This window comes from Pseudomonas floridensis (assembly GCF_002087235.1).
Classification (GTDB): Bacteria; Pseudomonadota; Gammaproteobacteria; order Pseudomonadales; family Pseudomonadaceae; genus Aquipseudomonas; species Aquipseudomonas floridensis.
The window spans coordinates 1-81,843 of the sequence record NZ_MUIO01000075.1; the positions used below are offsets into that span (position 1 = coordinate 1).

General features: G+C 59.1%; 82 protein-coding genes and 1 tRNA gene. 46 read left to right on the top strand and 37 right to left on the bottom strand.

Features of this window, described 5'->3' with window-relative positions:
• Positions 1–157: 157 nt before the first annotated feature.
• Together BZK31_RS18415 and BZK31_RS18420 are read left to right on the top strand one after the other, a co-directional pair.
• Positions 158–934 (top strand): DeoR/GlpR family DNA-binding transcription regulator, encoded by a 777-nt coding sequence (locus BZK31_RS18415; RefSeq protein WP_083184447.1) that lies wholly within the window; start codon positions 158–160, stop codon positions 932–934.
• A 96-nt stretch (positions 935–1,030) separates the two neighbouring features.
• Positions 1,031–1,957, top strand: coding sequence for a Gfo/Idh/MocA family protein (locus tag BZK31_RS18420; RefSeq protein WP_083184371.1), 927 nt, complete (start codon positions 1,031–1,033; stop codon positions 1,955–1,957).
• A 78-nt stretch (positions 1,958–2,035) separates the two neighbouring features.
• Here BZK31_RS18420 and BZK31_RS18425 read toward each other — a convergent pair whose 3' ends face one another.
• From BZK31_RS18425 to BZK31_RS18475, 11 genes are all read right to left on the bottom strand, one after another.
• The gene (locus BZK31_RS18425) at positions 2,036–3,112 is read right to left on the bottom strand and encodes a protein-glutamate methylesterase/protein-glutamine glutaminase (RefSeq protein WP_083184372.1); all 1,077 of its coding nucleotides are present in this window, start codon (positions 3,110–3,112) and stop codon (positions 2,036–2,038) included.
• The gene (gene cheD, locus BZK31_RS18430) at positions 3,075–3,608 is read right to left on the bottom strand and encodes a chemoreceptor glutamine deamidase CheD (protein WP_083184373.1); all 534 of its coding nucleotides are present in this window, start codon (positions 3,606–3,608) and stop codon (positions 3,075–3,077) included. Before cheD ends, BZK31_RS18425 begins: the two co-directional genes overlap by 38 nt.
• Entirely contained in the window at positions 3,605–4,414 is an 810-nt protein-coding gene (locus BZK31_RS18435; protein ID WP_083184374.1) for a CheR family methyltransferase, read from the bottom strand. The genes cheD and BZK31_RS18435 overlap by 4 nt, the downstream gene beginning before the upstream one ends.
• A gap of 8 nt (positions 4,415–4,422) precedes the next feature.
• Entirely contained in the window at positions 4,423–4,962 is a 540-nt protein-coding gene (locus BZK31_RS18440) for a chemotaxis protein CheW (RefSeq protein ID WP_083184375.1), read from the bottom strand.
• A 36-nt stretch (positions 4,963–4,998) separates the two neighbouring features.
• On the bottom strand, positions 4,999–6,657 hold the full coding sequence (locus tag BZK31_RS18445) for a methyl-accepting chemotaxis protein (RefSeq protein WP_083184376.1): 1,659 nt from the start codon (positions 6,655–6,657) through the stop codon (positions 4,999–5,001).
• 30 nt (positions 6,658–6,687) lie between these two features.
• Positions 6,688–8,787 (bottom strand): chemotaxis protein CheA, encoded by a 2,100-nt coding sequence (locus tag BZK31_RS18450; protein ID WP_083184377.1) that lies wholly within the window; start codon positions 8,785–8,787, stop codon positions 6,688–6,690.
• Positions 8,788–8,834: 47 nt separating this feature from the next.
• Positions 8,835–9,125 carry an STAS domain-containing protein gene (locus BZK31_RS18455; RefSeq protein ID WP_083184378.1) on the bottom strand — a complete coding sequence of 97 codons (291 nt, stop codon included), beginning with the start codon at positions 9,123–9,125 and terminating at the stop codon, positions 8,835–8,837.
• A 23-nt stretch (positions 9,126–9,148) separates the two neighbouring features.
• Positions 9,149–9,517 (bottom strand): response regulator, encoded by a 369-nt coding sequence (locus BZK31_RS18460; RefSeq protein ID WP_073166955.1) that lies wholly within the window; start codon positions 9,515–9,517, stop codon positions 9,149–9,151.
• 9 nt (positions 9,518–9,526) lie between these two features.
• Positions 9,527–10,744, bottom strand: a complete 1,218-nt coding sequence (locus BZK31_RS18465; RefSeq protein WP_083184379.1) for a methyl-accepting chemotaxis protein — start codon at positions 10,742–10,744, stop codon at positions 9,527–9,529.
• Positions 10,745–11,167: 423 nt separating this feature from the next.
• On the bottom strand, positions 11,168–11,410 hold the full coding sequence (locus BZK31_RS18470; RefSeq protein ID WP_083184380.1) for a hypothetical protein: 243 nt from the start codon (positions 11,408–11,410) through the stop codon (positions 11,168–11,170).
• Between the two features lie 92 nt (positions 11,411–11,502).
• Positions 11,503–11,961: a VOC family protein gene (locus BZK31_RS18475; RefSeq protein WP_083184381.1), complete on the bottom strand. Its 459-nt coding sequence runs from the start codon at positions 11,959–11,961 to the stop codon at positions 11,503–11,505.
• Positions 11,962–12,084: 123 nt separating this feature from the next.
• Here BZK31_RS18475 and BZK31_RS18480 point away from each other — a divergent pair, with 123 nt between their 5' ends.
• Complete coding sequence (locus BZK31_RS18480) at positions 12,085–12,519, top strand: HIT family protein (protein WP_083184382.1); 435 nt, start codon at positions 12,085–12,087, stop codon at positions 12,517–12,519.
• 74 nt (positions 12,520–12,593) lie between these two features.
• Here the strand turns inward: BZK31_RS18480 and ycaC are convergent, their stop codons facing one another.
• A complete protein-coding gene (gene ycaC / locus BZK31_RS18485) occupies positions 12,594–13,220 on the bottom strand; it encodes an isochorismate family cysteine hydrolase YcaC (RefSeq protein WP_083184383.1) in 627 nt (208 codons plus the stop codon).
• A gap of 301 nt (positions 13,221–13,521) precedes the next feature.
• Here ycaC and BZK31_RS18490 point away from each other — a divergent pair, with 301 nt between their 5' ends.
• From BZK31_RS18490 to BZK31_RS29515, 6 genes are all read left to right on the top strand, one after another.
• Positions 13,522–13,959, top strand: a complete 438-nt coding sequence (locus BZK31_RS18490; RefSeq protein ID WP_083184384.1) for a DUF3592 domain-containing protein — start codon at positions 13,522–13,524, stop codon at positions 13,957–13,959.
• A 706-nt stretch (positions 13,960–14,665) separates the two neighbouring features.
• Complete coding sequence (locus BZK31_RS18500; RefSeq protein ID WP_083184386.1) at positions 14,666–14,902, top strand: helix-turn-helix domain-containing protein; 237 nt, start codon at positions 14,666–14,668, stop codon at positions 14,900–14,902.
• 72 nt (positions 14,903–14,974) lie between these two features.
• A complete protein-coding gene (locus tag BZK31_RS30630; RefSeq protein WP_415639690.1) occupies positions 14,975–15,343 on the top strand; it encodes a 4-fold beta flower protein in 369 nt (122 codons plus the stop codon).
• Positions 15,344–16,005: 662 nt separating this feature from the next.
• On the top strand, positions 16,006–17,793 hold the full coding sequence (locus tag BZK31_RS18510; RefSeq protein WP_083184388.1) for an Eco57I restriction-modification methylase domain-containing protein: 1,788 nt from the start codon (positions 16,006–16,008) through the stop codon (positions 17,791–17,793).
• 2 nt (positions 17,794–17,795) lie between these two features.
• The gene (locus tag BZK31_RS18515; RefSeq protein WP_083184389.1) at positions 17,796–18,896 is read left to right on the top strand and encodes a BsuBI/PstI family type II restriction endonuclease; all 1,101 of its coding nucleotides are present in this window, start codon (positions 17,796–17,798) and stop codon (positions 18,894–18,896) included.
• A gap of 21 nt (positions 18,897–18,917) precedes the next feature.
• A complete protein-coding gene (locus BZK31_RS29515) occupies positions 18,918–19,184 on the top strand; it encodes a hypothetical protein (RefSeq protein ID WP_157900763.1) in 267 nt (88 codons plus the stop codon).
• A 477-nt stretch (positions 19,185–19,661) separates the two neighbouring features.
• On the opposite strand, the gene BZK31_RS18520 is transcribed toward BZK31_RS29515, so the two are convergent.
• From BZK31_RS18520 to rpsU, 7 genes are all read right to left on the bottom strand, one after another.
• On the bottom strand, positions 19,662–20,132 hold the full coding sequence (locus BZK31_RS18520) for a hypothetical protein (protein WP_157900764.1): 471 nt from the start codon (positions 20,130–20,132) through the stop codon (positions 19,662–19,664).
• A 672-nt stretch (positions 20,133–20,804) separates the two neighbouring features.
• Complete coding sequence (locus BZK31_RS18525) at positions 20,805–21,293, bottom strand: hypothetical protein (protein WP_157900765.1); 489 nt, start codon at positions 21,291–21,293, stop codon at positions 20,805–20,807.
• An 89-nt stretch (positions 21,294–21,382) separates the two neighbouring features.
• Positions 21,383–21,459 (bottom strand) — tRNA-Ile (locus BZK31_RS18530).
• 15 nt (positions 21,460–21,474) lie between these two features.
• Positions 21,475–23,964 (bottom strand): bifunctional diguanylate cyclase/phosphodiesterase, encoded by a 2,490-nt coding sequence (locus tag BZK31_RS18535; RefSeq protein ID WP_167378040.1) that lies wholly within the window; start codon positions 23,962–23,964, stop codon positions 21,475–21,477.
• 420 nt (positions 23,965–24,384) lie between these two features.
• Positions 24,385–26,235: an RNA polymerase sigma factor RpoD gene (gene rpoD, locus BZK31_RS18540; RefSeq protein ID WP_083184392.1), complete on the bottom strand. Its 1,851-nt coding sequence runs from the start codon at positions 26,233–26,235 to the stop codon at positions 24,385–24,387.
• A gap of 67 nt (positions 26,236–26,302) precedes the next feature.
• The gene (gene dnaG, locus BZK31_RS18545; RefSeq protein ID WP_083184393.1) at positions 26,303–28,258 is read right to left on the bottom strand and encodes a DNA primase; all 1,956 of its coding nucleotides are present in this window, start codon (positions 28,256–28,258) and stop codon (positions 26,303–26,305) included.
• A gap of 426 nt (positions 28,259–28,684) precedes the next feature.
• A complete protein-coding gene (rpsU, locus tag BZK31_RS18550) occupies positions 28,685–28,900 on the bottom strand; it encodes a 30S ribosomal protein S21 (protein ID WP_002551877.1) in 216 nt (71 codons plus the stop codon).
• A gap of 198 nt (positions 28,901–29,098) precedes the next feature.
• Here rpsU and tsaD point away from each other — a divergent pair, with 198 nt between their 5' ends.
• Positions 29,099–30,124, top strand: coding sequence for a tRNA (adenosine(37)-N6)-threonylcarbamoyltransferase complex transferase subunit TsaD (gene tsaD / locus BZK31_RS18555; protein WP_083184394.1), 1,026 nt, complete (start codon positions 29,099–29,101; stop codon positions 30,122–30,124).
• Positions 30,125–30,172: 48 nt separating this feature from the next.
• On the opposite strand, the gene plsY is transcribed toward tsaD, so the two are convergent.
• Positions 30,173–30,742 (bottom strand): glycerol-3-phosphate 1-O-acyltransferase PlsY, encoded by a 570-nt coding sequence (gene plsY, locus BZK31_RS18560; RefSeq protein ID WP_167378034.1) that lies wholly within the window; start codon positions 30,740–30,742, stop codon positions 30,173–30,175.
• Between the two features lie 74 nt (positions 30,743–30,816).
• Between plsY and folB the strand changes: the two genes are divergently transcribed.
• The gene (gene folB, locus BZK31_RS18565) at positions 30,817–31,170 is read left to right on the top strand and encodes a dihydroneopterin aldolase (protein WP_004887801.1); all 354 of its coding nucleotides are present in this window, start codon (positions 30,817–30,819) and stop codon (positions 31,168–31,170) included.
• A complete protein-coding gene (gene folK, locus BZK31_RS18570) occupies positions 31,161–31,685 on the top strand; it encodes a 2-amino-4-hydroxy-6-hydroxymethyldihydropteridine diphosphokinase (protein WP_083184396.1) in 525 nt (174 codons plus the stop codon). The genes folB and folK overlap by 10 nt, the downstream gene beginning before the upstream one ends.
• A gap of 213 nt (positions 31,686–31,898) precedes the next feature.
• Here folK and BZK31_RS18575 read toward each other — a convergent pair whose 3' ends face one another.
• The 11 genes from BZK31_RS18575 to BZK31_RS18625 form a co-directional block, all read right to left on the bottom strand.
• Positions 31,899–33,128: a multifunctional CCA addition/repair protein gene (locus tag BZK31_RS18575; RefSeq protein ID WP_083184397.1), complete on the bottom strand. Its 1,230-nt coding sequence runs from the start codon at positions 33,126–33,128 to the stop codon at positions 31,899–31,901.
• Positions 33,129–33,225: 97 nt separating this feature from the next.
• Positions 33,226–34,788: a SpoVR family protein gene (locus BZK31_RS18580; protein WP_083184398.1), complete on the bottom strand. Its 1,563-nt coding sequence runs from the start codon at positions 34,786–34,788 to the stop codon at positions 33,226–33,228.
• A complete protein-coding gene (locus tag BZK31_RS18585) occupies positions 34,785–36,056 on the bottom strand; it encodes a YeaH/YhbH family protein (RefSeq protein ID WP_083184399.1) in 1,272 nt (423 codons plus the stop codon). The genes BZK31_RS18580 and BZK31_RS18585 overlap by 4 nt, the downstream gene beginning before the upstream one ends.
• Positions 36,057–36,192: 136 nt before the next feature.
• Positions 36,193–38,115 (bottom strand): PrkA family serine protein kinase, encoded by a 1,923-nt coding sequence (locus BZK31_RS18590; RefSeq protein WP_083184400.1) that lies wholly within the window; start codon positions 38,113–38,115, stop codon positions 36,193–36,195.
• A 284-nt stretch (positions 38,116–38,399) separates the two neighbouring features.
• The gene (gene glpE, locus BZK31_RS18595; protein ID WP_083184401.1) at positions 38,400–38,723 is read right to left on the bottom strand and encodes a thiosulfate sulfurtransferase GlpE; all 324 of its coding nucleotides are present in this window, start codon (positions 38,721–38,723) and stop codon (positions 38,400–38,402) included.
• The gene (locus BZK31_RS18600) at positions 38,720–39,622 is read right to left on the bottom strand and encodes a symmetrical bis(5'-nucleosyl)-tetraphosphatase (protein WP_083184402.1); all 903 of its coding nucleotides are present in this window, start codon (positions 39,620–39,622) and stop codon (positions 38,720–38,722) included. The genes glpE and BZK31_RS18600 overlap by 4 nt, the downstream gene beginning before the upstream one ends.
• Positions 39,622–40,002 (bottom strand): Co2+/Mg2+ efflux protein ApaG, encoded by a 381-nt coding sequence (gene apaG, locus BZK31_RS18605; RefSeq protein WP_083184403.1) that lies wholly within the window; start codon positions 40,000–40,002, stop codon positions 39,622–39,624. The genes BZK31_RS18600 and apaG overlap by 1 nt, the downstream gene beginning before the upstream one ends.
• Before the next feature lie 116 nt (positions 40,003–40,118).
• A complete protein-coding gene (gene rsmA / locus BZK31_RS18610; RefSeq protein ID WP_083184404.1) occupies positions 40,119–40,925 on the bottom strand; it encodes a 16S rRNA (adenine(1518)-N(6)/adenine(1519)-N(6))-dimethyltransferase RsmA in 807 nt (268 codons plus the stop codon).
• The gene (gene pdxA / locus BZK31_RS18615) at positions 40,922–41,911 is read right to left on the bottom strand and encodes a 4-hydroxythreonine-4-phosphate dehydrogenase PdxA (RefSeq protein ID WP_083184405.1); all 990 of its coding nucleotides are present in this window, start codon (positions 41,909–41,911) and stop codon (positions 40,922–40,924) included. Before pdxA ends, rsmA begins: the two co-directional genes overlap by 4 nt.
• On the bottom strand, positions 41,908–43,230 hold the full coding sequence (locus tag BZK31_RS18620) for a peptidylprolyl isomerase (protein ID WP_167378036.1): 1,323 nt from the start codon (positions 43,228–43,230) through the stop codon (positions 41,908–41,910). The genes pdxA and BZK31_RS18620 overlap by 4 nt, the downstream gene beginning before the upstream one ends.
• The gene (locus BZK31_RS18625) at positions 43,211–46,018 is read right to left on the bottom strand and encodes an LPS-assembly protein LptD (RefSeq protein ID WP_083184406.1); all 2,808 of its coding nucleotides are present in this window, start codon (positions 46,016–46,018) and stop codon (positions 43,211–43,213) included. The genes BZK31_RS18620 and BZK31_RS18625 overlap by 20 nt, the downstream gene beginning before the upstream one ends.
• A 129-nt stretch (positions 46,019–46,147) precedes the next feature.
• Between BZK31_RS18625 and BZK31_RS18630 the strand changes: the two genes are divergently transcribed.
• From BZK31_RS18630 to BZK31_RS18640, 3 genes are read left to right on the top strand one after another with little or no spacing between them, the layout of a single operon-like run.
• On the top strand, positions 46,148–47,173 hold the full coding sequence (locus BZK31_RS18630) for an aminoglycoside phosphotransferase family protein (protein ID WP_083184407.1): 1,026 nt from the start codon (positions 46,148–46,150) through the stop codon (positions 47,171–47,173).
• Positions 47,174–47,227: 54 nt separating this feature from the next.
• Entirely contained in the window at positions 47,228–47,902 is a 675-nt protein-coding gene (gene murU / locus BZK31_RS18635) for an N-acetylmuramate alpha-1-phosphate uridylyltransferase MurU (RefSeq protein ID WP_083184408.1), read from the top strand.
• Positions 47,899–48,666, top strand: a complete 768-nt coding sequence (locus BZK31_RS18640; RefSeq protein WP_083184409.1) for a TerB family tellurite resistance protein — start codon at positions 47,899–47,901, stop codon at positions 48,664–48,666. Before murU ends, BZK31_RS18640 begins: the two co-directional genes overlap by 4 nt.
• Before the next feature lie 24 nt (positions 48,667–48,690).
• On the opposite strand, the gene BZK31_RS18645 is transcribed toward BZK31_RS18640, so the two are convergent.
• Positions 48,691–49,653 carry an alpha/beta hydrolase family protein gene (locus BZK31_RS18645; RefSeq protein ID WP_167378038.1) on the bottom strand — a complete coding sequence of 321 codons (963 nt, stop codon included), beginning with the start codon at positions 49,651–49,653 and terminating at the stop codon, positions 48,691–48,693.
• A gap of 165 nt (positions 49,654–49,818) precedes the next feature.
• On the opposite strand from BZK31_RS18645, the gene BZK31_RS18650 reads away from it, so the two are divergent.
• The 9 genes from BZK31_RS18650 to trpE all read left to right on the top strand — a co-directional run bounded on the left by BZK31_RS18650 (position 49,819) and on the right by trpE (position 60,446).
• Positions 49,819–51,789, top strand: a complete 1,971-nt coding sequence (locus BZK31_RS18650) for a PAS domain-containing sensor histidine kinase (RefSeq protein WP_244182702.1) — start codon at positions 49,819–49,821, stop codon at positions 51,787–51,789.
• Entirely contained in the window at positions 51,786–52,415 is a 630-nt protein-coding gene (locus tag BZK31_RS18655) for a response regulator (protein WP_083184412.1), read from the top strand. Before BZK31_RS18650 ends, BZK31_RS18655 begins: the two co-directional genes overlap by 4 nt.
• Before the next feature lie 307 nt (positions 52,416–52,722).
• Complete coding sequence (locus tag BZK31_RS18660; protein ID WP_083184413.1) at positions 52,723–53,847, top strand: ABC transporter ATP-binding protein; 1,125 nt, start codon at positions 52,723–52,725, stop codon at positions 53,845–53,847.
• An 83-nt stretch (positions 53,848–53,930) separates the two neighbouring features.
• A complete protein-coding gene (locus tag BZK31_RS18665; protein WP_083184414.1) occupies positions 53,931–54,965 on the top strand; it encodes a polyamine ABC transporter substrate-binding protein in 1,035 nt (344 codons plus the stop codon).
• Between the two features lie 78 nt (positions 54,966–55,043).
• The gene (locus BZK31_RS18670; protein ID WP_083184415.1) at positions 55,044–56,291 is read left to right on the top strand and encodes an ABC transporter permease; all 1,248 of its coding nucleotides are present in this window, start codon (positions 55,044–55,046) and stop codon (positions 56,289–56,291) included.
• Positions 56,292–56,302: 11 nt separating this feature from the next.
• Positions 56,303–57,127 (top strand): ABC transporter permease, encoded by an 825-nt coding sequence (locus BZK31_RS18675; protein ID WP_083184416.1) that lies wholly within the window; start codon positions 56,303–56,305, stop codon positions 57,125–57,127.
• Positions 57,128–57,404: 277 nt separating this feature from the next.
• Complete coding sequence (gene rpe / locus BZK31_RS18680; RefSeq protein WP_083184417.1) at positions 57,405–58,079, top strand: ribulose-phosphate 3-epimerase; 675 nt, start codon at positions 57,405–57,407, stop codon at positions 58,077–58,079.
• Entirely contained in the window at positions 58,076–58,894 is an 819-nt protein-coding gene (locus BZK31_RS18685; protein ID WP_083184418.1) for a phosphoglycolate phosphatase, read from the top strand. The genes rpe and BZK31_RS18685 overlap by 4 nt, the downstream gene beginning before the upstream one ends.
• 70 nt (positions 58,895–58,964) lie before the next feature.
• Complete coding sequence (gene trpE, locus BZK31_RS18690) at positions 58,965–60,446, top strand: anthranilate synthase component I (protein ID WP_083184419.1); 1,482 nt, start codon at positions 58,965–58,967, stop codon at positions 60,444–60,446.
• Positions 60,447–60,840: 394 nt separating this feature from the next.
• Here trpE and estP read toward each other — a convergent pair whose 3' ends face one another.
• The 5 genes from estP to BZK31_RS18715 all read right to left on the bottom strand — a co-directional run bounded on the left by estP (position 60,841) and on the right by BZK31_RS18715 (position 64,458).
• Positions 60,841–62,772: an esterase EstP gene (estP, locus tag BZK31_RS18695; protein WP_083184420.1), complete on the bottom strand. Its 1,932-nt coding sequence runs from the start codon at positions 62,770–62,772 to the stop codon at positions 60,841–60,843.
• Between the two features lie 112 nt (positions 62,773–62,884).
• Positions 62,885–63,127 carry a pyocin activator PrtN family protein gene (locus tag BZK31_RS18700; RefSeq protein ID WP_083184421.1) on the bottom strand — a complete coding sequence of 81 codons (243 nt, stop codon included), beginning with the start codon at positions 63,125–63,127 and terminating at the stop codon, positions 62,885–62,887.
• Between the two features lie 41 nt (positions 63,128–63,168).
• Entirely contained in the window at positions 63,169–63,351 is a 183-nt protein-coding gene (locus BZK31_RS18705) for a hypothetical protein (RefSeq protein ID WP_083184422.1), read from the bottom strand.
• Positions 63,352–63,439: 88 nt separating this feature from the next.
• Positions 63,440–63,697 carry a DUF1654 domain-containing protein gene (locus BZK31_RS18710; RefSeq protein ID WP_083184423.1) on the bottom strand — a complete coding sequence of 86 codons (258 nt, stop codon included), beginning with the start codon at positions 63,695–63,697 and terminating at the stop codon, positions 63,440–63,442.
• A gap of 149 nt (positions 63,698–63,846) precedes the next feature.
• Positions 63,847–64,458, bottom strand: a complete 612-nt coding sequence (locus tag BZK31_RS18715) for a LexA family protein (RefSeq protein WP_167378043.1) — start codon at positions 64,456–64,458, stop codon at positions 63,847–63,849.
• Between the two features lie 177 nt (positions 64,459–64,635).
• Here BZK31_RS18715 and BZK31_RS18720 point away from each other — a divergent pair, with 177 nt between their 5' ends.
• The 22 genes from BZK31_RS18720 to BZK31_RS18830 form a co-directional block, all read left to right on the top strand.
• On the top strand, positions 64,636–65,073 hold the full coding sequence (locus BZK31_RS18720) for a hypothetical protein (RefSeq protein WP_083184425.1): 438 nt from the start codon (positions 64,636–64,638) through the stop codon (positions 65,071–65,073).
• Positions 65,074–65,350: 277 nt separating this feature from the next.
• A complete protein-coding gene (locus BZK31_RS18730; RefSeq protein WP_083184426.1) occupies positions 65,351–65,536 on the top strand; it encodes a Com family DNA-binding transcriptional regulator in 186 nt (61 codons plus the stop codon).
• Positions 65,537–65,546: 10 nt separating this feature from the next.
• On the top strand, positions 65,547–66,377 hold the full coding sequence (locus BZK31_RS18735) for a putidacin L1 family lectin-like bacteriocin (RefSeq protein ID WP_083184427.1): 831 nt from the start codon (positions 65,547–65,549) through the stop codon (positions 66,375–66,377).
• A 233-nt stretch (positions 66,378–66,610) separates the two neighbouring features.
• Positions 66,611–67,000, top strand: coding sequence for a chemotaxis protein (locus BZK31_RS18740; RefSeq protein WP_083184428.1), 390 nt, complete (start codon positions 66,611–66,613; stop codon positions 66,998–67,000).
• Positions 66,981–67,319, top strand: a complete 339-nt coding sequence (locus tag BZK31_RS18745) for a hypothetical protein (protein ID WP_083184429.1) — start codon at positions 66,981–66,983, stop codon at positions 67,317–67,319. The genes BZK31_RS18740 and BZK31_RS18745 overlap by 20 nt, the downstream gene beginning before the upstream one ends.
• 97 nt (positions 67,320–67,416) lie before the next feature.
• A complete protein-coding gene (locus BZK31_RS18750; protein ID WP_083184430.1) occupies positions 67,417–68,007 on the top strand; it encodes a phage tail terminator protein in 591 nt (196 codons plus the stop codon).
• The gene (locus BZK31_RS18755; protein WP_083184431.1) at positions 68,004–68,189 is read left to right on the top strand and encodes a DUF2635 domain-containing protein; all 186 of its coding nucleotides are present in this window, start codon (positions 68,004–68,006) and stop codon (positions 68,187–68,189) included. Before BZK31_RS18750 ends, BZK31_RS18755 begins: the two co-directional genes overlap by 4 nt.
• Before the next feature lie 18 nt (positions 68,190–68,207).
• A complete protein-coding gene (locus BZK31_RS18760) occupies positions 68,208–69,704 on the top strand; it encodes a phage tail sheath subtilisin-like domain-containing protein (protein WP_083184432.1) in 1,497 nt (498 codons plus the stop codon).
• A gap of 66 nt (positions 69,705–69,770) precedes the next feature.
• Entirely contained in the window at positions 69,771–70,118 is a 348-nt protein-coding gene (locus BZK31_RS18765; RefSeq protein ID WP_083184433.1) for a phage tail tube protein, read from the top strand.
• Positions 70,115–70,411, top strand: coding sequence for a phage tail assembly protein (locus BZK31_RS18770; RefSeq protein WP_083184434.1), 297 nt, complete (start codon positions 70,115–70,117; stop codon positions 70,409–70,411). Before BZK31_RS18765 ends, BZK31_RS18770 begins: the two co-directional genes overlap by 4 nt.
• A 130-nt stretch (positions 70,412–70,541) precedes the next feature.
• Positions 70,542–72,578 carry a phage tail tape measure protein gene (locus tag BZK31_RS18775; RefSeq protein WP_083184435.1) on the top strand — a complete coding sequence of 679 codons (2,037 nt, stop codon included), beginning with the start codon at positions 70,542–70,544 and terminating at the stop codon, positions 72,576–72,578.
• On the top strand, positions 72,575–74,014 hold the full coding sequence (locus BZK31_RS18780; protein ID WP_083184436.1) for a DNA circularization protein: 1,440 nt from the start codon (positions 72,575–72,577) through the stop codon (positions 74,012–74,014). Before BZK31_RS18775 ends, BZK31_RS18780 begins: the two co-directional genes overlap by 4 nt.
• Positions 74,015–74,017: 3 nt before the next feature.
• Entirely contained in the window at positions 74,018–75,124 is a 1,107-nt protein-coding gene (locus tag BZK31_RS18785) for a phage baseplate assembly protein (protein ID WP_083184437.1), read from the top strand.
• The gene (locus BZK31_RS18790) at positions 75,121–75,630 is read left to right on the top strand and encodes a phage baseplate assembly protein V (protein ID WP_083184438.1); all 510 of its coding nucleotides are present in this window, start codon (positions 75,121–75,123) and stop codon (positions 75,628–75,630) included. The genes BZK31_RS18785 and BZK31_RS18790 overlap by 4 nt, the downstream gene beginning before the upstream one ends.
• Positions 75,630–76,028: a phage GP46 family protein gene (locus BZK31_RS18795; protein WP_083184439.1), complete on the top strand. Its 399-nt coding sequence runs from the start codon at positions 75,630–75,632 to the stop codon at positions 76,026–76,028. The genes BZK31_RS18790 and BZK31_RS18795 overlap by 1 nt, the downstream gene beginning before the upstream one ends.
• The gene (locus tag BZK31_RS18800; protein ID WP_083184440.1) at positions 76,018–77,058 is read left to right on the top strand and encodes a baseplate J/gp47 family protein; all 1,041 of its coding nucleotides are present in this window, start codon (positions 76,018–76,020) and stop codon (positions 77,056–77,058) included. The genes BZK31_RS18795 and BZK31_RS18800 overlap by 11 nt, the downstream gene beginning before the upstream one ends.
• Positions 77,046–77,645, top strand: coding sequence for a YmfQ family protein (locus tag BZK31_RS18805; protein WP_083184441.1), 600 nt, complete (start codon positions 77,046–77,048; stop codon positions 77,643–77,645). Before BZK31_RS18800 ends, BZK31_RS18805 begins: the two co-directional genes overlap by 13 nt.
• A 10-nt stretch (positions 77,646–77,655) precedes the next feature.
• A complete protein-coding gene (locus tag BZK31_RS18810) occupies positions 77,656–78,789 on the top strand; it encodes a hypothetical protein (protein WP_083184442.1) in 1,134 nt (377 codons plus the stop codon).
• A gap of 7 nt (positions 78,790–78,796) precedes the next feature.
• Entirely contained in the window at positions 78,797–79,363 is a 567-nt protein-coding gene (locus BZK31_RS18815; protein WP_083184443.1) for a tail fiber assembly protein, read from the top strand.
• A gap of 302 nt (positions 79,364–79,665) precedes the next feature.
• A complete protein-coding gene (locus tag BZK31_RS18820; RefSeq protein ID WP_083184444.1) occupies positions 79,666–80,733 on the top strand; it encodes a phage tail protein in 1,068 nt (355 codons plus the stop codon).
• Between the two features lie 114 nt (positions 80,734–80,847).
• Positions 80,848–81,393 carry a glycoside hydrolase family 19 protein gene (locus tag BZK31_RS18825; protein WP_083184445.1) on the top strand — a complete coding sequence of 182 codons (546 nt, stop codon included), beginning with the start codon at positions 80,848–80,850 and terminating at the stop codon, positions 81,391–81,393.
• Positions 81,390–81,843 (top strand): lysis system spanin subunit (locus tag BZK31_RS18830; protein WP_083184446.1); only part of this gene is annotated, 454 nt, incomplete at its 3' end. The genes BZK31_RS18825 and BZK31_RS18830, both read left to right, overlap by 4 nt.

Consider the following 81,843-nt stretch of genomic DNA (forward strand, 5'->3'; position numbering starts at 1 on the left):
TTGTCCGCGAAGACGGTGTCTTGAGCGCTGGATCTGGGGCGGATGTACAGGCCCCTTCGCGAGCAAGCTCGCTCCTAGGATTGACGTCCCGATGCATACTCGGCATATTTCGCTCGTTTGTGATCGTTAATGCTCGATTATGCAGGTTTTGATTTCCATGACGCCTACCCACGAAACCTTTCCCGGCGAACGCCAGCAGTTGATCAGTGAACGACTTGCCCGTTATGGCCGGGTGATTGCGGCGGATCTGGCCAGCGAATTCAACGTGTCTGAACACTCGATACGCCGCGACCTCAGCGCTTTGGCGACAGCGGGGCTGTGCAAACGCGTCTATGGCGGTGCCATTCTGCTGCGTAGCGCCGAAGGCCCGATGGCCGCTCGCGTTCAGCAAGACACTTCGCGAAAAGACGCCCTTGGCCAAGCGGCCGCTTCGCTGCTCAGCGACGGGCAACACGTTTTCATCGACGCCGGATCGACCAACCTCGCCATCGCCAGCGCCATCGATCCGCAGTTGCAACTGACCCTCACCACCAACTCGCCCCTGATTGCCGTGCAACTGATGACCCTGCCGAACGCAGAGGTGATTTTGCTTGGCGGACGGCTGAATCCCATCGCCGGCGGTGTAATCGGGCTGACGGCAGTCCAGCAATTGCGCCAGTTCAGTTTCGATCTGTGTTTTCTCGGTGCCTGCGCCCTCGATCCCGATAACGGCGTAACCGCGTTCGGTCTGGAGGACGCCGAGTTCAAGCGTGCAGTCGTCGCAGCAAGCGGCCAGATTGTGGTGGCCGTGACCAATGAAAAGCTGTCCAGCGTGGCCCATTACCAAGTAGCGCAGTGTGAAGAAGTCGCGGCGCTGGTGGTCGAGCGAGACGCCCCCGGTGAGCGACTCGACCCGTTTCTGGGCAGGATTTCCAATGTCATGACCGCCGCCTGACGCAGAAACGGACGGATGCTGAGCGTTCCCATTGTCTGCTGCGCGATTTCCGTCTAGTTTGCTCCACCAATAAGTACAAAAACCCAGGAGTCACTGATGCAACCCATTCGTCTCGGTCTGGTGGGCTACGGCAAGATTGCCCAGGACCAGCACGTCCCCGCGATCCTCGCCAACCCCGCTTTCGAACTCGTCGCCGTTGCCACGCAAGGGCAGCCTTGCGCCGCAGTAGAGAACTTCAAGTCCCTGACCGAGTTGCTCGAAAACGGGCCTCAGGTCGACGCAATTGCCTTCTGCACGCCGCCGCAAGGTCGATTCGCCCTGGTGCAGCAAGCCATCGCCGCCGGCAAACACGTGCTGGTTGAAAAACCGCCGTGCGCCACCCTCGGCGAGGCGATGGAACTGGTGAACCAGGTTCGCGAGCAAGGCGTCAGCGGCCTGTTCGCCTGGCATTCGCGTTACGCTCCTGGAATAGAGGCCGCCCGCGACTGGCTGGCATCCCGCACCCTAAAAAGCGTGAAGATCGAGTGGAAGGAAGACGTGCGCAAATGGCACCCCGGTCAGGCCTGGATCTGGCAACCCGGTGGCCTCGGCGTCTTCGATCCGGGCATCAACGCCCTGTCGATCGTGACTCACCTGCTGCCGCTGCAGCTGTTCGTCGAGTCCGCCGAGTTGCGCGTACCTGACAACTGCCAGTCGCCAATCGCTGCCGACATCAAAATGTCCGACGCTCATCACCTCGACATCCGTGCCGAGTTCGATTTCGATCACGGTCATGACGAACTCTGGAGCATCGAAATCCGCTGCACCGAAGGCACGTTGCGTCTGGACAATGGCGGCGCCTTGTTAAGCATCGATGGCGTGAGCCAGAGCGTGTCGGAAGAGGGCGAATACGCAGCGGTGTACCGGCATTTCCAGCAACTGATTGGCGACCGGACAAGCGATCTGGACCTACAACCCTTGCGGCTGGTCGCAGACAGCTTTTTCGTCGGCAGTCGGGCGTTGGTCGCGCCGTTTTACGATTGACGGCCGGCTTCAGCGCTTTAAGGCCGTCACGCCACGCCACGCCACGCCGCCCAGCCGGTGACGGTCTTTCGCGAAGCGTCACCGGTGCAGGATCGCCTGATGGATTTCCTGCAACGGTATGATGCGCTGCGCCGCGTTGAGCTTGATGGCTTCCTTGGGCATGCCGAACACCACGCAACTGGCTTCGTCCTGAGCCACCGTCGAGCTGCCTGCGTCGAGCATTTCCTTGAGACCGCGAGCGCCGTCATCGCCCATGCCGGTCATGATGATCCCGGTGGCGTTCTTGCCCGCGAATTTGGCCACCGAACGAAACAGCACATCCACTGAAGGTCGATGCCGGTTGACCAGCGGGCCGTCAATGACCTGAGTGTGATAATACGCTCCGCTGCGGGTCACCATCATGTGCTTGCCGCCGGGGGCGATGAGCGCCAGGCCGGGCAGGATACGGTCGTTGTTCTTCGCCTCGCGGACCTCGATCTGGCACAGATCGTTGAGGCGGGCGGCAAAGGACGCGGTGAATTTTTCCGGCATGTGCTGCACGATGACCATGCCAGGACACACCCTGGGCAGCGCCGTGAGGACCGCTTCCAGTGCCTGAGTGCCGCCGGTCGACGTGCCGATGGCGACGATGCGTTCGGTGGTCTGCGCCATGGCGTGGCCACTGGCGGCCGGCAGTATCGCGTCGGCGGTCAGTTTGCTGGCCGGCGTCAGCACGGTGGGCGCAGCACGTTTTCCCAGGTTCTTGACGTTCGAATTGGCCGCGGCACGAATCGCTGCGACCAACTCGGCCGCCGACTCGATGAGGAAGTTCTTCAGGCCCGTGGTGGGCTTGGTGATGATTTCCACCGCCCCGGCAGACAGCGCCTGCAACGAAGTCTCTGCGCCTTTCTGGGTCAATGACGAACAGATCACCACCGGCGTGGGGCGCTCGCTCATGATCTTCTTGAGAAAAGTGATGCCGTCCATACGCGGCATTTCCACGTCCAGCACGATGACGTCCGGCCATTCCCGGGCCAGCTTGTCCATGGCGAAGATCGGGTCCGAGGCGGCCCCCATCACATGCATATCCGGCGTATCGTTGAGGATCGCCAGCAGTACCTGGCGAACCACGGCCGAGTCATCGACCAGCAGTACGCTGATTTTTTTGGTGGGCATCGTTGTCGAGGGTTCCTGTTGGTTTATGCCGGACCCAGACGTTGCCGTTCCACAGGTCGAAGATGATGTTGCGGTAACCGGTGCTGCCCATGTCCTGAGCGATCAGGTGCAGATGGTGCCGCTCGGCAAGCTTCAGCGCGGCGCGAATATTGAGGTTGGCGACGTCATGCATGTGCAGGTTCTGACGGTGACAGGGAAACATCTCACCGCCGCCGAACAACTTGACCTGATAGTCCTCAGGTTGAGTGCCATGGGTCCGGGCGTGCTGGATGAGCAGTTCCAGTGCTTCGTCGGCGTACTTGCCGTCCAGTGGCAGACCTTTGCGGATACGCCCTGGCAGCATGAAGTGGCACATGCCGCCGATCCGCCGCTTTGGGTGCCAGAATGTGATCGCCACGCAGGAGCCGAGCAGCGTGCGCAGGCGGGTAGGGCGAGTCGCAAAACTCACCTCGCCTGGAGCCAGTACCACTTCGGCCGCGCCGACAGGCTTTTTCATGGCTTGCGATAAATCGAAGGGGTGATGAGTTTCAGGGTGTCGTTCACCCCGTTGAGGCTTTCCGAATGGCTGATGATGAAGTAGCCCCCGGACTTCAGGCGCGGCAGCAATCGCGCTACCACCTTTCGTTTGGTTTCCTGGTTGAAATAGATCATCACATTGCGCAGAAAGATCACGTCGAACTCGCCCAGATCGGGCAGGGTTTCGTTGAGATTGACCTGCACGAAGCTGACCCGGTTGCGCAGGTTTTTCTCGATCAGGAACGTGCCGCTCTGGCGACCGGTGCCTTTCAGACAGTACTTGACCAGCAAGGGCTGAGGCAGCGTCTCGGCGCGCTCCATGGGGTAATGGCCGCTGCGCGCCTTGGCCAGCACCTGAGTGCTGATGTCCGAGCCGATGACTTCCCACGGTGTCGTTCCCAGACTTTCGGCCAGGGTCATGGCCAGGCTGTAGGGCTCTTCGCCGGAGGAACTGGCGGCGCTCCACAGGCGGAACATCTTGCCCGGTGTCGCATGGGGCAGCACGTGCTGGCGCAGGAAGTCGAAATGCTTGGGCTCGCGAAAAAAATACGTCTCGTTGGTGGTCAGCAGGTCCAGGGCGATTTGCAGCTCTCCGTTGCGCTGATCGGTCATGATCAACTTGAAGTAGTCGCTGTAGCTGTTGAGTTCATAGTGTTTGAGGCGTTTGAACAGACGCCCGGCGACCAGCGCCTTTTTGGCGGGCGACAGGTTGATGCCCGCTGCGCGATACAGCCAGGACTGGAACTGACCGAACTCGTGATCGTTGAGCGACGCTGTGTTTGGCATGGGCGGGCTCAGTGTACGTCGACGTCGAGAGCAGGCGCCTGGCCCGCTTCGGCGAGGCTGGACATTTCGTCGATGGACAGCACGCGATCGACCTCCAGCACGATGACGAACTTGCCGTCGACCTTGGCCATGCCGCTGATGAAATCGGCGCGGATCCTCGCGCCGAAATTCGGCGGCGGCTCGATCTGCGACGCGGGGATTTCCAGCACCGCCGAGACCGTGTCGACCAGCAGGCCGATGTCCTGCGGCTGACCGTCTTCACTGCTCGCCTCGATGATGATCACGCAACTGCGCCGGGTGGTCTGGGAGTTCTGCCGGCCGAAGCGCGCCGACAGATCGACCACCGGCACCACGGCACCTCGCAGGTTGATCACGCCGCGCACGAATGAGGGCATCATCGGCACCACCGTCAGGCTGCCGTATTCGATGATCTCCTTGATACCCAGAATGCCGATGGCGAACATCTCGTCGCCGAGCCTGAATGTCAGGTACTGCGCCTCTTCCTCGACCGCTGCCGCAGGTTGATGACTGTTGGCCAATGCGCCCATGTGTTTCTCCCTGTATGACCTGTGTCGGGCCTGCGATCAGAAACGGGTGAATTCCGATTCATCCGGGGCGCTGGCCATGTTGTAGGCGAAAGCCTTTTTCGGTGCGTGCTGGACCGGCCGCGATGGCTGGCGCGGCGGATTGCCGCCGGAGTGGTCGATGCTGACGCTGCTCGCGACCGCCTGGGTGGTGGCGCCCAGTACGAAGAAGCTCATGGCCTGCTGCAACTGTTCGGCCTGGCTGCTCATTTCTTCGGCCGTGGCGGCGAGTTCTTCGCTGCTCGACGCGTTTTGCTGCGTTACCTGATTGAGCTGCGTCATGGCGGTATTGATCTGCGCCACGCCTGCCGCCTGCTCCTCGGAGGCTGCGCTGATTTCCTGCACCAGGTCCGACGTCTTGTTGATCGACGGCACCATTTCGTCCAGCAGCTTGCCCGCTTTCTCCGCCATATCGACGCTGCTCGAGGACAGCTCGCCAATCTCCTGTGCTGCTACCTGGCTGCGTTCGGCCAGCTTGCGCACTTCGGCGGCAACTACCGCAAAGCCCTTGCCATGCTCACCCGCACGCGCCGCTTCGATGGCCGCGTTGAGCGCCAGCAGGTTGGTCTGGTAGGCGATGTCGTCGATGATGCTGATGCGCTGGGCGATCTTTTTCATCGCCACCACGGTCTGCTGCACCGACTCGCCGCCTTCGGTGGCTTCCTTGGCGGCCTTGCTGGCCATGCCGTCAGTGACTTTGGCGTTCTCGGTGTTCTGGTTGATGCTGGCGCTCATCTGCTCGACTGACGCGCTGGTTTCCTCGACGCTGGCGGCCTGCTCGCTGGTCGCCTGGCTCATCGATTGTGCCGTGGCACTCACTTCTTCCGACGCACTGGCCAGGTTGTCGGCAGCATTGCGCACTTCGCCGATGATCTGCGCCAGCTTGCCGACCATGTTGCGCATGGCATTGAGCACCATGCCGGTCTCATCCCTGGAACCGACCGAAATCTGCGCGTTGAGATTGCCCTCGGCCAGTTGACCGGCTGCGATGGCGGCTTCTTTGAGCGGACGGGAGATGATGCGCGAAATGAACAGGGCCAGCGCCAGGCCAATCAGCAGTGCAACGACCAGCACGGCGACGATCGAGATGCGTGCGCTTTCGTACAGGGCCGAGCCTTTTTCGCTGGCCACGGTGGCGCCTTGATCGTTCAGTTCGACCATTTTCTGCAACTGGCTGGTGGCCTCGTCGAAATGCAGTTTGGATTCGCCGCGAAGCAGGTTGCGTGCCTGGGCCTCAAGGTTCTGCCGTGACAGCGCGAACAGTTCCTTGCTGACATTCAGGTACGCCGACCAGGCAGTGTTCACGTTGTTGAACATCTGACGGTCTTCATCGTTGACGAGCAGCCTCTCGTAGATCGCCAGGCGCGATTCGAACTGCTTGCGCGCCTCCGCCGCCTCCTGCTCCATCTGGGTTTTTTCCTGCTCGTTGTCGGCCGCAATATGGCGGTTTTCCTTGAGCCGGTAGTTGGCGGCATAGAAACGCATGCCCGACGCAGCGCGCATGGACGGCATCCAGTTGTCCTTGATGTCCTGAGCGGCCTGGTTGACCTGGCCCAACTGGATAATGGCAAAGACGCCCATGGCTGCGGTCAGCGCCAGCACCACCAGAAACGAGGTGATCAGCTTGGTAGAGATTTTGAGATCGTAAAACCATTTCATCGGGGTTACCTCCATGGAAGTGCAAATACGTCAGCGAGCAGCGGCCGAAAACGAATGAGGGGTGTGCGGCGGTCGCGCTTCCAGCTGGATGATCTGGTTGAGCAGTGCCGGTATGTCGAGAATCAGCGCAACCGCGCCGCTGCCCAGAATGGTCGAGCCGCTGATGCCGCGCAGGCCGCCGAACAGCTTGCCCAGCGGTTTGATCACGGTCTGGAATTCGCCGAGCAGGTCGTCTACCACCAGCCCGGCCTTGTGTTCGGCGTAACGCACCACGACCACGTTCTGGCGCCGGGCGGCGGGGCCTTCGTGATGAAAGTGATCGCGCAGGTAAACCAGCGGCAGCACTTCGCCGCGCAGATCCAGATAGCCGTTGCTGCGGCTGGACTGGCGATCCTGATCGTCGAGTTCGATGCACTCCTGAACCATGTCCAGCGGGATGACGTAAGTCGACTGATCGATGCCCACCAGAAACCCGTTGATGATCGCCAGTGTCAGTGGCAGCCTGATGCGCACGATGGTGCCCTGACCGGGCTGGCTGTCCAGATCCACGGTGCCGCGCAGCAAGGTGATGTTGCGCTTGACCACATCCATCCCGACGCCTCGCCCGGACAGGTTGGTGACCGCTTCGGCGGTCGAGAAGCCGGGCTCGAAGATCAGGTTGTATATCTCCTGATCGGTAAGCAGCGCGCCGTTGGCCACCAGACCGCGCTCCTGCGCCTTCTCCAGAATGCGTTCGCGGTTCAGGCCTGCGCCGTCGTCGGCAATTTCGATGACGATGCTGCCCGAGTCGTGGTACGCATTGAGGTTCAAGTGGCCCTTTGCAGGTTTGCCCGCAGCACGCCGTGCCTCGGCGTTTTCAATCCCGTGGTCCATGGCGTTGCGCAGCAGATGCATGAGCGGGTCGCCGATCTTCTCGACCACCGTCTTGTCCAGTTCCGTCTCTGCGCCACTGATGATCAGGTCGATGTCCTTGCCCAGTTCCTGGCTGACATCACGCACCACCCGACGGAACCGGTTGAAGGTGTCGCCGATGGGGATCATGCGCAGGTGCAGCGCGCCGTCGAGAATTTCTTCGACCAGGCCCGACACCGTGGAGCTGGCTTCCTGAAGCGGCGCATTGTCCGAAGAGCGGGCCAGCAGGTTCGCACCGGCGCTGGCGATCACCAGTTCGCCGACCAGATTGATCAGTTCGTCGAGCTTGTCTGCGTTGACTCGCACATAGCGGCCATCCTTGCCCTTCTGCTCCGAGGTCGGCGATGTCCGCTCTGCGGGAACCTGCGCCTGGCCTCTGGGGACGGCGCGCTGGTCGCCGAGCAACTCGCCAGTGCTGATCACCTGGCCTTGAACCTCCTGCGCCACCAGTTCGGTGCCGGTGGGCGCGGTGTCGTCGTGGCTCTCGTCTACAGCGGTGATCTCCACCACGCAGTCTTCACGGACGAAGTCGAACACTTCATTGATGGCGGCGTGCCCGGCTGCCGAGCGGAAGTCGATTTCGAAGCCCAGATGACAGGATTCCGGATCCCACGACTGCGCAGGCGGAATGTTGTCGGTCACGGTCGTCACCTGAACCATCTGGCCCAGCGTGTTGAGGTAGCGCAGGAAGGACAGCGGGTCCATGCCGTTGCGAAACACGTCCACGCCGAAATGCAGCGAAATGTGCCACAGCGTCTCGGCCTGAACAGCGCTGCCCGCCGTCGCCTGCGCGGCCTCGGCGGCAACGCTCGCTTCGCCGGGTGCCTGATACGCTTGCAACGCCTCACGCAACGCGGCCTCCCGCTCCAGCGCTGGCGCCTGTAACGGCTCACCCCGGCTGGCCACGACATCGATCAGTTCCAGCATGTGATCGCCGGACTTGAGCAACACCGCGATCAGCGCTGCATCCACCGAAACGCTGCCTTCACGCAGACGGTCGAGCACGTCTTCGACAATGTGGGTAAAGCTGACAATCGGCGTCAGGCCGAACAACCCGGCCGATCCCTTGATGGTGTGAGCGGCACGAAACACTGCGCCGATGGCATCCTGATCGCCCGGCTCGCTTTCCAGTTGCAGGAGGGATTCCTCCATCGCCTGCAACAGTTCGCGAGCCTCGACGATGAACGTCTGCTGTGCCTGATCGAGATTAATGCTCACGTGGACTTCCTTTGTCGATCACTGAACGTTGCTGCCAACGGAACGCGCTACAGCACGGCGCCCGGATTACACAGTCCGAATGTGTCCACCACCGCCTTGCTCTGGCCGGTCAGACTCAGCGTGACGCCATTCCTGCCCGCCTCACGCTCGATGACCGCCAGCAACTGCAAGCCTGCGCCGTCCATTTCGGTGACCTGCGACAGGTCGACTTCAAGGTGTGGCGCCGCACCCAGTTGCGGTAGCAGCCCGGCGGCCAGTTCGGTCACCGTGTAAATCGTCAGTTCGCCATCGATGTGCACACGCGTGGTGTCACCGGTCGTTTCGCTCAACATCGGCATGCTGGCCTCCGTGGCCCCAGGGCTCAGGGCAGAATCAGCTTGGAAACCGCCGCCAGCATCTGCGCGGGCTGGAACGGTTTGACCACCCAGGCTTTGGCTCCGGCGGCCTGGCCCTCGGCTTTTTTCGACTCCTGCGACTCGGTGGTGAGCATGATGATCGGCGTGAACTTGTAGTTGGCCAGCTTCTTCACTTCCTTCACGAAGGTGATGCCGTCCATGTTCGGCATGTTCACGTCGCTGATGATCAGGTGCACCTTCTGCCCGGTGAGCTTGCCCAGTGCGTCCCTGCCGTCGCTGGCTTCGATCACGTCGTACCCGGCACTTTTCAGCGCGATGCCGACTACCTGCCGAACGCTGCTTGAGTCGTCGACCACCAATACACTCTTAGCCATGATTCGCTCCTAGAAGAACGTGATTTCCTGAGAATTCTGCTGCGCAGCCGATTCGCCACGGTGTGTTCGGCGCTGTTCGTCGGTGGCGTAAGTGGACTCCATGCGCGCCAGCCATTCACGGGCGTCGATGGCAATGGCCAGGTCGGGCGACTGGCTGGACTGCTGCAAATGACTGTGCAGCGAATCGATGTTGTCACGCACATGAGAGAGGATCTGGCTGACCCGGTCCTGAAACTGCAGGCTGACCAGTACTTCCGTCATCTCGTCGCGAATGCCGTAGCTTTCCTGTTTGAGCAGATCGGCGGACTGGGCGAGGCGGCTGGTGATGCTCTGAAAACGTTGCAGCACGTGCTGAATGCTTTGTTCGGACTCGGCCACCGAATGATTGTCCTGATCCGCACCGCTTGACGCGGCCTGCACCAATTGAGTGATGGCGTTGTTGATGATGTCGACCTTGGCCGACATCTGCTGGCCGGTCTCGCTGGACTTGCTCGACAGACTGCGCACCGCATCGGCCACCACCGCAAAACCTCGACCGGCTTCCCCGGCGCGGGCGGCTTCGATGGCGGCGTTGAGGGCCAGCAAGTTGGTCTGCGCGGCAATGGCCGCCACATCGGCGGCCATGGTGCGCAATTCGCCGGTGTACGCTGTCAGGCTGCGCACCTGCGTCAGCGTCTCATCGCGGCTGGCCTGAGTGGCCTTCAAGGAGTCGATGACATGACTCAGCTCGCTGTCACTCTGCGCCAGCACCTTGAGCGCGCCATCGGCATTTTGCCCATCCAGTTCGCCCGCAGCCTGCTGCGAAGCCTGCACGGTTTCCTGCAAACGCTCGGAGATGCCGGTGAAGCGGCTGGTCAGCTCGACAATCGCGGTTTCAGTCTGCTGACGCGAACTCTCGACCTGCTTGACCCAGATCGGCATGGCACCCAGAAACACTTCATTGATCTGTGCCCGCGACGCCTGTGCACCGAGTGACGCTTCCTGGGCCCGATGCTGTTCCAGTGCCCACGCCGCAGCGCGCATGGTTTCTTCACGTTGCGAACGCGCACTCCACCAGCCCGCGCCAACACCCAGAAGGGTGAGCACAGCCGATGCAGCAAGATGGGAAGGTGTGGTGCCGGACTGCGTCAGGATCCACGCAACGGCCGGAACGACCGGGACCAGGGGAAACCAGAGAAAACGCGGATGACTTTGACCTGGAGTACTGCCGTATTGACTCGACGTCATGGGTTCGATCCTTGAACGTTACAGCGGATGGAAGCAACTAAGGGGTTATCTGCCTCGACCATGGCAACTTTAGACCGCACGGACGCCACCCGTCCGGTTGATGACAGATTGGCGAAATCAGCGTGAAATACCTGCATACAGGTTTAGCTGTGATTCTGGAAATTGCTAGGAAAGGCGCACCCGTGGCAGCGGACGTGCACGCGCCCCTTTGGTAGGAGCGGACGTGCACGCAGCCCCTTGGTGGGAGCGGACTTGTCCGCGAAAACGGTGTGTCAGGCGCTGGTTTTTGGGTGTTTGCACGGGCCTCTTCGCGGACAAGTCTGCTCCCACGAAAACATGTTTTTTCAGGGGTACAGCTTGCTGTTGCCACGGGTGGAGAGTGAGCACCTTTAGCCGCCGTGTACGCTTAACCCTCGCAACCGTTCAGGCGCTGCGTTCGCGATATTGCTGCCATTGCTCCCAGCAGTTCTCCGCAACGATATCCGGGTAGCCTCGTTTCTCTTCCATGCTGAGCGCGGCACTGAACCGAAGTGCGATGCACGTCGCCTTGTCCCGGATGCTGACGACTTCTTCCTCGGTGAGTGGAGAACCTTTTTCGTTTTCAGCCGCTGTAAGAATGACTACCAGCGCAGGTACGAAAACAAGGCAAATCGGATCGGTATCCATCAGTATTCCTCAAGTTTTTTCGCACCCTGGCAGATTGGCGGAGCGGGCCGGATGCTTGCTCACAGTGCGTTCATGAACCTGCGTGCTACTCGCTAATCCGCAAACGCCGCCTCGATAAATGCCTCCAGCGTCTTCTCTTCGAGAATTTCCACCGAGAAATGCCCGAACCGCTTGGGCAGCCAGATGATCCTTCCTCCGGAGGGCGATTGCAGGTTCGAACGATCCAAGGGCTTGCCATTCTCGTCTTCAGGCTGAACACCGGCTGCCATGAGTTCGTCGTAAGCCGTCTCGATGTCCGGCGTCGAATAACAATGCCGATAAATCATTCCCTCGCCCGACGTGTCCAGCAGCTCCTTCAAATTCCCCGCCAACGGCTGGACCAGCATGAAGCGCTCCGCACCGATCATTGCGATGGCGTAGCGCACATGCAAACCGCCGCGTTCCCAGACCAGGGTTTTCGAGATTCTGGCTTGCAGGATCCGGGCGTAATAGCTGCAGGCTTCTTCCAGGTCAGTGACGAGGACGTCGATGTGGCTGAATTTCAGGTCCATTGAGAAGTGTTCCAGATGATGCGGCGGATTGGCGAAGTCCCATGCAATTTCGCATGTCTGAGGTGCGGTGTCCTATTCTCCCGTTGTAAATCAGTTGGCGATGAGGCGCCGGAGGAGGGGCACATGACTGAACTGGGCATCTTTGAGACGAAGCACTGGCTGGTCAGCCATCGACGGGACGCGCGGTACAGCGGGTATCTGATGGTTGCGTCAGTTGCACCGGCTGCTGATCTGGGCGACCTGAACGACGCGGCGCTGGCTGAGTTGGGAGGGGTTTTGCGCAGGACAGAACAGCTCCTGATGCGGGCGTATGAGCCTCGAAAAGTGGTGGTGTATAAATTGGGATTCTCTACAGGGTTCAGTCTGCATTTTCATGTCGCGCCGGTTACTGAGGCACTGCTTGCGGAGGTTGCAGGTCATCCGGCGTATGCATCCGAGCCGGATGGGAACGACGTCATACTTTTCTTGAGTCGTGAGTATTGCGAGCGGGTGTTGAATGCAGAGGAGACGGCGATTCAGGCTGGCGAAGTGGTCAGGCTGAGAGGGATGCTGAACTGATAGTAATACCGCCTTAGTCAGACTTGATATCGAGGTGCATGCAGGAGGGCAAAATGCCCTCCTGCGATTACCTGTCAGCGGGCAGTCAAGGCTGCGTAGCTGTTCATCAGGTTGCGGTAGTTCGGAATACGCTGCGACAGCAGATTGCCCAGGCCTTCGATATCGTTGCGCCAGTCACGCTGCAACTCACACGCCACCGAGAACCAGTTCATCATCTGCGCGCCGGCCTGTGTCATGCGGTTCCAGGCGGCCTGCTGCACCGCCGTGTTGAACGTGCCGGACGAGTCAGTCACCACGAACACATCAAACCCTTCAGCCAGCGCCGACAAGGTCGGGAACGCGACACAGACATCCGTCACCACACCGGCAATGATCAGTTGCTTGCGGCCAGTAGCCTTGATTGCTTTGACGAAGTCTTCGTTGTCCCAGGCGTTGATCTGGCCAGGGCGAGCGATGTACGGCGCGTCCGGGAACATCTCTTTGAGTTCCGGCACCAACGGGCCGTTCGGGCCTTGTTCGAAGCTGGTGGTCAGAATGGTCGGCAGCTCAAAGAACTTCGCCACATCGGCCAACGCCAACACGTTGTTCTTGAACTCGTTCGGAGTGAAGTCCTGCACCAGCGAAATCAAACCGGTCTGGTGGTCGACCAGCAGAACTACGGCGTCGTCTTTGTTCAGGCGGTTGTAAGTTGCATTGCTCATGGTGGAGTCCTTTTCGAAGTGGTGAGTGGCGTCGTTTCAACGTGTGGCTAGATTAATGTCCATCTGAAGGTTGAAAAAGCGCTTGGAAAAGGTTTGTCTGTCAACTTGAGCGAGACAATTGCAGCGGCAGTTATGTGGCGATTGCAGGTAATTGGTGGATGACGACAGGCGTATTTCGAACTACAGATGAGTTTCAGAGCAAAGCGCCCGGGCAGTCCCAAAGCCAGCTTCTGTTTGATTGACACGTTCCGGTGGATTCATTGTAATGGCCGCCGTTCACAGGCGATGCAAGGGATCTGCGATGAGCAACGCACCATCTTCCGAACGGGGCGACCTGCTCCGTGCACTGATTTTCTTACCGCTGGGCCTGTGCCTGCTCTATATCACCCTCTGGATGGCTCAGGACCGGCTTGGCTTTCTGGCCCAGGCACAACGCGCCGAAGGGCAGGTCAGCGCTCTGAATTCGGGCGGCAGTCATCCTCAGATCGACTTCACCGACGCCACGGGAAAAGCGCTCAGCTACCCTGAAAGCGGATTCATCTTCGGCTATGCAGTGGGAGACTCAGTGACCGTGCTCTACCGTGCCGAGGCCCCATCCAGCACCGCGATCATTGAAGACCGAGGCGCGCTATGGGGCGCGAGCCTGCTGGCGGGCCTGTTCGCCATCGTATTTACCGCAGGCGGCGGCTATCACTTGGCCGCCTGGATTCGCCAACGCCGAATGACGCAGCCCTTATAAGCAGTTCAGCTACACCTTCCGGGCTAGCTGCTCACGTATCTCTTCGATGGACAGCCCTCTGGTCTCGACCATCATCCCCGGCGCCTGGATCAACCCAATCTCCGCCTCAGTCAGTCCGATACCGCGCAGGCTATCAACCCACCGCTGGAGCCGTACCGGAGCCGTCTCCCTGGCGTTCGGCCCTTTGCTACGTAGACACCCGTCGCACATGTCATCAGGCGAAGACTTGCTTGCCCATGTGCCGGGCCGTCGATATTCGAACACCCCGCAGTCACACCGACAGACCCAGACAGCGCCTTTCCCCGAGCGGCTAGAGCGACACCAGGCAATCGCCGTCAGTTTGCCTCGACGTTTACCGGTGTGGTCAGTGGCATGCCCGGGGCGGGGTTGGAGTTGCGACAGACAGTGCAGAGTAATTTTGGTCATGGAATACCTCCTTGGATAATTGATGACGCGGGGCGATTGGCTTTTTCCGGGCAAGCCGATCCCGTTGGCGCTTGTGCACCGGTTTCTTTTTGGGTTTTACGTGGGGGGTTGGAAGGCTTAGATGTCAGTCTGGGTTCAGGCTGATCACCTGCAGTTACGCAGGCCGTATCAGCAGACGATCCGCACTCTGATAACCTCTGTCGAGTATTTGATTTAGGGTTCCTTATTTGGAACTAATTTAGTTCCTTGCAAGGAACCTGTCAAGAGGGGAAATCAAAGCGTGGATCTGCCAGAAAAAATGAAAGCCATCCGAGCACAGGAGGGCCTGACCCAAAGCGAGTTTTGTGAAGTCGTGGGGATCAGCATCAGCAGCTGGAAGAAATATGAGGCGGGGATCACCGAGATGGGGCTGCAGCCTTTTCTGAAGGTGGCCAATCACGAGCGGTTCAGGAAGTACGCGCTTTGGCTGACCACCGGGGAGGTGGCACCGGAGAGTGGGCAGGTTAGGCCGGGGTAGGTGTCCGGATTGATAAGGGGCAAGTCCAGCCTATACTCCGGGTCTCATTTCTATAGCTTGGAGAGCTAGTGGATGGCAAATGTCTCTTTCTATGATCGCCACGGTAGAGCGATTGCTTGGTACGACGACGAACAGGATAGCCCGGCCATTTACATGTACAGTGGTCGACCGGTAGCGTGGATCAGTGAGGAGTCAATTTACGCTTACTCTGGCGTTCATCTCGGTTGGTTTGTTGATGGCTGGATCCGAGACGCAAGGGGTAACGCGGTCTGCTTCACCACTGATTGCAGCGGAGGGCCTGCACGACCTGCAAGACAGGCACGGCCCGCAACAGGTGCGCGTCAAGCTCGGCCAGCACGAGGGGCTCGCCAGGCACGACCTCCAAAACCTGCACGAACCTCATCGTGGTCCACGTTGACCGGTGAAGGCTTCTTTGAATGAATTCCCTTCGCTTTTTCGTTTGAGGGTGCGTTGTATGGTCCTTACCTGACACGCCGGGAAACGAAATAGGTTCAAGGGTGTTGCCGCTGATGCGATTTTGACCCAGGCTGCCGGAACCCATTGACCTACCCTGATCGATAGCCATCTGACAGCTGTCCTAAGCGACTGTGGTCACAAAATCGATGCCACGCTACGCCTAATCCTGAGCTTTGGTCCAGTGGCGTTGCCTAAGCAAAGAGATGGCCAAATCGAGTGCAAACAGCTGGTCAGAGGGAGTGGGTTGGGTGGTCAGGTGCTAGGTATTCTCCAGGCTTGCTCTTGTCGGTTGAGGACCACTGAGGGCGGCTATCTAGATCGAGCTTCGTGGCTTGGCTGGAGGCACCTATTAAAACAGAGGACGAAGGTCGACCTCCATGGTAGATGCAGGTGACCTCCTAACCTCGGATGCCGTAAACTGCCGGCGCTGCATAGATAGGCGTTTTGGCAGAAAGCCTCAGCGCACCACGTAGCATTTTTGTTGCCGGGGGGAAGTGCAGCATTTTTGCTGCCGCACCCGAGGCGGATAGCGTCAGATAAGCCCAAGGGCTGAACGTGCTATCGATTTGATCGAGCGTGCATCGAGGTAGGACCTGCTTAAGTTGGCGCACCTAAAAAGGAAGTGTATGAATACCGTTGCTGCGAATGCTCCCTGGATCGATCTGAGAATCGATCCTATTCAGCGCTATCAGTCATGCAAGGCTATGGCGAGAGGGTATGCAAACGCGGAAAGGTCAGTGGAAGCGCGTTTGGGACATGCTCATGCTTTCTGCGCGGCGGTCGTCTGCTCTTATTGGGGCGTGATTTGTGAGCGATCCAACACAAATTTCAGCGTTAAACCGTTGACCGTTGATGTTCCACCGCTTGTCGTTGATGTACAGCATGTTGCGGATGAGACGGGCCGTTTGATTGCCGAGTTTCCTGTCGAGGACGCCGGATACCTAATTGGCAGCCTTTACACCGTTATGTTGCCTGACGCGCAGCGCTCTGCCATGGGCGCCTACTATACGCCGCCGCCCTTGGTGAGCCGCTTGCTTGATATGGCGGAACAAGCGGGTTTCGATTTTTCAACAGGTAGCGCAATCGACCCCGCATGTGGCGGCGGAGCTATCCTCGCCCCGTTGGCATTGCGCATGGTTGCTCATGCGAACGGAGTTGACCCCGCCTGGACGCTTCGCCAGCTAGGGGTAAGGTTGAAGGGCACGGATATAGACCCATTCGCCGCCTGGATGGCACAGGTTCTGGTTGAGGCCGCAGTAATGCCGATATGCGTGTCGGCTCGCCGCAGGCTAGCTGACGTTGTCACTGTCGCGGATGCGCTGCGCCCAGTTTCCGGAGCAGCAACTTTTGATCTTGTTATTGGCAATCCGCCCTATGGGCGAGTCACGCTCGACGAGTCAATGCGCAACTCCTACTCCCGCTCACTCTACGGTCATGCGAATCTTTACGGACTGTTCACTGATTTGGCACTTCGCTTGGCCAAGCCTTGCGGAGTAATTACCTATCTCACCCCTACATCTTTCTTGGGAGGGCAATACTTTAAGGCTCTACGCCGTTTGGTTACCGCTGAAGTCACAGCTGTTGGATTTGACTTCGTGTCTGACCGGGAAGGTGTCTTTGACAACGTTCTACAGGAAACCATGCTTGCTACATATGTGTGCGAAATTCGGGACGTTGCTGCGGAGGTTTCTGCGCTGATTCCACAAGGCTTAAATGTAGCTCGGGTGGAAAAGTTAGGCTCGGTGAATGTCTGTACTACGGGTGAGCCGTGGCTGCTGCCCCGTACCAGGGAGGACGCCGCTATCCTAAGCGCTATGGAGAACATGCCTACCCGACTAGCTGGGCTAGGGTACGCGGTTTCAACGGGGCCCCTGGTATGGAACCGCCACCGAACCCAGCTTCGGACCGAGCTAAATGTAGATACGTTGCCGTTGATTTGGGCTGAATCGGTGACGACGAGTGGCTTTACTTTCAAGGCAGATCGTCGCGGTCATGTACCCTATTTTGCCCCCGAACGCTCTCAACCCCATTTGATAACGAAAACTACATGCGTATTGGTCCAACGAACGACATCCAAAGAGCAGGGGCGACGCTTAGTGGTTGCGGTCCTACCCCAAGAGTTCTTGGATAGCAACGGCGGAGCGGTCATAGAAAACCACCTGAATATGGTGTATGCCCCTTCAGCATCTCTAGCGCGTGTTACTCCCATGACGATCGCCGCGCTCCTGGGCACCGAAGCGTTAGATCGAGTATTTCGGTGCATCAGTGGTAGCGTTGCGGTCTCGGCCTATGAACTGAACGCTTTACCGCTGCCTGATGTGGCGCAGTTGTGTAGGCTAGAAACTATGCTGCTTAACGGTTCTCCTATGAGCGCCGTGGAACGCTTGGTATCGTCTTTCTACGGAATTTCTTGACAGTGTCTTTGCCACCCCTTCCCCCGCTGAACCTGATTATCGAACGATTGCCAGCGATTTTTCCTGAGGGTACTGAGAACCGAAACTACGTGATCAGGGAAATGGCTGCGAAGACGATTTTCGTGATGTTTTATACTGGGGCTATTGAGGGGGCTGATCGGTGGGTAAGGCCTAGTCAGATAACTGGTATGTCTGATATCCAAGCCGCGCTCACAGATGAAGATAGCCGTGAGGCGTGGGCCAAGATGTCGTTGGAGCAAAAAAATTGGCGTCCAGCATCAGCTTGGTACGCAGTGGACAGTCGAGAGCCGGTCCGGGACGAAACGCTGCGTAACGGTTTGGTGTCGTTACGTGCGGTGCTGGCACGCCCTGGTATACCCACAACTTCTTCCAAACCCAAGCATGCTTTGGAGGCTTCGTTCGCCCGGCTATTTGATCCAAGTTTGATGTACGAAGAGCTAGAAGCCGCTGTCCTTGCTTGGCAAGAATCGCATCTGTCCAAGGCGGCGCTCTCCAGGCTTCGCCTAGTAAAACATGGCGCGACTGTCGCGACTGATGCCGTAAAGATAAATTTCCCTAATGGTGAAACTCGCTCCCTATCTCCTGGTCCGTCAAGTGTAATAACAAAGTCTGTCATTGAGGAGTTTGCGCCCCGCTTCCTGAATCAGCCCGCAGTACTATGGCTTTCCGAATCGGGTAACAAAGTCGTTTCTAGGGATGAAACCCTAGCACTTGCTCTTGGCTTCAAAATAGACGCATCTAAAGCTTTGCCGGATATTATTTTAGTAGATCTAGGGTCTGACGCCGGTGGAGCTGACATGTTCGTCCTGTTTGTCGAAGTAGTTGCTAGCGATGGGCCAATAAATCGCGATAGGAAATTAGCTCTGAAAGCAATTTCAGCTGAATCCAGCTTTGACGAAAAAAATTTAATGTTTTTAACTGCTTTTATGGATCGCGCCAGTGCACCATTCAGAAAGTGTATCGCTGAGCTGGCGTGGGGATCTTACGCCTGGTGCGCATCTGAGCCGGATCATATTATTGAACTGCGAGAAGGGCCGTCAGACAAACTTTTCGACATTCAATTTGGGCAATTAATAAAATAACGCAAAAAGGAGGATGCAAAAATGGCTCCAAGTAACTGGGCGGAACACGCTTATGATGCGGTAGTAAGGGTGGCAGAGGCTAATAAGGAATTCACGCCCGACGACGTATGGAATACTGGCCTTCCAAAGCCAGCAGAGGCACGTGCTCTAGGAGGCGTAATGGCCCGAGCCAAGAGAAATGGAGTTATTGAAAAAACTGGAAGGGTGAAGCCCACCACCCAGGCTGAAAGCCATGGTACTGATGTGACAATATGGAAGTCATTAATTTTCAAACATGCTCCCGCATGAGGAGTTTCAGATAGTGAATTTCCGCACGTTATCCGATGCCCACTTTTTGCAGCCACTAACCCTAATTTAGTGGCTTCTTAATAGCAAGCGGCTGCTAAACACGTATTCCCTTTGGTCGAAACGCGAAGCCCACCCTCATTGGGAACAAATTCTTGCAAAATGCGACACCTCGCTCATGCCACTAACCTTGCCCCATAGAGCGAATCAGCCTAAATGAGCACCCTCTACATCAGGGTATTGCTGCAAATTGGAGCCTGATCCGGTCGGCCCGCCACGATACTCGTGACTGAGTGCCGCGTTCTGACCAGCAGCATTTACTGTTAGGCTGCGTCTAGCTCATCCTCGGCTCTTCATGCCTGACGCCAAGCCTGAATGAGGGCGCTAGTTTCACGCCGACTCCGTGGGCGATTACTTCTTTTTCATGTCCATGTAATGGCCGGCGCTGGCGATCACGCTGGCCCCTCTATTCAAAAAAGATTACCGACCGCTCGGCAAGGGCGGTCGGGTCTCAACTTGTTCAAGGCTTACCCTATATGTGGTGTAGGTGTCGCCATCCTCAAGATAAAGGTCGCTTCGATATCTCAGTACTGCGCCTTTGAGTTTTATGTGCAGGCCGTTGGCGACGCGTTGAATGACCACGTCTTTCAAATCGGTGTCTGAGACCAGAAACGGCGGCGTCTTGCCCAGATACACCTTCATGGTTTCGTCAGTCGATTCACGGTTATCCATATAGAACTTCAGCGTCTTGGGCTCCGAACGATCCCTGGCTTCCTCGACGATATATAGCCACCCCCCCGGGATGAAGTTTTGCTTCAGTACTATTTGCGGGGGAAGCTCCGGTTTGTGCAGGTAGCCATAGGTGAGAAAGCCGACGAAGCAGAGCAGCGAGGCTATTGCGAGGTACTTTTTCAGCCTGGGCTTTAGGGCTTGCCATTCGGTTTTATTCACAGGCTTCAACTTTGGGTGTCAATGGTTGTCTTGGTAAGCGCCCAGCGTGGCGCAATGTCGACACTTGAAGAGGTACCTACGCAGCGGGCGAATGACATCGGCCAGTTACTGCCATATCAATGGATACCTGCTTGAGCTACGCAAGCGTGTGTTCCTCATTCTTAGTCATTGCTTAATCATGATGCTCCGTCTTGGCGCTGACAAGGGAAGCCGATCGGTAAGCGATGCACAGCAAATTGCTCGCATATCAGCTGATATCTGGTGAAATCACGCAAGGTGACTTGGCTGGACGCATACTATTTAGTCACCGCGAAGATGAGCTTTCGAAGTCCAGTGATTTTCGCGCGCGCGAAAATGAAGAGATCCTTCGAAAGTAGATACAGCCCGTCGATCTGTTACGGCTATCAATTTCTAGCTCCCGTTAGAGGGTTGTAACCTTGGACCGCGAATCTGGCTCTTGCCATGATGCTCGTACATTCTCTTTGCTTCGCCTCGGCTGCTGCTTCCGACTGGCGTTTTGCCGCAGCTAGTCGGTGCTCGGAATCTTGCTCTGCTCGGCGTGTCGCCTCGGCAGCTATGCTGGTTTGGCGTCTCTCTCTGCTTGACGTGCCTGATTCTGAGCTTCCAACTTTGCCTGTTGCACCTGCTGTTCTGCGTTTCGTTGACCACTACCTAGTCCCACTCCTGAATTGCCACGGTGTACAAGTGGCTCAAAAGGGCCAACTCCAGACGCACGGTGTTGTTGCTTGTTGGCTTGTCACGACTGGTGATTGATACCAGACGCGTATCTCGGTAATTGGCAATGATTTCTGCGGAGAGCGCAGCCATCGAGTACTTGGCTAGATGGCTTATCAACTGTTGAGCTTTGGTTGCTTCGGCGCGCTGAGTCGTCGGTTTCTTCGTTGGGCTGATCTCGGTCGGATATCGCTTTAAAGCCATGGCCAATGTCATGCGCTCTGAACCGCTCCGCTGGATGTACACGCCTCTGAGCATTTCATCTTTTGTGCGACGGGCCCAGTCTTCGGCATCACGCTTTGCACGAAAGGTCTTCTCGTTGGCGGGCCATCCGGTTGTCCGCCCTATGGCCTTCAAGATGTCAGTGTGCTTTGACGATGGCGGCCATGTTATTTCTGCTTCAAAAACGTGCTGTTGTTTTGGCACAGTACTGATTTCGTACGTGGACCATAGAACTGGCTCGGCTGTTTTTGTCGCAGACAGCAAAAAGCCGCGCAATGCGCGGCTTTCAAAGGTGGTGGGCCCACACGGACTCGAACCGTGGACCAAAGGATTATGAGTCCTCTGCTCTAACCAACTGAGCTATGGGCCCTCAGCAGGACGCGGATTATAACGGCGGTTTCGCGGCTGTGCTATCCGAAAAGTCCGAAACGTCGATAAGAAGGAACCTGGCGCAGAATTCCTCCGGCGGCAGGGGCAGGCTGACGATGTAGCCCTGGATCTGTTCGCAGCCTTCTGCAGCGAGGAATTGTTGCTGGTCGCTGTTTTCCACGCCTTCGGCGATGACGGTCAGTTGCATGCTGCGGCCCAGGGCGATGATGGCGCGGACGATGGCGGCGTCGTGGGTGTCTTCGGGCAGGCCGCGGACGAAGGACTGGTCGATCTTGAGGATGTCCAGCGGCAGGCGTTTGAGGTAGCTGAGCGAGGAGTAGCCGGTGCCGAAGTCGTCGATGGCCAGCTGGACGCCGAGTTTCTTGAGTTTGTGCAGCACGGCCAGGGCTTCCTGGGTCTGGCTCATGATGAAGTTTTCGGTGATTTCCAGTTGCAGGCAGCCGGGCTCCAGGCCGTTGTCGGCCAGCAGTTGTTCGATGCGGCCGACCAGGTTGGGCTGGCGCAGCTGCGCCCCGGCCAGGTTGACGGACAGCGGGCCGAACGGTTTGTAGACTTTGCGCCACTCGTGCATCTGGCGGCAGGCCTGTTCCAGCACCCAGTCGCCGATTTGCAGGATCATGCCGTTTTCTTCGGCCAACGGGATGAAGTGCTCGGGCGGTACTTCGCCGAAGGTGGGGTGACTCCAGCGAATCAAGGCTTCTGCGCCCACCATCGTGTTGCTCAGCACGCTGGTCTTGGGCTGGAAGGACAGGCTCAGTTCGTTGCGGTCCAGTGCGCGCCTCAGCTCCTGTTCAAGCGCAATGCGTTCGCTGGCTTGGGAGGTGAGGTCGCGGGTGTAGCTTTCGACGCGGTTGCGGCCCTTGGCCTTGGAGCGGTACATGGCGGCGTCGGCGTTCTTGACCAGTGTGGCGACGTCGGTGCCGTCGGTGGGGAACAGGCTGCAGCCGATGCTGGAGCTGATGAAGAACTCGTGTTCGCCTGCCTGAAAGGGCGCGTTGAAGGTGCTCAGCAGTTTGTTGGCGATGGTCTGTGCATCGCTGGGTTGCAGCAGGCCGGGCAGCAGGACGATGAATTCGTCGCCGCCCAGCCGTGCCACGGTGTCGATGTCGCGCAGGTTTTCCTTGAGGCGCTGCGCGATGCCTTTGAGCAGCAGGTCGCCGACCGGATGACCGAGGCTGTCATTGATGTGTTTGAAGCGATCCAGATCCAGAAACAGCACGGCGCCCAGGCTGCCTGACTCTTCACTGTGTAGCAGGGCGGTTTGCAGGCGGTTCTCGAACAGGGTGCGGTTGGGCAAGCCGGTGAGGGGGTCGTGGTGGGCCTGATAGTCGAGGCGGGCTTGAGCGTGTTTGAGGCTGGAGATGTCGGCGAATACGGCGACGAAGTGGGTGATGAGGTGATCCTTGTTGCGCACCGCGCTGATCGTCAGCCAGCTCGGGTAAATGTCGCCGTTCTTTCGCCGGTTGTAGATCTCGCCTTGCCAGTGACCGTCCGCTGTCAGTTGGTGCCACATCGCTGCGTAGAAAGCGCTGTCGTGCTGCCCCGAGGCCAGCAGGCGGGGCGTATGGCCGATGGCTTCGGCTTCGCTGTAGCCGGTGATCTGGCTGAAGGCACGGTTGACCGCATTGATGCGCTGGCGCGTGTCGGTGATCAGCACGCCTTCGGCAGTGCTTTCGAAAACGGTGGCGGCCAGGTGCAGTTTTTCCTGCATGTGCTGGCGCTCGGTGACGTCCCGGCAGATGGTCAGCAGGCAGTCTTCGCCATCGATAGGCACGGGGTGCGAAGACAGCTCGCAGAGCCGGATATTGCCTTCGGAGCCGCGAATCCTGGCGTAAAAGTCGCGAACGGAGCCATGTTGCCTGATGTGGTGGATCATGGTCTGACGTTCACTCTGGTCGGCCCAGATGCCCAGGTCGAGCGTGGAGCGTTCAAGGCACTGTTTTTCGCTATAGCCGGTGATGCGGCAGAAGCCGTCGTTGACCTCGAGGATCACCCCGTCGTGGACGCGACTGATGGTCAGGCCGTCAGGGGAGGCGTGAAAGGCTTTGGCGAATTTCTCTTCGGAGAGTTGCAGTTGTTGCTGCGCCTGCTTGAGCGGAGTGATGTCGCGAACCACCACCAGCACGGCCGGTTCCGGGCCCAGCTCGAAAGGCTGCGCCGACATCAGTCCTGAGAATGTCTCTCCGTCCTTGCGTCGGAAGGGCATCTCCAGATTACGGATATGGCCTTTTTGCAACTGTTCCAGAAGGCCGGGCCCGATGCCCGGCACGGCCCAGATGTTTATCTGGGTCGGGGTCTTGCCAATCACTTCGTCGGTGGTGAGGCCGGTCTGTTCGACAAAGGCTTTGTTGGCTTCGAGGATCTGACCGTCGATGAGGCTGGCGATCACCATGATGTCCGGGCAATGGGCAAAGACTGAGGCAAATCGGTCTTCGGATACACGCAACGCTTCTTCGGTTTTTTTGCTGTCACTGATGTCGGTCATTAATCCACGCATAAGTGCTCACGTCCGTGCTTGGTCTGGCTGCCGATATCGCGGGGTCCAGAGCACTCGATTCCCGATCGTTGCGCACGAATGGGCCAAGGCTGTGGTCGTTACCGCTGCTGGTTTATTGCTTGCAGAAGGCTTCAGCATCGGCGGCGTTTTCGTGCGCACGATGCTGCGGTAAAAACCTTGGCAACAACCGATAGGCCAAAGGGTAGCCAGCAGGCTTTTCGCCTGAGGTGACACATAGTTGTAGGTCAAATTTTTGAAGTCTGCCTCTCGAGCGACGACTGGCCGTGGCGCAAAAAAAGGCTGGCTGCCGATGAGGGGTGGGGCGTGGCGCTGAGTGAAGCACAAGGGCCAGAAATGCAAAACCCCCGGCAGGCCGGGGGTTTTGTTTGAGCGCGTAGCGTGGTGCGTTTACTCGTCGAGGAACGAACGCAGGTGTTCGCTTCGGGTCGGGTGACGCAGTTTACGCAGTGCCTTGGCTTCGATCTGACGAATCCGCTCGCGGGTGACGTCGAACTGCTTGCCGACCTCTTCCAGCGTGTGGTCGGTGTTCATGTCGATGCCGAAACGCATGCGCAGGACCTTGGCTTCACGAGCGGTCAGGCCCGACAGCACTTCGCGTGTCGCTTCTTTCAGGCTTTCAACCGTTGCAACGTCGATTGGCGATTGCATGGTCGAGTCTTCGATGAAGTCGCCCAGATGCGAATCTTCGTCGTCACCGATCGGGGTTTCCATGGAGATCGGCTCTTTGGCGATCTTCAGTACCTTGCGGATCTTGTCCTCTGGCATTTCCATGCGTTCGCCCAGCTCTTCCGGAGTCGGTTCGCGACCCATTTCCTGCAGCATCTGGCGGGAAATACGGTTGAGCTTGTTGATCGTCTCGATCATGTGCACCGGAATACGGATGGTGCGTGCCTGGTCGGCAATCGAGCGAGTGATCGCCTGACGGATCCACCAGGTGGCATAAGTCGAGAACTTGTAACCACGACGGTATTCGAACTTGTCCACCGCCTTCATCAGGCCGATGTTGCCTTCCTGGATCAGGTCGAGGAACTGCAAGCCACGGTTGGTGTACTTCTTGGCGATCGAGATCACCAGACGCAGGTTCGCTTCAACCATCTCTTTCTTCGCACGGCGGGCCTTGGCCTCACCGATCGACATGCGACGGTTGATGTCCTTGATCTCGGCGATCTTCAGACCTGTTTCTTCTTCGAGCGCGGACAGCTTCTGCTGGCAACGCTGGATATCAGGTTGCAGGCGACCAATGGCTTCGGCGTACTTGCTCTTGCCTTTGGCCAGCGCATCGGTCCAGCTCTCGTCAACTTCGTTGCCAGGGAACTGGCGAAGGAAGTCGGCGCGCGGCATACGTGCATCACGTACGCACAGCTGCATGATGGCGCGCTCCTGGGCACGCAGACGATCCAGTGCACCGCGTACGCGCTCGACCAGACCTTCGAACTGCTTGGGCACCAGCTTGATCGGCATGAACAGTTCGGCGAGGGCAACCATTTCGGCAATGGCGTGCTTGTCTTCGCGACCGAACTTCTTCAGGGCCTTGCGGGTGATTTCCATCTGATCGGAAACCGCACCGAAACGCTGTGCTGCGATGACCGGATCCGGACCGCTTTCGGTTTCTTCTTCGTCATCGGAAGCGTCTGCCGATTCCTCATCGTCGTCATCGGCACCTTCGGCCTTGACGGCCTTGGGGTCGATGGGCGGAGGGACTTCGGCAGGCGGCGCAATGCCGTCATCCGGGTCGATGTAACCGCTGAGAACGTCGGAGAGGCGGCCGCCTTCACTCGTGACACGTGTGTATTCGGACAGAATATGGTCAACCGTGCCAGGGAAGTGCGCGATTGCGCCCATCACTTCACGGATGCCTTCTTCGATACGTTTGGCGATTTCGATTTCGCCTTCACGGGTCAGGAGTTCAACGGTGCCCATTTCACGCATGTACATGCGAACGGGATCGGTGGTACGCCCGATGTCGGTTTCGACCGCTGCCAGTGCTGCGGCCGCTTCTTCTGCGGCTGCCTCATCGGTATCGGCGTCGGCCAGCATCAAGGCGTCCGCATCCGGAGCACTCTCGTGTACCGGGATCCCCATGTCGTTGATCATGCGGATGATGTCTTCCACCTGCTCAGGATCTGAAATATCCTCGGGCAGGTGGTCGTTGACCTCTGCGTAAGTCAGATACTTCTGCTCACGACCCAGGGTGATCAACTCTTTGATACGAGACTGCTGTTGCGCTTTTCCGGACATAACACCCTATCCACTGAAGGTCTTGGCGGGCAAAAAACAAGCCGAGGATTATACCCGAGCTATGACCTCACGCGCCAGTTGAGGTCGGGGTTTGTGCAGGAACATTGCGATTTAGCAGTTCACGAAGCTGAATTTTCTCTTCTGCACTCAGCTCGGTTTGACGTGCTTTGCTGATCAGATGTTCCAGGCTACGCTCGCGTTGGCGAGCGGATAAGCTAGTTATAGTGTCGAAAAACTGTTGTTCAAGGTTATCGGCCTCGATCAACCATTCCTTTTCGGCCAATGCGCGCAGCAAACGGCCCTGTTCGGTTCCATGCCACCGCGCTATCAACTGTAACGACCGAAGTTTGGGATTCTTTTGCCGCGCTTCAATGAGCGACACCAGCAATTGTGCCTGTGACTGGTCTTCTGCCGCGAAATGGCTGGCATTTTCGACTTTCTCGGCCAGTTCAGGATGGTGCAGCAAAGTTCGCAGTGCGGCCTGCATCGGCGGTTCGACAGCGGTCGGCACCCGGGGTGTGCGCGGTTCGAAGTCCGGACGCTTGCCTTTCTTGTCCCAGGGTTTCTTTTCCCATTTTTTCTGATTCTGACCGCCGGTTTTCTTCGGCGTCCATTCCTGCTGCGCTTCGTAGCCGCCTTGTGGCTGGTAGTCGGCAAAGTCAGGCATGGCGTCGTAATCGACGTAGGGGTCGTAACTGGGCGGCGCTTCGCTGGGCGCGTTCTGCACCAGTTGGCTGACGGCTTCGCCAGTCAGGCCGGTAATCTCGCTCAGGCGCTGACGCATCAGTGTCTTCAGGTTCGCGCCCGGCACCTTATCGATCAGCGGGGCGGCGAGGGTGGCCATGTGTGCCTTGCCCTCGAGCGAGCGCGGATCGGCCTCTTTGGTCAGTTGCTCGAAGAAATAATCAGCCAGCGGCTGCGCATGCTGATTGATTCGCGCCCGGAACGCGTCAGTGCCTTCGGAGCGCACCAAGGTGTCCGGGTCTTCGCCTTCGGGCAGAAACAGAAAGCGCGCACGCCGCCCGTCCTGCAAGCTCGACAGGGTGGCTTCCAGCGCACGCCAGGCGGCATTGCGGCCAGCCTGATCGCCGTCGAAACAGAACAGCACGTTGGGCACCACCCGGAACAGCCGCTTCAAATGCTCTTCGCTGGTCGCTGTGCCCAGCGTGGCTACGGCATTGCGCAAGCCTTGTTGGGCCAGCGCGATCACGTCCATGTAGCCTTCGACGACAATGATTTCGTCCAGGTTGCGATTGTGCTTGCGCGCCTCGAACAGGCCATACAGTTCCTGGCCTTTGTGAAAGACGGGGGTTTCCGGCGAGTTCAGGTATTTGGGCTTGTCGTCACCCAGTACGCGACCACCGAAGGCGATCACCCGTCCGCGTGAATCGCGAATCGGGAACATCACCCGATCCCGGAAGCGGTCGTAGCGCTTGCCGGTTTCAGCGTTCTCGATCAGCAGACCGGCATCGATCATGACCTTTTGCTGCAATGAGTCGCTGCTCAGGTGCTTGTACAGGTTGTCCCAGCCCGGTGGCGCGAAGCCCAGGCCGAAGTCCCGTGCGATCTCGCCGGACAGGCCGCGGCCCTTGAGGTAGTCCACGGCGGCTTTGCGGCTGGGATGGCTCTTCAAGGCCTGGCGGTAGAACTCGGCCGCGGCGGTGAGCAGCGGGTACAGCGGCGAGTCGGTCGGCTGGCGCGGCTTCTGGCCTTTGACGCCTTGCTCGCGCGGCACTTCCATGCCGGCCGCCTTGGCGAGGTCCTCGACTGCCTGGGGAAAATCCAGGTTGTCGTGGTCCATGATGAAGCCCAGCGCGTTACCGCCTGCGCCGCAGCCGAAGCAGTAGTAGAACTGTTTGTCCGGGCTGACGCTGAAAGAGGGGGTCTTCTCTTTGTGAAACGGGCAGCAGGCGCTGTAGTTCTTCCCGGTTTTCTTGAGCTGCACGCGTGAACTGACCACGTCGACGATGTCGGTACGGTTCAGAAGGTCGTCGATGAAGCTCTGGGGAATCAGCCCGGCCATGGCAGTCTCATATCAAGCGTGTTGCGAAAGTATCGGGGTGACTCTACGAGCGTTGCGTCAGCCTGTCAGCCGCCATTTTGAATGGCAGTGCAACAAGCGGGCACGTCTTGGCATCCGAAAGTCGGTGCTGAGGCCTGGAAAGGTGGTAAATGCGTGCCCATCGGCCGGGCTGCACACGAGACGCTGCCTTGGCTGAGCTTCTTGCGAAGTCATCAAGGCATACTCGTCTTGTCCATTGGTCGATCTGCTGTCCGAGTGGACGTGACCAATGTTGCCTGTAAGCAGGCTGGGACGTGCTTGACTGAAATCCGGGTCGCATGTGCGGCCTTGGACCTGCTCGGTCAATCTAGCGTGATGCTGTATTGCAACTGCCGACAGCCCGACTGTAAGGCCGGGCAAGGCAGAAGCTTTCGACGTCAGTCTGTATTAATACAGACGAACGGCGCGGCGCTGTTCGCGCTGTACTTTCTTGGCGTGACGCTTGACAGCAGCAGCTGCCTTACGCTTACGCTCGGAAGTCGGCTTCTCGTAAAATTCGCGGCTACGAACTTCAGCCAGAACACCGGCTTTTTCGCAGGAGCGCTTGAAACGACGCAGAGCTACGTCGAAGGGTTCGTTCTCTTTAACTTTGACGGCTGGCATCCAGAGCTACCTTCATTCATTACCGGGGTCAACGCTTCGTGCAAACACTGCACAAAAGTACGTCGGTTTTTAAGGGTTGCGGATGTTAACCCCTCATTGAGAGGAATGCAAAGCCTCTGATCGAAAACCGCTGGTCGGCACCTCGGTCGGCGACTATTATGCGCGCCTTCAAATCTGCCCCCTACAAGGCGCAAACCCATGCTAGTACTGGGATTAGAAACGTCCTGCGACGAAACCGGCGTCGCGCTTTACGACAGTGAGCGCGGTTTGCTGGCCGATGCATTATTCAGTCAAATCGACTTGCACCGCGCCTATGGCGGCGTGGTGCCTGAGCTGGCTTCGCGTGATCACGTCAAGCGCATGCTGCCGCTGATTCGCCAGACGCTGGCCGAGGCTGACTGCGTGGCGACCGACATTGACGCCATCGCCTACACCGCCGGGCCGGGTCTGGTGGGTGCCTTGCTGGTCGGTGCTTCATGCGCTCAGGCGCTGGCCTTCGCCTGGGATATCCCGGCGCTCGGCGTGCATCACATGGAAGGCCATCTGCTGGCCCCGATGCTGGAAGAAAATCCACCGCAGTTTCCGTTCGTCGCCTTGCTGGTTTCGGGCGGGCATACGCAGTTGGTGCGCGTCGACGGCATCGGTCAGTACGAATTGCTGGGCGAGACCCTGGACGACGCGGCGGGCGAGGCATTCGACAAGACGGCCAAGATGATGGGCCTGCAGTATCCCGGCGGTCCGGAAATCTCCAGGCTGGCGACGCAGGGTGTAGCGGGGCGGTTTGTCTTCCCCAGACCGATGACCGATCGTCCGGGCCTGATGTTCAGCTTCAGTGGCCTGAAAACCTCCGCGCTCAATGCCTGGCAGCAATGCCAAAGCGCCGGGGACGACAGCGAGCAAACCCGTTGCGACATCGCTCTGGCCTTCCAGCAGGCGGTAGTGGAGACTTTGACCATCAAGTGCAAGCGTGCGCTCAAGCAGACCGGGCTCAAGAGCCTGGTGATTGCTGGGGGCGTCAGCGCCAATAAGGCGTTGCGCTCGTCGCTGGAGAGCATGCTGGGCGAGTTGCGCGGGCAGGTGTTTTACGCACGCCCCGAGTTCTGCACGGATAACGGCGCGATGATCGCGTTCGCCGGATGCCAGCGTTTGCAGGCCGGGCAGAAAGAGGATTTGAGCATCAGCGTGCAGGCGCGCTGGCCGATGGAGCAATTGTCGAGCCTGTGAGGGTGTGGGGTGATTCGAAGGGCGGATGAGCGTGATCCACCTTGCCCTTCAGAAATGCCGTTCGCGCCCGGCGAGCAGGTCGCGTAGATTGCTGCGATGGCGCCAGACGATCAGCAGGGTCAGGACGCTCATGGGCAGCAAGGCCCGGGGTTCCTGCCAGGCCAGCAGTGGCAGCGTGAGAGGGGTGGCGATCAAGGCGGCGAGCGAACTGGTGCGGGTGAGACGCAGCGTGAGCAGCCAGACGGCAATGGCCAGTATGGCGGCGGGCAAGTAGAGCCCGAGCAGTACGCCAGCGGCAGTCGCGACACCTTTGCCGCCGCGAAAGCGGAAGTACAGCGGGAACAGATGGCCGAGCACTGCGCTGACACCGATCCAGCCCTGTTGCGAAGGATCAAGGCCCCAGGCGCTGGCGATCAGCACCGGGACCAGCCCTTTGCACAGGTCGCCGAGCAGCGTGAAGACGGCCATTTTCTTGCCGGCCAGGCGCAACATGTTGGTAGCGCCCGCGTTGCCCGAGCCGCTGTCACGCGGGTCGGGATTGCCGCTGAGGCGGCTGAGCAGGATGGCGAAGGACAGTGAGCCGAGCAGGTAGGCGAAAGTCGCCAGTAACCAAAACATGCTAACCATTCCGGGCGAGGATGCCCTGATTCTAACGGCGCATCGCGCCCTTGTCGTGCAGCGGAGAGTAGTGCGTGGACAGAGTTTTCATCCAGGGTCTTGAGGTCGATACAGTGATCGGCGCTTATGACTGGGAGCGCGGCATTCGTCAGTGCCTGCGTCTGGACCTGAGTTTTGCCTGGGACAATCGACCTGCCGCAGCGGGCGATGACCTGAGCAAGGCGCTCGACTACGCCAGTGTATCGACCCGCATTCAGGCCTTCGCCGAACAGGCACAGTTTCAACTGGTCGAGACATTCGCCGAGCGTCTGGCCGAAGTGCTGATGGCTGAATTCAACATTCCCTGGCTGCATCTGAGGCTAACCAAGCCCGGTGCCGTGGCTGCCGCTGCCGGTGTGGGCGTGGAGATCGAGCGCGGATGTCGCTGACGCGGATTTTCCTCGGGCTCGGAAGCAACATCGAGCGCGAAAGGCATTTGCATGCCGGGCTGGATGCGCTGCACGGCTTCCTGAGTGACATGCAGTGCTCGCCGGTGTTCGAGAGTCACCCGGTGGGCATCAAGAGCGGTCCGTTCTTCAACCTGGTGGTGTCGGCCCTGACCGATCTGCCCCTGCTGGAACTGGATCGCCGCCTGAAATTCATTGAGGCCGACAACGGCCGCTACGCCCCGGATCGCAAAGGGTTACCGCTGGACATCGACGTGCTGCTGTACGGCGAACAGGTCGGCAATTTCGACGGGTTGATCCTGCCTCGTGCAGAGATTCTCAAGAACGCTTTCGTGCTATGGCCACTGTCGCTGATCGCTCCGGATCGCGTGCATCCCGGCGCAGGCGTGCCATTCAGCAAGCTGTGGGCTGATGCGCAGATCGATCAGCAGCTCTGGCCCGTGGCGTTCGAATGGCAGGGCACAGCGCTGACGCCTGCCGGGTTGCTGCAGAGCTGACATGCGCGCCGCCTGATCGTCCCCGGCCTCACTTGTCCGCGAAGAGGTCTTTTCAGACGCTGCACTCAGCAAGCCCGCCCTCACTTGTCACTGCGTCGTGGGAGTGGACTTGTCCACGAAAAGGCCGGTACAGGCGCCAGGCATTTAGCGCCTGATCCGCTGCCTTCGCGGACAAGTTGGCTCCCACGAGCGTGCGCCAGGTTCATCGGGCGATCAGCCGTGATATTCCGCCTTGTAGATTTTCAGGGCATCCAGTCGCTCGTTTTTCAGGGCGTCGCCCAATTCCTTGCCCTGCAGACCCTTCTCCAGCAGCGGCTGTACCGACACTGCGCGCGCCGCCTGCGCTGCGCCGCGCAGGTAATCCGCCTGTGGATAACTGCGCTGCTCGAAACCCTGACGACCTCGCGCATCCATCTCGCACGCCGCGATGAACTCCTCGAAGCGCTGCGGTCTGCGGTACACGTCGAAGCTGTGCAACAGCTCGAGCACGGTTGACGGTTTGAGCTCCAGCGCCCTGTGTCCGTGCGTGTGGTACTGGCCGACCAGCAGCGCCAGTTCCTGACACTCCCGTGGCACGCGGAATCGTTCGTTGACGGCTTTGATCAGGCGCAGGCCGGTGTGTTCATGAGCGATGTGCCTCGGCCATTCGGCTTCGGGTGTCAGGCCTTTGCCGAGGTCGTGCAGCAGGCAGGCCCAGCGTACGCTCAGCGGATGCTCATGAATGGCCGCCTGCTCAAGGACGCTGAGCACATGCACGCCGGTGTCGATTTCAGGATGGTGCGCTGCAGGCTGAGGCACGCCAAACAGCGCCTCGACCTCGGGCATCAATTCCTTGAGCGCGCCGCATGTATGCAGCACCTCAATGAACACTTGGGGCTGCTTCTCCATCAGCGCACGGGATATTTCTTTCCAGCTGCGCTCAGGAGTCAGTGCCTTCAGTTCACCGGATTCGCTGAGCTGGCGCATCAGGTCCAGCGTCTCGGCGGCGATGCTGAAACCCTGCGGCGCGTAGCGGGCCGCGAAACGCGCAACGCGGAGCACTCTGAGTGGATCTTCGGCGAACGCAGGGGAAACGTGGCGCAAGATGCGCGCTTCCAGATCCTGCCGGCCGTGGTACGGATCGGTCACATTGCCGTCTTTGTCTTCGGCCATTGCGTTGATCGTCAGGTCGCGGCGAATCAGGTCCTGCTCCAGTGTGACGTCGGGGCTGGCGTGAAAAACGAATCCGCCATAGCCCACGCCACTTTTCCGTTCGGTGCGCGCCAGGGCATATTCTTCGCCAGTCAGCGGGTGAAGGAACACCGGAAAATCCGTGCCGACCGGGCGATAGCCCTTCACCAGCATTTCTTCGGCCGAAGCGCCGACGACCACCCAATCGATATCGGTAACGGGTTGACCCAGCAGGCGGTCGCGAACAGCACCGCCAACTTTATAAATCTGCATAAAAAACCTCCGTAAGCGCGACAGGATAAACCTTGCGTCGACCTTACGGAGGCTAAAACCGAACGATTACCCGTTTAAGACTCAACGGCTCAGGTGCCTAGAGGTGAACGACCGCCAAATCGAGCCGGGGATATTCACCGTCGGCGTGCTCGCCTCGCGGTGGTACGTGATGGGTTTTCACGATCTGGTCGCCTTGTAGCGTCTCCAGATGAATATCGAAGCCCCACAGGCGATGCAGGTGCTTGAGCACCTCGTCCGTCGAATCGCCCAGCGGTTTGCGATTGTGCTGCTGGTGACGCAGGGTCAGCGAGCGATCACCGCGCCGGTCGATGCTGTAGATCTGCACGTTCGGCTCGCGATTGCCCAGGTTGTACTGCGCGGCGAGTATTTCGCGAATGGTCCGGTAGCCGTTTTCGTCATGAATCGCCGGCACCAGCAGGTCATCTTTCTGATCGTCGTCCATGATGCTGAACAGCTTGAGGTCACGAATGACCTTGGGCGACAGGTATTGGAGGATGAAGCTTTCGTCCTTGAAGCTGCTCATCGCGAACTTGATTGCGGTCAGCCAGTCGGTGCCGGCGATTTCCGGAAACCATTGGCGGTCTTCTTCGGTGGGGTGTTCGCACATCCGGCGAATGTCCTGGTACATGGCAAAACCCAGGGTGTAGGGGTTGATGCCGCTGTAGTAAGGGCTGTCGAAACCGGGCTGATAGATGACGCTGGTGTGCGACTGCAGGAACTCCAGCATGAAGCCGTCGGTGACCAGGCCTTCGTCGTACAGGTCGTTCATCAGCGTGTAGTGCCAGAAGGTGGCCCAGCCTTCGTTCATTACCTGAGTCTGGCGCTGCGGGTAGAAGTACTGCGCGATCTTGCGCACGATGCGCACCACTTCGCGCTGCCAGGGTTCCAGCAGCGGCGCGTGTTTCTCGATGAAGTACAGGATGTTTTCCTGCGGCTCGGCCGGGAAGCGCGCGTTGTCCTCCTTGCTGCCTTTGTCCGCGCTTTTCGGAATGGTGCGCCACAGGTCGTTGATCTGACGCTGCAAGTGCTCTTCGCGGTCCTTCTGCCGACGCCGTTCTTCTTCGGCAGAAATCGGATACGGCCGCTTGTAGCGGTCTACACCGTAGTTCATCAGCGCATGGCAGGAGTCGAGCAGGTCTTCCACCGCGTCGATGCCATGCCGCTCCTCGCACTGCATGATGTACTGCTTGGCGAACACCAGGTAGTCGATAATCGAGCTGGCGTCGGTCCAGGTACGGAACAGGTAGTTGCCCTTGAAGAAGCTGTTATGCCCGTAGCAGGCATGGGCCACCACCAAGGCCTGCATGCAGATGGTGTTTTCTTCCATCAGGTAAGCAATGCACGGGTCCGAGTTGATCACGATTTCATACGCCAGACCCATCTGGCCCCGCGTATAGGATTTTTCAGTGCTGAGGAAGTGCTTACCGTAGGACCAATGGTGATAGCCCAGCGGCATGCCGACTGACGCGTAGGCGTCCATCATCTGTTCGGCGGTGATCACTTCGATCTGGTTGGGATAGGTGTCCAGCGCATAACGCTCGGCGATACGGCTGATTTCGCGGTCGTATGCCTGGATCAGTTCGAACGTCCACTCTGACCCGGTGGAGATGGGTTGGCGTTTCTGTTCTCTGGCGGTCATGACACTAACCTTCGCTGGAAGAGTTCGCGGAATACCGGATAGATATCACCGGCAGAGACGAGCTGCTGCTGGGCGAACGTGTCGGCATATTCTTCGCCGATGCGCTCGTATTCGTACCACAGGGCCTGATGTTCGCGCGGTGTGATTTCCACGTAGGTGTAGTACTGCACGAACGGCATGATCTGCTTGGTCAGGATGTCGCGGCATATCGGCGAGTCGTCGTTCCAGTTGTCGCCGTCGGATGCCTGGGCGGCGTAGATATTCCATTCGTTGCTTGGATAGCGCTCGGCCATGATCTCCTGCATCAGTTTCAATGCGCTGGAGACGATGGTGCCGCCGGTCTCCCGGGAATAGAAAAACTCTTCCTCGTCCACTTCGCGGGCACTGGTGTGGTGGCGAATGAACACGACTTCGATCTTGTCGTAATTACGCTTGAGAAATAGGTACAGCAGGATGAAGAAGCGTTTGGCGATGTCCTTGGTCGCCTGGGTCATGGATCCGGAGACGTCCATCAGGCAGAACATCACGGCCTTGGAACTGGGGTTGGGCTGCTTGACCAGCAGGTTGTACTTGAGGTCGAAGGTGTCCAGATAAGGCACGCGACGAATGCGCGCCTTCAGTCGGTCAATCTCGACTTCCAGTTCCTGAATGTCGCCAAAGTTGTCAGGTTCCTCACGCTTCATGCGCTCAAGCTCGTTGATCGCTTCCTTGAGCTTGGCGCGGCTGCTGCCGGACAGCGCAATGCGTCGCGCATGGGCCGAACGCAGCGTGCGAATGATGTTGATACGTGACGGATTGCCTTCGTTGCTGATCCCGGCGCGAACGGTCTTGAAGGTGTCGGTGCCGGTCAGGTTGCGTTTGACCAGATTGGGCAATTCGAGGTCCTCGAACATGAATTCGAGAAACTCTTCCTGGGTGATCTGGAACACGAACTCATCCATGCCTTCGCCGGAATTGCTCGCCTTGCCAGGCCCCTTGCCGCCGCCGCCACCCTGCGGACGCGCAATGTGCTCGCCGGTGGTGAATTCTTTGTTGCCTGGATGGACGACGGTCTGTTTACCACCACGTCCGTGATGCAGCACCGGTTCGTCAATGTCTCGGCCGGGAATGCTGATCTGCTCGCCATGCTCCATATCGGTAATGGAACGACGGCTGACAGCTTCTTCCACTGCCTTTTTGATGTGGTCACGATAACGCCGCAGAAACCGTTGCCGGTTTACCGTGCTTTTGTTCTTGCCGTTGAGACGTCGGTCAATCACATAGCTCATAGGCCCTCCGGGCAGCTTCAAGTTACAAGCTTCAAGCCGTGAGCCTGAAGCTTAAAAGCAAGCGCTGGCACAAAACAGCACCTCAAGCGTGCGTAATGCACGCCTGAGGTTTACAGCCTGCCGCTTGCCGCTGCCATTACTGCGACTTGCGTACGCGCAGATACCATTCGGAGAGTAGACGTACCTGTTTATCGGTGTAGCCCCGTTCAACCATTCGAGTGACAAAGTCGTTGTGCTTCTGCTGGTCTTCCTTGCTGGCCTTGGCATTGAAGCTGATGACCGGCAGGAGGTCCTCGGTGTTGGAGAACATTTTCTTCTCGATCACCACACGCAGCTTCTCGTAGCTGAGCCAGGTCGGGTTCTTGCCGTTGTTGTTGGCGCGGGCGCGCAGCACGAAGTTGACGATTTCGTTGCGGAAATCCTTCGGATTGCTGATGCCGGCCGGTTTCTCGATCTTCTCCAGTTCCTCGTTGAGTGCGACACGGTTGAGAATCTCGCCGGTTTCGGGATCGCGGTATTCCTGATCCTGAATCCAGAAATCTGCATACAGCACATAGCGGTCGAAGATGTTCTGACCGTACTCGCTGTAAGACTCCAGGTACGCAGTCTGAATCTCCTTGCCGATGAACTCGATGTAGCGCGGAGCCAGGTATTCCTTGATGAAGCGCAGATAACGCTCGCGCGTTTCGGCCGGGAATTGCTCCTGTTCGATCTGCTGCTCAAGCACATAGAGCAGGTGCACCGGGTTGGCGGCGATTTCATGCGGATCGAAGTTGAACACCTTGGACAGGATCTTGAACGCGAAACGGGTCGACAGACCGTTCATGCCCTCATCGACACCTGCACTGTCGCGGTACTCCTGAATCGACTTGGCTTTCGGGTCGGTGTCCTTGAGGTTCTCGCCGTCGTACACGCGCATTTTGGAGTAGATGTTCGAGTTGTCCGGCTCCTTGAGGCGCGACAGCGTGGTGAACTGCGCCAGCATCTTCAGCGTGTCCGGCGCGCAATGAGCCTTGGAAAGTGAGCTGTTGAACAGCAGCTTGTCGTAGATCTTGATCTCGTCGCTGACCCGCAGGCAGTACGGCACCTTCACGATATAGATACGGTCGATGAAGGCTTCGTTGTTCTTGTTGTTGCGGAAACTGTGCCATTCCGATTCGTTGGAGTGCGCCAGCAGGATACCGGTGAACGGGATCGCGCCCAGGCCCTCGGTGCTGTTGTAGTTACCTTCCTGAGTGGCGGTCAGCAGCGGGTGCAGAACCTTGATCGGTGCCTTGAACATCTCGACGAATTCCATCAGGCCCTGGTTGGCCCGGCAGAGTGCGCCCGAGTAGCTGTAGGCATCGGCATCGTTCTGCGGAAACTCTTCCAGCTTGCGGATATCAACCTTGCCGACCAGCGCCGAGATGTCCTGGTTGTTCTCGTCACCCGGCTCGGTCTTGGCGACCGCAATCTGATTGAGAATCGATGGATAGAGTTTCACCACTTTGAACTGACTGATGTCGCCCCCGAACTCAGCCAGACGCTTGGTCGCCCAGGGCGACATGATGGTGCTCAGGTAACGCCTCGGGATGCCGAAATCTTCTTCCAGAATCGCGCCGTCTTCATTGGCATTGAACAGGCCCAATGGTGATTCGAAGACCGGCGAGCCCTTGATGGCGTAGAACGGGACTTTTTCGATCAGTTGTTTGAGTTTTTCAGCCAGCGAAGATTTACCACCGCCAACCGGTCCGAGCAGATAGAGAATCTGCTTCTTTTCTTCCAGGCCCTGAGCGGCATGGCGGAAATACGAAACGATCTGGTCGATGCATTCTTCCATTCCATGGAAGTCAGCGAACGCCGGATAGCGACGAATTACCTTGTTGGAGAAAATCCGCGACAACCGCGAGTTGGTGGAGGTGTCCACCAGCTCAGGTTCGCCAATGGCCAGCAGAAGACGTTCTGCCGCCGAGGCGTATGCGCTGCGATCCTGTTTGCAGAGCTCCAGATACTCCTGTAGCGAGAGCTCTTCCTGACGTGTGGTTTCAAAGCGTTGTTGGAAGTGGCTAAAAATACTCATGACGTCACCTCGCTCGATACGTTGAGCCGGCGGCGGATCGTCAGTCGATGCTGGCAGCAGCTGAGTATCCAGATGCCGTTTACCCCCCAGAACACCATAAAAGTAACTACCGATGACCCACGCGCCGGTGTACCGGCTCTCCCCTGATTTCGGATGGCCTGAGGCTAAGGATAGTTCGGATTCGGAAAGATAAAGAAGGGATGAGCGAGAAGACGGGCTGACCGTTCGTCAGTTAGGGCGCGAACCCGCGTAGAACGCGGGATCGACTGTCATAAAAATATTTTTTATCGGCCTTGCACGGTTTCGGCCGGAAAAGTGGAGCGCCACAGCTCAAAACCGCCATCTACGCTGTAGACGTCCGAGAATCCCTGACCCACGAGGTAGGCGGCTGCACTCTGGCTGGAGTTGCCGTGATAGCAGATCACGACGAGGGGTTTGTCCAGGTCGGCGTTGGCGATGAAGTCGGCGATCGAGTGGTTATCCAGGTGCAGCGATTCGGGAATGTGGTTGCTCTCGAAGGTCTGGGCATCCCGAACGTCGACCACCACCGCGCCATGTTCGCGCAGGGCTTGAGCCTGTTCGGGGGGAATACGTTTGAATTCGGTCATTGCGGGGACTCCTGAGCCTGGGGCGGCTGATGACGGCTGGCGTCTGCCGGTATTCGGGTGACGGTCGGTGCTGCCACGTGGCCGACAGCATCGCAATTGCATCGATGACGTTCAAGGGTGTCGACGTTGAGCAGTGTCATGGCGCCGCCCCACACGCAGCCGCTGTCCAGCGCAAACACGTCTTGCTCGTCGCAGCGGCCTTCCAGCGCGGCCCAGTGACCGAAGATGATTTTCACTGCGCGGGTCTTGCGGTTCTTGTGGCTGAACCAGGGCGCGTAACCGGGCTTTGCGGTCTCGACGCCTTCCTTGCCCTTGAGGTCGAGCTTGCCGTCGCTGGTGCAGAAGCGCATGCGGGTGAAGTAATTGGTGATGACCCGCAGGCGCGTGACGCCGCTCAGGTCGTTGTCCCATTTGGCAGGCTCGTTGCCATACATGCCGTCCAGAAACGGCTCATACAGGTTGTCGTCCTGTAGGGCGCGTTCGACTTCAGCCGCGTGTTTGAGCGCTTTTTTCAGCGACCATTGCGGCGCGATCCCGGCGTGAACCATGGCGACATGACGTTGCTCGTCGTAATGCATCAGCTTTTGCTGGCGTATCCAGTTCAACAGGTCGTCGCGATCCGGTGCTTCAAGGATTTCGCGCAGGGTATCGCCTTTTTTCAGGCGTTCTATGTTGCGTGCGGCCGCCAGCAGGTGCAGGTCATGATTGCCCAGCACACAGACCACCGATTGCCGGATGCCGTACAGGTATCGAAGCGTTTCCAGCGACTGCGGGCCGCGGTTGACCAGATCACCCACTAGCCACAGCTGATCCTTTTGCGGATCGAACTGCACATGGTCAAGCAGGCATTTCAGCGGTTCCAGGCAACCTTGCAGGTCACCAACGGCGTACACCGCCATCAGTGCAGGGCGCCCGGTACGGCAAGGCGGAAGGGCGCAATGATGGCGTCGAAGCGTTTACCGTCCTCGGCCAGCATCTGATAGGAGCCTTGCATGTTGCCGACCTTGGTGGTCATGACCGTGCCGCTGCTGTAGGTATGGCTCTGGCCAGCCTTGATCAGCGGTTGCTGACCCACAACGCCTTCGCCACGAACTTCCTCGACATGGCCGTCGCCATCGGTGATGACCCAGTGTCGGGACAGCAGCTTGGCTGGCAACTGGCCGTTGTTCTGGACCGTGATGGTGTAGGCAAAAGCGAAGCGGTTCTGCTCGGGCTGAGACTGTTCTGAGAGAAAACGCGTGACGACGCTGACGTCGACCTGATAACGGGAATCGGACATTCAGTAGGCCTTGAAATCCATAGCTAAAAAACTGGGGCACTCGATAGAAGCATCAGTCTAGGACAAGTAAACGGAAAATGACTAATGGCCGTCTGCCGTTTACCTGTTACCGAAGCTTACTCCGCTACGGGCTTTTCGCTCAGCTTGTCTGCCAGGCGAACGAAAGCGGCCAGATCCAGCTGCTCCGGACGCAGGCTGCCGTCCACGCCAGCAGCGGTGATGTCGTCGCTGCTCAACAGCAGTTTGAGGGTGTTGCGCAGGGTCTTGCGACGCTGGTTGAAGGCTTCGCGAACGACGCGCTCCAGCAGGCGGTGATCCTTGGCGGGATGAGGCAGCGTCTCGTGAGGCACCAGACGCACGATTGCCGAGTCGACTTTCGGTGGCGGATTGAACGCGCCGGGTCCGACGTTGAACAGGTGTTCCACACGGCAGTGGTACTGCACCATGATCGACAAGCGGCCCCAGTCGCCACCGCCGGGCCCTGCGGCAAGACGCTCGACCACTTCCTTCTGCAGCATGAAGTGCATGTCGCGAATCAGGCTGGCGTTTTGCAGCAGATGGAAGATCAGCGGCGTGGAAATGTTGTACGGCAGGTTACCGACGACGCGCAGGCTGCGCGGTTCGGCGCCCAGACTGTTGAAGTCGAACTTCAGCGCATCGCCCTGATGCAGGTTGAAGTTGGGCTTGCCGGCGAACTGGCTGTTGAGGATCGGAATCAGGTCCTTGTCCAGTTCCACGACGTCCAGACGCGCGCCGCTGTTGAGCAGGCCTTCGGTCAGTGCGCCCTGGCCCGGGCCGATTTCCAGCAGACGGTCTTCGGGTTTGGCCCGGATCGCGCGCAGGATTTTGTCGATAACGCCTGCGTCGTGCAGGAAGTTCTGCCCGAAACGCTTGCGCGCCCGGTGTTGGTAGAGCTCGGTCATGAATGGGTCTCGGCCATCTGGTAGGCGGTGTGCAGCGCGACGTGCAGGCTGCCGGTGTCAATCTTGCCGCTGCCCGCCAGGTCCAGCGCGGTGCCGTGGTCGACGGACGTGCGGATGATCGGCAGACCGAGCGTCACGTTGACGGCTGCGCCGAAGCCTTTGTATTTCAGCACGGGCAGGCCTTGATCGTGGTACATCGCCAGCACCGCATCGCAGTGCTCCAGATATTTGGGGGTAAACAGAGTGTCGGCGGGCAGCGGGCCGCGCAAGTCAAGTCCATCGCTGCGCAGACGCTCCAGAGTTGGTTCGATGATGTCGATTTCCTCGCGCCCCAGATGCCCGCTCTCACCGGCATGGGGGTTGAGGCCGCACACAAGGATGCGCGGATGAGGAATGCCGAACTTGTTCACCAGGTCGGCGTGCAGGATGCGCGTGACACGCTCCAGTCGATCCGCCGTGATGGCATCCGCCACATCGCGCAGCGGCAGGTGAGTGGTCACCAGCGCGACACGCAGGTCGCCGGTGGCCAGCATCATCACCACTTGTTCGGTGTGCGTCAGTTCTGCGAGAAATTCGGTATGCCCGGAAAAGGCGAAGCCGCCTTCGTTGATCACGCCCTTGTGCACCGGCGCAGTGATCATGCCGCTGAACAGGCCATCGAGACAGCCTTGTCCGGCACGGGTCAGGGTTTGCAGCACGAACCCCGCATTGGCTGTGTTCAGTTCGCCTGTGACCACCGGCGCGGCCAGTGGCGTATCCCAGATGTAAAGGCTGCCAGCGGGTGCGGGCGAGTCGGGGAGGGCGTCCGGGGTTACGTCGATCAGATCGACGGCCACGCCCAGTTGCGCGGCCCGCTCATTGAGCAGGTCGCGGCTGGTGATGGCAATCAGGGGGTGTGGCTGAGGCTGCGTGGCGAGCAGCAGGCAAAGGTCAGGACCTATGCCGGCCGGCTCGCCGGGTGTCAGGGCGAAGCGCTTTGGTTTCACTGAGCAGCCTGGGCTGCGCCAGGAAGCTTGATTTCAACGTAGGCTTCGTCACGGATCTGACGCAACCAGGTTTGCAGCTCTTCGTCGTACTTGCGGTTACGCAACACGTTCAGGGCCTGTTGATCACGGGCCTGGCTGGTGGCATCCGTTGCACGACGGCCGAGGACTTCCAGAACATGCCAGCCGTAAGCGGTCTTGAAGGGTTTGGAGACCACGCCCTGAGGCGTTTCGGTCATGACTTCGCGGAACTCCGGAACCAGCGAGTTGGGATCGACCCAGTTCAGGTCGCCGCCGTTGAGTGCCGAACCCGGATCTTCCGAGAAGCTCTTGGCCAGTTCGCCAAAGTCTTCGCCGTTTTCGATGCGGTCATACAGCTTCTCTGCCAGACGCCTGGTCTCTGCTTCGCTGCGGATTTCACTTGGCTTGATCAGGATGTGACGCACATGCACTTCATCGCGCATCTGGGCCTGGCCTTGACCACCGCGTTTTTCCAGCAGCTTGAGAATGATGAAACCACCCGGCGTACGCGCCGGAGGGGTTACGTCACCGATCGGCATCGAACTGAGCATGTCGCCGAACGGTGGCGGCAGTTGGGCTGCCTTGCGCCAGCCCATGTCGCCGCCTTCCAGCGCGCTTTCGCTCGAGGATTTAGCGATCGCCATCTGGGCGAAGTCGGCACCTTTCTTCAACTGGTCGTAAACGTCCTTGGCCCTGCGCGCCGCCGCCTGGATCGCATCGGAAGATGCGCTGTCAGGCGTGGCGATCAGGATGTTGGCCAGGTGAAACTCTTCGGACAACTGAGCCTTGCCCAGATCGGAGGCCAGGAAGTTCTTCACTTCCTGTTCGGAGACCTGGATACGCTCTGCCACGCGGCGCTGGCGCACACGGCTGATGATCATTTCCCGGCGAACCTGCTCGCGTGCATCGTTATACGACAGGCCGTCATGGGCGAGAGCAGCACGGAACTGGTCAACGCTCATGTTGTTGCGCTGGGCAATGGTGCCGATCGCCTGATTCAGCTCTTCGTCAGTGACGCGAATGCCGGAACGCTCGCCAATCTGCAACTGCAGGTTTTCCAGAATCAGACGATCCAGAACCTGCTGTTGCAGCGCTTCGGCAGGCGGTACGCCCGATCCGCGTTTGGCGATGGTTTGCTGAACCTCGCGAACACGCTGGTCCATCTGGCTTTTCATGATCACGTCGTTGTCGACGATGGCCACGACACTGTCCAGAGGTTGAACCGCTGCATGCACTGCGCCGCTCAGGAGTAACGCGCCCAGCATCAGCGGGCGCAGACAATCAGAAAGCTTGGTCTTCACGTTCACGATAACCTTGGATGCCTTTGTCGAGGAAGCTCTCTACCTTGGCGCCGGTCACGCCGCCGAGTCCCTTCAACACGATTTGTAGGAATATGCCGCGGTCGCCTTTTTCGTTCTGAGGCGCTTCCTGGCTGAATTCGTCGTAATCAATCCAGTAGCGGTTGATCAGGCGCAGTTTCCAGCAGCAGTTGTCGTATTCGAAACCACCAAAGGCCTCGATGGTACGGTCGCGGTTGTAGTCATACTGCCAGCGGCTGATGAGGCTCCATTGCGGGATGATCGGCCAGATGACCGAGAAATCATGCTGCTGGATCTTGTAGTAGTCCTTCACGTAGCCCGGAGTACCCGGGGTGCCGTAGTCGCCACCACCCACGGTCCAGCGGCCAGTGGTCTGGTCGAAGCGGACCTGGTCGTTGCGATAGCGATAGCCAGCGTTGATGACCTTGTTCGGATTGTCTTCAGGCTGGTAGTGGAACATCGCGCTGCCCGAACGGGTGCTCTTGCTGTCCGGATCCCAGTTGAAATCGGAGTTGAAGCGCCAGTCGCGGTTGAAGCGGTAGGCGTATTCCAGCGCGTATGGCGAAACCTGCGCCTTGGCGTCGTCACGATCAGCGAACGAAATACCTGGCAACTGAACCTTGCGGTCTTCGAAATAGAGAGCCTGACCGATGCTGAAGGTCTGACGCTCGAAGCCGTTGTCTTCAATCCAGCGGTTGGTGATACCCAGCGACAGCTTGTTCTCATCGCCAATACGGTCGGAACCAGTGAATCGGTTATCACGGAACAGGGACGAGTAGTTGAAGGTGCTTTCGCCAGTGTCGAAGACCGGAATGTCAGTCTGATCTTTCTCGGGAACGTAGAGATAGAACAGGCGCGGCTCAAGGGTCTGGCGGTAGTTCTTGCCGAACCATTGGGTATCGCGATCAAAGTACAGGCCGCTGTCGACGCTGAAGACAGGTACGCTACGGCTTTGGCTGCTGCTGTATTCCTCGTCAGCCAGCAATGAAGCCTTGCCCTGGCTGTCCAGGTCGAGATCGTACTGGGTGTAGACATACTTGAGCTTCGGTGTCAGGAAGCCGTAGGTCCAGTTCATCGGCAGGCTGACCGAAGGTGCGAGGTTCAGACGGTCGCCATTGGCACGGGCGAGTCCTGCAATGTTTCTGTCGAGCCTCGGTGTACCAACAGGAGTACCGTCAGCTGCGAACGGACCACCATTTTCATCAAAGTATGTGCCATCACGCAGATCACGCTCGAAACGAACCGCTTCGGTCTGGTAATCGAACTTCAACCCGCCCGGGTTGTAAGGCAAGGTACCGTTGAAGGTAATCTGCGGCAGGCGGTTGTACGGCGTGATGTTGGCAATGGTCGCCAGCTTGTAGGCCTGAGCATTGAACATTGCGGTGTAGCTATCGCCACGATAGGTCAAGGAACCCTGCTGATTGATGTAGTCAGTTCTGCTCACACCAATCTGATCGGTTTCCAGATCCTGGAAATAGTACGGGTCGCTGATGTCGGTGTAATCGACCTGGGTCAGCCAGCGCGAATCCAGCCCGCCCTTGTGCTGCCAGTTGATCATCCAGCGCGTCTTGTCGTAGTCGGACTGCAGCTTGCGCTCGTCGTCTTCGTCGTTCAGGTAGGCAGCGCCGAACTGGCCTTCGCTGCTCTTGGTCAGGTAGCGGAACTCACCTTCCATCAGCAGGCCGCGTTTGGCCATGTAGCGTGGGTACAACGTGGCGTCGTAGTTCGGTGCCAGGTTGAAATAGTAAGGCGTGACCAGCGTGAAGCCGGTGTCGGTGCTCGTGCCGATGGTCGGTGGCAGGAACCCTGACTGGCGACGGTCGTCGATCGGGAAATAGATATACGGCGTGTAGAGTACCGGTATGTCCTTGACCCGCAGCGTCACGTTGGTCGCGGTGCCGAAACCGGTCGCCGGGTTCAGCGTGACGTTGTTGCCTTTCAGCGTCCAGGCGTTGCTGTTCGGTTCGCACGTGGTGTACGTGCCGTCCTTGAGGCGAATGATCGCGTTCTCGGCACGCTTGGCGTACAGCGCGTTACCGCGAATGTTCGACTTGTGCAGGACGTACTCGGCGTTGTCGACACGGGCTTCGCCGGTGTCGAGCTGCAGTTCGGCCTTGTCGCCGACGATCAGCGCGCCGTTGTCACGCAGACGCACGTCACCGTTAAGTTCACCACGGTTCTCGGCCTGATGTAGGGCGGCTTCCTGAGCCTGTACCTGCATGCTGCCCTGACGCAACACGACGTCACCGGCCAGGGTCGCAACCTGTGCTTCCTGCTCGTAACGCGAGGCTTTGGCACCGACGAACATCGGCGCTTCGCTCATGGGTGTCTTGTCATCCATGCCAGGGCGAATCGGCTCCACGTAGGCACCCGAGCAATACGGACCGGTTTCGGCCAGTTGCGCTGCGGTGAGCTTGTCACGAGGAACCCAATCGAGGTGGCTGTAGTCAGCACTACGCGACTTCAGGCCTTTGCCCTTGGCTTCGGTCACCAGTTGCGTGGACGCAACCTGTTCGCCAGTGGATGTGCTTTCCGAGGTTACGGCGCCGTTGGAACTGACCGACGTCGTGCTGTGCACGGGGCGTGGAGGCAGCTCAGCGGCAGCGGTAGCGGATTTCGGCGCACAGTTCCAGGCACCCGAAGCAGAGACTGAGCAGTCATACTGTTCCGCGGCAACCACGAACTGAGTGGCCAGAGGTTGCATCGCCAGCAGACTGCCGGTTACGAGCAACGGAAATTTTTTACGAAACGCGGGGGATTTCAATGCCATCTTATTAGTCCGGGCTTCCTGCGCGCCATCTGCCCGCGGGGGGGCCGCACGCCTCTCGATGGGCTGAAAAAGATTCCGGATAATAAAGCATGACCCGCTTGACGGCTAGCGCCGTCGGAGACCCTTGTAATGCCAGATCAAGATATACGCCTGCAATCCCTGAAAGTTTGGCTCGATGAGCAGTTGCCAGCGCTGTTCGCGGCGCAGAATTGGGGCGCCGTACCCCCGGCCACGTTGACTGCGGCCAGTAGTGACGCCAGTTTTCGCCGTTATTTCCGTTGGGAGGGCGAGGGTCGCACTTTTATTGTCATGGACGCGCCGCCGCCTCAGGAAAACTGCAAACCGTTTGTGGATATCGCTCATTTATTGGAAAAGTCGGGCATCAATGTTCCGAAAATTTACGCCGAAGACCTCGCTCAAGGCTTTTTGCTGCTCAACGATTTGGGTCGGCAGACTTATCTGGACGTGATCGATGCCGATAACGCTGATGAATTGTTCGCCGATGCCATCGATGCGTTGCTGGCCTATCAGCAGTTGCCAATGGAGGCGCCGTTGCCTTCTTACGATGTGGCCCTGTTGCGCCGTGAGCTGGAACTGTTTCCCGAGTGGTACGTGAAACGTCATCTGGGTGTCGACATGGATCAAGCGCAACTGGCCGATTGGCAGCAGGCCAGTGAGCTGCTGATCGAGAGTGCGCTGATACAGCCCAAAGTGCTGGTACACCGTGACTACATGCCGCGAAACCTGATGATCAGCGAACCCAATCCAGGCGTGCTGGATTTTCAGGACGCGGTCTACGGGCCGGTCACCTATGACATCACCTGCCTGTTCAAGGATGCTTTTCTGAGCTGGCCTCAGGAGCGTGTCACTGGCTGGCTGAAAGCCTATTGGGACAAGGCGCGGGTGCTGGGCATTCCGGTGCACGACGACTTCGCCTCGTTCGAGCGGGCCAGCGACCTGATGGGCGTGCAGCGTCACTTGAAGGTCATCGGGATTTTCGCGCGCATCTGTCATCGCGATGGCAAGCCGCGTTATCTGGGCGACGTTCCGCGTTTTTTCGCCTATATAGAAGCCGTTCTTTCGCGGCGTCCGGAACTGGCACAGTTGGGCCAGTTGCTGACCAGCCTGCAGCAGCCTGCCGAAACAGCGGTCTGAAGGCAGCGCGCCGATCATTTTTGAAAAGGTACCGATTGTGTTGAAGAGGACTGCATGAAAGCGATGATTCTCGCCGCAGGAAAAGGCGAGCGGATGCGCCCGTTGACCCTGCACACGCCAAAACCCTTGGTGCGTGCGGGCGGCGTTCCATTGATCGAATACCACCTCAACGCTTTGCGCGAGGACGGGTTTCACGACTTGGTCATCAACCATGCGTGGCTGGGTCAGCAGATTGAGGATTACCTGGGTAACGGAGAGCGGTTTGGCCTCGATATCCGTTATTCCCCCGAAGGCGAACCGCTGGAAACCGGGGGTGGCATCTTTCGCGCCCTGCCGTTGTTGGGCGAGGAACCGTTTGTGGTGGTCAATGGCGACATCTGGACCGACTACGATTTCGCCGCGCTGCGTACACCGCTGTCCGGGCTCGCGCATCTGGTGCTGATCGACAACCCGGCGCATCACCCGACGGGCGATTTTTCGCTGGTCGACGGACAGGTGCGCGATGACGAGTCTGCCGGACAGCGCCTGACGTACAGTGGCATCGCGATTCTGCATCCGCGGTTGTTCGCCGGTTGTGAAGCGGGTGCGTTCAAGCTTGCCCCCTTGCTGCGCAGTGCCATGCAGCAGGGGCTGGTCACCGGTGAGCATTTCAGCGGGCGCTGGGTGGATGTCGGCACCCATGAACGGCTGGCTGAAGTCGAGCAGTTGCTGGCGGGACGCGCTGAATGATCTGGCCGGGTACGCTGGCTGGCGCCGGGATCGGTTACGCAATTGCCGATATCCCCGGCGCGATGCTGGGCGCCTTGCTGGGGCAGGCACTGGATCGCCGTCTGAAGCTGTACAGCTGGGCGCATTTGCGTGAGCGTCTGGGTGGGCGTCCGGCCATCCATGACGACGAATTGCTGTTCGTGCTGCTCGGGCGTCTGGCCAAATGCGATGGCCGGGTGGTTTCCAGCCACATTCATCAGGCGCGTGCCGAAATGCAGCGTCTGAACATGAGTCAGGCAGATCAGCTTCGGGCGATCAATGCTTTCAAGCGGGGCAAGGACGGCAGCGATGGGCTGCGCAGCTATCTGCGCCGCCTGCGTGGCGAGTCCGACAGTGCCGAAGGGCTGCTGCGCGCCTGCTGGCGAATGGCCTGGGCCGACGGCAAGGCATCGCGTGCCGAGCGTGAGTTGATTGGTGTCTGGGGAATGTGGCTAGGCTGGTCCGAGCCGCAGATCGAAGCCCTGGCCACCGACCATGATCCGATGAAGCGCCCGCCGATCAGCAGCGGCGATGCGTACAAAGGCGCGATGCTCCTGCTGGGTGTGCAGGCCGATACGGATCCGTTGACCATCAAGCGTGCATACCGACGCCTGCTCAGCCGCCATCATCCGGACAAGGTGGCGGGTTCGGGTGCCAGTTCGTTGCAGGTGCGGGTGGCGACCGAGAAAACCAGCGAGCTGCATAACGCCTATCGATTGATCAAAGCGCGACGCGGCTTCAAGTGATACGTCGGTGAGGCGCGTTGCCGACTATTGCGCCTCGACCCAGCCACGAACGCGCCGGAATATCTGTTCTTGTTCGGTCTCTTCATTGCCCACAATGTTGATCAGCCCGACCTGAGTAAAGCCTGGTCCCTTGGCCCGCTTGCTGGCTTGCAGGCGGGCGGTCGCAGCTTGTTGGCCCTGGTTCTTGTAGATGAAATCGGCGGTCTTGACCTTCAGCGTCGGCACCATGTCCAGCAGCGTCGGCGGACGATTGGCCGGTTCGCGTGCGGCCACCATCACCAGTTTCTGCACCAGCGGCGAAGGCCGTTCGCTCATGAAGCGCGTCGCCCAGTAGGCACCACTGCTGTGGCCGAGCAAGACGATGCTGTGCGCCTTGTTCTGCTGCGCAAAGGCAATCGCGCTTTCAATGCGCGCAAAGACCTGCTCGGCCTGAGCCTTGTTGCGCTCTTCGTCGGCCGCGGCTCTGGCCGTGTCGGCGCTCGCCTGCGCCTCAGCATCTGCGGCAGCGTCCTTGGCAGGCGCATCCTTTGGTGCGTCCTTGGGTTTTTCGGCACTGGCATCGGCTGCGACATCCGCCTCGCGCGGCATCAATGCGTCGTCCTGAGCATCCGGCAAGGTAATGCTCAGGCTGGACCAGCCCACATTGGGGAATTTGCGGCGCAACGGTCCGACCACGTCGGGCCAGTCCGGCGATTCGCCCGCGCCGGGCAAAATGATGACGGTGCCTTGCGGCTCGTCGCTGTTGGCCGGTTTCCAGAGCGCCAGAAAGGTGTCCTCCCCGGCTTGCAGCTGTTGAATATCCTGCGCGGGCAGTTGACGTTCAAGGGCAATTGCATCTTCCTGCGCCCGGCTGGGCAAGGGTGCACGCTCGACAGGTGCTTCGGCGGCGGCATCCTTGGCGGGCTCGGCCGCTGTCGCAAACGGCGCACAAGGTACGATCAATGACAGAAACAATGCAGGAAACATTGCGCGAATGGTGTGGGACATCGGATATTCCAAGCCAGAAACTATACCGGCAGCCTAATGGGTTGATCGGCTTTTGTCAGGCCTGAGCCTGAGCGGTCTGCGACCGTCACATAACCATATGAGAACGACACGTTGCTAACTCGTCTTCGGCGCATCGGTTTTATCGGCTGCCTGGCTGTGCTCTTGATGGCGCAAGTGGCGAATGCACAGCTTGATGAGCCCGATGTGTCGTCGCGTGCGCAATTGAGTCAGACCCAGCGCGACTGGCTGAATCGGCACGGCCCGCTGCGCGTCGGGTTGGTGATGCGTGCGCCTTATGCGCAATTCGATCAACGCCTTCAGCAACTGTCCGGGGCCAATGTCGATTTCATGAATGCGCTGGCTGCAACGTTGCCGGTCGAGCTGGTGTGGCGCAATTTTTCTGACCAGGCAGCGCTGGAGAAAGCGCTGGCCGATGGCGAAGTGGATGTCGCGCCAGGCCTCACGCAGACGCCTGCCGGACTGAAGGTCTGGCTGTTTTCCGATCCGTACCTGCGTGTTTCACAGTTGCTGATCGGCGAGCGCGACGGCAGCACTGCCGTGGATCTGGACAAGCTCGACAACCGTTCGCGCGTTGCGGTACGCATGCCGAGCACGACGGCTGACTATCTGCACGGCAATTATCCACACCTCAATCTGCAGGGTGTGCCGCTTGAGCGTCAGGCGCTGCAATTGCTGCTCAGCCAGCAGGCGCGCTACGCAGTGGTCGATGAGGCTCAGCTCAGTCGGCTGCTGCGCGAGCCCGAGTTCTCCGGATTGGCGGTAGTGGGCGACATCGGCCTGCCGTTGCTGCTGCGAGTCGCTTCACGGCGAGATGTGCCGGAACTGGCGACCATCATCGGCGAGGCGCTGCGCGCCGTTCCGGCCAAGGACCTTGATCAGTTGCATACCCGCTGGATGCCGCTGACGCCTTCGCATTTCGGCGAGTCGCCGGGACTGTGGAAAAACCTCTGCATTCTGTTGCTGGTGATGTTGCTGGCCTGTTTCGCCATCGTGGTCTGGCAGCGTCGCCAGCAGCAGGCGCTCGAGCAGGAGTTGCTCGCCGCCCGCGAGGACATCGCTCGCCGGGTGCAGGGCGAGGAGGCGTTGCGGCTGGCGCAGTTTTCCATTGATCAGAGCACCGTCGGCATCCTCTGGGTCAACTGGGACAGCCGCGTGCGTTACGCCAATCGTGCCGCCGAGAGCATCCTCGGCTATGGCACGGGCCAGGTGATCGAGCGGCCTTTGATCGATTTCGACCCCGGTCTGCACATGGATCGCTGGCTCAACCTGTGGAAAAACGCACGCTCCGCTGAAGACAGTCCGCAGCTCTTTGAAACCAACTGCGTGCGCGCCGACGGCAGCGTATTGCCGGTGGATGTCTCGTTGAGCTTCCTGCGTTTTCGTGAGGCAGAGTACCTGGTGGTGTTTCTCAGCGATGTCAGCGAGCGTCGTCGCGCCCATGATCAGTTGCGTGAGTTGTCGGCGCATCTGGAGAGCGTGCGTGAAGAAGAGAAGGCCCGAATTGCACGCGAGGTTCATGACGAGCTTGGGCAGATGCTGACCGTGCTCAAGCTGGAAACCTCGATGTGCGAACTGGCCTACGCTGAACTTGACCCTGGCTTGAGTGAGCGGCTGGTCAGCATGAAGAAACTAATCGCGCAGCTGTTCCAGTTGGTCCGCGACGTGGCCACAGCGCTGCGGCCGCCGATTCTCGACGCGGGTATCGCTTCGGCCATTGAGTGGCAGGCCCGTCGTTTCGAGGCGCGCACGCAGATCCCTTGTCTGGTGCAGGTTCCGGACAATTTGCCGGTCCTCAGCGATGCGCGGGCGACCGGCATGTTCAGGATTCTTCAGGAGGCGCTGACCAATGTGATGCGCCACGCGCAGGCGCACACGGTCGAGATCAGCCTGACCCTGGAGCGGGGCGTGATGTGCATGACCATTGCCGATGACGGGCAGGGCTTTGTCAGCGGTGACATCGAACCCGGCAGAACGGTGTCGTTTGGTGTGGTCGGGATGCGCGAGCGTGTTCTGATGCTGGGCGGTCGATTGGAGCTGGACAGCGAGCCGGGTGAGGGCACAACCTTGCGCGCCTATATTCCGTTGGACCCCGCTGGACAGGAGCGAGAAAAGTGATTCGTGTACTGGTAGCTGAAGACCACACTATCGTGCGCGAGGGGATCAAGCAATTGATCGGCCTGGCCAGAGACCTGCAAGTGGTGGGCGAGGCGAGTAACGGCGAACAGTTGCTCGACACCCTGCGCCATGTGACCTGCGAAGTGGTGCTGCTGGATATTTCCATGCCCGGCGTCAACGGTCTGGAAGCCATTCCGCGGATTCGTGCGCTGGACAATCCGCCAGCCATTCTGGTGCTGTCGATGCACGACGAGGCGCAGATGGCCGCGCGTGCGCTGAAGATCGGCGCCGCCGGGTACGCCACCAAGGACAGTGACCCGGCTCTGTTGCTGACAGCGATCCGCCGGGTCGCGGCGGGCGGGCGTTATATCGATCCGGAACTGGCCGACCGGATGGTGTTCGAGGTTGGCCTCACCGACAATCGCCCTTTGCATTCACTGCTGTCGGAACGCGAGTTTTCCGTTTTCGAGCGTTTGGCCCAAGGGGCGAACGTCAACGATATCGCCCAGCAACTGGCGCTGAGCAGCAAGACCATCAGCACTCACAAGGCTCGTCTGATGCAGAAGATGAAACTCAACTCGCTGGCCGACCTCGTCAAATACGCGATGGAGCACAAGCTGCTCTGAGTCTGAAAACGACATGCATCAGATTCTGAACACCAGCTCGTGGTAGCGGACGTGTCCGCGACAAATGGGCAGGCGACGCAGATGCGCAGGGTTGGCGATCCATCGCGGACAAGCGGAGCGTCGCCCGGTCCGCCCCCACCCGATGCCGTGTTATTTCGAAAACATGTCCATTCCCGCCATCGTTGTAGGGCAATCCCTACCCCAGGCCTTCCAGCCCGCCTAGGCTAATCTCTCATCACCCCCGATTTTCGGGGCCTCGAGGCTGTTCTAGTCTTGATGCCACGCAGACAAAACAAAGGTGTGGGTAATGAGCGACGTCGATACAAGCGCTGGAGCAAGTGATGTTCTGGTCAGCTTTCGTGGTGTGCAGAAGAGCTACGACGGCGAAGCACTGATCGTCAAAGATCTCAACCTGGACATTCGCAAAGGCGAGTTCCTGACCCTGCTCGGGCCGTCCGGCTCCGGCAAAACCACCAGCCTGATGATGCTCGCCGGTTTCGAGACCCCGACCGCGGGCGAGATCCTGCTCGGCGGCCGTGCCATCAACAACGTGCCGCCGCACAAGCGCGACATCGGCATGGTGTTCCAGAATTACGCGCTGTTCCCGCACATGACCGTGTCCGAGAATCTGGCTTTCCCGCTGTCGGTACGTGGCATGAGCAAGACCGACATCGGAGAAAAAGTGAAGCGTGCGCTGGGCATGGTCCAGCTGGATACGTTCGCGCATCGTTACCCGGCGCAGTTGTCGGGCGGGCAGCAGCAGCGCGTGGCGCTGGCTCGCGCCCTGGTGTTCGAACCGCAACTGGTATTGATGGACGAACCGCTCGGCGCACTCGATAAACAGCTGCGTGAACACATGCAGATGGAAATCAAGCACCTGCATCAGCGTCTCGGTGTGACCGTGGTCTACGTGACCCACGATCAGGGCGAGGCCTTGACCATGTCCGATCGTGTCGCAGTGTTTCATCAGGGCGAAATCCAGCAGATCGCGCCGCCTCGCAGCCTTTATGAAGAGCCGAAAAACACCTTCGTGGCCAATTTCATTGGCGAGAACAACCGTCTCAACGGGCGTCTGGTCAGTCATGACGGCGATCGTTGCGTGGTCGAGCTGGAGCGTGGCGAAAAGGTGCATGCGTTGGCAGTCAACGTCGGTCAGCCGGGCGCTCCGGTCACCCTGTCGATTCGTCCTGAGCGCATCAACCTCAACGGCCGCAGCGAGAACTGCGCGAACCGGTTTTCCGGTCGTGTGGCCGAGTTCATCTACCTGGGCGATCACGTACGTGTGCGTCTGGAAGTGGCGGGCAAGACGGACTTCTTCGTCAAGCAGCCCATCGCCGAGCTGGATCCGGCGCTGAGCGTTGGTGACGTCGTGCCCATCGGATGGCAAGTCGAGCATGTCCGCGCGCTCGATCCCTTGCAGCAAGAGCATTGATCCATCGATAAAAGCAACAACAGAGGCGAATCGATCGCCCACCTCCAATCGCTTACCAACACTGCTCGTGGAGAAAAGAATAAATGCTGAAACCATTGAAGTTCACCGCCATCACCTTGGGCATGATGTGCGCAGCGCAAGCCATGGCAGCCACTGACCTGACTGTCATTTCCTTCGGCGGTGCCAACAAGGCCGCGCAGGAAAAAGCCTTCTACGCGCCGTGGGAAAAGGCCGGCAACGGCAAGATCATCGCCGGTGAGTACAACGGTGAAATGGCCAAGGTCAAGACCATGGTCGACACCAAGAGCGTGTCCTGGGACCTGGTGGAGGTCGAGTCGCCCGAGCTGGCGCGCGGCTGTGACGAAGACATGTTCGAAGAACTTGATCCGGCCATATTGGGCAAGTCTGCGGACTACGTGCCGGGTGCGATTACCACATGCGGCGCCGGTTTCTTCGTCTGGTCCACGGTGCTGGCCTACAACGCCGACAAGGTTGCCAGTGCGCCGAGCGGTTGGGCCGATTTCTGGGACACCAAGAAATTCCCGGGCAAGCGCGGTCTGCGCAAGGGCGCCAAGTACACGCTGGAATTCGCTCTGATGGCCGACGGTGTAGCGCCAAAAGACGTCTATAAAGTGCTGGCCAGCAAAGACGGTCAGGACCGTGCGTTCAAGAAGCTCGATGAGCTCAAGCCTAACATTCAATGGTGGGAAGCAGGCGCGCAGCCGCCTCAGTACCTTGCGTCCGGCGACGTGGTGATGAGCTCGGCCTACAACGGCCGCATCGCTGCCGTACAGAAAGAGAGCAACCTGAAAGTGGTGTGGACCGGCGGCGTCTACGACTTCGACGCCTGGGCCATTCCAAAAGGGTCCAAAAACGCAGAAGCGGCGAAGAAGTTCATCGCCTACAGCTTGAGCCCTGAGCAGCAGAAGACTTACTCGCAGAACATCGCCTACGGTCCGGCCAACACTCAGGCCGTCGCGTTGCTGGATAAGGAAACCCTGCAGAACATGCCGACCACCCCTGAAAACATCAAGGATCAGGTGCAGATGAATGTTGCGTTCTGGACCGATAACGGCGAATCCCTGGAGCAGCGCTTCACTGCCTGGGCTGCCAGGTAACCGTGTCACGTTGAGTTAGATCCGGGTGCTTCCTGTGTCAGGGAGCACCCTCTTCGTTGAAAGATTCCGGAGTTCGCTATGGCCACCGCCGTGCCCCTGACTGAAGGCGCCAGCCCCAACTTGAAGCAACGTCTCGCACGTGCAGAGCGAGTCAATCGCTGGAAGGCTCAGGCGCTGATCGCGCCGCTGGTCATCTTCCTGCTGCTGGTGTTTCTGGTGCCGATCGCCGCGCTGCTCTACAAAAGCGTCAGTAACCCGGAAGTCGTTGCCGCTTTGCCGAGCACCGTCATCGAAGTTCAGAAATGGGATGGAAAAGGGCTGCCGCCCGAGTCGGTCTACAAGGCGCTGAGCCTGGACCTGGCTGAAACCCGCAAAAATTCAACCCTGGGCGAGCTGTCCAAGCGCCTGAACATGGAACTGGCCGGTTACCGCAGTCTGCTGAGCAAGACTGCTCGCGCGCTGCCGTTCAAGACTGAACCTGCCTCTTATAAAGAAGCGCTCGAAGCGCTGGATGAGCGTTGGGGCGATCCCGCCTACTGGCAAGCCGTGCGGCGCAACACCAGCAGCATCACGCCGTACTACGTGTTGGCCGCCGTCGATCATCGTATCGACGATCTCGGTGAAGTGGCGCCAGCGACACCCGATCAGGCGATTTACCTGGATATTTTCGCCCGTACCTTCTGGATGGGGTTTGTCATCACCGTCATCTGTCTGGTGCTGGCGTATCCGCTGGCCTATCTGCTGGCCAGCCTGCCTTCGCGTCAAAGCAACCTGCTGATGATTCTCGTGCTGCTGCCGTTCTGGACCTCGATTCTGGTGCGCGTCGCGGCCTGGATCGTGCTGCTGCAGTCCAGCGGATTGATCAATAGCGCGCTGCTGGCGATGGGCATCATCGACAAGCCGCTGGAGCTGGTCTTCAACCGGGTCGGCGTCTACATCTCGATGGTGCACATCATGCTGCCGTTCATGATCCTGCCGATCTACAGCGTGATGAAGAACATTTCCCCGACCTACATGCGCGCCGCCATTTCGCTGGGCTGCCATCCGTTCAGCAGTTTCTGGCGTGTGTACTTTCCACAGACTTATGCCGGAATCGGTGCCGGTTGCCTTCTGGTGTTCATTCTGTCGATCGGCTACTACATCACCCCGGCATTGCTGGGCAGCCCGAACGATCAGATGGTCAGCTACTTCGTCGCGTTCTACACCAACACCAGTATCAACTGGGGCATGGCCACCGCGCTGGGCGGTCTGCTGCTGTTGGCGACCATCGTGTTGTATCTGATCTATAGCTGGCTGGTCGGCGCCAGCCGCCTGCGTCTGAGCTGAGGAGCGTCACCATGTTGAATCCCTACACGTCGCCGATCGAGCGTATCTGGCATTACGCGCTGCGTATCCTCTGTGCGCTGGTGCTGCTGTTTCTCGTGCTGCCGGTGCTGGTCATCGTGCCGCTGTCGTTCAATTCCGGCAGTTTTCTGGTCTATCCGCTGCAAGGGTTTTCCCTGCACTGGTATCAGGACTTCTTCAATTCGGCCGAGTGGATGCGAGCGCTGAAGAACAGCATGATCGTCGCCCCGGCCGCCACGCTGCTGGCGATGGTGTTCGGCACGCTGGCGGCGATTGGCCTGACGCGTGGCCATTTTCCCGGTAAGGCGCTGGTCATGGCGCTGGTGATTTCACCGATGGTGGTGCCGGTGGTCATCGTCGGTGTGGCCAGCTATCTGTTTTTCGCTCCGCTTGGGTTGGGCAACAGTTATACCTCGCTGATATTGGTGCACGCGGTATTGGGCGTGCCGTTCGTGATCATCACCGTGTCGGCGACATTGCAGGGCTTCAATCACAATCTGGTGCGTGCGGCGGCCAGCCTGGGTGCTTCGCCATTGACGGCATTTCGTCGGGTGACCTTACCTCTGATCGCTCCGGGCGTGATTTCGGGTGCCTTGTTCGCGTTCGCGACCTCGTTCGATGAGGTGGTCGTCACACTGTTCCTGGCCGGGCCTGAACAAGCGACGTTGCCACGCCAGATGTTCAGCGGCATTCGCGAAAACCTCAGCCCGACCATCGCTGCCGCCGCGACCTTGCTGATCGGCTTTTCGGTCGTGTTGCTGCTGGTGCTGGAATGGTTGCGTGGGCGTAGCGAGAAATTGAGGACTCAGGTGGCCTGACCGTGTCTTGCGGCGCTTTATCAAAACGCCGCATTTCCAGCGCCTGCCCGGGCCTCTTCGCGAACAAGTTCGCTCCCACTCGACCAGGCCTTCGCTCTGTGAGGCGCCCGTGGGAGCCAACTTGTCCGCGAACGCTTTATCAAAACGCCGCATTTCCAGCGTCTGCACGGGCATTTCGCGAACAGGGGAGCGCCTACGTCAGCGGGCGATCTGCGACATATTAAGAAACGTTGGAGTACAATGCGCGCCACCGTGATTCTGCTCAAACAGGTGCGTCATGCAGCCCTTCGTTATTGCCCCATCGATTCTTTCCGCTGACTTCGCCCGCCTGGGCGAGGAAGTCGACAATGTCCTGGCCGCTGGCGCGGACTTCGTCCATTTCGATGTCATGGACAACCACTACGTCCCGAACCTGACCATTGGTCCGATGGTGTGCAGCGCGCTGCGTAAATATGGTGTGACAGCCCCTATCGATGTGCACCTGATGGTCAGCCCGGTGGACCGGATCATCGGCGATTTCGTCGAGGCCGGTGCCACCTACATCACCTTTCACCCTGAAGCCACCCAACACATCGACCGCTCGCTGCAGTTGATCCGTGAAGGCGGCTGCAAGTCGGGTCTGGTGTTCAACCCGGCGACGCCGTTGAACCTGCTGGAGTACGTCATGGACAAGGTCGACATGATCCTGCTCATGAGCGTCAACCCAGGCTTCGGTGGCCAGAAGTTCATTCCCGGCACCCTCAACAAACTGCGTGAAGCACGCGCTTTGATCGACGCCTCGGGGCGCGACATCCGTCTGGAGATCGACGGCGGCGTCAACGTCAACAACATCCGTGAGATCGCCGCCGCCGGTGCCGATACCTTCGTGGCCGGCTCTGCGATCTTCAATGCCCCCGATTACCGCGAAGTGATCGAAAAGATGCGCAGCGAACTGGCGTCTGCCCGCGCATGAGCGGCTTCGAGCAGCTGTTCGCAGGTCAACTGCCCAAGCTGATCATGTTCGATCTGGACGGCACCCTCGTGGATTCGGTACCGGACCTGGCCGTCGCGGTGGACAAAATGTTGCTCCAGCTAGGCCGCCCTGCGGCGGGTCTGGAATCGGTGCGCGCCTGGGTCGGCAACGGTGCTCCGGTGCTGGTGCGCCGGGCACTGGCCAACGACATCGATCACAACGGTGTCGATGACGCGCTGGCCGAACAGGGTCTCGAGATATTCATGCAAGCCTACGCAGAAAAGCACGAGTTCACCGTGGTCTATCCCGGCGTGCGTGAAACCCTGAAATGGCTGCAGAAGATGGGCGTGCAGATGGCGCTGATCACCAACAAGCCGGAGCGTTTCGTTGCGCCGCTGCTCGACGAGATGAAGCTGGGCCGCTTCTTTCGCTGGATCGTTGGTGGCGACACCATGCCGCAGAAGAAGCCGGACCCCGCCGCGTTGTTTTTTGTCATGAAAATGGCCGGCGTCCCGGCCTCGCAATCCCTGTTCGTCGGCGATTCGCGTACCGACGTGCAAGCCGCCAAGGCCGCCGGTGTGGCGTGTGTCGCGCTGAGCTATGGCTACAACCACGGTCGCCCGATTGCCGAGGAATCCCCGGCCATGGTGATCGACGATCTGCGCAAGCTGATTCCCGGTTGCCTGGATCAGGACGCTGAGATACTGTTGCCCGACATCGAACGTCCCTCCCATAGAGATTCCATCGTGGTGGTCACTCGCAAACTCTGGATGAAAGTCATGAAGGCTCTGGCCCGCTGGCGTTGGCGCGCCTGACTTGATCCTGGCCGGCTTGCCGGTACGTTTGCCTACTTGACCGATTTATCCTCACACCACGAGGTTGCTCATGAACCGTGAAGAATTCCTGCGTTTGGCCGCTGACGGCTACAACCGCATCCCGTTGGCCCGCGAAACCCTGGCTGACTTCGACACGCCGCTGTCGATCTACCTGAAACTGGCCGACCAGCCGAACTCCTATTTGCTGGAGTCCGTTCAGGGCGGCGAGAAGTGGGGGCGTTACTCGATCATCGGTCTGCCATGCCGCACGGTACTGCGCGTGCATGGCCAGCGCATCAGCATTACTCATGACGGCGTCGAGATCGAAAGCCTCGAGTCCGAAGACCCACTGGCGTTCGTCGAGGCGTTCAAGGCGCGTTACAACGTGCCGACCATCGCCGGTCTGCCGCGCTTCAATGGCGGGCTGGTCGGCTATTTCGGTTATGACTGCGTGCGTTATGTCGAGAAGCGTCTGGCGAACTGTCCGAACCCCGATCCATTGGGCGTGCCTGACATTCTGCTGATGGTGTCCGACGCTGTCGTGGTGTTCGACAACCTGGCTGGCAAGATGCACGCCATTGTGCTGGTCGATCCGGCGCAGCAGGATGCCTACGAGCAGGGGCGTGCGCAGCTCGACGAACTGATGGACAAGCTGCGCCAGCCCATCACGCCACGTCGCGGCCTGGACCTGGATCGCCCGCCCGCGCCGGATCCGGTATTTCGCTCCAGTTTCACGCAGAGTGATTACGAAGCGGCAGTCGATACCATCAAGCAGTACATTCTGGCGGGCGACGTGATGCAGGTCGTACCGTCGCAACGCATGTCCATTGACTTCAAGGCCGCGCCCATCGATCTGTATCGGGCGCTGCGCTGCTTCAATCCGACGCCTTACATGTACTTCTTCAACTTCGGTGACTTCCATGTGGTCGGCAGTTCGCCGGAAGTGCTGGTGCGGGTCGAAGACAATCTGATCACCGTGCGTCCTATTGCTGGCACGCGGCCACGCGGCGCCAACGAAGACGCTGACCTGGCGCTGGAAAAAGACCTGCTGTCCGACGACAAGGAAATTGCCGAGCACTTGATGCTCATTGATCTGGGCCGCAATGATACCGGTCGCGTGTCAGAGATCGGCACGGTCAAGCTGACCGAGAAAATGGTCATCGAGCGCTATTCCAACGTGATGCACATTGTTTCCAACGTCACCGGCCAGTTGAAAGACGGCCTGACCGCGATGGATGCACTGCGGGCGATTCTGCCAGCGGGCACCTTGTCGGGCGCACCGAAGATTCGTGCGATGGAAATCATCGATGAGCTGGAACCGGTCAAGCGCGGTGTTTATGGCGGGGCAGTGGGGTATTTTGCCTGGAATGGCAACATGGACACCGCTATCGCGATTCGTACCGCAGTGATCAAGAACGGCGAGCTGCACGTACAGGCGGGCGGCGGGATTGTGGCTGACTCGGTGCCTGCGCTGGAGTGGGAAGAGACGCTCAACAAACGTCGCGCGATGTTCCGGGCGGTGGCGCTGGCGGAGCAGACCGCGGCGGAGTGAGCGGTTCAATCTGTCTGGTGCCTGAGATTGCACTCGAAGCATCCCTCACTGATCAGTTGCTGTAGGAGTGGACTTGTCCACGAAGACGGTGTTTTCGGCGCTGATTGGTTGGTGTCTGCACCGGCTTTTTCGCGGACAAGTCCGCTCCCACTGGCAGTTGCCGTAGGAGGGGACTTGTCCACGAAGACGGTGTTTTCGGTGCTGATTTGTTGGTGTCTGCACCGGCTTTTTCGCGGACAAGTTGGCTCCCACTGGCAGTTGCCGTAGGAGTGGAGTTGTCCACGAAGGCGGTGTTTTCGGTGCTGATTTTCGGTGTCTGCACCGGCTTTTTCGCGGACAAGTCCGCTCCCACTGGCAGTTGCCGTAGGAGTGGACTTGTCCACGAAGGCAGTGCTCAGAAGTTCAGACTCAACGCCACGTTGGCACCCTGCTGCGTCACGTCGTCGTTCTTGCGCCAGTTGTAATTGGCACGCAGCGTGAGGTCCTGAGTCAGCTTCTGGCTGACGCCGAAGGTGGCCCGGTTCAGGTTGCGTTGCGGGGTATAGCCGTCCAGCGTGAAGTCGATGGATGGCAGGCTGTTGAGTGATAGGGTCACGTCCTGCTGGTCAGTCTCGAACTCCCGTTCACGCGCCACTTCTCCCCAGATCTGGGTTGACGATGTGACCTGGAACTTGCCCTGCAAACCCACGCCCGCCCGACGGGATTTGCGTGTCTGGTCGCTGAAGGTCAGTGCGGTCGAGCGAGTACCTTCCTCGGAGTAGCCGTCCACGTCGATGTCCGCATAATCCGCGCTGACGAAAGGCGACAGGTGCCAGCGGCTGGCTGTCCCTGCGAGGTCGAAACCAATGCGGGCGCTGACGGCCCACATTTCGCCATCAGTGTCACCTTTCTCTTGACCTTCGCTCACGCCCAGCGCGAATTTACGTTCGGCATTCTCGTAGTCCAGCTTGCCGCCGGAAGCCGCCAGGTCGCCCCACCAGTGGTTGGCCTGGTATTGCAGAAACGCCGTGGCGATGTAGCTGTTGAGCTTGTAGTCCGAATCTCTTGGACCCGCTTCCAGATTCTGGCGATAAGCCCCGGCGACCACACCCGTGCGCCAGTGGTCGGCGAAACGGTAACTGGTGCCGATGGTCAGGTTATAGCCTTTTCCATCAGCGTCTGCTGACGTGTCCTGAGCATCGATGTCCAGTTTCTGACCTCCCGCCGAGAGGATGCCTTGCCATTGCCCGACTGCCTGCCAGTTGCCGAAATCGCTGAGCCATTGGGCATGGAGTTCGTCCTGGTGGGCGCGCAGGGTGGTGTTGGCCATTTCAGGCAGCAGGGTGATTTCCCACGGTGCCGACAGCAATGAATACGCATAGTCGGCCAACAAGCGCTGACCGGCTTCGGTCGGGTGGACGCGATCGTTGAAGAACAGCTTGGTTGGATCGGGCGTCGTGCCGGAACGACCGTAAGTAGCGCTTTCGTCGCAGTTATCGCCGCTGAAACAGGTGCCCACCAGGTCTTCATTCGGGTCGAAGCCGAAGCGCGCCGCAGAGGTGAGGGTTTCGCTGATCAGCAGCGGCACGTTGAGCGGGATGATCTGCGCGTCAACCTGCGTCAGACGGCTCACCAGTTGTTCGTTGAATCGGGCGCTGAGTCTGGAGGTCGTTGACTCCAGCACGGTGCCGCTCAAGGCTGGCGTTTTGCCGATGTCCGGCAGCAGCCAGACCATGATGTAACGTGCGCCAGCCTGCTGCAGCACCTGCGCGCTGTCGGCCAAGCGGTCTGCGGCATCTTCGGCGTCGCCGGAACTCAACACACGTCCCTGCAGGAAATCGTTACCGCCCCCTGTCAGGTAATAGAGCGCGTTCGGGTCTGCCCGCAAGCCGTTGGCGGGCAGATAACCCGTACGGCTGCGCAACACGGTCTGCGATCCGCTGGTGATCGGGGTCACGGTGTCGGATCGGGTCGTGATCGAATCCAGAATCTGATCGGTCCGATAGCCGCCCACCGCCCAGTTGTTACCGTCCGGCAGGCCCAGCGCTGCGTTGACCGGCGAGGTAGAGGGCGCAAGATCGCCTGCGGGGACATTGAGCATCCTGCCGATGAGCGTCGATGAATTGAGGTTGTACACCTCGCCGCTGCCGTCCTGATAAGTCGGGCCGACTCGGTTGGTGAAGCGCAAAGTGGCACCGGCGGGTCCGTCGGTATCCGGAAACTGACCAGCGTCCGCGAGGCTGTCGCCGAAGACCACCATGGTCGAATAAGGGGCGGCGACGGCTGAGCTACAGGCCAGCGAAAGTAGACAGGCCGCAAATGGCCATCGCCTTGATGTCATGATCATGAGAAAGATCCTTTCCTGTTTTTATTCTATCTAGGAAACGTAGCAAGCCTCTTCATGACCGCCAGTACTGAAGGAAGTTACCGCCCAGTGGTTGCTCCATCACGTTTGCGAATCATGCGGCCTTGTCTGTGACGATGTCGTTAAGGTAGTTGGCCAGGTCATGCAGGTAGACGAACGGATGACCCTGACGGGTGCCACCGGTACGGCTGACTTTCAACGCGATACGCCCGGCGTTGATCTTGCGCAACAGGTTGCGGTCGTTGGACAAGTGCGAGAAATAGCGCTCTCTCACCGCACTCAGCGATGGGCACGGCGTTGCGAATTCCTTGCGAAGTTGGTCGAGTATGTCGTTCATTCCGTGACTCCCTTTTCTGTGTACAGGTAAAAAGTGCAACGTCACGCCGCATCTCCGCCCAAGGGGGCAGAGTGCGAATCGATGACGGGCGAGGCCTTGGGCCGGTTGTTGGCCACAACCAGGAATTGCCCGGTCTGGCGCTGGATCATCTGTATGAGATGTCTGTCGCAGGCTGCCGGGTGCAGATAAACCGGGCAGCGTGTCAGTTGTCGTGTGGTTTGCATGTTCGTACTCCATAACGAGGTGCAAACAAACAATACGATATGTAGTAAAACACTGCAATACAGTTTGTAGTATTAAATACGTTTTGTATTAGCAGGTGTCTGCAGAGTCGACGTACCAGGACACGTTCACCGAGCCGGTCTCAAGGTTGCGGGTCACAGTAATGCCTTCAGCCTCGCTGATCTCTTCCACGATCTGCTCCCAATGAAGGAGCGACTCGCCCCGTTCACGTATCAGCAGCACCTGATGATCGATCTGCGCCTTGGGACTGGTGATCAGGTCTTGGATACGCTGGGCGAGCGCCAGATAGGCATCATGTTGCGATACATCGGGTGTCAGGTTTTGCATGCGTGAACTCCTTTTTACTGTATGTGCATACAGTAGTTGAGTAATATTTCCCACGCAAGCGGCAAACCTTTCCTATCTGTCAGCGCGTCGCTTGAACGTCGCCCATTAAAAAGCCCCGCTTGGCGGGGCTTCGGGCATATCGAGAGGACTCAGAGGCGCATCGTCATCTGTCTGATGACACCGATCAGTTTGCACTCTTCACTGACCGCGATGGTGGGGTAGGCCGGGTTAAGCGGTTTGAGGAAATAACGCCCGGCATCCTCGACCAGCTTCTTGAACGTCGCCTCGTTGCTTTCGGGAAGCTTGGCGATAACCAGCTTGCCGGGGGTTGGCTCGATACCCGTGTCCACCAGAACCAACATGCCTTCCGGAATGCTCTGGCCTGCGGGCGCCGTCATCGAGTCGCCACGCACCACCAGCCAGAAAGCGCGGCCCTTGGCTTTATAATCGCTCAGCTCGAAGGTGTCCGAGTAGCCGACCGGATAAGGCTCGACCGCCTCGTTCCAGCCACCTGCCTCTACCCAGCTGATCACCGGATACCGATAGAAGCGCGAAGGCTGCACCGTGGGCGCCACGTTCTGCTGTCCAGGCTCGTTCCCCGGAATCGAAGTGGTGAGGATCGGCAGGCCCAGCTCGGCCAGCAATCGGTTGATGACTTCGATCTTCGGCTCGCGCTTGCCGTTCAGCCAATGGCCCACCGCGCCCGGGGTTACCCCCATGCGTTCAGCCATTTCTTCCTGGCTGATCTGCTGGGTGTCCATGACCTGTCTTGCGACTTCATACCATTTATTCATGCGTCGAATCATACAGGCTGTAGGGTGATCTTCAATATACACATTGTAATGTCTTGTTGTGCATAAAAAATACAGATTGTATTGTCTGGCATTTCCAGAGGCGCAAAACCGTGCGCCTGAAACACGCCAGACAGGAGAAGCACAATGATTGAAGAAGTAGAAGCGGTGATGGTGCATTGGGGTGAGCAGCGGATGCGTATCGGGCTGGGTGGCGGTTTGAGCAGCCCGATGGCCGGGATCATGCAATGGGGTGCCTACATCCCGCGCAGCACGCCGGGTTCGCGGTCGCTGGTGGGCAATGGCAGCGGCATGGACTATATAAGCAGCGAAGTCGAAGCCGCGGTAGCCGAGATGGCGCGCGGCCCGGTCAAAGGGCGAGGGCCGGAACTGGCACAGTTGGCCAGCCTTCGTTATGTGGAGTCAGTACCGGTCCGCGAGCAAATGCGCTTGCTGGGCATCAATGAAGGCGCTGATCGAACCTATCGCAATTGGGTCGACAAGCTTCACCAGCGGGTTCTAGCCGCCCTTGCGGCGCGCAGTGCTTCGAGAAGCCATCATAAAGCGGCGGCGCGCAGGGCTTGAATGCGCGCTGGATCATGCGGTGTTCTGCACCGCTCATCCGGGCTGGCTGCACAGCTGTGGTCGAACTCGTGTTGAACTCCGGTCAAACTCGACCCACCCCAAAATTGCCCCTTTCCAGCCTTTCCGGAGGGGGGTAAAAAGGTCCCACGATATGCGATTTGCGCCTCGGAGCTGCCTCACAAAGATGCCTCGTAATTGCTGGCCCAGTCACGGATCGCTTACTTGAACCCGCCTCGGCGGGTTTTTTATTGGACGACAACACGAAAAGGCATTCCTAATGCTGAAAGAATGCAGATGCGGACAATGCAAAAGATTGCTCGCCCGAGTGGGTGAGTGCACTGAACTCCAGATTAAATGTTCTCGATGCGGAACATTGAATCATATGAAGGCCGAGAGCCTTGAGTCATCGCCTTGGAGCGACATCAAAGCGGAGTTTTCCGCACTTAAAAAGTTGACTAAATAAGGACTTAATTATGGCTTCTCAAATAACCTACACGCCTTTTAAACGCTCGGGCACAAACGTACTTCCTCCTAATCAATACATGGTAATCGGTCAATATTTAGTATCACCTGATGGTCGTTATAAACTCGCTCTCCAATCCGACTCCAATTTGGTGCTTTTTGATGGGGAGGCTGCTATTTGGGTGGCGGATTCCAGTCAGCCGTACAGCAGTGATTTGTTTAATAGAGGATTTGTCGAAACGCGTTTCTATGTGAGCAATTCAATATTTCTGGAAGACGCTGAGCGTAGCAGATTTTGGACCGCTTCAACGGGTAGAAGTGAGGAAGGCTTGTGGTACCGATCTCATCTAAGCGTTCAGGATGACGGAAATATTGTGACGCTTGATATAAATGCTCTTTTTACCACGCTTAACACGACGCTATTACCTAACTCTGATGAGGTTTTTATTTTCCCACCTGGCGTGAGCCTTGAGGTGGATAGGCGTTATACAGTGGGTGCGTACTCTCTTGTATTTTTGAATGACGGAAATCTCGCAGTATTTGCCCAAGACGGTTCCGTGGTTTGGAATGCAGGCGTATCTGGGCTAGGCGGTGTCCAGGCCACGATGCAATCTGATGGTAACTTTGTTATCTACGCGACCAACGGTGCCGCCGTTTGGCAAACGAATACTGCTGGTTTCCCGGGCGCGTATGGGCAGATTCAAAGCAACGGTGCTTTCGTAATCTGTCTTGGAACTCCACTGTGGGCACGGTCTGGCTGGACGCCGGGTAAACCGCCAAACGTTTTCTATCCACAGCACGGAGAGTTCAAGACGTATGATCGTGTAGTTTATAAGTTCTAGCGCTCTTCCCCCCTCTTCCCAAAGATAAGGGGGGAACTCATTACGCGGTCATCGTGAGTATAGAAAGGGACTGCGTTGCTCATTACGTATCGTAAGCGCTATTAAATGCCTCATGAAAAATTTCATTTTCTTGAAGGTCAATGATTGCTTGGCTGTAAGCGCTGTGTATTGATGCGTTTCTTTCTGGTTTTCCCGGCCGCCTCTGTGCGGCCTTTTTTATGTGCGGAGTAAAGATGGACCCCACCGACCTAGGCCCAGGCACAGCTACCTGGCTGGGCGGCACTGGCACCATCCTGCTTGGCGGCTTTTTATGGCTGCGCAAGTTTCTGTCCAGAGACGCCGCCGACCGGGCGATGGACAACGCCGACATTGGCACCGTGCGGCGGCTCAACGAATTGCTCGACTCCGAACGGGAGGCCCGCAAGGACGCTGAAGCGCGGGCCGATCAGTTTGCCAGAGAGCGCAATGAGCTGGCGGCGGCCGTTGGCCGCATGGAGGGCAAGATCGAGGCCCTGACCAGTCACATCGTGCAGCTCACCGACAAGGTGACTACGCAGAGCGCCGAGATTGCCCGGCTTCGTTCTCAGCTTGGAGGTGCCAACGATGCACAGATGCGTAATTGATTTCATCGCCCGGCGCGCCTGGCGGCAGATCGAAGTCTGGGTGATCGCCGTATTGCTCATCGTCGGATGCCTGATGTTGGGGTTTCAGGCCGGGCAGTGGTCGGCGAGTGCCGAGCACACTCAGCAACTGGCCGAAGTCCGCAAAGCGTATGACGCCGCGCTGGGCCGACGAGATCTCCGACTGGATCGGCTGGCCGAGAGCACCACTGAAGCCGTCGGCCGGGTTGAAAGCGCCGCCACTGTCGCCAATCAGGCGGCGCACACCGCCAGTCGCGCCGCCGACAAGGCCGACAAGGTGCTGGACAAGGCGACCCAGTAGCCGACCGACGCCAACAGGCGCGTCATTGCACACAGCCTGCACGCCGACAGCCTTCGCTGGCGTGTGGGATCGACACCTTGAACATGCGGATTGACTCATGAAGATAACCCCGATCGTTGCCCATTTGCAGGCGACCTGCCCGACCTTTGCCGGGCGAATCAGTGCCGGTATCGACTGGGCTGCCGTCGCCCTCGGCGATCAGCTCGAACACCCCTCGGCCTATGTGATTGCCATGGGCGATCAGGCCACGGCCAACGAACTGCAGAACGTCATTCGCCAGAACATCACCGACCGGCTGGACGTCGTGGTGGTGCTCGATGGCGGCGACAAGCGCGGGCAGCAGGCCAGTGAGCGGTTGCACGCCATTCGCGCCGAGTTGTGGCGTGCACTGGTGGGCTGGAGCCCGGAGCGCGATTACGACCCGATGCAGTATCAGGGCGGCGCGCTGGCGCAGATCAGCGGCGACCGCGTGACCTATCGCTTCGGTTTTGCCGCGCAATTCCAGTTGGGCCGCAACCTTGAAACGCAACCTGCCGAAACCTGGCACGAAGCTTACCTGGACGGGTTGCCGGGCTTTACCGGCGCCACGTTCGAGATGGACAGCATCGATCCGGCAGATCCCAACCTCAAACACCCAGGTCCGGATGGACGCATTGAAGTGAAGTTCTCAGGAGACGTAAAACCATGACCCAACGCATCACCGTCAAACCGGCCGAAGGCCGTGCCGTACCCGATCCGCAAGCAGGCGACCTGTTGCCTGCCGAAGGTCGGGAAGTGACGTTCAACGCCTGGTGGCAACGCCGTCACAACGACGGCGATATCACCCTGCAAACCGAGCAATCCCCCACTCAATCCGCCGTAATGGCTTAATCAAGAGGAAGCCAAACAATGGCTATCAGCTTTAACAACATTCCATCCGATGTCCGCGTGCCGCTGTTCTATGCGGAGATGGACAACTCGGCCGCCAACAGTGCGTCGGCCGGCATGCGTCGCCTGATCGTCGCTCAGGTCAATGACGATGTCACCGGCCCGGAGATCGGCACGCTGGTGCTGGTGCCGAGCGTGGCACTGGCCAAAAACCTCGGTGGTCAGGGCTCTATGCTCGCCGCCATGTACGAAACCTGGCGCAAGGCTGATCCGACCGGCGAAGTCTGGTGCCTGCCATTGCTCAGCACCGAAGGTGCCAAGGCTGGCGCGACCATCACCGTGGCGGGTGCGGCGACCGAATCCGGTCTGCTCAACCTGTACGTCGGCGGCGTGCGGGGGCAGGCCACAGTCGTCAGTGGCGCAACGGCGGCTCAGGCTGCCAACGCGCTGTCGGTGAAGATCAATGCCACGCCGGACCTGCCGGTCAGGTCGGTGGTCGAGGCCGGTGTGCTGACCCTGTCCTGCAAATGGAGCGGTCTCAGCGGCAACGACATTCGCCTGGAATTCAATCGTCTGGGCAAGACCAACGGCGAAGCGATTCCGGCGGGTCTGACCGCAGAAGTCACCGCCATGACCGGCGGCGTCGGTACGCCGGATCAGGTTCAGGCGCTGGCGGCACTGGGCGATGAGCCTTTCGAATTCCTGTGCCTGCCATGGACCGACACCGCCACGCTGGATGCGTGGAAATCGGCGATGGACGACAGCACCGGTCGCTGGAGCTGGGCCCGTCAGTTGTACGGCCATGTCTACAGCGCCAAGCGCGGTACTGTGGGTACGCTGGTCGCCGCAGGTCAGCTGCGCAATGATCAACACATTACCCTCCAGGGTGTCGAGCTGGCCGCGCCGCAGCCAGTATGGCTTTACGCGGCCGGACTGGCTGCACGCACCGCGGTGTTCATTTCCGCCGATGCTAGCCGTCCGACCCAGAGCGGCAGCATGCCCGGTCTGGATCCTGCACCGGCCAGCCAGCGTTTCACTCTGACCGAGCGAGAGTCGCTGTTGCGTTACGGCATTGCTACCTCGTACTACGAAGGCGGTTACGTGCGCATTCAGCGCTCGATCACCACCTATCAGAAGAACGCCTACGGGCAGGCGGACAACTCGTACCTGGACAGCGAAACCATGCACCAGTCGGCGTTCATCATTCGTCGCCTGCAGGGTGTGATCACCAGCAAGTACGGTCGCCACAAGCTGGCCGCCGATGGCACGCGTTTCGGTGCCGGCCAGCCGATCATCACGCCGAGCACCATCCGCGGCGAGCTGATCGCTCAGTACGGCCGTCTGGAAGAAGAAGGGCATGTGGAGAACGCTGAAGTGTTCGCCCAGTACCTGATTGTCGAGCGTGACGGCGACGATCCAAGCCGCGTGAACGTGATGTTCCCGCCGGATTACATCAATGGCCTGCGCGTGTTCGCGCTGCTCAACCAGTTCCGCCTGCAGTACGACGACGCGGCGTAAGCCTTTCCAACCACATCACTTTCAAACCCGCCGCGTGCGGGTTTTTTCATTCTGGAGATAAAACACATGGCTCAGAAAATTGCGGGTACCTGCTACATCAAAGTGGATGGCACCCAATTGACCATTAACGGCGGCGGCGAAGCCCCATTGATGAACGTGAAGCGCGATACCGTGGTGCCCGGCTACTTCAAGGAAGTGGACAAAGCCCCCTGGTTGAAATTCAAGGCCGTACATACCCCGGATTTTCCGCTCAAGCTGTTGACCACCGGTATGGATATGACCATCACCTGCGAATTCAACAACGGCAAAACCTACGTGCTGTCCGGCGCTTATATGGTCGAAGAACCGAGCAGCAAGGCTGACGATGGCACCATCGACCTGAAATTCGAAGGCAATCAGGGGACCTGGCAATGAGTGAAGTCATCGAACTGGCGAGCCCTATCGAAGCTCATGGCGAGACCCTCTCGCAACTGACGTTTCGCCGTCCCACCGCGCAGGAAGCACGCGCCATCAAGGCGTTGCCATACCGCATCGACAAGAACGAGGACGTTTCCCTCGATCTTGACGTGGCGGCGAAGTACATCGCGGTCTGCGCCGGTATCCCGCCATCGTCGGTCAACCAGATGGACCTGTGTGACATCAACACGTTGAGCTGGAAGGTCGCGAGTTTTTTCATGGCAGCGGCATCAGCGACCTTGAAGGCCTGATAGCCGTCGTTTACGACCTCGCGTACTTCTGGAAGACCGACCCCGAACTGATGATGTCCAGGGAACTGGACGTCATCACCGAATCGATCTTGCAGGCGCAACGCATCAACCAGATCCTGCAGGGGGAGTGATGGCAGACACTATCAAGACGCTGATCACCGGCGTCGATCAACTGTCTCCAACGCTGGCTGCTGTCAGCAAGAACGTCAAAGGATTCCAGGCCGGGCTCGAAGGCTCCGGCCTTGGGTCGATCCCGCTCGAGAATATGGTCAAGGAAAGCGTCCTCGCGCAGCCATTTATCGATGCGGTCAAGGCCGCAGTGGGTTTCGAGACAAGCATGGCCGGTGTGAAACGGTCCGTGACGTTTGAGAATCCGCAGCAATTCCAGGCGATGAGCCGCGACATTCTTGACTTGAGTGAGCGGCTTCCGGAGAGCGCCAGCGGCATTGCCGCGATTGTCAGTGAAGGGGCCAAGGCCAGCGTGCCGCGTGAAGAGCTGACCGGGTTTGCCTCCGATGCCGTGAAAATGGGCATCGCGTTCGATCAGACGGCGGCTCAGTCGGGCGAAATGATGGGCAAATGGCGCTCTTCGTTCGAGATGACTCAGCCGCAGGTTGCGGCGCTGTCCGAGAAGATCAATGTGCTCGGCGGCAATAATCTGGAAAAGCAGATTGCAACGATGGTCACTGCGATGGGCCCGCTCGGGCCTGTGGCGGGTCGGGCATCGGGTGAGATTGCCGCGATGGGGGCCACGCTGGCCGGCGTAGATGTGCCGACCGATGTGGCCGCCAAGGGCATGAAAAATTTCATGCAGTCGCTCACCGAGGGCGGCGCAGCCAAAGCAGGGGCTTTTCAGGCCTTGCAGCTGGACATCGACCAACTGACCCAAGGCATGCAGCAAAACCCGTCCGCCACCATCGAGAAGGTGCTGACCGCCATTTCGACGGTCGATCCGGGCAAACAGTCTGCGGTCATCACGCAACTGTTTGGCGAGGAGTCGCTGGGCGCGGTTACACCACTGCTGGAGAACCTGGACGTATTGCGGACCAACCTGGCGAAAGTCGGGGAGGGCGTGCAATCGGCAGGCACTATCGAGCAAGAATTCAAGGCCAACTCCGAGACCACCGCGGTCGCATTGAAGGAGATGGACAATCGGGTCGATCGCCTGAGCATCAACATCGGCAGTATGTTTCTGCCGGCGATGAACGAAGCGATGGCCGTGATCGGTCCGATGATTTCTCAGGTCGCAGCGTTGGCCGCCGAGCATCCTGGCGTCATCAAGGGCGTGGTGGGCGCTGCCATCGCCTTTGGCGTGCTGCAAGTGGCGGTACTGGCGGCGACGAATGCCAGCAAAGTATTGAGCGCGGTCATAGGGCTGTCACCGGTCGGTATGGTTGTGCGGGCACTGGCGCTGGCCGCAGGTCTTCTGATTGCCAACTGGTCGACCGTCGCCCCGTATTTCCAGGCTGTGTGGGCCAGCATTCGCGAACCCGTCATGGCGTTGTGGGGCGCGCTCCAGAAGGTGTTCGGCTGGACGCCGATCGGGCTGATCATCGCGAACTGGCAACCGCTGTCTGCGTTTTTCGGCGCGCTTTGGGACGTCATCAAAGCGCTGGCTTCGCCTGTGGTCGGTTACCTTCAAGCGCTGTTCGACTGGTCGCCTCTGGGAATCGTCAGTGAACAGTGGGAACCGATCAAAACCTTCTTTTCGGGACTGTTCACTGACATCAAACCGTTTATCGATCCGATCCTGAGCTGGTTCGGTGGCGGCTCTGAAGATAAATCCCTGTTGCAGCGCGCCACTCAAAAACTCAACGAGTTCGCTGACGAACGGCGTGCTGAGAACGCAGGTCCAGGTGGCGGTACTGGAGCGTTCCTGGCTGAGGGTGCCGTACAGGCCAGCCAGCTGAAACAGCAGCAAATCAACCAGGCGATGGGCATACCGGGAACCAGCCAACTGCTGGGTGCGCCGAACCTGCCTGCACCCGGCAGCCTGTTGCTGCAGCAGGGTGCAGGTGCTGGCTCGCGGCTTGAAGGCGAGCTCAACATTCGCTTTGAAAACGCACCGCCGGGCATGCGCACGGAACAGATGCAGACCAACCAGCCCGGCTTGACGGTGTCGCCAAGTGTGGGCTATCGAACCCTCGGCACAGGAGCCGCATCATGAGTACATGGCGTGACAGCCTGTTGCCCGCGTCTTTCCGGGGCATCGGTTTTTTCATCGAGAAAGCGACTGTTCCGACAGGACGCAAGGGGCAGTTGCATGAGTTTCCGCAGCGTGACGAGCCGTACTTCGAATCGCTGGGCAAACAGTCGCAGATCCATACGCTGACCGCTTTCATCGTTGGCAGCGATTGTTTCGAACAGCGGGACAGACTGCTTCAGGCGCTGGAGCAGGAGGGAGCCGGCGAGTTGGTGCATCCCTGGCTGGGTCGTATGCAGGTGCAGGTCGGCAACTGCACCCTGACGCATAACCTGACCGAAGGCGGGATGGTGCGTCTGGACCTGATTTTCTACCCGGATCTGCCGCTGAAGTTTCCGACGTCCACGCTCAATACTCGCCGTCAGTTGATGCAGGCGTCCGATGGACTGCTGGATTCTGCGCTCAGGCGCTATCGGGCGGTCATGGCGACGGTGGATGCCGTACGCATCAATATCAAAGCGTTGCGCAGTACGTTGTCCGGGGTGTTTGCCACGATTCAGCGGCAGTTCTCCTCGTTCATGGCGATCTATTCGGATGCCACCGCACTGGTGCACTCGCTGGTCAATGCGCCTTATACGTTGAGCTCGACGTTTTCCACGTTCTTCGCCAGTTTTGACGGGGACAGCCGCCGGGTCAGAAGAGAAAGCGGCAGCGCCGTTTCCGCTGGAAGCAGTGCAGGATCCGGTTCAGGCAGTTCTGGCGGCGGCAGTGCGGGGAGCGGATCGGGCGGCAGTGGCGGCGCGGGCGGTAGCGATGGTGGCTCCAGCGTTGGCAGGGCAGGCAGCGTTGCATCGAGCGTCTCGGGCGTGCGCAGTGCTTCGGGAGTCGAAATCGTACCGTATCGCTCGATCATCTCCGACGCCACGCAACAGGCGCAGGCTGTTTCCAGCATCAATCAGATCAATCAGGGAGGTGGTCTGGATACCGGCGTGACGGCTCAGGCTACTGCGGATCTGGTACAGGATGCGCTGTTGGTCAAGGTGGCGAGGGTCGTGGCCAGCATGCCGGTGGCGGTCAATACGAAACCGATTCTTGTCGTGCCGTCCCTGGATCAGCAACGCGTTCAACCGCTGCAACGTGCCGATGTGCCGGTGGCCGACGACGTGATCGAACTGCGCGACACGCTCAGTTCGGCCATTTGGGAAGCCGCGCTGAAGGCCGATCCGGAGCATTACCTGGCGCTCAATACGCTGCGACATGCACTGATCGGTCATCTCAATGCGGTGGCCGCTTCCGGTGTTCGTCTGCTGGACATGAAAGTGGCCGAACCGTTGCCAGCGCTAGTGCTGGCCTATCGTCGCTTCGGGGACGCAAGCCGCTCGCACGAAGTGGTTCAGCGCAACCGTATCGCGCACCCAGGCTTCGTGCCGCCCGGTACGCTCAAGATCGCTCAGGAGTAACCCATGATCGACCCTAACGTTGTCACCTTGACGGTTGGCAAGCATGACTATGGCGGTTGGAAAACCGTGGAAATCTCGGCGGGCATCGAGCGTCAGACACGCAGTTTCGACGTCAGCCTGACCTGGCAATGGCCTGGGACGGACATGGTCAGACCCGTGCGCGCAGGTGCCGCATGTGAGGTCCGTATCGGCGGCGAGTTGATCCTGACAGGCCGGGTATTTGCCACGCCCGTCAGCTATGACGAGAAGCAGATCACTTTGAAGATATCCGGACGCTCCCTGACCGCCGATCTGGTGGACTGTTCGGCGATCAACAAGCCTGGCGAGTGGAACGACGTATCGATGCTGACCATCGTCAGAGAGCTGGCCGCGCCCTACAAGGTAAAGGTGCTCAGCGAGATACCGGAAACTTCGCGAAAATCGAAGCACACCATCGAGCCCGGCGAGACGGTGTTCAAGTCCATTGACCGGCTGCTGACCGTGTTCCGGATATTTTCCACGGATGACGAATACGGCAATGTCGTGCTCGCCAGGCCCGCAAGTGCGGGCCATGCGGTGGACACGCTGGCGTTGGGTGGCAACGTGCTGTCGGCCGTTGCGCCGCTGGATTATTCGGGACTCTTCTCCGAGTACCAGGTCATTGGCCAACAGGCGGGCAATGACAAGACGTTCGGCAAAGCCGCGTCGGAGGTCTCCGCTTCGGTCACTGACGGTAGCATCACGCCTTCGCGCGTGCTGGTCATTCATGAGCAGTCGCCGATCACCCCGGAACTGGCGTTGAGTCGGGCCAAATGGGAGCGCGGCCATCGCCAGGGCAAGACCCGGCTGACCACGTACAAGGTGCAAGGCTGGCGGCAGTCCAACGGTGCGTTGTGGCGCCATAACACCCTGGTCCATGTCGTCGACCCGATCCTGGACCTCAATCAGGAAATGCTGATTTCGGCCATTACCTATTCGCTCTCCAGCGAGGGTACGACCGCCACGCTGGTCGTCGGGCCGATCGAGGGTTTTGAAGCAGAGCCCGGTGATCCTGAAAAGCGCAGCAAGGTGCCGGTCAACCAGGACGCCTACAGCTACGCGCAACCCAATTACGAAGGAACGCTCGCATGAGTCTATTCAATCGCATGCTGGTGCGCGGCACGGTCGTGCTTGCAAGAGCCAGCAGCAAAATGCAGGCGCTGCAAATGCGTCTGACCGCAGGAGAAGTCAGGGGGGACATGGAGCATTTCGAACCCTATGGCTTTACCAGCAACCCGCTGGCGGGGGCTGAGGGTATCGCCGCCTTCATCGGCGGTGATCGCTCCCACGGTCTGCTGCTGGTGGTGGCGGACCGCCGGTATCGCCTTCAGGGACTGGAGTCGGGCGAAGTCGCGATCTACACCGATGAAGGCGACAAGGTGCACTTCAAGCGCGGCAAGGTCATCGAGATCCAGACCAACACCTTGAACATCAAGGCCGCGACGGCGGTGAATTTCGAGACGCCGCAGATCACCCAGACAGGGAAGATCGTTTCCCAAGGCGACCAGATCGCTGGCGGCATCAGCCAGATCACGCACTTGCACGGCAGCGTGCGCTCCGGTCCAGACCAGAGCGGGCCGCCCGTTGGAGGTGGCTGATGATTATTGAAGGCACCTTGCAGTCCGCCTTGCTGCGCTCGGTGATCATCAGCCTGTTCACCTGGCGCCGCGCCGAGGCCGACGATCAGTTCGACGATGCCGAGCGTTTCGGCTGGTGGGGTGACACCTACCCGAGCGTGGCCAATGACCGGATCGGCTCGAGACTGTGGCTGCTGCGCAGGGTCAGGCTTACCGCGCAGACCGAACGCGACGCTCAGTTTTATGCCCATGAAGCGTTGAGCTGGCTGATCGACGACGGTCACGTCAAGCGCATCAACATTCTTACCGAACAGGTCCAGAGCAACCGCCTGAACCTGGGCGTCGAGCTGGTCGTCCCGGACGGCCAGGTCGTGCGCTTCCACCCTTCAGAACAGTGGCAGGTGATCTATGCCGTTTGAAACACCAACGTTACCGGCGCTGGTCAACCGCACTCAGGTCGACCTTGCCAGCGATGCGCTTCGCCAGTCCGATGCTCGGGTGCTGTCGCGCGCACACAGCGGCGCGGCCTACGGGCTGTACGGCTATCAGGACTGGATCGCGGATCAGATTCTGCCGGATACGGCCGATGAGGAAACCCTCGAGCGCCAGGCCATTCTGCGTCTGCGGCAGCCGCGCAAACCCGCGCAGCCTGCCACTGGCAAGGTGCGTTTCGTGGCGGCTGCCGGTGCGGTGCTGGATGTCGACACCGTTCTGCAGTTCAGCGACGGGCGCTTTTATCGCGTCACTCAGGGCGTCACCACCGTGGCGGGCACCAACACGACCACGGTCGAAGCGGTAGACGCAGGCGCGCTGGGCAATGCCGACGCCGGACAGGTCATGACCGCCGTTCAGCCGGTTGAAGGCATCGACGGCAGCTTTACCGTCATCGGAGACGGGCTGGTCGGCGGCATCGCCCGGGAAAGCACCGAGTCGCTACGGGCTCGCGTGGTGCGTTCGTATCGCGTCATTCCCCATGGCGGCAATCAGGACGATTACGTTACTTGGGCGCTGGATGTGCCGGGCGTGACGCGGGCCTGGTGTGTGCGGCGGTACATGGGGCCGGGCACCGTGGCGGTGTTTTTCATGCGCGACGATGATTCGAGGCCGACACCGGACGCCGAGCAATTGGCTGAAGTGGCGGCCTACCTCGAGCCGCTACGCCCGGTCACGGCCGAGCTGTACGTGCTGGCGCCGGTTCAGAAGCCTGTGACGTACACCATCAGCCTGACGCCGGACACCTCGGCAGTGCGCGCGGCGGTGCAGGCGCAACTGGCCGATCTGCACAATCGTGAAGCCGGTCTGGGCGAAACCCTGTTGCTGACGCACATCGCCGAGGCCATCAGTCGGGCAACCGGGGAAACCGACCATGTACTGGTTTCACCGACGGCCAACGTCACGGCAGCGGCCAATCAGTTGCTCACCTTTGGGGGGATTTCATGGTCGTCATAAGAACCGCCCAGCACTACGCCGAACAACTGCAGGCGCTGCTGCCATCCGGTCCTGCATGGGATCCGGAGCGTGTGCCCGAGGTTCAGCAACTGATCGCCGGTCTGTCCCACGAGTTCGCTCGCATCGACGGACGCGCCTTCGATCTGCTCAACGAGATGGACCCGGCCACCGTCAGCGAGCTGGTCCCGGACTGGGAGCGGGTCATGAACCTGCCCGATCCGTGCCTCGGGCTCAAACCGCTGTTCGAAGACCGGCGTCTGTCGGTACGCCAGCGGCTGGTGGCTGTAGGAGGGCAGAACGCAGCGTTCTACATCGGCATTGCCGTAAGCCAGGGCTATCCCGACGCCTCTGTCACTGAACTTCGAGCGCCCCGTATGGGGCGTTCTCGTTTCGGGCAGGCGCACTTCGGCACCTGGAACGCGCAATTCATGTGGACCCTGAACACCGGCGGACGTCAGCGGCTGGGTCGGCGCTTTGGCGCCAGTTACTGGGGAGAGCGGTTCGGGGTCAACCCCGGCACCGCCATCGAATGCCTGATCCGTCGAGCAGCACCGGCGCATGGCGTCGAATTCGTTAATTTCAACTGAGGAACAACACGTGGACTATCCCAAGAGTGTGCCAGGCGTAGGCCTGGTGAGCGGCAAATTTATCGATGAAAACCCGGCAACCGGTACACCCGGTTCGCTGATTCCCGCGCAGTGGGGCAACTCGGTGACGCAGGAGATTCTAAATGCCATGGCCGCTGGTGGCGAGCAGCCGGATGAAGGCCGGGCGGATCAGCTCGCAAAAGCGATTGCCCAAATCAGCCGCGGGACACAGCCGGTCGCCAAGGTGCTTTCGTTCAACGAGAACATAGCTTTTACGAAAGACCAGATGGAGTTACTTCTGCTTGATGCCTCAGGCGGAAGTCGCGCTTTCACGTTGCCTTCTTCAAATTCGGTGCTTGGCACCAGGGACGTAATTGTTCGCAGGGTAGACAACAGTGGCAACCGGCTAGTCATCAATGCAGCAGCCGAAGACAGGATCAAGTTTCATACTCACTTGAATGCCGCCGGTTACACCTTTCTGGTTTTGATGGGGGCAGGCGATTGGTGGCACCTGCGCAGTGACGGAGTCGGTAACTGGTGGCCTGTAGGCCGTTATGACAGTACTCCATTGGGACGCCCTTTTTTTGAAACGACAACCTTGTTCAGTCCGGGCGGGTATGGAGCGCTAAATGGAGCGCTGCTTAACCGTGCCGACTGGCCTTGGCTCTGGGATCACGCTCAGAAGTCCGGGATGCTCTATACGGAGGCCGGCCGCACTGGCAAAGAAGGTGGGTGGACCGCAGGTGACGGTGCTTTGACTTTTCGTGGACCCGAAGGACGCGGGGAGTTCTTGAGAGTGCTTGATGAATCTCGCGGAGTAGATGCCTCACGCGTTGCAGGCTCTTGGCAGGACGGCACCTGGCTTAGGACGGTTGCGCAAGAGTGGACAGGATCTGATCTTGAGAGCGGCACTTTCGTGCTGGGCAATGCTCACGCTCAAGCCGATGGGCGGCTCGCTTCCTCCGGCGTTGGCGGTGTCCTCCCATCAGGCGCATTAATTCCTGCTGGTGGTTCTGCTTACCCCCCCGCGACAACAGACAACGCTGTTACTGGAACCGCCGTAAGGAACGAACAGGCAATGAATAACTGGATTCGCTTCCGTAGCCGCAATATTGCCTACCCCGGGCGCATTAAACTGATCTGAGGACGATATGCCAATTTATTTGATAGACGATTTTAACGCTTTGATTGGTCCAGTCGAATTGCCGATTGTCCCTGGTCTCGGTGAGCAGGCACCCAGCAACTCTGTCAGTTTGCCAACCCTGTTGGCCGAGCCTGAAAAAGGATTTTCCTGGGCATTGGTTGATGATGAGCCGCAACAACTGGCGGACTGTCGCGGCCTCATGTTTCGAACTGAGGATGGCTCTGAAGAGCTGTGGGCCAAGTTGGGTACCCCACCTGAGACGCTTACTGCTAAGCAGTGGCCTGGAAAATATTACATCTGGCAAGAGGGAAACTGGGTGGTTGATGAGGATGCAAGGCGACTTGCCTTCACCTCTGCCGCGCTGATCGTCCGTGACCAATGTCTTCAAGTCGCAGCCAAGCATATTGCTCCTTTGCAGTATGCCGAAGAGTTTGGAGATATCACCGGTCCTGAGAAATTCAGATTACTTGAGTGGAAGCGATACAGCATAGAGGTGAATCGGATTGAGCAAAGTCCCGACTATCCGTTCCATATTGACTGGCCCCCCGCGCCATCAGATACGTTCGTGAAGTAGTCCTTTTTTTGCACGATTTATTTTTACGAAGCCTGCAAGGGGTTTATTAAATTTTCGCCCTGGCGTAATAGCTGCCTCAGCTATTGCTCGGTATTAAATTTAAGTCGGCGTTTTTGTTCGGTGGAGAAAACTGATTGCAGGCTGCTGCGAGCAGGATGAAATTAAAATCTCAATTAAAAATCCTATCAAAAATTGTATAGGCATTACTTAGGCTCAATAAGGCAAGGGGGAAAAACTAAAGCTTGGAAGCGTAATTTTGTATGAACCACACATTCCTTCACTAGAAAATTATAGGTATTCCTATGTACACAGTCATAAGCGGTCGCCATCCTCGCTGGGCCGATCTGGCTCATACATCCATGATCCTTTCGGTGCTCGTTGAGCTAAACGGATATATGCCCCGTGAGGACGCTATCTCCGCCTCGGCCACCGATCCAGATCCGGAAATCGTTGCGCTTTTCAATCGCGCAGTCGCCGGTGAGTTTGGTGAGGTCCTTGAGCCAACCGAGCAGATGGTCTTGAGTGCCGTCATGATTCAGCGTGGCGGGTACTCTGCCGACGCTACTCGGAAAATCGACGTGTTGAATAATGAGCTGTCCATCTTGCGGGACGCTGTAGCGTTGGGTTCGGCCACTCAGGCTCAGATCGACTCCTTGCCTGCGCTGCAAGCCGAGCTTGAGGCCTATTTGCTGTACCGGGCACAACTCGCCCGACTCGAAGATATTCCGGGCTTCCCGATGTCTTTCGTATGGCCCGTTGCGCCTGCTTCGCCGTTCGTGTACGTCAAGCCGCCTGAAGTGCCCACCCCGCCAACAGGTGTTGGCGAGGATGAGCTGCCGTGGATCATGTCCAGTATTCGCAGTCCTCGCTGGGCCGATCAAGGCCATAACGCTATCGTACTGTTGGTGGTTTTTGAGCAAACCAAAGACACGCGTGGTGAAGAAGCTATAACCGTTGCGTTCAACGACCCGCGGCCTCAGGCCCGACAGTTGTACGAACGTGCAGTCTTCGGCGGGTTCGGCCCGGTCCTTGAGCCGCTCGAACCGACTGCGCCGGTTGTCACTGTGGACGGGAGAGTTCAACGTGACCGTTACGCGGCCGCGGCCACTGCGAAAATCGATGAGCTGGAGTACGCGCTTGATACGGTGCTCAAGACCATTGATGCACAGCTGAAATCCCTGTCTGCGCTGCAAGCCGAGCGTGAGGCGTACTGGCGCTACAGAGTGCAGCTTGCCCAGCTCGATGCGGTGCCTGGCTTTCCGGAGACTTTCGTGTGGCCGGTTGCGCCTGCAACGCCGTTCGTTTACGTGCCGCTGACGCAAGCGCCACCTCCGGTAGTCGGCGTGAGTCCAGATGAGCTTCCCAAGTAATGACGCCCCGCAATGACGGGGCGTCTTTTTATCCGCACTGCACGTTGCTCTTGAACCACAAGAGGGGCGGGCTGTGCGGGTTTGGCAGGTTCCATAAACTCTCCAGGAGGATCAATGCCTATTGATCAGCAACAATTACTGAGCATTCTCCCCAACGCCGGCCTTAAAGCCGGCGTTTTCGTTTCTGCGCTGAACATCGCCATGAACCATTACCGCATCGATACACGGCTGCGCGTGGCGGCGTTCATCGCGCAGGTCGGGCATGAGTCCGGTCAGCTCCGGTACGTGCGTGAACTGGGTAACGACAGTTACCTGGCCAGGTACGACACCGGGCAGTTGGCGTTGCGTCTGGGCAACACGCCCGACGCAGACGGCGACGGCCAGCTTTACCGCGGTCGCGGGCTGATTCAGGTGACGGGACGCGCCAACTATGAGGCGTGCGGGGAGGCGTTGGGGCTGGATCTGTTGCGCCAGCCCGAGCTGCTTGAAAGGCCCGACCATGCCGCGATGTCGGCGGCCTGGTTCTGGGATCGCGCCAACCTGAACGTGCTGGCTGACAAGGGAGACTTCCTGATGATCACCCGGCGCATCAACGGTGGCACCAATGGTCTGTCCGATCGACAGGCGCTCTATCAACGGGCTCTGGAGGTGCTGGCATGAATGTGCTGGATCTGCGTTTCGTGATGGTGGCGGTCGTGGTCGGCTCAGGCCTTGGTGCGTGGCTTGCCTGGGAATGGCAGGCCACACGCTACGAGCGGCAATTGTCTGAGCAGGCCATGAGTGGTCTGCGCGAACGAGAGCTGGCGTCCAGGGCCGTCATCGACTGGCAGACTGCCGAACAGGCTCGACTGCGCGCGCTGGAGCTTCGCCTGCAGAACAGCGATACCCACTTTCATAAGGAATTGACCGATGCACAAACCGCTCAGGCTCGTTTGCGCGACCGGCTGGCTACTGCTGATTTGCGGCTGTCAGTCCTCATTGCCAGCCCGGCCATCAGTGATGGCATGTCCGCCACCTCCAACACCGGCGGCGTGGTTCATGGAGGCACGCGAGCCGAACTTGACCCAACGGCTGCTCAACGAATTGTCGCCATCACCGACGACGGCGATC

What these genes read in the sequence shown, in the direction of transcription:
- BZK31_RS18415 (WP_083184447.1), top strand. Translation starts at nt 158, where the DNA reads ATGACGCCTACCCACGAAACCTTTCCCGGCGAACGCCAGCAGTTGATC.
- BZK31_RS18420 (WP_083184371.1), top strand. Translation starts at nt 1,031, where the DNA reads ATGCAACCCATTCGTCTCGGTCTGGTGGGCTACGGCAAGATTGCCCAG.
- BZK31_RS18425 (WP_083184372.1), bottom strand. Translation starts at nt 3,112, where the DNA reads ATGCCCACCAAAAAAATCAGCGTACTGCTGGTCGATGACTCGGCCGTG.
- cheD (WP_083184373.1), bottom strand. Translation starts at nt 3,608, where the DNA reads ATGAAAAAGCCTGTCGGCGCGGCCGAAGTGGTACTGGCTCCAGGCGAG.
- BZK31_RS18435 (WP_083184374.1), bottom strand. Translation starts at nt 4,414, where the DNA reads ATGCCAAACACAGCGTCGCTCAACGATCACGAGTTCGGTCAGTTCCAG.
- BZK31_RS18440 (WP_083184375.1), bottom strand. Translation starts at nt 4,962, where the DNA reads ATGGGCGCATTGGCCAACAGTCATCAACCTGCGGCAGCGGTCGAGGAA.
- BZK31_RS18445 (WP_083184376.1), bottom strand. Translation starts at nt 6,657, where the DNA reads ATGAAATGGTTTTACGATCTCAAAATCTCTACCAAGCTGATCACCTCG.
- BZK31_RS18455 (WP_083184378.1), bottom strand. Translation starts at nt 9,125, where the DNA reads ATGCCGATGTTGAGCGAAACGACCGGTGACACCACGCGTGTGCACATC.
- BZK31_RS18460 (WP_073166955.1), bottom strand. Translation starts at nt 9,517, where the DNA reads ATGGCTAAGAGTGTATTGGTGGTCGACGACTCAAGCAGCGTTCGGCAG.
- BZK31_RS18465 (WP_083184379.1), bottom strand. Translation starts at nt 10,744, where the DNA reads ATGACGTCGAGTCAATACGGCAGTACTCCAGGTCAAAGTCATCCGCGT.
- BZK31_RS18470 (WP_083184380.1), bottom strand. Translation starts at nt 11,410, where the DNA reads ATGGATACCGATCCGATTTGCCTTGTTTTCGTACCTGCGCTGGTAGTC.
- BZK31_RS18475 (WP_083184381.1), bottom strand. Translation starts at nt 11,961, where the DNA reads ATGGACCTGAAATTCAGCCACATCGACGTCCTCGTCACTGACCTGGAA.
- BZK31_RS18480 (WP_083184382.1), top strand. Translation starts at nt 12,085, where the DNA reads ATGACTGAACTGGGCATCTTTGAGACGAAGCACTGGCTGGTCAGCCAT.
- ycaC (WP_083184383.1), bottom strand. Translation starts at nt 13,220, where the DNA reads ATGAGCAATGCAACTTACAACCGCCTGAACAAAGACGACGCCGTAGTT.
- BZK31_RS18490 (WP_083184384.1), top strand. Translation starts at nt 13,522, where the DNA reads ATGAGCAACGCACCATCTTCCGAACGGGGCGACCTGCTCCGTGCACTG.
- BZK31_RS30630 (WP_415639690.1), top strand. Translation starts at nt 14,975, where the DNA reads ATGGCAAATGTCTCTTTCTATGATCGCCACGGTAGAGCGATTGCTTGG.
- BZK31_RS18510 (WP_083184388.1), top strand. Translation starts at nt 16,006, where the DNA reads ATGAATACCGTTGCTGCGAATGCTCCCTGGATCGATCTGAGAATCGAT.
- BZK31_RS29515 (WP_157900763.1), top strand. Translation starts at nt 18,918, where the DNA reads ATGGCTCCAAGTAACTGGGCGGAACACGCTTATGATGCGGTAGTAAGG.
- BZK31_RS18535 (WP_167378040.1), bottom strand. Translation starts at nt 23,964, where the DNA reads ATGACCGACATCAGTGACAGCAAAAAAACCGAAGAAGCGTTGCGTGTA.
- rpoD (WP_083184392.1), bottom strand. Translation starts at nt 26,235, where the DNA reads ATGTCCGGAAAAGCGCAACAGCAGTCTCGTATCAAAGAGTTGATCACC.
- dnaG (WP_083184393.1), bottom strand. Translation starts at nt 28,258, where the DNA reads ATGGCCGGGCTGATTCCCCAGAGCTTCATCGACGACCTTCTGAACCGT.
- rpsU (WP_002551877.1), bottom strand. Translation starts at nt 28,900, where the DNA reads ATGCCAGCCGTCAAAGTTAAAGAGAACGAACCCTTCGACGTAGCTCTG.
- tsaD (WP_083184394.1), top strand. Translation starts at nt 29,099, where the DNA reads ATGCTAGTACTGGGATTAGAAACGTCCTGCGACGAAACCGGCGTCGCG.
- plsY (WP_167378034.1), bottom strand. Translation starts at nt 30,742, where the DNA reads ATGTTTTGGTTACTGGCGACTTTCGCCTACCTGCTCGGCTCACTGTCC.
- folK (WP_083184396.1), top strand. Translation starts at nt 31,161, where the DNA reads ATGTCGCTGACGCGGATTTTCCTCGGGCTCGGAAGCAACATCGAGCGC.
- BZK31_RS18575 (WP_083184397.1), bottom strand. Translation starts at nt 33,128, where the DNA reads ATGCAGATTTATAAAGTTGGCGGTGCTGTTCGCGACCGCCTGCTGGGT.
- BZK31_RS18580 (WP_083184398.1), bottom strand. Translation starts at nt 34,788, where the DNA reads ATGACCGCCAGAGAACAGAAACGCCAACCCATCTCCACCGGGTCAGAG.
- BZK31_RS18585 (WP_083184399.1), bottom strand. Translation starts at nt 36,056, where the DNA reads ATGAGCTATGTGATTGACCGACGTCTCAACGGCAAGAACAAAAGCACG.
- BZK31_RS18590 (WP_083184400.1), bottom strand. Translation starts at nt 38,115, where the DNA reads ATGAGTATTTTTAGCCACTTCCAACAACGCTTTGAAACCACACGTCAG.
- glpE (WP_083184401.1), bottom strand. Translation starts at nt 38,723, where the DNA reads ATGACCGAATTCAAACGTATTCCCCCCGAACAGGCTCAAGCCCTGCGC.
- BZK31_RS18600 (WP_083184402.1), bottom strand. Translation starts at nt 39,622, where the DNA reads ATGGCGGTGTACGCCGTTGGTGACCTGCAAGGTTGCCTGGAACCGCTG.
- apaG (WP_083184403.1), bottom strand. Translation starts at nt 40,002, where the DNA reads ATGTCCGATTCCCGTTATCAGGTCGACGTCAGCGTCGTCACGCGTTTT.
- rsmA (WP_083184404.1), bottom strand. Translation starts at nt 40,925, where the DNA reads ATGACCGAGCTCTACCAACACCGGGCGCGCAAGCGTTTCGGGCAGAAC.
- BZK31_RS18625 (WP_083184406.1), bottom strand. Translation starts at nt 46,018, where the DNA reads ATGGCATTGAAATCCCCCGCGTTTCGTAAAAAATTTCCGTTGCTCGTA.
- BZK31_RS18630 (WP_083184407.1), top strand. Translation starts at nt 46,148, where the DNA reads ATGCCAGATCAAGATATACGCCTGCAATCCCTGAAAGTTTGGCTCGAT.
- murU (WP_083184408.1), top strand. Translation starts at nt 47,228, where the DNA reads ATGAAAGCGATGATTCTCGCCGCAGGAAAAGGCGAGCGGATGCGCCCG.
- BZK31_RS18640 (WP_083184409.1), top strand. Translation starts at nt 47,899, where the DNA reads ATGATCTGGCCGGGTACGCTGGCTGGCGCCGGGATCGGTTACGCAATT.
- BZK31_RS18645 (WP_167378038.1), bottom strand. Translation starts at nt 49,653, where the DNA reads ATGTCCCACACCATTCGCGCAATGTTTCCTGCATTGTTTCTGTCATTG.
- BZK31_RS18650 (WP_244182702.1), top strand. Translation starts at nt 49,819, where the DNA reads ATGGCGCAAGTGGCGAATGCACAGCTTGATGAGCCCGATGTGTCGTCG.
- BZK31_RS18660 (WP_083184413.1), top strand. Translation starts at nt 52,723, where the DNA reads ATGAGCGACGTCGATACAAGCGCTGGAGCAAGTGATGTTCTGGTCAGC.
- BZK31_RS18665 (WP_083184414.1), top strand. Translation starts at nt 53,931, where the DNA reads ATGCTGAAACCATTGAAGTTCACCGCCATCACCTTGGGCATGATGTGC.
- BZK31_RS18670 (WP_083184415.1), top strand. Translation starts at nt 55,044, where the DNA reads ATGGCCACCGCCGTGCCCCTGACTGAAGGCGCCAGCCCCAACTTGAAG.
- BZK31_RS18675 (WP_083184416.1), top strand. Translation starts at nt 56,303, where the DNA reads ATGTTGAATCCCTACACGTCGCCGATCGAGCGTATCTGGCATTACGCG.
- rpe (WP_083184417.1), top strand. Translation starts at nt 57,405, where the DNA reads ATGCAGCCCTTCGTTATTGCCCCATCGATTCTTTCCGCTGACTTCGCC.
- BZK31_RS18685 (WP_083184418.1), top strand. Translation starts at nt 58,076, where the DNA reads ATGAGCGGCTTCGAGCAGCTGTTCGCAGGTCAACTGCCCAAGCTGATC.
- trpE (WP_083184419.1), top strand. Translation starts at nt 58,965, where the DNA reads ATGAACCGTGAAGAATTCCTGCGTTTGGCCGCTGACGGCTACAACCGC.
- estP (WP_083184420.1), bottom strand. Translation starts at nt 62,772, where the DNA reads ATGATCATGACATCAAGGCGATGGCCATTTGCGGCCTGTCTACTTTCG.
- BZK31_RS18700 (WP_083184421.1), bottom strand. Translation starts at nt 63,127, where the DNA reads ATGAACGACATACTCGACCAACTTCGCAAGGAATTCGCAACGCCGTGC.
- BZK31_RS18705 (WP_083184422.1), bottom strand. Translation starts at nt 63,351, where the DNA reads ATGCAAACCACACGACAACTGACACGCTGCCCGGTTTATCTGCACCCG.
- BZK31_RS18710 (WP_083184423.1), bottom strand. Translation starts at nt 63,697, where the DNA reads ATGCAAAACCTGACACCCGATGTATCGCAACATGATGCCTATCTGGCG.
- BZK31_RS18715 (WP_167378043.1), bottom strand. Translation starts at nt 64,458, where the DNA reads ATGGACACCCAGCAGATCAGCCAGGAAGAAATGGCTGAACGCATGGGG.
- BZK31_RS18720 (WP_083184425.1), top strand. Translation starts at nt 64,636, where the DNA reads ATGATTGAAGAAGTAGAAGCGGTGATGGTGCATTGGGGTGAGCAGCGG.
- BZK31_RS18730 (WP_083184426.1), top strand. Translation starts at nt 65,351, where the DNA reads ATGCTGAAAGAATGCAGATGCGGACAATGCAAAAGATTGCTCGCCCGA.
- BZK31_RS18735 (WP_083184427.1), top strand. Translation starts at nt 65,547, where the DNA reads ATGGCTTCTCAAATAACCTACACGCCTTTTAAACGCTCGGGCACAAAC.
- BZK31_RS18740 (WP_083184428.1), top strand. Translation starts at nt 66,611, where the DNA reads ATGGACCCCACCGACCTAGGCCCAGGCACAGCTACCTGGCTGGGCGGC.
- BZK31_RS18745 (WP_083184429.1), top strand. Translation starts at nt 66,981, where the DNA reads ATGCACAGATGCGTAATTGATTTCATCGCCCGGCGCGCCTGGCGGCAG.
- BZK31_RS18750 (WP_083184430.1), top strand. Translation starts at nt 67,417, where the DNA reads ATGAAGATAACCCCGATCGTTGCCCATTTGCAGGCGACCTGCCCGACC.
- BZK31_RS18755 (WP_083184431.1), top strand. Translation starts at nt 68,004, where the DNA reads ATGACCCAACGCATCACCGTCAAACCGGCCGAAGGCCGTGCCGTACCC.
- BZK31_RS18760 (WP_083184432.1), top strand. Translation starts at nt 68,208, where the DNA reads ATGGCTATCAGCTTTAACAACATTCCATCCGATGTCCGCGTGCCGCTG.
- BZK31_RS18765 (WP_083184433.1), top strand. Translation starts at nt 69,771, where the DNA reads ATGGCTCAGAAAATTGCGGGTACCTGCTACATCAAAGTGGATGGCACC.
- BZK31_RS18770 (WP_083184434.1), top strand. Translation starts at nt 70,115, where the DNA reads ATGAGTGAAGTCATCGAACTGGCGAGCCCTATCGAAGCTCATGGCGAG.
- BZK31_RS18775 (WP_083184435.1), top strand. Translation starts at nt 70,542, where the DNA reads ATGGCAGACACTATCAAGACGCTGATCACCGGCGTCGATCAACTGTCT.
- BZK31_RS18780 (WP_083184436.1), top strand. Translation starts at nt 72,575, where the DNA reads ATGAGTACATGGCGTGACAGCCTGTTGCCCGCGTCTTTCCGGGGCATC.
- BZK31_RS18785 (WP_083184437.1), top strand. Translation starts at nt 74,018, where the DNA reads ATGATCGACCCTAACGTTGTCACCTTGACGGTTGGCAAGCATGACTAT.
- BZK31_RS18790 (WP_083184438.1), top strand. Translation starts at nt 75,121, where the DNA reads ATGAGTCTATTCAATCGCATGCTGGTGCGCGGCACGGTCGTGCTTGCA.
- BZK31_RS18795 (WP_083184439.1), top strand. Translation starts at nt 75,630, where the DNA reads ATGATTATTGAAGGCACCTTGCAGTCCGCCTTGCTGCGCTCGGTGATC.
- BZK31_RS18800 (WP_083184440.1), top strand. Translation starts at nt 76,018, where the DNA reads ATGCCGTTTGAAACACCAACGTTACCGGCGCTGGTCAACCGCACTCAG.
- BZK31_RS18805 (WP_083184441.1), top strand. Translation starts at nt 77,046, where the DNA reads ATGGTCGTCATAAGAACCGCCCAGCACTACGCCGAACAACTGCAGGCG.
- BZK31_RS18815 (WP_083184443.1), top strand. Translation starts at nt 78,797, where the DNA reads ATGCCAATTTATTTGATAGACGATTTTAACGCTTTGATTGGTCCAGTC.
- BZK31_RS18820 (WP_083184444.1), top strand. Translation starts at nt 79,666, where the DNA reads ATGTACACAGTCATAAGCGGTCGCCATCCTCGCTGGGCCGATCTGGCT.
- BZK31_RS18825 (WP_083184445.1), top strand. Translation starts at nt 80,848, where the DNA reads ATGCCTATTGATCAGCAACAATTACTGAGCATTCTCCCCAACGCCGGC.